Origin of the sequence: Rhodococcus sp. IEGM 1406, from assembly GCF_030056745.1 — a bacterium.
Lineage (GTDB): Bacteria > Actinomycetota > Actinomycetes > Mycobacteriales > Mycobacteriaceae > Rhodococcus_F > Rhodococcus_F erythropolis.
In genome coordinates this window covers 836307-950572 of record NZ_JASHKO010000002.1, presented here as the reverse complement: position 1 = coordinate 950572, position 114266 = coordinate 836307, and the positions used below count along the sequence as shown (strand labels likewise).

109 protein-coding genes, 3 tRNA genes, 1 other RNA gene and 1 pseudogene (1 of these 114 only partly in view) are annotated in these 114266 nt (G+C 63.1%); 77 read left to right on the top strand and 37 right to left on the bottom strand.

Features of this window, described 5'->3' with window-relative positions; all coding sequences use genetic code 11:
- The 3 genes from QM596_RS13815 to QM596_RS13805 all read right to left on the bottom strand — a co-directional run.
- Positions 1–652: the 5' end (the start) of a multicopper oxidase family protein gene (locus QM596_RS13815; RefSeq protein WP_021334336.1), read on the bottom strand. The gene continues 881 nt to the left of window position 1, outside the view; the window shows 652 of its 1533 coding nt (coding positions 1–652); it begins with the start codon at positions 650–652; its stop codon lies beyond the left edge, outside the window.
- Between the two features lie 137 nt (positions 653–789).
- The gene (hisN, locus tag QM596_RS13810; RefSeq protein WP_283309208.1) at positions 790–1572 is read right to left on the bottom strand and encodes a histidinol-phosphatase; all 783 of its coding nucleotides are present in this window, start codon (positions 1570–1572) and stop codon (positions 790–792) included.
- 19 nt (positions 1573–1591) lie between these two features.
- Positions 1592–2086: a beta-class carbonic anhydrase gene (locus QM596_RS13805; RefSeq protein WP_283309207.1), complete on the bottom strand. Its 495-nt coding sequence runs from the start codon at positions 2084–2086 to the stop codon at positions 1592–1594.
- A gap of 133 nt (positions 2087–2219) precedes the next feature.
- Here QM596_RS13805 and prfB point away from each other — a divergent pair, with 133 nt between their 5' ends.
- From prfB to QM596_RS13770, 7 genes are all read left to right on the top strand, one after another.
- Positions 2220–3326 (top strand): peptide chain release factor 2, encoded by a 1107-nt coding sequence (prfB, locus tag QM596_RS13800; protein WP_003942364.1) that lies wholly within the window; start codon positions 2220–2222, stop codon positions 3324–3326.
- A 22-nt stretch (positions 3327–3348) separates the two neighbouring features.
- Positions 3349–4233, top strand: coding sequence for a mechanosensitive ion channel family protein (locus QM596_RS13795; RefSeq protein ID WP_019747849.1), 885 nt, complete (start codon positions 3349–3351; stop codon positions 4231–4233).
- Positions 4230–4712, top strand: coding sequence for an Rv3103c transmembrane domain-containing protein (locus tag QM596_RS13790; RefSeq protein ID WP_046378360.1), 483 nt, complete (start codon positions 4230–4232; stop codon positions 4710–4712). Before QM596_RS13795 ends, QM596_RS13790 begins: the two co-directional genes overlap by 4 nt.
- A 71-nt stretch (positions 4713–4783) precedes the next feature.
- Complete coding sequence (gene ftsE / locus QM596_RS13785; RefSeq protein ID WP_020969258.1) at positions 4784–5464, top strand: cell division ATP-binding protein FtsE; 681 nt, start codon at positions 4784–4786, stop codon at positions 5462–5464.
- An 81-nt stretch (positions 5465–5545) separates the two neighbouring features.
- Entirely contained in the window at positions 5546–6451 is a 906-nt protein-coding gene (gene ftsX / locus QM596_RS13780) for a permease-like cell division protein FtsX (RefSeq protein ID WP_003942367.1), read from the top strand.
- 76 nt (positions 6452–6527) lie between these two features.
- The gene (gene smpB, locus QM596_RS13775; protein WP_003942330.1) at positions 6528–7001 is read left to right on the top strand and encodes an SsrA-binding protein SmpB; all 474 of its coding nucleotides are present in this window, start codon (positions 6528–6530) and stop codon (positions 6999–7001) included.
- Positions 6998–7867 (top strand): EamA family transporter, encoded by an 870-nt coding sequence (locus QM596_RS13770; RefSeq protein WP_483407283.1) that lies wholly within the window; start codon positions 6998–7000, stop codon positions 7865–7867. Before smpB ends, QM596_RS13770 begins: the two co-directional genes overlap by 4 nt.
- A gap of 36 nt (positions 7868–7903) precedes the next feature.
- Here QM596_RS13770 and QM596_RS13765 read toward each other — a convergent pair whose 3' ends face one another.
- Positions 7904–8488, bottom strand: a complete 585-nt coding sequence (locus QM596_RS13765; protein ID WP_007731290.1) for a helix-turn-helix domain-containing protein — start codon at positions 8486–8488, stop codon at positions 7904–7906.
- Positions 8489–8553: 65 nt separating this feature from the next.
- Between QM596_RS13765 and QM596_RS13760 the strand changes: the two genes are divergently transcribed.
- The 3 genes from QM596_RS13760 (at position 8554) to ssrA (ending at position 11497) form a co-directional block, all read left to right on the top strand.
- Positions 8554–9501 carry an NAD(P)/FAD-dependent oxidoreductase gene (locus QM596_RS13760; RefSeq protein WP_133728465.1) on the top strand — a complete coding sequence of 316 codons (948 nt, stop codon included), beginning with the start codon at positions 8554–8556 and terminating at the stop codon, positions 9499–9501.
- A 20-nt stretch (positions 9502–9521) separates the two neighbouring features.
- Entirely contained in the window at positions 9522–11060 is a 1539-nt protein-coding gene (locus tag QM596_RS13755) for an SDR family oxidoreductase (RefSeq protein WP_020969261.1), read from the top strand.
- 66 nt (positions 11061–11126) lie between these two features.
- Positions 11127–11497, top strand: a transfer-messenger RNA (tmRNA) gene (gene ssrA, locus QM596_RS13750).
- 89 nt (positions 11498–11586) lie between these two features.
- Here the strand turns inward: ssrA and QM596_RS13745 are convergent.
- Both QM596_RS13745 and QM596_RS13740 read right to left on the bottom strand, forming a co-directional pair.
- The gene (locus QM596_RS13745; RefSeq protein WP_046378361.1) at positions 11587–12567 is read right to left on the bottom strand and encodes an alkaline phosphatase family protein; all 981 of its coding nucleotides are present in this window, start codon (positions 12565–12567) and stop codon (positions 11587–11589) included.
- Between the two features lie 101 nt (positions 12568–12668).
- On the bottom strand, positions 12669–13664 hold the full coding sequence (locus tag QM596_RS13740; protein ID WP_283309206.1) for an HNH endonuclease signature motif containing protein: 996 nt from the start codon (positions 13662–13664) through the stop codon (positions 12669–12671).
- Positions 13665–13759: 95 nt separating this feature from the next.
- Between QM596_RS13740 and QM596_RS13735 the strand changes: the two genes are divergently transcribed.
- A complete protein-coding gene (locus QM596_RS13735; protein ID WP_283309205.1) occupies positions 13760–13939 on the top strand; it encodes a hypothetical protein in 180 nt (59 codons plus the stop codon).
- A gap of 120 nt (positions 13940–14059) precedes the next feature.
- Here the strand turns inward: QM596_RS13735 and QM596_RS13730 are convergent, their stop codons facing one another.
- On the bottom strand, positions 14060–14875 hold the full coding sequence (locus tag QM596_RS13730) for a GNAT family N-acetyltransferase (protein ID WP_024487211.1): 816 nt from the start codon (positions 14873–14875) through the stop codon (positions 14060–14062).
- 53 nt (positions 14876–14928) lie between these two features.
- On the opposite strand from QM596_RS13730, the gene QM596_RS13725 reads away from it, so the two are divergent.
- The 14 genes from QM596_RS13725 (at position 14929) to QM596_RS13660 (ending at position 27503) form a co-directional block, all read left to right on the top strand.
- A complete protein-coding gene (locus QM596_RS13725) occupies positions 14929–15561 on the top strand; it encodes an alpha/beta hydrolase (protein ID WP_020969265.1) in 633 nt (210 codons plus the stop codon).
- Entirely contained in the window at positions 15558–16838 is a 1281-nt protein-coding gene (locus QM596_RS13720; RefSeq protein WP_019747859.1) for an NAD(P)/FAD-dependent oxidoreductase, read from the top strand. The genes QM596_RS13725 and QM596_RS13720 overlap by 4 nt, the downstream gene beginning before the upstream one ends.
- Complete coding sequence (locus tag QM596_RS13715; protein WP_024487210.1) at positions 16829–17572, top strand: DUF1365 domain-containing protein; 744 nt, start codon at positions 16829–16831, stop codon at positions 17570–17572. The genes QM596_RS13720 and QM596_RS13715 overlap by 10 nt, the downstream gene beginning before the upstream one ends.
- Entirely contained in the window at positions 17569–18858 is a 1290-nt protein-coding gene (locus tag QM596_RS13710) for an SAM-dependent methyltransferase (RefSeq protein WP_020969267.1), read from the top strand. Before QM596_RS13715 ends, QM596_RS13710 begins: the two co-directional genes overlap by 4 nt.
- Positions 18855–20171, top strand: coding sequence for an SAM-dependent methyltransferase (locus QM596_RS13705; RefSeq protein ID WP_283309204.1), 1317 nt, complete (start codon positions 18855–18857; stop codon positions 20169–20171). Before QM596_RS13710 ends, QM596_RS13705 begins: the two co-directional genes overlap by 4 nt.
- Positions 20168–20971: a DUF1295 domain-containing protein gene (locus QM596_RS13700; RefSeq protein ID WP_283309203.1), complete on the top strand. Its 804-nt coding sequence runs from the start codon at positions 20168–20170 to the stop codon at positions 20969–20971. The genes QM596_RS13705 and QM596_RS13700 overlap by 4 nt, the downstream gene beginning before the upstream one ends.
- 23 nt (positions 20972–20994) lie before the next feature.
- The gene (locus tag QM596_RS13695; protein ID WP_019747864.1) at positions 20995–21372 is read left to right on the top strand and encodes a fluoride efflux transporter FluC; all 378 of its coding nucleotides are present in this window, start codon (positions 20995–20997) and stop codon (positions 21370–21372) included.
- Positions 21369–21713 carry a fluoride efflux transporter CrcB gene (gene crcB, locus QM596_RS13690; protein WP_019747865.1) on the top strand — a complete coding sequence of 115 codons (345 nt, stop codon included), beginning with the start codon at positions 21369–21371 and terminating at the stop codon, positions 21711–21713. The genes QM596_RS13695 and crcB overlap by 4 nt, the downstream gene beginning before the upstream one ends.
- Positions 21714–21810: 97 nt before the next feature.
- On the top strand, positions 21811–23448 hold the full coding sequence (gene pgm / locus QM596_RS13685) for a phosphoglucomutase (alpha-D-glucose-1,6-bisphosphate-dependent) (protein ID WP_283309202.1): 1638 nt from the start codon (positions 21811–21813) through the stop codon (positions 23446–23448).
- Positions 23449–23490: 42 nt separating this feature from the next.
- A complete protein-coding gene (locus tag QM596_RS13680) occupies positions 23491–24744 on the top strand; it encodes an MFS transporter (protein ID WP_084326404.1) in 1254 nt (417 codons plus the stop codon).
- A gap of 25 nt (positions 24745–24769) precedes the next feature.
- Positions 24770–25258: a MauE/DoxX family redox-associated membrane protein gene (locus tag QM596_RS13675; RefSeq protein WP_019747868.1), complete on the top strand. Its 489-nt coding sequence runs from the start codon at positions 24770–24772 to the stop codon at positions 25256–25258.
- A gap of 42 nt (positions 25259–25300) precedes the next feature.
- Positions 25301–26044, top strand: coding sequence for a DsbA family protein (locus tag QM596_RS13670; protein ID WP_007731305.1), 744 nt, complete (start codon positions 25301–25303; stop codon positions 26042–26044).
- Positions 26045–26189: 145 nt separating this feature from the next.
- Positions 26190–26262: transfer RNA gene (locus tag QM596_RS13665), tRNA-Ala, on the top strand.
- Between the two features lie 125 nt (positions 26263–26387).
- Complete coding sequence (locus tag QM596_RS13660; RefSeq protein ID WP_283309201.1) at positions 26388–27503, top strand: NAD(P)/FAD-dependent oxidoreductase; 1116 nt, start codon at positions 26388–26390, stop codon at positions 27501–27503.
- Positions 27504–27513: 10 nt separating this feature from the next.
- On the opposite strand, the gene QM596_RS13655 is transcribed toward QM596_RS13660, so the two are convergent.
- Positions 27514–30045 carry an alpha/beta fold hydrolase gene (locus tag QM596_RS13655; RefSeq protein ID WP_283309200.1) on the bottom strand — a complete coding sequence of 844 codons (2532 nt, stop codon included), beginning with the start codon at positions 30043–30045 and terminating at the stop codon, positions 27514–27516.
- A gap of 178 nt (positions 30046–30223) precedes the next feature.
- On the opposite strand from QM596_RS13655, the gene QM596_RS13650 reads away from it, so the two are divergent.
- From QM596_RS13650 to bluB, 3 genes are all read left to right on the top strand, one after another.
- Positions 30224–30826 carry a lipocalin family protein gene (locus QM596_RS13650; RefSeq protein ID WP_021334361.1) on the top strand — a complete coding sequence of 201 codons (603 nt, stop codon included), beginning with the start codon at positions 30224–30226 and terminating at the stop codon, positions 30824–30826.
- Between the two features lie 81 nt (positions 30827–30907).
- Complete coding sequence (locus tag QM596_RS13645; RefSeq protein ID WP_070796200.1) at positions 30908–31960, top strand: CobW family GTP-binding protein; 1053 nt, start codon at positions 30908–30910, stop codon at positions 31958–31960.
- Positions 31957–32586 (top strand): 5,6-dimethylbenzimidazole synthase, encoded by a 630-nt coding sequence (gene bluB, locus QM596_RS13640; protein ID WP_080909772.1) that lies wholly within the window; start codon positions 31957–31959, stop codon positions 32584–32586. The genes QM596_RS13645 and bluB overlap by 4 nt, the downstream gene beginning before the upstream one ends.
- A 15-nt stretch (positions 32587–32601) precedes the next feature.
- Here bluB and QM596_RS13635 read toward each other — a convergent pair whose 3' ends face one another.
- The 4 genes from QM596_RS13635 to QM596_RS13620 all read right to left on the bottom strand — a co-directional run bounded on the left by QM596_RS13635 (position 32602) and on the right by QM596_RS13620 (position 36893).
- A complete protein-coding gene (locus QM596_RS13635) occupies positions 32602–34041 on the bottom strand; it encodes a DEAD/DEAH box helicase (protein WP_019747875.1) in 1440 nt (479 codons plus the stop codon).
- 228 nt (positions 34042–34269) lie between these two features.
- Positions 34270–34683 (bottom strand): molybdenum cofactor biosynthesis protein MoaE, encoded by a 414-nt coding sequence (locus QM596_RS13630; RefSeq protein WP_003944730.1) that lies wholly within the window; start codon positions 34681–34683, stop codon positions 34270–34272.
- On the bottom strand, positions 34676–35662 hold the full coding sequence (moaCB, locus tag QM596_RS13625; protein ID WP_047889494.1) for a bifunctional molybdenum cofactor biosynthesis protein MoaC/MoaB: 987 nt from the start codon (positions 35660–35662) through the stop codon (positions 34676–34678). Before moaCB ends, QM596_RS13630 begins: the two co-directional genes overlap by 8 nt.
- A 28-nt stretch (positions 35663–35690) precedes the next feature.
- Complete coding sequence (locus QM596_RS13620) at positions 35691–36893, bottom strand: molybdopterin molybdotransferase MoeA (RefSeq protein WP_113682985.1); 1203 nt, start codon at positions 36891–36893, stop codon at positions 35691–35693.
- A 111-nt stretch (positions 36894–37004) separates the two neighbouring features.
- Between QM596_RS13620 and moaA the strand changes: the two genes are divergently transcribed.
- From moaA to QM596_RS13605, 3 genes are all read left to right on the top strand, one after another.
- Complete coding sequence (gene moaA, locus QM596_RS13615) at positions 37005–38063, top strand: GTP 3',8-cyclase MoaA (RefSeq protein WP_019747878.1); 1059 nt, start codon at positions 37005–37007, stop codon at positions 38061–38063.
- Positions 38056–38313 (top strand): MoaD/ThiS family protein, encoded by a 258-nt coding sequence (locus QM596_RS13610; protein ID WP_003944706.1) that lies wholly within the window; start codon positions 38056–38058, stop codon positions 38311–38313. Before moaA ends, QM596_RS13610 begins: the two co-directional genes overlap by 8 nt.
- Before the next feature lie 314 nt (positions 38314–38627).
- On the top strand, positions 38628–39383 hold the full coding sequence (locus QM596_RS13605; protein WP_283309199.1) for a hypothetical protein: 756 nt from the start codon (positions 38628–38630) through the stop codon (positions 39381–39383).
- A 13-nt stretch (positions 39384–39396) separates the two neighbouring features.
- Here QM596_RS13605 and nadE read toward each other — a convergent pair whose 3' ends face one another.
- Positions 39397–40221 (bottom strand): NAD(+) synthase, encoded by an 825-nt coding sequence (nadE, locus tag QM596_RS13600; protein WP_243617143.1) that lies wholly within the window; start codon positions 40219–40221, stop codon positions 39397–39399.
- A 68-nt stretch (positions 40222–40289) separates the two neighbouring features.
- Here nadE and QM596_RS13595 point away from each other — a divergent pair, with 68 nt between their 5' ends.
- On the top strand, positions 40290–40844 hold the full coding sequence (locus QM596_RS13595; RefSeq protein WP_080910898.1) for a nucleosidase: 555 nt from the start codon (positions 40290–40292) through the stop codon (positions 40842–40844).
- A gap of 19 nt (positions 40845–40863) precedes the next feature.
- Here QM596_RS13595 and QM596_RS13590 read toward each other — a convergent pair whose 3' ends face one another.
- Together QM596_RS13590 and QM596_RS13585 are read right to left on the bottom strand one after the other, a co-directional pair.
- Complete coding sequence (locus QM596_RS13590) at positions 40864–41643, bottom strand: META domain-containing protein (RefSeq protein ID WP_283309198.1); 780 nt, start codon at positions 41641–41643, stop codon at positions 40864–40866.
- Positions 41644–41678: 35 nt separating this feature from the next.
- On the bottom strand, positions 41679–42278 hold the full coding sequence (locus tag QM596_RS13585; protein ID WP_019747883.1) for a TetR/AcrR family transcriptional regulator: 600 nt from the start codon (positions 42276–42278) through the stop codon (positions 41679–41681).
- A 106-nt stretch (positions 42279–42384) separates the two neighbouring features.
- Here QM596_RS13585 and QM596_RS13580 point away from each other — a divergent pair, with 106 nt between their 5' ends.
- On the top strand, positions 42385–42951 hold the full coding sequence (locus tag QM596_RS13580; protein ID WP_019747884.1) for an NAD(P)H-dependent oxidoreductase: 567 nt from the start codon (positions 42385–42387) through the stop codon (positions 42949–42951).
- 72 nt (positions 42952–43023) lie between these two features.
- On the opposite strand, the gene QM596_RS13575 is transcribed toward QM596_RS13580, so the two are convergent.
- Positions 43024–43851 (bottom strand): siderophore-interacting protein, encoded by an 828-nt coding sequence (locus QM596_RS13575; RefSeq protein WP_283309197.1) that lies wholly within the window; start codon positions 43849–43851, stop codon positions 43024–43026.
- A 291-nt stretch (positions 43852–44142) separates the two neighbouring features.
- On the opposite strand from QM596_RS13575, the gene nrdH reads away from it, so the two are divergent.
- The 3 genes from nrdH to nrdE all read left to right on the top strand — a co-directional run bounded on the left by nrdH (position 44143) and on the right by nrdE (position 47076).
- Positions 44143–44373, top strand: coding sequence for a glutaredoxin-like protein NrdH (nrdH, locus tag QM596_RS13570; RefSeq protein ID WP_019747886.1), 231 nt, complete (start codon positions 44143–44145; stop codon positions 44371–44373).
- A gap of 82 nt (positions 44374–44455) precedes the next feature.
- Entirely contained in the window at positions 44456–44935 is a 480-nt protein-coding gene (nrdI, locus tag QM596_RS13565) for a class Ib ribonucleoside-diphosphate reductase assembly flavoprotein NrdI (protein WP_003944767.1), read from the top strand.
- Positions 44893–47076: a class 1b ribonucleoside-diphosphate reductase subunit alpha gene (gene nrdE / locus QM596_RS13560; protein WP_374277302.1), complete on the top strand. Its 2184-nt coding sequence runs from the start codon at positions 44893–44895 to the stop codon at positions 47074–47076. Before nrdI ends, nrdE begins: the two co-directional genes overlap by 43 nt.
- 60 nt (positions 47077–47136) lie before the next feature.
- On the opposite strand, the gene QM596_RS13555 is transcribed toward nrdE, so the two are convergent.
- Both QM596_RS13555 and QM596_RS13550 read right to left on the bottom strand, forming a co-directional pair.
- A complete protein-coding gene (locus QM596_RS13555; RefSeq protein WP_003944723.1) occupies positions 47137–47349 on the bottom strand; it encodes a type II toxin-antitoxin system antitoxin in 213 nt (70 codons plus the stop codon).
- A 12-nt stretch (positions 47350–47361) separates the two neighbouring features.
- Positions 47362–48279 carry an SPFH domain-containing protein gene (locus QM596_RS13550; protein WP_003944699.1) on the bottom strand — a complete coding sequence of 306 codons (918 nt, stop codon included), beginning with the start codon at positions 48277–48279 and terminating at the stop codon, positions 47362–47364.
- A 170-nt stretch (positions 48280–48449) separates the two neighbouring features.
- On the opposite strand from QM596_RS13550, the gene nrdF reads away from it, so the two are divergent.
- Positions 48450–49415, top strand: a complete 966-nt coding sequence (nrdF, locus tag QM596_RS13545) for a class 1b ribonucleoside-diphosphate reductase subunit beta (protein ID WP_003944744.1) — start codon at positions 48450–48452, stop codon at positions 49413–49415.
- A gap of 98 nt (positions 49416–49513) precedes the next feature.
- Here the strand turns inward: nrdF and QM596_RS13540 are convergent, their stop codons facing one another.
- The 3 genes from QM596_RS13540 to QM596_RS13530 form a co-directional block, all read right to left on the bottom strand.
- A complete protein-coding gene (locus QM596_RS13540; RefSeq protein WP_019747889.1) occupies positions 49514–49987 on the bottom strand; it encodes an NUDIX hydrolase in 474 nt (157 codons plus the stop codon).
- A gap of 66 nt (positions 49988–50053) precedes the next feature.
- Positions 50054–51148 carry an iron-siderophore ABC transporter substrate-binding protein gene (locus tag QM596_RS13535; RefSeq protein ID WP_283309196.1) on the bottom strand — a complete coding sequence of 365 codons (1095 nt, stop codon included), beginning with the start codon at positions 51146–51148 and terminating at the stop codon, positions 50054–50056.
- 49 nt (positions 51149–51197) lie between these two features.
- Positions 51198–52193, bottom strand: a complete 996-nt coding sequence (locus QM596_RS13530; protein WP_283309195.1) for an ABC transporter substrate-binding protein — start codon at positions 52191–52193, stop codon at positions 51198–51200.
- 349 nt (positions 52194–52542) lie between these two features.
- On the opposite strand from QM596_RS13530, the gene ctaD reads away from it, so the two are divergent.
- From ctaD to yczE, 4 genes are all read left to right on the top strand, one after another.
- A complete protein-coding gene (gene ctaD, locus QM596_RS13525) occupies positions 52543–54333 on the top strand; it encodes an aa3-type cytochrome oxidase subunit I (RefSeq protein WP_020907234.1) in 1791 nt (596 codons plus the stop codon).
- Positions 54334–54449: 116 nt separating this feature from the next.
- Positions 54450–55670, top strand: coding sequence for a phosphoserine phosphatase SerB (gene serB, locus QM596_RS13520; RefSeq protein ID WP_020969288.1), 1221 nt, complete (start codon positions 54450–54452; stop codon positions 55668–55670).
- Positions 55667–56452, top strand: a complete 786-nt coding sequence (locus tag QM596_RS13515; protein WP_084326023.1) for a peptidyl-tRNA hydrolase — start codon at positions 55667–55669, stop codon at positions 56450–56452. The genes serB and QM596_RS13515 overlap by 4 nt, the downstream gene beginning before the upstream one ends.
- A gap of 37 nt (positions 56453–56489) precedes the next feature.
- Complete coding sequence (gene yczE, locus QM596_RS13510) at positions 56490–57284, top strand: membrane protein YczE (protein WP_029255092.1); 795 nt, start codon at positions 56490–56492, stop codon at positions 57282–57284.
- On the opposite strand, the pseudogene glgX reads toward yczE, so the two are convergent.
- Positions 57197–59239, bottom strand: a pseudogene (gene glgX, locus QM596_RS13505) (glycogen debranching protein GlgX); the annotation flags it as partial. The gene yczE and the pseudogene glgX sit on opposite strands and share 88 nt — an antisense overlap.
- 51 nt (positions 59240–59290) lie before the next feature.
- On the opposite strand from glgX, the gene QM596_RS13500 reads away from it, so the two are divergent.
- The 5 genes from QM596_RS13500 to QM596_RS13480 are packed head-to-tail and all read left to right on the top strand — an operon-like array spanning position 59291 to position 64006.
- On the top strand, positions 59291–60112 hold the full coding sequence (locus tag QM596_RS13500) for an ABC transporter ATP-binding protein (protein WP_003944728.1): 822 nt from the start codon (positions 59291–59293) through the stop codon (positions 60110–60112).
- A 56-nt stretch (positions 60113–60168) separates the two neighbouring features.
- Complete coding sequence (locus tag QM596_RS13495) at positions 60169–60987, top strand: NUDIX hydrolase (protein ID WP_080910888.1); 819 nt, start codon at positions 60169–60171, stop codon at positions 60985–60987.
- Between the two features lie 10 nt (positions 60988–60997).
- Positions 60998–61777 carry an enoyl-CoA hydratase/isomerase family protein gene (locus QM596_RS13490; RefSeq protein WP_003944701.1) on the top strand — a complete coding sequence of 260 codons (780 nt, stop codon included), beginning with the start codon at positions 60998–61000 and terminating at the stop codon, positions 61775–61777.
- Between the two features lie 53 nt (positions 61778–61830).
- On the top strand, positions 61831–62847 hold the full coding sequence (locus QM596_RS13485; protein ID WP_003944733.1) for a class I SAM-dependent methyltransferase: 1017 nt from the start codon (positions 61831–61833) through the stop codon (positions 62845–62847).
- Between the two features lies 1 nt (position 62848).
- Positions 62849–64006 carry a THUMP-like domain-containing protein gene (locus QM596_RS13480; protein WP_283309193.1) on the top strand — a complete coding sequence of 386 codons (1158 nt, stop codon included), beginning with the start codon at positions 62849–62851 and terminating at the stop codon, positions 64004–64006.
- 1 nt (position 64007) lies between these two features.
- Here QM596_RS13480 and QM596_RS13475 read toward each other — a convergent pair whose 3' ends face one another.
- Positions 64008–65315 (bottom strand): outer membrane protein assembly factor BamB family protein, encoded by a 1308-nt coding sequence (locus tag QM596_RS13475; RefSeq protein WP_029255097.1) that lies wholly within the window; start codon positions 65313–65315, stop codon positions 64008–64010.
- A 137-nt stretch (positions 65316–65452) separates the two neighbouring features.
- Between QM596_RS13475 and QM596_RS13470 the strand changes: the two genes are divergently transcribed.
- Together QM596_RS13470 and QM596_RS13465 are read left to right on the top strand one after the other, a co-directional pair.
- Positions 65453–66217: an acyltransferase gene (locus QM596_RS13470; RefSeq protein ID WP_019747901.1), complete on the top strand. Its 765-nt coding sequence runs from the start codon at positions 65453–65455 to the stop codon at positions 66215–66217.
- A 97-nt stretch (positions 66218–66314) separates the two neighbouring features.
- A complete protein-coding gene (locus QM596_RS13465) occupies positions 66315–66950 on the top strand; it encodes a maleylpyruvate isomerase family mycothiol-dependent enzyme (protein ID WP_019747902.1) in 636 nt (211 codons plus the stop codon).
- Positions 66951–66960: 10 nt separating this feature from the next.
- Here the strand turns inward: QM596_RS13465 and QM596_RS13460 are convergent, their stop codons facing one another.
- The 3 genes from QM596_RS13460 to QM596_RS13450 are packed head-to-tail and all read right to left on the bottom strand — an operon-like array spanning position 66961 to position 70561.
- Positions 66961–68205 carry a glycosyltransferase family 4 protein gene (locus QM596_RS13460; protein ID WP_021343880.1) on the bottom strand — a complete coding sequence of 415 codons (1245 nt, stop codon included), beginning with the start codon at positions 68203–68205 and terminating at the stop codon, positions 66961–66963.
- Positions 68202–69737, bottom strand: a complete 1536-nt coding sequence (locus tag QM596_RS13455; protein WP_021343881.1) for a 1,4-alpha-glucan branching protein domain-containing protein — start codon at positions 69735–69737, stop codon at positions 68202–68204. Before QM596_RS13455 ends, QM596_RS13460 begins: the two co-directional genes overlap by 4 nt.
- 29 nt (positions 69738–69766) lie before the next feature.
- On the bottom strand, positions 69767–70561 hold the full coding sequence (locus QM596_RS13450) for a class I SAM-dependent methyltransferase (RefSeq protein WP_044479608.1): 795 nt from the start codon (positions 70559–70561) through the stop codon (positions 69767–69769).
- A 271-nt stretch (positions 70562–70832) separates the two neighbouring features.
- Here QM596_RS13450 and QM596_RS13445 point away from each other — a divergent pair, with 271 nt between their 5' ends.
- From QM596_RS13445 to QM596_RS13405, 9 genes are all read left to right on the top strand, one after another.
- Entirely contained in the window at positions 70833–71633 is an 801-nt protein-coding gene (locus QM596_RS13445) for an electron transfer flavoprotein subunit beta/FixA family protein (RefSeq protein WP_019747906.1), read from the top strand.
- Positions 71634–71681: 48 nt separating this feature from the next.
- On the top strand, positions 71682–72638 hold the full coding sequence (locus QM596_RS13440) for an electron transfer flavoprotein subunit alpha/FixB family protein (protein WP_046378376.1): 957 nt from the start codon (positions 71682–71684) through the stop codon (positions 72636–72638).
- A gap of 135 nt (positions 72639–72773) precedes the next feature.
- Entirely contained in the window at positions 72774–73610 is an 837-nt protein-coding gene (locus QM596_RS13435) for a GNAT family N-acetyltransferase (RefSeq protein WP_029255099.1), read from the top strand.
- Positions 73610–74509 (top strand): lysophospholipid acyltransferase family protein, encoded by a 900-nt coding sequence (locus QM596_RS13430; protein WP_153212474.1) that lies wholly within the window; start codon positions 73610–73612, stop codon positions 74507–74509. The genes QM596_RS13435 and QM596_RS13430 overlap by 1 nt, the downstream gene beginning before the upstream one ends.
- A gap of 51 nt (positions 74510–74560) precedes the next feature.
- Positions 74561–75790 (top strand): cysteine desulfurase family protein, encoded by a 1230-nt coding sequence (locus QM596_RS13425; RefSeq protein ID WP_020907247.1) that lies wholly within the window; start codon positions 74561–74563, stop codon positions 75788–75790.
- Complete coding sequence (gene mnmA / locus QM596_RS13420; protein ID WP_003944736.1) at positions 75790–76902, top strand: tRNA 2-thiouridine(34) synthase MnmA; 1113 nt, start codon at positions 75790–75792, stop codon at positions 76900–76902. The genes QM596_RS13425 and mnmA overlap by 1 nt, the downstream gene beginning before the upstream one ends.
- On the top strand, positions 76899–77921 hold the full coding sequence (locus QM596_RS13415) for a uroporphyrinogen decarboxylase/cobalamine-independent methonine synthase family protein (RefSeq protein ID WP_021343883.1): 1023 nt from the start codon (positions 76899–76901) through the stop codon (positions 77919–77921). The genes mnmA and QM596_RS13415 overlap by 4 nt, the downstream gene beginning before the upstream one ends.
- 82 nt (positions 77922–78003) lie before the next feature.
- On the top strand, positions 78004–80085 hold the full coding sequence (gene ligA, locus QM596_RS13410) for an NAD-dependent DNA ligase LigA (protein ID WP_229756873.1): 2082 nt from the start codon (positions 78004–78006) through the stop codon (positions 80083–80085).
- A gap of 47 nt (positions 80086–80132) precedes the next feature.
- Positions 80133–80621 (top strand): GNAT family N-acetyltransferase, encoded by a 489-nt coding sequence (locus QM596_RS13405; RefSeq protein ID WP_019747912.1) that lies wholly within the window; start codon positions 80133–80135, stop codon positions 80619–80621.
- Positions 80622–80634: 13 nt separating this feature from the next.
- Here QM596_RS13405 and QM596_RS13400 read toward each other — a convergent pair whose 3' ends face one another.
- Entirely contained in the window at positions 80635–81285 is a 651-nt protein-coding gene (locus QM596_RS13400; protein ID WP_020969299.1) for an ACT domain-containing protein, read from the bottom strand.
- A gap of 278 nt (positions 81286–81563) precedes the next feature.
- On the opposite strand from QM596_RS13400, the gene gatC reads away from it, so the two are divergent.
- Together gatC and gatA are read left to right on the top strand one after the other, a co-directional pair.
- Positions 81564–81863 (top strand): Asp-tRNA(Asn)/Glu-tRNA(Gln) amidotransferase subunit GatC, encoded by a 300-nt coding sequence (gene gatC, locus QM596_RS13395; protein WP_003944747.1) that lies wholly within the window; start codon positions 81564–81566, stop codon positions 81861–81863.
- Positions 81860–83338: an Asp-tRNA(Asn)/Glu-tRNA(Gln) amidotransferase subunit GatA gene (gatA, locus tag QM596_RS13390; RefSeq protein WP_019747914.1), complete on the top strand. Its 1479-nt coding sequence runs from the start codon at positions 81860–81862 to the stop codon at positions 83336–83338. Before gatC ends, gatA begins: the two co-directional genes overlap by 4 nt.
- A gap of 57 nt (positions 83339–83395) precedes the next feature.
- Here the strand turns inward: gatA and QM596_RS13385 are convergent, their stop codons facing one another.
- Positions 83396–84784, bottom strand: a complete 1389-nt coding sequence (locus QM596_RS13385) for an alpha/beta-hydrolase family protein (RefSeq protein WP_283309192.1) — start codon at positions 84782–84784, stop codon at positions 83396–83398.
- Positions 84781–85455, bottom strand: a complete 675-nt coding sequence (locus tag QM596_RS13380; RefSeq protein ID WP_029255103.1) for a hypothetical protein — start codon at positions 85453–85455, stop codon at positions 84781–84783. The genes QM596_RS13385 and QM596_RS13380 overlap by 4 nt, the downstream gene beginning before the upstream one ends.
- A gap of 164 nt (positions 85456–85619) precedes the next feature.
- Between QM596_RS13380 and QM596_RS13375 the strand changes: the two genes are divergently transcribed.
- The 4 genes from QM596_RS13375 to gatB all read left to right on the top strand — a co-directional run bounded on the left by QM596_RS13375 (position 85620) and on the right by gatB (position 90250).
- Positions 85620–86894 carry a sensor histidine kinase gene (locus tag QM596_RS13375; protein WP_046378382.1) on the top strand — a complete coding sequence of 425 codons (1275 nt, stop codon included), beginning with the start codon at positions 85620–85622 and terminating at the stop codon, positions 86892–86894.
- A gap of 9 nt (positions 86895–86903) precedes the next feature.
- Positions 86904–87566, top strand: coding sequence for a response regulator (locus tag QM596_RS13370; protein ID WP_007729374.1), 663 nt, complete (start codon positions 86904–86906; stop codon positions 87564–87566).
- Between the two features lie 115 nt (positions 87567–87681).
- Positions 87682–88713: an ATP-dependent 6-phosphofructokinase gene (locus tag QM596_RS13365; RefSeq protein WP_019747919.1), complete on the top strand. Its 1032-nt coding sequence runs from the start codon at positions 87682–87684 to the stop codon at positions 88711–88713.
- A 25-nt stretch (positions 88714–88738) separates the two neighbouring features.
- Positions 88739–90250 carry an Asp-tRNA(Asn)/Glu-tRNA(Gln) amidotransferase subunit GatB gene (gatB, locus tag QM596_RS13360; protein ID WP_019747920.1) on the top strand — a complete coding sequence of 504 codons (1512 nt, stop codon included), beginning with the start codon at positions 88739–88741 and terminating at the stop codon, positions 90248–90250.
- A gap of 88 nt (positions 90251–90338) precedes the next feature.
- Here gatB and QM596_RS13355 read toward each other — a convergent pair whose 3' ends face one another.
- Together QM596_RS13355 and QM596_RS13350 are read right to left on the bottom strand one after the other, a co-directional pair.
- Positions 90339–91385 carry an NAD(P)-dependent alcohol dehydrogenase gene (locus QM596_RS13355; protein WP_283309191.1) on the bottom strand — a complete coding sequence of 349 codons (1047 nt, stop codon included), beginning with the start codon at positions 91383–91385 and terminating at the stop codon, positions 90339–90341.
- A gap of 140 nt (positions 91386–91525) precedes the next feature.
- Complete coding sequence (locus tag QM596_RS13350; RefSeq protein ID WP_046378383.1) at positions 91526–92656, bottom strand: PQQ-dependent sugar dehydrogenase; 1131 nt, start codon at positions 92654–92656, stop codon at positions 91526–91528.
- Positions 92657–92746: 90 nt separating this feature from the next.
- Here QM596_RS13350 and QM596_RS13345 point away from each other — a divergent pair, with 90 nt between their 5' ends.
- Positions 92747–93574, top strand: coding sequence for a DoxX family protein (locus tag QM596_RS13345; protein ID WP_283309190.1), 828 nt, complete (start codon positions 92747–92749; stop codon positions 93572–93574).
- A gap of 68 nt (positions 93575–93642) precedes the next feature.
- Here QM596_RS13345 and QM596_RS13340 read toward each other — a convergent pair whose 3' ends face one another.
- The 3 genes from QM596_RS13340 to QM596_RS13330 form a co-directional block, all read right to left on the bottom strand.
- On the bottom strand, positions 93643–95178 hold the full coding sequence (locus QM596_RS13340) for an amino acid permease (protein WP_020907256.1): 1536 nt from the start codon (positions 95176–95178) through the stop codon (positions 93643–93645).
- Between the two features lie 805 nt (positions 95179–95983).
- On the bottom strand, positions 95984–97825 hold the full coding sequence (gene ilvD / locus QM596_RS13335) for a dihydroxy-acid dehydratase (RefSeq protein WP_019747927.1): 1842 nt from the start codon (positions 97823–97825) through the stop codon (positions 95984–95986).
- Positions 97826–97897: 72 nt separating this feature from the next.
- Positions 97898–98419, bottom strand: coding sequence for a PH domain-containing protein (locus QM596_RS13330; RefSeq protein WP_021333074.1), 522 nt, complete (start codon positions 98417–98419; stop codon positions 97898–97900).
- A gap of 266 nt (positions 98420–98685) precedes the next feature.
- Here QM596_RS13330 and QM596_RS13325 point away from each other — a divergent pair, with 266 nt between their 5' ends.
- The 10 genes from QM596_RS13325 (at position 98686) to QM596_RS13280 (ending at position 109466) form a co-directional block, all read left to right on the top strand.
- Positions 98686–100626, top strand: a complete 1941-nt coding sequence (locus tag QM596_RS13325) for an acetolactate synthase large subunit (RefSeq protein WP_019747929.1) — start codon at positions 98686–98688, stop codon at positions 100624–100626.
- Entirely contained in the window at positions 100623–101126 is a 504-nt protein-coding gene (gene ilvN, locus QM596_RS13320; protein WP_003944718.1) for an acetolactate synthase small subunit, read from the top strand. The genes QM596_RS13325 and ilvN overlap by 4 nt, the downstream gene beginning before the upstream one ends.
- 53 nt (positions 101127–101179) lie before the next feature.
- Positions 101180–102181 carry a ketol-acid reductoisomerase gene (gene ilvC / locus QM596_RS13315; RefSeq protein WP_172436500.1) on the top strand — a complete coding sequence of 334 codons (1002 nt, stop codon included), beginning with the start codon at positions 101180–101182 and terminating at the stop codon, positions 102179–102181.
- 250 nt (positions 102182–102431) lie between these two features.
- Positions 102432–104024, top strand: a complete 1593-nt coding sequence (gene serA, locus QM596_RS13310; protein WP_003944758.1) for a phosphoglycerate dehydrogenase — start codon at positions 102432–102434, stop codon at positions 104022–104024.
- A 74-nt stretch (positions 104025–104098) separates the two neighbouring features.
- Positions 104099–105112 (top strand): 3-isopropylmalate dehydrogenase, encoded by a 1014-nt coding sequence (locus QM596_RS13305; protein ID WP_020907259.1) that lies wholly within the window; start codon positions 104099–104101, stop codon positions 105110–105112.
- An 84-nt stretch (positions 105113–105196) separates the two neighbouring features.
- Positions 105197–105970 carry a fumarylacetoacetate hydrolase family protein gene (locus QM596_RS13300; protein WP_259118627.1) on the top strand — a complete coding sequence of 258 codons (774 nt, stop codon included), beginning with the start codon at positions 105197–105199 and terminating at the stop codon, positions 105968–105970.
- Between the two features lie 390 nt (positions 105971–106360).
- Entirely contained in the window at positions 106361–107521 is a 1161-nt protein-coding gene (locus QM596_RS13295; protein WP_283309189.1) for an alkane 1-monooxygenase, read from the top strand.
- Between the two features lie 73 nt (positions 107522–107594).
- Positions 107595–109070, top strand: coding sequence for a glutamate--tRNA ligase (gene gltX / locus QM596_RS13290; protein WP_283309188.1), 1476 nt, complete (start codon positions 107595–107597; stop codon positions 109068–109070).
- A 156-nt stretch (positions 109071–109226) separates the two neighbouring features.
- Positions 109227–109298 (top strand) — tRNA-Gln (locus QM596_RS13285).
- Between the two features lie 95 nt (positions 109299–109393).
- Positions 109394–109466, top strand: a tRNA-Glu gene (locus QM596_RS13280).
- A gap of 139 nt (positions 109467–109605) precedes the next feature.
- Here the strand turns inward: QM596_RS13280 and QM596_RS13275 are convergent.
- The 3 genes from QM596_RS13275 to QM596_RS13265 form a co-directional block, all read right to left on the bottom strand.
- A complete protein-coding gene (locus tag QM596_RS13275) occupies positions 109606–109803 on the bottom strand; it encodes a DUF5302 domain-containing protein (protein ID WP_007729345.1) in 198 nt (65 codons plus the stop codon).
- An 89-nt stretch (positions 109804–109892) separates the two neighbouring features.
- Positions 109893–110390 (bottom strand): pyridoxamine 5'-phosphate oxidase family protein, encoded by a 498-nt coding sequence (locus QM596_RS13270; RefSeq protein WP_020907263.1) that lies wholly within the window; start codon positions 110388–110390, stop codon positions 109893–109895.
- Between the two features lie 55 nt (positions 110391–110445).
- Positions 110446–111147: an IclR family transcriptional regulator gene (locus tag QM596_RS13265; protein ID WP_007729342.1), complete on the bottom strand. Its 702-nt coding sequence runs from the start codon at positions 111145–111147 to the stop codon at positions 110446–110448.
- 178 nt (positions 111148–111325) lie between these two features.
- Here QM596_RS13265 and leuC point away from each other — a divergent pair, with 178 nt between their 5' ends.
- The 3 genes from leuC (at position 111326) to QM596_RS13250 (ending at position 114171) form a co-directional block, all read left to right on the top strand.
- Positions 111326–112747 carry a 3-isopropylmalate dehydratase large subunit gene (gene leuC, locus QM596_RS13260; protein WP_046378385.1) on the top strand — a complete coding sequence of 474 codons (1422 nt, stop codon included), beginning with the start codon at positions 111326–111328 and terminating at the stop codon, positions 112745–112747.
- Between the two features lie 28 nt (positions 112748–112775).
- Entirely contained in the window at positions 112776–113384 is a 609-nt protein-coding gene (gene leuD / locus QM596_RS13255; protein WP_019747937.1) for a 3-isopropylmalate dehydratase small subunit, read from the top strand.
- Positions 113385–113541: 157 nt separating this feature from the next.
- Entirely contained in the window at positions 113542–114171 is a 630-nt protein-coding gene (locus tag QM596_RS13250; RefSeq protein ID WP_019747938.1) for an HU family DNA-binding protein, read from the top strand.
- Positions 114172–114266 lie beyond the last annotated feature (95 nt).

Here is a 114266-nt window from a genome sequence, read left to right as displayed (position 1 = left end):
CGGTCGGATCTGATTCGTCGAAGCTGCCGTCGGCGAGGAATCGACGATCCTGGATTATCAGCGGAACATCGTCGACACCATAGGTTTTGGGGATGTCCAACGCCCGGGTGTCGGCATCGTCGATCAGGAACAGTCCGGCAAGACCGCGCTGCACGTGCCGTTCGGTGGATCCGTGCGGGTGTGGGTGATACCAGAGCGTCGACGCCGGCTGACCGATCGTCCACGCCGGTTCCCAGCGTCCGCCGGCTTCGATGGTCTGGTGCGGGCCACCGTCGTATCTGGCGGGCAGATGCATGCCGTGCCAATGGACGGTCGTGGGCTCTGCCAGTGTGTTGTCGATCGTGAATGCGACAGATTCTCCGCGTTCGGCGCGGACGGTGGGCCCCAGAATGGATCCGTTGAAACCCCAAGTGTCGGTGAGTTTTCCCGCGACGATCTCGGTGGTCCCGGCACCGGCACGAAGTGTGAAGTGGCGAACACCTGCGTCGTCGACGGTGGATTCGGCAAGCGGCGGAATCGGTAGCGGACGCGAAGTTCCGGCCTCCGCCAACGTGGCGCTCTTCGCTGCCGGGTCGGCGCCGCAGCCCACCGCGAGCCCGAGGGGCGCTGCGGCCAGACCGAACAGAATCGTGCGCCTGGAAATCCGGTTCATCGTTCTCCTGGAAGTAGTGCGTGATCAACTACTTCCAGTCAACGGGCCGAGATGTCGTGCTGAATCCTGCCGACGGGCCTGTCGGAACTCCTCCCTCGGACCCTTGCGGCGGGTGGGATGTTCTGGTATCCGGGTGGTTACCGCAGGCGGGCTAGAACGTCTTCGTGCAGCAGTCCGTTGGTGGCGACCGCGCTGCCGCCGTGCGGACCTGCGCCGCCGACCAGATCGGTGAACGCGCCGCCGGCCTCACGGACCAATACGTCGAGCGCTGCCAGATCCCACAGGGAAACCTCGGGTTCGGCAGCAATGTCGACGGCGCCTTCGGCCACTAGGCAGTAGGAGAAGAAGTCCCCGTAACCGCGCACGCGCCATACGTGGTCGGTGAGTTCGACGAACTGATCGCGAATTCCGCGGTCCTTCCACCCCGAGAGGCTCGAGAAGCTCAGGCTCGCTGACTCGCTGCGATCGACGGCGGATACCTGGATCGCCCGCGCATCACTGTCCCCGAAGGACGTATGTGCGCCCAAACCTGTTGCAGCCCACCATCGCCGATTCAGGGCGGGTGCGCTCACGACGCCGATAACGGGGACGCCGTCCTCGAGCAAGCTGATCAGCGTGGCCCACACCGGTACGTTGCGGACGAAGTTCTTGGTCCCGTCGATGGGGTCGACCACCCACTGCCTGCCCTCGAAGACTGCGTCGCCGCCGAATTCTTCGCCCAGTACGGAATCCTCCGGTCGGTGCTCACCGAGTGTCGCGCGCACTGCACGCTCGACAGCGAGGTCGGCGTCCGAGACAGGGGTGAGGTCCGGCTTGTCGTCGACTCGAAGATCGAGCGCACCGAAGCGGGCGCGAGTGATCGCGTCAGCCTCGTCGGCGATACGGAGGGCTAGTGCGAGGTCGGATGCGCGATCGGTCACGGGTACACAACCTACCGGCTCAAACGGGGAGGACTTCGTTCAGCTTTCCGGTGGCGACGTCGAAGACGAATCCGCGTAGGGAGGTCGTCGCGGTGACGAACGGACTGTTCTCGATGCGCTTCAACGACTGACGGACGTCCTCGTCGATGTCGGGGAACGATTCGGCAGCCCAGTTTGGTTTGACGCCGATCTCGTCCTGGATGGATCGCTTGAAGTCGTCGTCGGTGAACGTCAGCATTCCGCAGTCGGTGTGGTGGATGAGGATGATCTCGGTAGTTCCCAGCAGACGCTGGCTGATGGCGAGGGATCGGATCTCGTCGTCGGTGACGACTCCACCCGCATTGCGGATGACGTGCGATTCACCTTCCTGGATCCCCAGCACCCGATAGACGTCGATGCGGGCGTCCATGCAGGCGAGAACGGCAACGTGCTTGCTGGGTGGGAGGGGGAGCGGACCGGTGAACTGCTCGGCGTAGGCGGCGTTGTTCTGCAGGTATTCGTCGGTGACAGTCATCACTCCAGTAGGTTCCCTCGGACCCTGGTTGGCAAGGCTTCCAGTCGCGGTGATCCCAATAGGTGACGCACGGGGGAGCGGACAGGGTGACGCACAGCAGAGCCCAGGTCGGCACCCGGTAGCCTTGAGAACCGTGCATCCCGACGTAATTGCAGACCTGAACGCCCTCGACACCACCCTTCGCACCTGCGAATCGGTTGTGGACGTCGAGGAGCTGCGCCGACGCATCGACGAGCTCGAGCACCAGGCGGCCGACCCCGGTCTGTGGAACGACCAGGAACACGCCCAGCAGGTCACCAGCCAGCTCTCCCACGCCCAGGCGGAGCTTCGCCGCATCGTTGCACTGCGCGAGCGGCTCGACGAGATGCCGATCCTCTACGAACTGGCAGAAGACGAAGGCCCCGACGCGGTGGCCGATGCCGACGCCGAGCGAGCGAGCCTGCGTGACGACATCGCGGCGATGGAAGTCAAGACCATGCTGTCGGGCGAGTACGACGAGCGCGACGCACTCATCAACATCCGCTCCGGCGCCGGCGGTATCGACGCCGCAGACTGGGCCGAGATGCTCATGCGTATGTACATCCGCTGGGCGGAGAAGCACGACTACGGCGTCGAGGTCTACGACACGTCGTACGCCGAAGAAGCCGGACTCAAGAGCGCGACGTTCGCGATCAAGGGCCCGTACACCTACGGAACGCTGTCCGTCGAGATGGGCACCCACCGGCTCGTCCGAATCAGCCCGTTCGACAACCAGGGGCGTCGCCAGACGTCGTTCGCCGAGGTCGAGGTCCTGCCGGTCGTCGAGACGACCGACCACATCGAGATCAACGAGAACGACATCCGCGTCGACGTCTACCGCTCGTCCGGTCCGGGTGGCCAGTCCGTGAACACCACTGACTCCGCCGTTCGACTCACACACATCCCGACGGGAATCGTCGTCACCTGTCAGAACGAGAAGTCGCAGCTCCAGAACAAGGTGTCGGCGATGCGCGTCCTGCAGGCCAAGCTGCTCGCGGTCAAGCGTCAGGAAGAGCGCGCCGAGATGGATGCGCTCAAGGGCGACAGCGGCAGCTCGTGGGGCAACCAGATGCGTTCCTACGTTCTGCATCCGTACCAGATGGTCAAGGACCTGCGTACCGAGTACGAGGTCAACAACCCGTCGGCAGTGCTCGACGGCGACATCGACGGGTTCCTCGAGGCCGGCATTCGCTGGCGCATGAGCGAGAACCAGTCCGCATAGCGTTCGGATACCGAAAGGCACGATGACTTTACTTCGACCTGGGCAGAACCTGCTCGATTGGCTTCAAACCACCGGTTTGTCCGTCCTCATGACCGTGCTCGGCGCGATGATTCTCGCCCGGTTGGTCAGTTGGGGCGGCAACAAGGTCACCGACCAGATCGACTCCAACTATCAGTTGGGCGATGCGCTGGTTCGCTCCGAGGCGACCAAGCATCGCCACTCGGTCGCGCAGGTCATCACCTGGGTGGTCATCACGTTCATCTACGTGATCGCGACGCTGAAGGTTCTCGACCAACTGAATTTGCCGATCGGCAGTCTCGTGGCGCCGGCAACTGTTCTCGGTGCGGCGCTCGGTTTCGGTGCACAGCGCGTCGTGCAGGACATTCTTGCCGGTTTCTTCATCATCACCGAACGCCAGTACGGCTTCGGTGACACCGTCCGGCTTGCGATCACCGGCTCCTCCGACGACGCCGAAGGTGTCATCGAGGACGTGACCCTGCGCGTGACGCGGATGAGAAACTCCGACGGCGAGGTCATCACCGTTCCCAACGGCCAGATCGTGAAAGCGACCAACCTGTCCAAGGACTGGGCACGCGCCGTCATCGACGTTCCGGTTCCGGCGACTGCCGACCTCACCCGGGTCAACGAGGTACTTCGTCAGGTCGGAGTCGACGCGATGGCTGACCGTGGACTCAAGAAACTGCTGCTCGACGAGCCCACTGTCATGGGCGTCGAAAGCCTCGAGGTCGATCAGGTCAACGTGCGGATGGTTGCGCGCACGCTGCCTGGCAAACAATTCCAGGTCGGGCGAGCACTTCGTGTCCGCGTCGCCGCAGCACTGCGACGTCAGGGGATCACGGTGTCACCGGATCTGCACACCGCACGGACCGAGGAGGCGAGCGAATGACCGATCAGGAACCGCGCCGCGGACTCGACCGCCTGATTCACCTGGACTGGCTTCCGTCACGGATCTTCGGTGGCCGGATGCGCACCTCGACGTTCATTCTCGTGGTCGCCTGGATCCTCACGTATCTGCTGCACACGTACCTCAATCCGGAAGAAACGGCAGCAACTCCGCCGCCCAGCGTCGACACGTCAGTCACCGAGCCGTACATCGCTCCATCGGTCAAACCGTCGACGACGACCCCCGTGCCGTCCTCGACCGAGCAGACGACCACCTCCGAGGCTCCGTCCTCGGAATCGAGTACGGGCAGCTCCGGTTCTCCGACGCCGACTTCTGGTCCAGCGCCTGCTCCGGGAAACGCCGAACAGTCTGCGACCACAGTGCCGACGACTCCTGCGACGACGACCGTCCCGCAACCTGGTGCGGCAATGCAGGCACCGACGTCGGTGCCACAGTCACCTGCGACCACCGGTACCGGATAAGGACGAGGGTGCTCGCGCGTGGCGCCAAGGTCACCGTTAGATAACGGCTAGACTGGCTAGTTGTGATCAGCATGAAGAATGTGTCGAAGTCCTACAAGGCCTCCACCAGGCCGGCGCTCGACAAAGTCAGCGTGGAGGTGGAGAAGGGGGAGTTCGTCTTCCTCATCGGCCCCTCCGGCTCTGGCAAGTCGACGTTCATGCGGTTGCTGCTCAAGATGGAGTCGCCCACGTCCGGTGACATCGAGGTGGCGGATTTCCACGTCAACAAGTTGGCGGCCCGCCGCGTGCCGAAGCTTCGCCAGAGCATGGGCTGTGTTTTCCAGGACTTCCGCCTGCTTCAGCAGAAGACGGTGTCCGAGAACGTCGCCTTTGCGTTGGAAGTCATCGGCAAACCCCGCAACGTCATCGCGCGCACTGTGCCCGAGGTTCTCGACATGGTCGGTCTGGCCGGCAAAGCCGATCGACTGCCCACCGAACTCTCCGGCGGTGAGCAGCAGCGCGTCGCCATCGCCCGCGCATTCGTGAACCGCCCGCTCGTGCTGCTCGCCGACGAGCCCACCGGCAACCTGGACCCCGAAACGAGCCAGGACATCATGCTGCTGCTCGAGCGGATCAACCGCACAGGCACCACCGTCGTGATGGCGACCCACGATCACCACATCGTCGACTCCATGCGTCGACGCGTCATCGAACTCGATCTCGGCAAGGTGACCAGAGACGAAGCGCGGGGTGTGTACGGCGTCGGCAGGTAGCGCCGACTACGACCACACGTCCCGTACGCCCACCGGTTGTCGTGAAACAACCGGCCTCTCGAAAAGGAATCGGATTCCCCGATGCGCGCCAGCTTTATTTTCAGCGAAGTACTGACCGGCCTACGCCGCAACATCACGATGACCATCGCCATGATCTTGACGACGGCGATCTCCCTCGGTCTCTTTGGCGGTGGTCTGCTGGTCGTGCAGATGGCAGGCAAGACCCAGCAGATCTTCCTCGAACGCGTCGAGGTGCAGATCTTCCTGACCGACGACATCTCTTCGGCTGATCCCGGTTGCGAGCAGGAGATCTGCAGTTCGTTGCGCAAGGAACTCGAGCAGACTCCGTCCGTCGTCGCGGTTCAGTACCTCAACCGCGAAGACGCCGTGAAGGACGCCACCGAGCGCGTGTTCAAGGACCAGCCCGAGCTGGCAGCGCTGGTGAGCCCGGACAGCTTCCCGGCGTCGTTCAAGGTCAAGCTCAGTGACCCGGAGCGGTTCGGCGTCATCAACGACACCTTCGGTTCGAGGCCCGGCGTCGAGAGTGTGCTCAATCAGCGCGAGTTGGTGGACCGACTGTTCAGTGTGCTCGGTGGAGTGCGCAACGCAGCGTTCGCGATCGCGATCGTCCAGGCGATCGCGGCCATCCTGCTGATCGCCAACATGGTCCAGATCGCCGCGTTCACGCGTCGTACCGAGGTCAACATCATGCGGTTGGTCGGCGCGACGCGGTGGTACACCCAGCTTCCGTTCCTCCTCGAAGCCGTCGTGGCGGCCTTGATCGGTGCGGTGCTCGCCATTGCCGGACTGTTCACGGCGAAGAACGTCTTCATCGACGGGGTCCTGTCCGATGTCTACGAAGCCAATATCGTGGCGCGGATCTCCAACAGTGACGTGCTGTTCGTCTCGCCGATCCTCGTACTTGCCGGCGTCGGAATGGCCGCGGTGACGGCGTACGTGACACTGCGTCTGTACGTCCGCGAATAATCGGTTTGCACGAGCTTCTATGCTGGAACAGCAAGAACCATTCGACAGCAAGACAGCGGACTGAGAGGCCCGGACAGTGAAGGAAAAGGGCCGCAAGGTCATTGCGACCAATCGCAAAGCACGCCACAACTACACGATCATCGACACCTACGAGGCCGGTATCGCGCTCGTCGGGACCGAGGTCAAGAGTCTGCGTGAAGGCAAGGCGTCGCTCGTTGATGCATTCGCCACCGTGGACAACGGCGAAGTGTGGTTGCGCTCGTTGCACATTCCGGAGTACACGCAAGGCACGTGGAACAACCACTCACCGCGTCGCACCCGAAAGCTCCTGCTGCACAAGCGTGAGATCGAGCACCTCGTCGGCAAGACCCGCGAGGGAAACCAGACACTGGTTCCGCTGTCGATGTACTTCAACGACGGCAAGGTCAAGGTCGAACTCGCGCTGGCAAAGGGTAAGCAGGACTACGACAAGCGCCAGGACATGGCCAAGCGGACCGCCGAGCGCGAGGTGACTCGCGAGCTCGGTCGTCGTATCAAGGGCATGCGCTGACCTCCATCCTGCTTGCCCTCGTGGCGGCAGTTGCCTACGGAGTCAGCGACTTCGTCGGGGGAGTTGCATCACGACGAGTTGCCGCACTGCGTGTGGTGATCGTCTCGTATCCGCTCTCGCTCGTCATCGTTCTGATCGCAGCACCTTTCGTTTCCGGGACGCTGACGCTGAACGGTTTGATCTGGGGCGCGATCGCGGGCGTCACGAGTGGTCTGGCGGTGTGGTGGTTCTATCTCGCGCTGGCAACTGGCCCCATGTCGGTGGTCTCGCCGCTGACAGCTGTTCTGGTGGCGGGTATTCCGGTCCTCGTCGGATTCGCATTCGGTGAGCGGCCGGGGTTGATCGCGTACCTGGGTATTGCCGTCGCGCTGGTCGCCGTCGTCCTGGTCAGCCGCGAGTCGCCTGACGACACCGCGGGTGAGGTCGCCGGCGGAATCACTCTCCGCTTCACCAGGCAAGTGGCGCTTCTGACCGTCGGAAGCGGCGGCGCATTTGCTCTCTCGTTCATCGCACTTCACCAGATCGGCGAGGGCAGCGGACTGTGGGCGTTGGCCGTATCTCGCGGCGCCGCGACCGTCGTGGTGTGGTTGGTCGCGCTGGCGGCCGGTCACTTCGTTCTCCCACGAGGCGAGCCACTCAAACTCGCGGTGTACGTCAGCGTCCTCGACGTCGTCGCGAACGGGACGATGATCTACGCCTTCCAAGGCGGAATGCTCTCACTGGTCAGCGTGATCGGTTCGCTGTATCCGGCTGCGACGGTTCTGCTCGCCATGGTGATGTTGGGCGAGCGGGTAAGCCGCGTGCAACAAGCGGGAATGCTGTTGGCGCTGGCGGCAGTCGGCATGATTGCCGTCGCGGGCGCCTAGATTCTTTCGAGTTCCAGCGTTTTCAGTCCTAGTGTTTCAGCCGCGTCTGTCGGCCGGCGCTGCGCGTAGGTGAACACGCTCGCCCTGTTTCCCGAAGAGACTGATCGCCTCCGCAGGTCGGCCGTCGGCAGCGCTGATGCGGTGCGGAATGTGGGTGTCGAACTCGGCGGCCTCACCTGCCCCCATGATGAAATCCCGGTCGCCGAGTTGGAGTCGGATGCGCCCGGACAGAACGTAGACCCACTCGTAGCCCTCGTGGGATCCCGGTTCGCGATCGTCGTCGGTGGGGGAGATGATCATCTTGTAGGCCTGGAGGTTGCCGGGCTGACTGGTCAGCGGAATGACCGTCATGCATCCGACCGTTCGCGGTTCTTCTCGAACGCGGGGGTCCTTGATCTTGCTGTTCACCAGGTCGTCCAACGGGACGCCGTGTGCCTTGGCGATCGGCAGCAGCAACTCCAAGTTGGCTCGGCGAGTACCGGATTCGAGTCTCGAGAGTGTGCTGACGCTGATGTCGGTGGTCTCTGACAGGTCGGCCAGGGTCATGTCGGACTGCTGGCGCAACGCACGTAGGCGAGGGCCGATGCCGGCTAGAACGGCTTCGAACGATGTTTCGGTCATGGATCTATTTTGCCAAAGTGGCAACAGTGTTTGTCAAGAACGCGATCTCTTGTCATTCTGGATTCATGACGCAGAACTCATTCGACGTAGCAGTAATCGGAGCCGGCGCGGCGGGGCTGAACGCCGCACTCATCCTTGGTCAGGCACGCAGGTCCGTGATCGTCTTCGACAACGGATCACCACGGAACGCGGCCGCCGATCACATGAACGGATTCCTCTCCCGCGACGGCATGAACCCCGCCGAATTGTTGACCATCGGCCGAGGTGAGGTCCGCAAATTCGGCGGCGAGTTCCATGACGGCACCGTTGTTTCCGTGACACGGGACGGCGAGAAGTTCTCGGTAGAACTGGCTGACGGCAGCAAGATTCAGGTGCGCAAGGTCCTCGTTGCAACGGGTCTGACGGACCGCCTGCCGGACGAACTCGAAGTCTTCGGCGAGCGTTGGGGCCGCGACGTGTTGCATTGCCCGTACTGCCACGGGTACAGCGTGCGCGATCAGCCGCTTGGCGTGATGGCCAAGAGCGCGGAATTTGCGATGCACCAGGCCCTCATGGTTCGCCAGTGGTCCGACGACGTAGTTCTCTTCCTCCATCGAATCACCGAACTGAGTGCCGAAGATCGGGAAAAGCTTGCAGCTCGCGATATTTCGATCGTCGAGGGTGAGGTCGCTGGTCCCGTCGTCGAGGATGATCGGTTGGTGGGCGTGCGGTTGGCCGACGGCACTGTGGTCGCGCGTTCGGCGGTCTTTGTCGGTGGCGCTCTCACGATGGACCCCAACGATGCGATCTTGCGCGCATTCGGCGCGCAGCGCGCTGAGACGATGATGGGCGATTTCGTCACAGTCGACATGATGGGGGCGACGAGCGTGCCCGGCGTGTTCGCTGCGGGCAACGTCGTCGACCCGGGTGCCCAGGTCATCATGGCCGCAGCCGCCGGGGCGAAGGCTGGAGCGGGGATCAACATGATGTTGACCAACGACGACCTCGAGGTTGCACTCGCGCTTCGCAGTTGAATTGTGCGTAGCGTGGGGTGATGGACGCAGTGAGAGTGTTGATCACGGGTGCGACCGGATACATCGGCGGACGTCTTGCCCCTCGTCTGGTCGAAGAGGGCCATCGCGTTCGAGTGGTGGTGCGCAGCCCGGAGAAACTACGCGATGTTCCCTGGCATGATTCCGTGGAGATCAAGCGTGGGGATCTGACCGACAGTGCCTCCCTCTCAGGTGTTTTCGACGATATCGACGTGGTCTACTACCTCGTTCACGCCATGGGCGGTGGAGGGTCGTTCTCGGATATCGACAAGCGAAGCGCGGAGAACGTCGCCGCCGCTGCCCGCGATGCGGGGGTGCGCCGGATCGTCTACCTGGGCGGGCTTCATCCGTCCGACCGAGAGTTGTCGACTCACTTGCAGTCTCGGCTCGAAGTCGGTCGGATCCTCCTCGACTCCGAGGTTCCGACCGTTGTATTTCAAGCTGGGGTGGTGATCGGATCGGGTTCGGCGTCCTTCGAAATGGTGCGCCACTTGACCAATCGACTTCCGGTGATGACCACACCCAAGTGGGTGCACAACAACATTCAGCCGATCGCGGTGCGTGACGTACTCCACTATTTGATCGCAGCCGCGGCGACAACACCGGAGGTCAACCGCGCCTTCGACATCGGTGGGCCAGATGTCATGCAGTACGGCGAGATGATGAACACCTACGCCGACGTCGCAGGATTGGTACGCCGACGCATCCTCGTCTTGCCCGTCCTCACCCCGCGTCTGGCAGGTCACTGGGTGGGATTGGTCACGCCGATCCCGCGGGGCTTGGCGATGCCACTGATCGAATCACTGCAGAACGACGCGGTGATGCACAACCACGACATCGACGACTTCATCCCGCCTCCGGCCGGTGGCCTCACACCGTACCGGGAAGCTGTGCGTTTGGCGCTTCGCAAGATCGAGACCGGTGAGGTGGAGACGGCGTGGTCCGGTGCGACGATCGCGGGAGCGCCGTCCGATCCTCTTCCGTCCGACCCGGACTGGGCAGGGGAGGCAGTTTACGTAGACCACCGCGAACGTGACTGTGCTGCGGATCCGAAAACCCTCTGGTCGGTCGTCGAGTCGATCGGCGGCGAGAATGGTTGGTATTCATTCCCTTTGGCGTGGGCCATCCGGGGGTGGATGGACCGCGCGGTCGGCGGGGTCGGACTGCGCCGGGGTAGGCGGGATCCACGTCGGCTCAACACCGGTGAAGCCCTGGACTTCTGGCGGGTCGAAGAAATCGATCGAGGCAAGTTGCTCCGATTGCGCGCCGAGATGAAGGTCCCGGGCGGAGCATGGTTGGAGTTGCGAGTGTCGGAAGGTCCGGCGGGTGCGGATGGACGGCCGGTGGGTTCGCATCTCGATCAGCGTGCGGTCTTCTTCCCGCGCGGGCTCGCCGGCCGGGCGTACTGGTACTCGATCCTGCCTTTCCACGGAGTTGTCTTCCAGGGGATGATCACCAACATCACCGGTGCTGCAGAGCGTGAGACCGCAGCTATCAGGGAATCAGCTGCGGCGAAGGACACGGAAAGTGCCGCCGATTAATTGGTATGACTTCCGAACTTCGGCGCGTTATAGTGAATAGCCCCACGAAAGACGCGGGGCACACACGGGGCTGAACGGTTTCGACTGCGTGTGTTGAGTTAGGGGAAGCGTGTCGGTGCAGGCAAGAGACCACCGTAAGCGTCGCTGCAAACCTATAAGCGCCGATTCCAATCAGCGCGACTACGCTCTCGCTGCCTAAGTAGCGAAGCGTGTCTGTCAGCCCGGGGTTGCCCTCGACCCGGTTCCTGGCATCAGCTAGAGGGCTTTACTGTTCGGCTCGGTCACGGAGTCGAATGGGACATCAAACAGTGACTGGGATCGTCATCCTGGCTTGTTCGCGAGACTGGGAGATCCAAGTAGAGACTTAGCGAACTGCACACGGAGAAGCCCTAGCGATTCAACGTAGGACCCGGGTTCAATTCCCGGCAGCTCCACAACAGGTCGGGCCGGAGAGCACACGCTCTCCGGCCCGACCTTTTTGCTGTCTTGCTGCGGCACTCTGCTGAGCGCCCGCGACCTTTTACGATCAGGAGCCGAAGAATCCCAGGTCGACCGAGCCGACGAAGCCGGGAGCTTCCTTGGCCAGCGGCTTACCGTCCAGATCGGCAGGCAATGCAACGCCCAGGCTTTGGAGGATGGTCGGTGTGATGTCGGCGATCGTGTACGCGTCGGTGGTCTTGCCGGCCGCGTATCCCGCACCGCGTGCAATGACGAATGTCGTTGCTTCCGCCGGCGTCTGGCCACCGTGCCCTCCAGCAGGCTTGTGGCCGTGATCCGCAGTGACCAGAACCGTCCACTTCTCACCGGTCTTCGCGGCGCGTTGATCAACGGCATCGACAATCTTGCCCACTTGAGCGTCGACCGAGGCAATGGACTCTTCGTACGCAGCGCCGTTGGTGCCGCCGCTGTGCCCCGCGCCGTCCACCTGATCGAGTTGGGTGAAGATCAGGTCAGGTCCCTTGTCGGTGATGTCGCGGGCGACGGCGTCAGCGGTCGCAGCATCGGTGGCCGCTCCGGAACCTGCATCGGCAGTGGTGACGACAACGTCGGCTTTCGGCGTGCCGCTGGATGCGATGTTGTCGATGCCGCCCCAGGTGGAGATCGACTCGGTGAGCAGAGAGGGCTGTGCTGTTTCCAACCGTGTGAACACGCTCGGGTAGAGGTCGAAGCGGGCGCCTGCGTACGTGTTGTCCTTGACACCGTGCTTGGTGTCCCAGACTCCGGTCAGGATGGTCGACCACGACGGTCCGGAGATGGTGGTGTGGCCGAGGATGGAAGATTCTCCGCTGGTTCCTTCGGCGATCAGCTTCTGGAGACGGGGAGCGTCGGCGGTCTTGATGTGGCTGAGCATGGTGCCGTCAAGGCCGATGACAACTGTCTTCTCGGCGGCCGACGGATTGAGGTCGGACGATCCGGGAATTGCTGCAGCAGTTGCAGTTCCGGCAGCAACAGCGCCGGCGAGGAGGAGTGTGATAGCGGCTGAGGTGCGTGCGATTTTCTTGGTCACGCTAAAGATATTGCGATAGGACTAGACCAATTGCACTACCTGAATGCGAGGGTTGTCTGATTGTTCACGACGGATTCAGATTGGACTAGACCAATGTTTGCTCACGCGGCCCAGCCGTCAAGGATGACGCTGACCGCGTGATCGAGGTGGAGGGGCTCTCCGCTCCACGCCGGTACGATCGCGTCGTCGGGTACGTCTCCGCGCAATAGGTCATCGGCGAACCCCTCTGTTGGCGGTGCTGGGTCGATGACGTCTCCATTGGCGTAGTGGAACTCGAACTTCTGCTCGCCGAGTGCAGAGATCGTGAACTTGCCGTCGTGCAGCGCGCGGTGGCAGGTACCGCAAAGCATGATCAAATTGTCCAAGTCCGTATTGCCGCCGCGTCCCCAGAATTTCACGTGATGTGCGTGCAGGAAGCGGGTCCGTCCGCATCCTGGTGTGCGGCAGCATCCGTCGCGGTAGTTCAATGCCAACATTTGTTTAGCGCTGACGACGCGAGTCCGCCGACCTAGATTCAGAACGCATCCTTCCTTGGTCGTTCCCAGGCGAAGCTTGGCGTTGCAGAGCACTTCGTCAGCGGCATTTTGAGGCAATGCGGGTCCGCTCGGCACTCGGACGGTGTTCGCTTCGTGGAAGAACACAACTTCGTTCGCGGCGGCCTTGGGCGTGCGGTCCGTGACTGCGGCGGTGGCGAGCTCTGCCATAGCGACGAGACCTGGCCCGATATTTCCGACCGGGTTCTTTGCGGCCTTCTCGTCGACGGGGCGGATGGCGGCGATTCGGGTGCGTTCACGTTCCGCCACAGTTAACGCTGCGAGGATTCGGGCGCCGTCCTGCGCAGGCAGGCGTCCTTTGATGACAAGTTCGCCCGTATCCGGGTCCCAATGCCAGCGGACCTGAAGATGTTCGCCCGCTTTGGTTTTGCCGGATTCGTTGTCGGTTGCTTTACGCAGACCTGCGGCGAGACGATCGATCTGGGCTGCGGGCGCCTCACATCCGAACCGAACCATCTGCTTTTCGTTGGAAGGCGTGGTGACCCGGGTGAGGGCGCGAACCTTCGAGTAGGACAGGCGGCCTTGCTCGAAGGCCTTCCGCATCCCGGCAAAGGTCGGAGCGCTTTGGCGACGCGAACGTATTCACGGCCGGTGTGCAGGCTCATTCCGCACTTCCACGACAACCAGTGGGCGCACGAGTGAAGTCCCGGACCGGTCCATCCGCGGTCTTCGTCGAATTTCGACAGGAGGGTAAGGAATCGAGCCGTGGCCGCGGCGATCTGGCCGGCGAGGGCGCAGATTTCCGAGCTGAGCTGATCCACGTCGTCTCGGGCGGAACCCTGCGTTTCTTCATCGATCAGTGGTGCGTTCTCGGTTAATGCTGCGTTCATGGTTGCCCCCCGGCTCGCGTCCGACATCATTTCGAATGTACGTTCGATGGTAGATGTGGGTGCCGACACCTTCACGGATACGGGGTGAAAGCGTCCCCGCGGGGACGTCTAACTGCTGCCGATCGAGTACTCGGCGTAGGTGCCGACATCCTTGAAGCCGAGGTTTCGATAGAGCTGTGCGCCGTCGCTGGACGCCTGAAGTACTACTGTTCGGGCACCTCGCTCGCGGGCGATGTCGAGTGCGGCGAGGGTGACCGCCGAGCCGAATCCGCGTCGGCGAGCCGTTTCGAGTGTGACGACGCCATACAGTCCGGCGACGCCGGCGGCAAAGTGGACCTCGGCTCCGGCGACAGGCTGGGAGTTCGCGTACCCCACGACAAACGAACTCCGCGAACGCTCATCGAGGGCGGCATCAGCGGTGTCTTCGAAGAATCCAATTACTGCGGCTGAGGGCGGCGACCAGTTGGCGGCCATCACGGCGGCATAGTCGGCGAGCTGGGTACGAGTAGTCACCCGATGAACGGAGAGTTCTGGGACAGGCGTCGGATGAGGGACGACGTCAAGGTCCGCCGTCATCGCTCGTTCTTCCTCGGAGCGCACGCAGCCGAGGGCGGACAGTCGAGCCCCGAGGTCAGAGGGATTATCGCGGGGTCCGGTCCACCAGGAGAACGGACGTCCGGTTGCCCGAATCGAGGCGAGGATGTCGATCAGTCGCCGATCTTCGGGCCCGTCGGCAGGTACGGCGAAGCGAGCACCAGCGATGATGTTGAAAGTGTCGTCGGCGAGGCCGCTGTCTGCGACGACAACGTCCGCAGTGACCGTGACCGATGCAGTCGGCAAGTGTTCATGCAGGTGGCAGGCATGGGAAACCAAGTTGGCGTCCATGGCGTCGAGGACGTCACCGACGAGTGCTTCACGATTCACAAAAGAAATTCTACGAACCCCATCCAAATGGTTTTCGGCTCCGAATGCCATACATGACGCCCAACCGACGGCAACAGCAGGACGGTGACCAGCACCTGGTGGTGCTCGTGCTGCCTGGAGGAAAGGTCTCGAGCCATCGCCCGGCTCGCGCCTGGCATCTGTCCAACCTTCGGATGCGCCCGTTCACCGCTCAGCTTCGCCGCTCCGGTGTGAGAGCGGTGCAGGCTCGCTATCGGGTGCGTGGTTGGAACGGTGCCGAGCGCAGTCCGGTCGCCGACGCTCGAGCCGCACTCGACGCGATAACGAAACGTAATGCACAAGCTCGGGTGATTTTGCTGGGCCACTCGATGGGCGGACGGGTCGCCGCCGAACTGTGTGGCGATCCGGCGGTGGTCGGTGTGGTTGCGCTGGCGCCGTGGTGGCCCGATGGAACGTCGGTGAATCTGCGTTCGGACACACCACTGGTTGTGCTCCACGGCACGGCCGACTCGTGGACCGACCCGGCAGCGTCTCGTCGGAAAGTTGACGAACTGCAGAAGTCGGGTAAGAGCGCTGAATGGATCGGCATCGGCGGCGCAGGCCACTTCATGCTCCGTCGGGCGGCGACCTGGCATCGCCTCGTCGCGGATGCAATCGCACGAATGAGTCGCGGGGTAGCCGCAACAAAGATGGGAGAACGACGATGAGTTCCGACAAGCGCAAGGTGGCCGTCGTCGGTAGTGGTGTCGCAGGTCTGACAGCGGCGTGGGTGCTCAGTAAGGACAGTGACGTCACCCTCTACGAAGCGGATTCACGGCTCGGCGGGCACGCGGACACCCATTCGGTCACCGACCCGGAAGGGCGAAGCCTCGCCATCGACACGGGGTTCATCGTTCACAACGATCGCACCTATCCGACATTGTTGCGATTGTTCGCAGAACTCGATGTGCCTACGCAGGAATCCGACATGAGTATGTCGGTCAGGTGTGGGGGTTGCGGTCTCGAGTACTCGGGAGGCCAAGGGTTGCGCGGCGTTCTCCCGACGCCGGGGCTCCTTGTCAACGGCAGCTTTCTGTCGATGTTGATGGAGGTCAAGCGCTTCCATCGCCGTGCCCGCGCCCTGCTCGACAACACGGATCCGTCGGCACCCGACCAGACACTGGGAGTGTTTCTGCGCAGCGGCCGGTTCTCCGACTACTTCACCGCTCACTTCATGACTCCGCTCGTGTCGGCAGTCTGGTCGTGTGACCCCGGCTCGGCGCTGAAATATCCCGCGCGGTACCTGTTCTCGTTCCTCGATCACCACGGAATGCTGAGCGTCACTGGATCGCCGACCTGGCGAACAGTCACCGGTGGATCGGGCGAATACGTTCGTCTCGTCGCCAAAAGTATCGGGGATATCCGCCTGAACACGCCAGTTCGCGCCGTCCACCGGTTCGACGATCGCGTCGACATTCGTGACGGCGACGACCAGATCCAGACCTTCGACGCAGTTGTGGTCGCAACGCATCCGCAGCAAGCACTGAAGATTTTGGCGGATCCGACGCCTGCCGAATCCCAGGTCCTCGGCGCAATGCCGTACTCCGTCAACCACACCCAACTTCACACGGACGAAAATGTGCTGCCCGGCAACACCAATGCGCGCGCGTCGTGGAACTACTACATCCCTGAATGCAACGCGAAGCCAGATCACGTTCTGGTCAGCTACGACATGACGAGGTTGCAGCGGCTGCCGGAGACCGGTCGGCGCTACCTGGTGACGTTGGGGGGAGACGAAATGGTGTCCCCGGACTCGGTGATCGATCAGATGACCTACGAGCATCCGCAGTACACACCCACCTCCGTCGCCGCTCAAGCGCGGCTTCCCGAGTTGGACTCGGACGTGCTCGCGTTTGCCGGTGCGTACCACGGATGGGGTTTCCACGAGGACGGTGCACTGTCTGGCCTGCGCGCCGCCGAACGCGTCGGAGGTCGGTGGCCGTGACTGCACCCATCACGCCGTCCATCGTTCATACGAGCATCCGACACGTACGAACGGAGCCGTTGCACAACGAGTTCGAGTACCGAAGCTACAGCTGGCTCGTCGACGTCGACGATCTGCCCGAGCTCCCGAAGGCACTGCGATCCTTGGCGAAGTTCGACGCCGGAGATCACCTCGGCGACCCCACCCGATCGATTCGTGCCAACGTCGAGTCTTTTCTGGCAACTAACGGATTGGAGTTCGCCGGCGGCCGCATCCTCATGCTTGCGAACGCACGTGTTCTCGGGCATGTGTTCAACCCACTGAGTGTGTTCTGGTGTCTGAACGACGACGGCAGTCAGCGGTGCGTCGTTGCCGAGGTTCACAACACCTACGGCGAGCGGCATTGCTACCTGCTCGAAACCGACGAACGCGGCGGGGCTCGCACGTCCAAAGAGTTCTACGTGTCTCCATTCAACGATCTGGACGGCGAGTACCGGATGCGACTTCCGCTACCCGACACCGCGCTCGCGCTCTCGATAGTTCTGGCCCGTGACGGCAAGGCGCCATTCGTAGCCACGGTGTCCGGTCGTTGTGTGCCGGCGACGACGCGCGAGATCGTCCGCAGTGCGCTCTCCATCCCGCTGGCTCCGCTGCGAGTCGCCGCGCAGATCAGATTTCAAGGAATCCGGCTGTGGGCCAGGCGCTTACCTATCGTTCCCCGACCGCAACATCACCCGCAGGAGGCAGTGCAATGACCACGACCACTCTCGGCACCGAACCTTCCGCTCACACGATCGAATCCGAGCGGTGGCCGGGCGTTGCCACGGTGCCCAGCGGTTTCAAAGTGAGGGTTGCGTCGCCGGTTGCCCGCGCTCTGTTCCACAAGGCGGTCGCGCGCTTGCCGCTGCGCGTTCAGATGCCCAACGGTGAGTTCTCCGGTGGAGGTAGTCCGGATTCGCCGTTGATGGTCATCCACCGTCCAGACGACTTCGCTGCTCGTGTGGGCGACAGTGGGTTGATCGGATTCGGCGAGTCGTACATGGCGGGCGATTGGGAAGCCTCCGACCTCACCGCGGTCCTGGAAGTCTTCGCCTCCCGGGTGGCGACGCTGATTCCCGACTTCCTGCAGCGGCTACGAGGCCTCTACATTCCGAAGCAGCCTCGCAGTGAGCGGAATTCGACGCAGAACACGCGCTCGAACATCTCCCGGCACTACGACCTCTCGAACGAGATGTTCGAACTGTTCCTCGACGACACCATGACGTATTCCAGTGCTCTCTTCGAGGATCTGTCGGTGGGAGCTACCCCGTCGTGGGACGCGTTCGCAGCGGCTCAGCATCGGAAGATCGATCGCCTGCTGGACGGTGCGGGTGTCGGTCCCGGTTCGCGAGTGCTCGAAATCGGCACAGGCTGGGGAGAATTGGCGATCCGAGCAGCCGAGCGCGGAGCAACGGTGCGCTCAGTGACACTGTCGGTCGAACAGCAGGAATTGGCGGCGAAGCGGATAAGCGCTGCGGGACTGGCAGATCGCGTTCAGGTCGACCTTCTCGACTATCGGCAAGTACAGGGGGAGTACGACGCCGTCGTGTCGGTCGAGATGATCGAGGCTGTCGGCCACCAGTACTGGGGAAGCTACTTCCAGACGATCGACGCCCTGCTGGCGCCGGGTGGGCGCGCGGCGATCCAAGCCATCACGATGCCGCACGATCGGATGCTCGCGACCCGCAACACCTACACCTGGGTGCACAAGTACATCTTCCCCGGCGGATTTCTCCCGTCGGTGCGGGCGATAGAGGACGTCACCGAACGCATGACAACCCTTCGGGTGCGTGAGCGGATGTCGATGGGCGATCACTACGCGCAGACGTTGCGGCTGTGGGACGAGCGTTTCAGTGCTCGCGCCGACGAAGCGTCCGCGCTCGGGTTCGACGCAGTGTTCGCGCGGATGTGGCATTTCTATCTCTGCTACTCCGAGGCGGGGTTTCGCTCGGGGTATCTCGACGTCCAGCAAATTGTTCTCGATCGGAGGAACCAGCGATGACCGCCACGATGGATCGGACGGCACAAGATGCCGGCGTTGCGGGCCGTCTCTCGGACATCCTCAGTCCACTTGTCGGCGGCGAACTTCCGGTGAGATTGACTGCTTGGGACGGCAGCACAGCAGGTCCGGAAGATGCTCCGAAAGTGACGCTCTACAGCCCGAATGTGCTGCGACGCTTGCTCTGGAATCCCGGCGAGTTGGGAGCGGCGCAGGCATATGTTCTCGGTGAACTCGACGTCGAAGGCGATCTCGGTGATGCGCTCACACACGTGTGGAAGGTCTCTGCCGAGCGGGGGCTCGGGTCGATCACCCCGACCCCGTCTCTCGTCCTGGCCGCGGTCAAGGCTGCGCGATCCTTCGGTGCTCTCGGGAGACCTTTGGCTCCACCGTCGTCGCAGGCTCAGGTGAAGGGCCGCTTGCACAGTCTCGCGCGCGACCGCGAGGCGATCGGGCACCACTACGATTTGTCGAACGATTTCTACCAACTGATCCTCGATGAGAACATGGCGTACTCCTCGGGCTATTGGACTTCCGACGCGCCGGAATACACGCTCGAAGACTCACAGACAGACAAGCTGGATCTGGTGTGCCGCAAGGTCGGCCTCGATCGAGCGCGAGGCCTACGGTTCCTCGATGTCGGCTGTGGTTGGGGCTCGCTGAGCCTGCATGCAGCGCGTGAGTACGGCGCTCGGGTTGTCGGCATCACGATCTCGGCGGAGCAGAAGGCTTTTGTCGACGCGAAGATCCGCGCACTCGGTTTGAAAGACTGGGTCGAGATCCGGCTCCAAGATTATCGTGAGATTCCAGACGGTCCCTTCGATGCGGTCGCGTCGATCGAGATGGGTGAGCACGTCGGTGAGGACAACTATCCGACATACGTGAAAGCGCTCCACGACAACGTTATTGCCGGTGGCCGTGTGCTGATTCAGCAGATGTCACGCACCGGTGCGCACCCCGGGGGAGGTCCGTTCATCGAGTCGTTCATCGCGCCGGACATGTACATGCGGCCGGTCGGTCGCACTGTTGCGATGATCGAGGAAGGTGGACTCGAAGTCCGGGACGTGCACGCCCTGCGTGAGCACTACGTGCGGACCGTCGACGCGTGGATCGAGACCTTCGAATCGAACTGGGATCGCGTCGTGGATCTCGTGGGTGTCGAAGTCGCTCGGGTGTGGCGTCTCTACCTCGTCGGCGGAGGAATGGCATTTCGGGACGGCAGGATGGGCGTCGATCAGATTCTGTCGGTCCGGCCGCACGGTGATGGTCGATCGGATATGGAATCGGTCCGGCCGCGGTGGGTGTCGCGGCGATGAACGGATTCGACTGGGGCGCATTCGGAGTGGTCACGCTCACGAGCCTGTTGGCGATCGCCGTCGGAATGGCAGTGACAGCCACCATCGGTGTACGGATCGGGCGGCACAATGTTGTCGACGTGTCGTGGGGCGCCGGCTTCGTTCTGATCGCGCTCGTGTCCGCGATAGTGGGAACCGGCGACCTCTGGCGCCGGTTGCTGATGCTTGCGCTGGTGGCGATCTGGGGTCTGCGGTTGGCGACGCACATGGCGATCAGATCCCGGGGCAAGGGTGAAGACCCGCGGTACGAAGAAATGCTCGGACGAGCGACGGGTAATCGAACGCTGTATGCGATCCGCAAGATTTATCTCACGCAGGGGATTTCGTTGTGGTTCGTCTCCCTGCCTATCCAGGTCGCCGCAGTATCGAACGGCAGCTTCGGGTTTCTTGTTGTGCTCGGTATCGCGCTGTGGATTGTCGGCGTCACGTTCGAGACGGTCGGCGACCGGCAGATGGAGGAATTCAAATCCGATCCGGGTAGCCGTGGCCACATCATGGATCAAGGTTTGTGGGCGTGGACGCGGCATCCCAACTATTTCGGCGACGCATGCGTCTGGTGGGGGATCTTCCTCGTCTCGGCGTCCGTGTGGCCGGGAGTGTTGACTGTCCTCTCGCCGATCGCCATGACGTACTTCCTGGTCTTCGCCACCGGTGCGCGGTTGCTCGAGCGACATATGGAACAGCGTCCGGGTTATCGCGAGTATCAGCAGCGGACAAGTTACTTCATTCCGCGCCCGCCGAAAGCCCGATCCGGGACGTAGGCTCTTTCGGGTGAGGCGAGAGCATGGGTGATCTGAAGCTGCCGGGTGCGGTGGGAGCGGTTGCCGTCGGCGGAGCATTGGGTGCACTGAGTCGATACGGGCTGGGGGAGCTCTTTCCCCACATCTGGACGACACTGGTCATCAACGTCGTCGGCTCGTTCGTTCTCGGTGTTCTCGCGGCCCTCCTCGTCCACAACAAGGTTGGGTACCTCTTTCTCGGCACCGGGTTCTGTGGCGGCTTCACCACTTTCTCGTCCTTCGCGGTTCACGCCGTGACGGAGAGTCCGTGGCGATCGATTCTCTATGTACTCGGGACGCTGATTCCCGCGATCCTCGCCGCTGCACTGGGCAAAGGGCTCGGTGAACGCTGGATCCGCGCGCGGGACGGAGCGTCGGCATGACAGTTCTCCTGGTGGCACTCGGCGGCGGCGCTGGTGCGAGCGGCCGGTACCTGTTGGCGCGGTATGTACCCGCGTACAAGGGATTCCCGGCTGCGACGTTCGCCGCCAACGTGATCGGCTGCTTCCTCCTTGGATTGTTCACCGGGGCAGCTCTTTCCACCGAGATGGCCGCACTTCTGGCGACCGGATTCTGCGGTGGCTTGTCCACCTACTCGACCTTTGCGAACGAGAATGTCGGGATGGTCGAGAGGCGCCAGACGGCCCTCTCGCTGATCTACATCGTCGTCAGTTTGATCGTCGGACTGTCCGCTGCGTGGTTGGGAATCCAGATCACGGATTGACCGATCCGGCGTCGAGCGTGCACGCCACGCGGCCAGGGTAGACAATTGTCCACAGTCGCGTCGACACAGTGGTCGACCACCGGGCCGAGGGGGATTCGTGGCGCACGAACGAGCAGGACAAGTGGCTCTGCCAGAGGATCTGATCGACGTTCCTCATCTGGTCACCGCGTATTACACGCGCACCCCGGATCCCGAGAACCCGATGCAGCAGGTACTTTTCGGCACTTCAGGACATCGCGGTTCCAGTCTCGACGCGGCGTTCAACGAAGCTCACATCCTGGCGACAACCCAGGCGATCGTCGAGTACCGCGCTTCGCAGGGCATCGACGGACCACTGTTCATCGGCCGCGATACACATGCGCTCTCGGAGCCTGCCTGGCTGTCGGCCTTGGAGGTCCTGGTCGCCAACGACGTCGTCGTCCTCGTCGATTCACGCGATGCCTACACGCCCACCCCGGCGGTCAGCCACGCGATCTTGCGGTACAACTCGACGGGACCGGAGGCAAAGGCCGACGGCATCGTCGTGACGCCTTCACACAATCCGCCGCGTGACGGCGGCCTCAAATACAACCCGCCACACGGCGGACCCGCGGATACGGATGCGACGTCGGTTATCGCCGATCGAGCGAACGAGCTACTGCGCAAGGGACTTTCCGGGGTACGGCGTGTCACGGCGGCGCAGGCGCTGGACCGCGTCGAACGCTACGACTTCCTCCGGTACTACGTCGAAGACCTCCCCTCTGTCCTCAACCTCGATGCAATCCGCGATGCCGGAATCAGGATCGGTGCAGATCCCCTCGGCGGGGCAAGCGTCGACTACTGGGGCGCGATTGCCGAAACTCATCGACTCGACCTCGAAGTGGTGAATCCGCTCGTCGATCCGACCTGGCGATTCATGACGCTCGACACTGACGGCAAGATCCGCATGGACTGCTCGTCGCCCGACGCGATGGCGTCGCTGATCGGAATTCGGGATCGCTACGACATCGCGACCGGAAACGATGCAGACTCCGACCGCCATGGCATCGTCACACCCGACGGCGGTTTGATGAACCCGAATCACTATCTCGCCGTTGCCATCGAGTATCTCTTCGCGAACCGGCCAGGGTGGCGCGCAGACACCAAGGTGGGCAAGACACTCGTGAGTTCCTCGATGATCGACCGCGTGGTCAGCAGTGTGGGCCGCGAATTGCTCGAGGTTCCAGTCGGTTTCAAGTGGTTCGTTCCCGGTCTGCTCGACGGGTCGGTGGGATTCGGCGGCGAGGAAAGCGCCGGTGCATCCTTCCTCCGCCACGACGGTTCGGTCTGGACGACGGACAAGGACGGCATCATCCTTGCGTTGCTCGCGTCGGAAATCACCGCGGTGACGGGAAAGTCTCCGTCGGCGCATTACGACGCGTTGGCCGAGAAGTTCGGGAGCCCGGCGTACGCACGGATCGATGCACCCGCGACACGCGCACAGAAGGCAGTCTTGGCAAAACTGTCTCCCGATCAGGTGAGTGCGACCGAACTGGCGGGTGAACCGATCACGGCGACACTGACCGCGGCGCCCGGAAACGGCGCGGCGATCGGTGGTCTCAAGGTGACGACAGAGAACGCGTGGTTTGCAGCGAGGCCGTCCGGCACGGAGGACGTGTACAAGATTTATGCCGAGTCGATGAAGGGCGCCGATCATCTGGCTCAGGTTCAGGCAGCGGCCAAGGACTTGGTGTCCGGCGTCTTGAAGGCGAACTAGCTCGCGGACCGCTCGTGTCGCCCGGCTAGAATTCCGGGCGACATGAAAACTCGTGCAGCCAAGCTGCCACAGGAAATTTGGGTACTGGTCGCCGCCAGCTTCGTCATAGCCCTCGGGTTCGGGTTGGTCGCTCCGGCTCTACCGCAGTTCGCGCGCAGCTTCGACGTATCGGTCACCGCCGCCACGATCGTGATCTCGTCTTTCGCATTCATGCGATTGGTGTTCGCGCCGATGAGCGGCACTTTGGTACAGAAACTCGGTGAGCGTCCGGTCTACATCGTCGGCCTTTTGATCGTCGCGGTCTCGACCGGTGCGTGCGCTTTCGCGGGGGAGTACTGGCAACTTCTGCTGTTCCGGTCGTTGGGCGGCATCGGGTCGACCATGTTCACGGTGTCGGCTCTCGGGCTGATCATTCGCATGTCACCGCCGGACAGTCGCGGCCGCGTCTCGGGGCTGTACGCGACAAGCTTTCTCATGGGATCGATCGGCGGCCCGCTGGTCGGCGGTGCGCTGTTGCAGTTCGGTCTGCGGATGCCGTTCATCATCTACGCAGTTGCGCTGGTGATCGCCGCGCTCGTTGTCTTCGTGAGCCTGCGTGGATCTCACCTGGCGTCACCGGACAAGGCTGTCGATGTGAAGTCGATGACTCTCACAGAAGGGCTCCAGTCGCCGGTGTACCGGGCAGCGCTCGGATCGAACCTCGCCTTCGGCGGGGTGATCTTCGGAGTTCGCGTTGCCATGGTCCCTCTGTTCGTCGTGGAGTTCCTCGACCGAGACCCGTCGATAGCGGCCTACGCTCTCACGATCTTTGCCGTCGGCAACGCGTTGGTGTTGATCGTGTCCGGACGGCTCTCGGACCGCTTCGGACGCAAGCCCTTTGTCGTGAGCGGTCTGCTCATCTGCGGTCTGGGAACCATCGCAATGGGATTCACCGACAACCTTGTGGTGTTCTTCGCCATCGCCGCAGTGACTGGTGTCGGCTCCGGGCTCATGAGTCCGGCCCAGCAGGCCGCGGTTGCCGATGTTGTCGGATCGACGGCCCGAGGCGGACCCGTTCTGGCGGTATTCCAGATGATGTCCGACATCGGTGGGGTAGTGGCGCCGATTTGTGCCGGACTGATCGCCCAGCATGTGTCGTACTCGGCGGCCTTCGCGGTGATGGGAGCCGTAGTAGTCGTGTCGGCGACGGGTTGGTTGTTCGTTCCGTCGCGAACGAAGCCCGTCGAATCCGTCGTCGAAGATCTGACTGATGTGACGGTGCTAACGGATACTCCTGCGCGGACAAACCTGGACTGACCGGGCATTCTGTACTCTCGATCGGGTGGCAATTCGCATCGTGAGTCTTGTGGCCCGATTGGGTTTGGCGGCCGTTTGGCTGATTTCCGGGGGACTCAAGTTCTTTGATCCCGTGCAGACGAAGATCGCGGTGCGCGCCTATCAACTGTTGCCCGAGTCGCTGGTAGGTCCGGTGGCGACGGCTCTTCCCCTGGTCGAAATAGTGCTGGGCCTGCTGATCCTCGTCGGGCTGGCGGTGCGCGTATCCGCTGCGGTCTCGGTGGTCATCCTCACGGTTCTCATTGCGGTGATCATTTCGGTGTGGGCCAGGGGATTGTCCATCGACTGCGGATGTTTCGGCGGCGGAGGTGCAGCCGACGTCGGCGCTTGGGACTATCTGAAGGAGATTCTCCGGGACCTGGGCTTCTTGGCACTTGCCGTCTGGCTGCTCGTGTTCCCGCGTTCGCCGCTCGCATTGGGGCCCGGATCACGCGCGGCGTTCTCAGTGGATACTCAGTCTTCAGTGGCAAGGTAAGCAATCGGTAAATCGTTTCGACGCACGAAGGACTGCATCAGCGTGAGCACCAAGAGCAGCAAGAACAAATACTCGCCGGAACCGGTCTCGAGCCGCTCCACCTACATCATCGGTGGCCTCGCGGTGCTCGTGATCGCGGCCCTCGTCATCGGCGGTGTCTTGTGGACGAACAGCAAGAACAAGCCCCAGAACGACGGCTACGGCTCCGTGCAGAGTTCCGAAGTTGCCGTCACGGTGCAGGACAACGGAGTGGTGCTGCTCGGCAAGCCCTCCGCCGCGACGACCATTGATCTCTTCGAGGATCCGCTGTGCCCGGCCTGCGCTGCTCTCGAGCACCTCAGTGGCCAGGCTCTCGCGGCCGCCGTCGACAACGGTGACGTCGCCGTGCGGTACCACATGCTGAACTTCCTCAACCGGGCGTCGGGCAGTGGTGACTACTCCACACGGGCCGGCGCCGCTCTGCTCTGCGTCGCTCAGGGTGGTGACGCGATCGCGTACTCCGCATTCCACAACAAGCTTTTCGCGACCGACACGCAGCCTGCCGAGGGCGGCAGCAGCGACCACACCAACGACGACCTCGCCCAGATCGCTCGTGATGCGGGCGCATCCGAGGACGTGGCAACCTGCATCTCTTCCGGCACCAACGTCGAAGCCGCCGCGGCTAATGCCGCAGCCGCCAGCCAGGCGCTCAAGGATGTCGGGTCGAACGGGACGCCCACGGTAGTGGCGAACGGCAAGATCGTTGACACGGGCAGCAGCGACTGGGTTTCCAAGCTCTCCTCCTGAGCTGAAGCGGCCGCTCGGACGAGGAGCGGCCGCTTCGCTCTGACCAGGCGATTTGTTGCCCAGGAGTCAAGTGGTGTAACTTTCTTCCAGCAAGCGGAAAGCAGAAAAGCCGCTGCGAGTTCGACTGTTAGAGTTAATTGAATACGGGGCTATGGCGCAGCTGGTAGCGCACCACACTGGCAGTGTGGGGGTCAGGGGTTCGAGTCCCCTTAGCTCCACCCGAACAAATGCTCTGCACCAATCGGTGCAGAGCATTTGTTGTTTCGTGCGCAATACTGTCCGCGGTGAGGCTTGATCATCCCGTGCATTCTCGGCATGGGGACCGTCGGCGGAACGGAGAACCATGAGTGCACACGTGGTGATAATCGGGGCAGGATATGCGGGCGTCATGGCAGCGAAGCGACTGCTGCGAACTCGGTCGGACATCACGGTGAGCGTCGTGAATCCGCGCCCACACTTCGTGCAAAGAATCAGGCTCCATCAGATGATCGCGGCTGGCTACGACGCTACGGTCTCGTTCGACAGGGCGCTACCGCGTGCGGCACACCGAGTCTTCGGAGAGGTGACGACGATCGAGGCGGCGCTCGGCAGGCTCACCCTCGACGACGGCAGCGCGCTCGACTACGACTACTTGGTCTACGCAGTCGGAAGTAGGCAGTTGCCCAGCACGATCGCCGGGGCGGACGAGCACGGATTCGGCGTCGCCGAATTCGAGGACGCGGTCCGCCTCTCGTCCAGGCTGGCGACTCTCGACGAGAAGGCTGCGGTCTGCGTTGTCGGCGGCGGTCTCACCGGGATCGAGACTGCCGCAGAATTGGCTGAGCAGCGAAGCAGCCGAATCACTTTGGTGACCGGAGGAATCTTGGCCCCGGATCTGTCAGAGCGTGCTCGATCGGCAATTCTCAGAACATTGACCGACCTTGGGGTTGATATTGTCACCGAATCCCGGGTGACTCGGATCGACGGTTCGTCCTGCGAGCTAGCGGGAGGTGTACGGGTGGAGACCGATTGCACGATTCTCGCGACCGAATTCGGGGTCCCCGATCTGGCGCGCCGAAGTAGCCTTCCCGTCGACGAACTCGGTCGTCTGAAGGTCGACGATGGACTGGAATGCTCGTCCCACCCCAACATCTTTGGTGCGGGTGATGCGGTCGCAGTCGGTGATCTCTCACTGAGGATGAGTTGTCAGGCCGCGATCCCCTTGGGAGTCCATGCGGCCGAAACGATCCTGCATCGACTCGAAGGTTCCGCGCCGCGCCCGGTGACTCCGAAGTTCGCAGGTCGGTGCATCAGTCTCGGGAGGCGGCGAGGTGTGTTCCAGCGGACCACTCGTGTCGACGAGTCAACGGGAGTGGTCATTGCGGGCAGGGCGGGTGCATTCGTCAAGGAAAGGGTCTGTTCGTCGACGACCGAATGGGCTGTCACTCCGCGCCGCTCTCTCTTCTACAGCTGGACGTGAGCATCGTTGGTCATGTTCGGTCACAGATTCGGTCGAAGGCCGATGCAGTTTGCCGAACATACGGTGGACGAATCAGGTCTTCGTGACCGGCGTCGATGTCGTCGAATTCGAGTGAGCCCGTGGCAATGAGCGACCAGACTTCGGAACCCCGATTGTTGTAGGCGCCACGGATTACTGTGACTGGGGCAGCACAGGGACGAATGCGATGTCTCGCTATCGCCTGGTTTGCGATGTAGAGGAAAATGATCCACTGCATCGCAGGTGGGTACTGCATGATCCCGGCGAACAGCGAGCGCACCCACAGTGCCGCGACTGCGGGCTTGGTCGGCTGCCACCGGACGTTCGACTGGGGTTGAGGCGCCAACTCGATGACGGACGCATCCAGAGGGACGCCCGCGCGGGCCGCCAACCGCTGGACGACAGTACTCGGAATCCTGCTGTCGAGAACGATGACCCGCTGGATGTCATCGCCGGCCTGTACGAGCTGAGCGGCTATCTCCAAAGCTACGTATCCACCGTAGGAGTATCCGGCGAGCAGGTACGGGCCCGTCGGCTGAATCTTCTTGATCTCGACTATCAGTCGCCGTGCCGCACCTTTCACCGAGCGGTCGGGTAGGCCACGAGATTCGAATCCGCGGGCCTGCGCCGCGAAAACCGGGCGATCTGTGGTGAGAGAATTCGACAAGTTCGACAATGCAGTCGGTGGTGCTCCGGCACCGTTCACGATGAAGAGGGGAGTGCCACTACCGTCGGATTTGAGTGGCACAACCGTCGGCTGCGGCGCGCTTTGCTTGACGACCGCACTTCGATCGATAACTCCTGCAAGGTCTTTGATTGTGCTGGCGGAGACGAATTGTGCGCTGGAGATTCGAACCCGGAACTTCTCCTGAATTCTGCTGAGAACTTCGATGGAAGCGAGTGAGTCGCCGCCGAGTTCGAAGAAGTCGTCCTCGCGGTCGACGGAGTCGGTGCAGAGAATCGACTTCCAGATACCAGCCAACATCAGCTCGGTGGGGCCGGCAAGAGTTGGCAGATCGCTCCTCACCGCGACAGTCGGCAGCCTCGGGCGATCGACCTTTCCGCGTTCGTTGCGGGGCAACTCGGCCAGGAGGACAAAATGTCGGGGAAGCATCCAGGTCGGTAGAAATTTGGCCAATTCGCGGCGCATCTCGGCGCCCGACCGTGCCATCACGGCTTTGGTCAGGACCACGTAGGCGACAATCTCCGGTCGATCGTTCTCGAGGACGACAGCCACGAAAACATCGGCGACGCCGGGAATTCGACGAATATGCGCCTCGACTTCCATCGGCTCTACCAAATAGCCCCGAATCTTGACGGCGTCGTCGACGCGTCCCCGCAGTTGTAGTTCGCCGCGTTCGTCGATACGGCCCCGGTCACCGGTCCGGTAGATGCTCACTCCGTCGCCGAGGCGCGTGAATCGTGCCGCAGTGCGATCCGGGTCACCGTGGTATCCATCGGCAAGATCGCTCGAGACAATCTGTATCTCGCCGATCTCTCCGTCGGGGAGAGGCACGCCGTTCACATCGACGATCTGTACGTCCTTGCCGTCGCGAGCACGTCCGGCCGGTACCACTCCGACGGGTAGTTCGGAATGTGGTGGGAACGCGTTGTACGCGACGACACCGGTCTCGGTGGTGGCCAGCCAGTTGACGTACGTGGCGCGAGCGAAGCCGTGACTGCGATGGCGCGCGTAGTCCTCGCCGTGAACTGCTTCCCCGTACGTCACGACGACCCGCAGCGATCCGAGCGAATTATCCGGTGCTTCATCGGATTCGAGGCTTGACCACGCCCGCAGGAATGACGGCGCGCAGTGCGCGGTCGTGATCGAATTCTCGATCAGCCAGTCGTCGATTCCCGAAACTCCGTCGACGCGTGGATCCCAGCAGAAGACCGTGACGCCGTTCATCAGTCCCATGATCAGGGCCGTGATTCCGGCTCCGAAACTGACGGGCAACAGGTTTCCGATGTGATCGTCGGGGCGCAGGTCGATTGCTGCGGCAAGTTCGTCGGCTTTGTTCAGGCACATGGAGTGGCTCAACACGACTCCCTTGGGCGCTCCACTGGTCCCTGATGTGAACGCGATCATGGCAGGGTCGGAACTCGATGGTTCCAGCGCGTTGTCGAAACGGAAGCCGGTTGCGGCCGATTCGTCGAGGATCGACTGCAGCGCGACGGCGCCCGAGGCGCTCATGATGTGCGCTCGCCGGGCCTCGGGGAGTTGTGGGTCGATCATGACCAAAGGTCGACCGGAAATCAGAGTAGCGAGGATGGCGGGCACCGACTCGGCGGTTGGTTCGAGATCAACCGCAACCGGGCGAGCCCCGTGTGACCCACGTAGGCGAAGTTCGCGGACCAATGCATCGGTCCGGAGTTCGAGTTCGGCGAAAGTGATCCGGTCGCGCGGAGTCACGACGGCAACGGTGTCGTGCTGCATCGAGGTGACTCGGCGCCACCTCGACTCGATCGTCTCGTCGATGACTGCATAGCGAGTGCGCTCGAGACCTAAGTCGACAACCTTCATCACAGTAGCTCCGTCCGACTTTCAGCTATCTTTGAGCAAAGACTACATAAGGTTTGTGAAGTAGGTCCATAACAAACCGAAAGTAGTTTTACATACGTCCCCATCCTCCAGTCCGTCAGCTCCGAATACCTTGAGGAACCAATGCCGATCGAGCGTTGTACAGACGAGGAGCAATGACATGAAGTGGTCGGGGCGAAGTGCGATTGCGATTGCGGGAGTGTGCGCCGCAGCGACGCTGTTTTCGGGAACCGCGCAGGCGAGCCCACTCTGGGAACCTCTGCAGCCGGTGGCGAACCTGGACGCCGCGCGCTACGTAGGGGAATGGAACCAGGTGGCGGCGATTCCTCAGCCCTTCAACCTCGCGTGCGCGAAGGACACCCGGGCGAGTTACGGGATCGTCGATTCGTCGAACGTGAGCGTGAAGAACACGTGTACGACGTGGACCGGCCAAGCCAACGAGATCGTCGGGAATGCCCGAGTTACCGATCCAGCAACGGGTGCCCAGTTGCATGTGAGCTTCCCCGGGGTGCCCTCGCAGGAGAGTTTGGACGGTCCGCCCAACTACATCGTCACGTATATCGCCGACGATTATTCGTGGGCACTGGTGGGCGATCCACTCAGGCTTTCCGGGTTCGTGCTCTCACGGTCCCCGATTGTCGACGCGGCCGGCTGGAGTGAGATCCGTCGGGTCGCCGAATCCCGTGGATACAACGCGTGCACGATCTTGACGTCACCGACCACCGAGGGCACGTCGGACATCCGTCCGCTCTGCACGGTGTGAGTCTGCTGTCAGCGTGAACCTTCCGGAGCCACACTCCACTACGATCACTGATCGGTACGTGTGGTTTCGGAAGGTTGCGTGGTGGCGAAGAAGCAGATTCCCGTAATAGTCGTCGCAGGCTTTCTCGGTTCGGGAAAGACGACGCTGCTCAACCATCTTCTGCGCAACAACGACGGTGTACGCATCGGCGTGATCGTCAACGACTTCGGCTCCGTCAACATCGACTCGATGATGGTCGCCGGTCAGGTCGATTCGATGGTCTCTCTCAGTAACGGCTGTTTGTGCTGCGCTGTCGACGTCTCGGACATGGACGAGATGCTGAACAAGTTGGCGCACCGGCAATCCGGGATCGACGTCATCGTCATCGAGGCGAGCGGGCTTGCTGAGCCGCGGAACATGATTCGACTCGTCCTCGGAAGTGAGAACCCGTCTGTCGTCTACGGCGGCCTGGTGGTCCTGGTCGACGGAGCCAATTTCTCCACCGTTCGCCGCGAACATCCCGAGCTCGATCAACATGTCCGCCTGGCAGACCTGGTGGTAGTCAACAAGATCGACAGCGTTCCGGTCTCCGAGCGCGAGAGATTCACGGCCGGAATTCGCGAGTTGAATCCGCGAGCGCCGATAGTGGAGACGGCGCATTCACGGATAGACCCTGCTCTGCTGTTCGATTCCGGTGAGGTGACCCCTCCCGCTCCGGGCGATCAACTGAGCCTCGACGAGCTCTTGCGCGAGGGGCACGACGACGATCACGAGGACGGCTCGTGTCACCACGATCACCTGCACCACCGCTACGAATCGGTTGATTTCACGTCGGAGATGCCACTCGATGCCAGGGCTCTGACGCATTTCCTCGAGAATCAACCGCCGGGGGTGTACCGCATCAAAGGATTCGTGAACTTCGAGATTCCGGGTTACACAGGAAAATTCGAGATCCAATCGGTGGGTGATCATGTTCGGATCACGCCGCTGCGGTGGAAGTCGGGCGAACCTCGAACCACGCAACTGGTTGTGATCGGTACCGGGATGGATTCGGGAGCGGTCGGCAGCGCGCTCCGCGCCTGCGTGCGCGAGGAAACGGTCGAACCGCACCCCGACGCCATGCTGGGATTGCACCGCTATACCGTCGGGGCGTGAGTGAATCAGATGTATCCGTGTACGAAGCGATTCGGCGACGGCGAGACGTTCGCGCCGAGTTCTCGGGAGAGGTCATCCCCGACGAAACTCTGATGCGCATTCTCGACGCCGCCCATCGCGCGCCGAGCGTGGGAAACACGCAACCGTGGGATTTTGTCGTCGTTCGTAATCCGGAGACGCTCAATACCTTCGCGGCACATGTCGCCGATGCCCGGCTGAAGTTCGCACAGTCTTTGCCCGAGGATCGCCGATCGACGTTCGACCCTATCAAGATCGAGGGAATCGCCGAGAGCGGTACCGGCATCGTCGTCACTTACGACCCGTCACGCGGTGGCCCGAACATCCTCGGCCGTCATACCGTCGACGACACCGGACTGTTCTCGGCGGTACTCGCAATTCAGAATTTGTGGCTCGCCGCGGTAGCCGAGGAGATCGGCATCGGCTGGGTTTCGTTCTACGACGAGAAGTACCTCACCGAACTCATGGGCATTCCGTCACCCGTACGCCCCATTGCGTGGCTGTGCGTCGGGAAGGTGACTGAGTTTCAACAGGTTCCGGATCTCGAGCGCTTCGGATGGCGACAGCGCCGGCCATTGGCCGACGCTGTCCACTACGAATCTTATTGAGTTGTACCGGGTGGCCTAGCGCGCGGGACGGCCCCCGGTGGAGCCTGCGGTGCGAGCGCCGCCGCCGGTGCGGGGACGGCGAGCGCCGCCGCCTGCATGTTCCTGACGGGCAACTCCGCCGGTGCGAGCACCGCGTGACTGACCGCCCTGTCCGGAGCGCGCCTGACCCGAACGTGCTGCGCCGCCGCGTCCACCCTGGCCGGCGGGACGCTGTCCGCGTCCACCGTTCGGCTGGGCCGGAGCCTTCGGAGCCGGCGTGACGTGCGGTGCGATGTCGCCGACCAACTTGACGACGTGCTCGGAGTTGGCAGTCGAACGAACCGGGGTCACCTTGATGGCTGCCTTACGCATGAGGATCGCGAGATCCTTACGCTGCTCGGGCAGAACCACGGTGACCACGTCGCCGGCGCTGCCTGCGCGAGCGGTGCGACCACTGCGGTGCAGGTACGCCTTGTGCTCGGCCGGCGGATCGACGTGGACGACCAACTCGACGTCGTCGACGTGGACGCCGCGCGCTGCGACGTCGGTGGCGACGAGGACGCGCGCTTCACCGGCGGAGAATGCCGCCAGGTTACGGTCGCGAGCAGCCTGAGAGAGGTTGCCGTGCAGGTCCACTGACGGGATGCCCGACTCGGTGAGCTGGCGAGCCAACTTGCGTGCCTGGTGCTTGGTGCGCATGAACAGGATGCGACGACCGGTACCGGAAGCGAGCTTCTCGACCAGAGCCTTCTTGGCTTCGACGCCGTCGACGTCGAACACGTGGTGCGTCATCGCGGCGACGGGGGAGTTGGCCTCGTCGACCGAATGCATGACCTCGTTCTTGAGGAAACGCTTGACGAGCTTGTCGACGCCGTTGTCCAGCGTTGCCGAGAACAGAAGGCGCTGCCCGTCCTGCGGGGTGGACGAGAGGATGCGGGTGACGACGGGCAGGAAGCCGAGGTCGGCCATGTGGTCGGCCTCGTCGAGCACGGTGATCTCGACGGCGTCGAGGCTGACGAATTTCTGCTTCATGAGGTCTTCGAGGCGACCGGGGCAGGCGACGACGATGTCGACTCCGGCCTTGAGAGCCTGAACCTGGCGGTGCTGCGAGACGCCACCGAAGATGGTGGTCACGCGCAAGTCGTATGCGGCGGCCAACGGTTCGAGGGTTGCGGTGATCTGGGTGGCGAGCTCACGCGTCGGTGCGAGCACCAGGCCGAGCGGTCGACCCGGACGACGCTTGCCTCCGGACAGTTCGCCGGCGAGGCGGGAGACCATGGGGATGGAGAACGCGAGGGTCTTGCCGCTTCCGGTCTTTCCGCGGCCCAGTACGTCGCGCCCCGAAAGAGTGTCGGGGAGGGTGTCGATCTGGATCGGGAACGGAGAAGTGATTCCGCCGTCTTCGAGAGCTTTCACCAGCGGTGCGCGCACACCGAGGGCTGCGAAGGTGGTAGCGGGCGTAGAGATGTCAGACAAGTGTGTTCAGAGCCTTTCGGGCACGTGTTCGTGCCCGGATGCCGACACGGGAATTAACCGGTCGAACAATCAAGCACAGTGGTGGCGGCGCTGCCGGTCGGCAGGCTTCTTCGCCGTAAGAAGAGCGGGTGCATTGAGCACTCAGCAAGAAAATTTGCGTTCTACGACGCTGGATGCCCGATTTCAGGCACCTAGTGATCGCAACTCTACCTTCTCGGAGCGTTCGACCTACAACCCGACCCATTCGGAGACGCCGTTCGCGAAGTGTTGCCGCTTCCAGATCGGTACCTCGTGCTTGATGCGCTCCACCAGTTCGGCGCACGCGGCGAACGCCTCCGCTCGATGCGGGGCGGCGACGGCGGCGACCAGTGCGAGGTCACCGATCTCGAGGTGGCCGACGCGATGGATCGCGGCAACCGGCAGGCCGGTCGAGGCTGCAACCTCTTGGCAGCACGTCTCGAGAAAGCGTTCCGCGTCCGGGTGTGCCTGGTACTCCAACGCTGAAACTGCTTGACCTCCATCGTGATTGCGCACCGTTCCCGTGAACACCACAACAGCGCCGTTCTTCGGACCGGCAACGGCGGCGTCGACGGTGTCTGCGTGAATCGGTTGCTCGGAGATCCGAGCCAGTAGCTCACTCATCGTGTGCTCCTCCGCCTGCGACCTGCGCGAGCAGGTGATCGATGATGGGTTCGAGGACGGCGAGACCGTCCTTCACTCCACCGGGAGAACCCGGAAGATTGACGATGACCGTCGTACCTGTGAGACCTGCCACACCACGGCTCAGTGACGCGTGCGGGGTCTTCTCGAGGCCCTTGGTTCGGATCGCTTCTGCGACCCCGGGCAACTCACGGGTCAAGACTGCCCGGGTAGCTTCCGGGGTTGCATCCGTGGGGGAAGCACCGGTGCCGCCGGTGCTGATGACAAGCGACGGGGAGCCCTCCTTGGCGTCAGCGATGCCCGCCGCGATGTCTGCGTCGGCGTACACAAGCGGTCCACGCACCTCGAAGTCCCGCTCGCGTAGCCAGGCTGCGATCGTCGGTCCGGTGGTGTCGGGTCTGGTTCCGTTGGCACCGCCGGTGGAAGCGACGAGGACGGTTGCGGACCGTGGCGAGGCGAAGGCGTGCGCCGGAGATGTCTGTGAGTTCTGAGTGTCGCGGGTCCAATGTCCGTGTTTACCACCGTCTTTGGTGAGCAGGCGAACACCGTTCATGGTGGCTCCGGGATCGACCGCTTTGACCATGTCGTGCAAGGTCAGGCCGGCTACCGCGACGGCGGTGAGTGCTTCCATCTCGACGCCGGTCTGTCCGCGAGTCTTTGCCGTCGCTTCGACGGTGATCGAGGTTTCGGTGAACCCGAATTCCACCTTGACCGACGAAAGCGCGAGCTGATGACACAACGGGATCAGCTCTGACGTCTTTTTTGCACCGGCGATTCCGGCAATGCGCGCGGTGGTGAGGACATCGGCCTTGGGCATGCCGTCGGCGCGGACGAGGCGAACTACCTCGGCGGTCGTGACGAGTTCACCGGCAGCGACGGCGATGCGCGTCGTCTCGGCCTTGGCGCTGACGTCGACCATGCGCGCTCGGCCTTCGCTGTCGACGTGTGTCAATTCGGTCATGAGTGTCCTTTGAATCAGATCGAGTGAATCAAAACGAGGAAGTCGAGAGCGGGAGGACATCGACGAGATCGCCCGCTCCGAGTTCGGTCACGGCAGCGGGGACGTCGATCAGGACGTCGGCCCACGCCATTGCTGCAACGAGGTGCGAGCCGGGTCCGGCCACGAGTTCGATACCGTCCGCAGTTCTACGCGCGCGCAGGAACTGGCGCTTGCCATCCACCGAACGCAGCGGTGCAGTAAGTGGCAGCCGTTCGCGCGGGATCTCGGGCAGACCCGCGGCCCGGCGCAGTTCGCCGCGGGCGAAGACCTCGAACGAGACCATCGTGCTGACCGGGTTGCCCGGGAAACTCAGGACCGGCACTTCGTTCACCACTGCAGTGCCTTGCGGACCACCAGGTTGCATTGCGACGTGGCCGAAGTGTGCACCCAGAGGGGTGAGAGTTTCCTTGACCACCTCGAAATCGCCCATGGACACCCCACCGGAGGTGAAAACCAGATCGGCGACCGAGGTTGCGTACGAGAGTAATTCGCGGAACTCGGCCGGGTCGTCGCTGCTTCGGGCGACGGATACGACATCGGCGCCGTTGGCTTCGGCCAATGTTGCCAAAGCTGGTCCGTTGGAATCGTAGATCTCGCCGGGTTCGAGAGTTGTTCCGGCACTTTTCAGTTCGGCGCCCGTCGTAATTATCGCGACTCGTGGCTTCGTGTACGTGTCGAGCGAGGCCAGGCCCACAGCGCTCAGCGCGGCGATATGGCGAGGTTCCAAGTGTGTTCCGGCCGTGACCAGTAGCATTCCGGCAGTGATGTCGCTGCCACGTTCGCGAACGAATTCGCCTACAGACCTGCCCCGTTCGATGGTGACCACGTGTTCGGTGACGCCCGTGGTGTCCTCGACGGGAACGACGGCGTCGGCACCCTCGGGGAGCGGCGCACCGGTCATGATGCGAAATGCCGATCCTGGAAGGTGTTTCGGTGGTTTTCCGCTTCCAGCGGCGATCACGCCTCGAACCGTCAGTGTGGTCGGAACCGAGGCAACGGATGCGGCGTCGACCGCATATCCGTCCATCTGTGAGTTGCGGAAGAGGGGCAGGTCCACCGGCGATGCGATATCCGAGCAAGTTATGCGCCCCAACGCTTCTGCCGTCGGAACCGCCGACGGAGAGAGGGTGTGCAGGCCGGTGAGCAATCCGGAGATGTGCGCAGCGTGTTCCTCGACCGAACGCGCGCTCATGACAGTAACCTCGACAACCTCGACATGTTTTGATCCTAGGCGGTGTGGTCCGTCCGACACACGGAGTACGGCTTTCGGTCATACTGGAGCAATACGGAAGTTGGTGAAGTGATGACAGTGGTCTCGATGGGAATTCCCACCGTGCGGTTTGACGCTGCCTCCCTCGCCGGTCGTCCCGAGACGGATCTCCTGGTCGACAGGTTCGGGCGTGTTGCCAGAGATCTGCGAGTCTCGATCACCGAGAAGTGTTCACTTCGTTGCACGTATTGCATGCCGGAGGAAGGCTTGCCGGCCATCGCTGCGGAAGACCTTCTGAGTGCCGACGAGATCGTTCGAGTAGTCGGAATCGGTGTCGAACGAGTCGGTATTCGCGAGGTGAGATTCACCGGCGGCGAGCCGCTGATGCGTAGTGACCTCGAAAAGATCATCGCGGGATGCGCCGCGCGTGTGCCAGGAATTCCACTTGCCATGACCACCAACGCCGTTGGGCTCGAACATCGTGCCGCAAAGCTGGCTGCAGCTGGTTTGACCCGCGTGAATGTTTCCCTGGATTCGGTTGATCGCGCGCACTTCGCGGAATTGACGCGTCGAGACAGGTTGCCTTCGGTTCTCGCGGGAATCCGAGCGGCCGCGGTGGCTGGCCTTGCGCCGCTCAAGGTAAATGCCGTTCTCATGCGCGAAACGCTCCACGGCGCGGCGGACCTTTTACAGTGGTGCCTCGACGCCGGAGTCGAATTGCGGTTCATCGAACAAATGCCTCTCGATGCAGACCATGCTTGGGCGCGCGAGAACATGGTGACTGCGGCTGAATTGCTGTCGGTATTGAGTGAGCGTTTCGAATTGGCCGCAATCGGTCGCGAAGACCCGTCGGCTCCTGCTGAAGAATGGCGTGTCAACGGGACTGAAATGACGGTGGGGATCATCGCTTCGGTGACGCGCTCGTTCTGCAGTGATTGCGATCGGACACGAATGACTGCAGAGGGGACAATTCGGTCATGTTTGTTCAGTGACCGTGAAGTTGATCTGCGTGCCGCGCTCAGGGCCGGAGCCAGTGACGACGAACTTGCGGATTTGTGGCGCGGTGCGATGTGGAACAAGTGGGCAGGGCACGGCATCGACGCCGCGGACTTCGTTCCGCCGGAAAGAAGTATGGGAGCGATTGGTGGCTGATCCGCATTCGATCTCGGTTCGTTACTTTGCTGCTGCAGCGGATGTGTCCGGTTGCCGTAGCGAGGTAGTCGCCATTTCGCCCGACAACACACTTGCCGAGTTGGTGGCGGTCTTGGTCGGGCGATACGGACCGGAGATGGAGCGAGTGCTGTCGGTCTCGGCTTTCCTCGTCGGTGACGAGTTGACCCGCGACGTCTCTCGAGCCTCCGGTAGCGCTGTCGATATTCTTCCGCCTTTCGCTGGAGGCTAGTCCGAGAATTGCCGGCGTAGCTATTTGTGGGCTGCCGTCGTATTGTCCTTTTTCGGTTTCCCGGTCCAAATATTTATATCTTGATCACTCCAGCTCAAGTGGCATCTATCTCCGTTTTCTCCATTGTTGGTCAATTGTCCAGCATTGGTCGTTTTGTTTAGTTTCTCCTACTTTTGGGGGAGTAAATGCACTTCTAATTGCCCAGGTGAATTGTCATCTGTTTGGATGACAAAAGAAATACCTTCGCTGTTGGTAATTGTCGACATGTGTTAATTTTGGCGCAATTCCACTCGGGATATGTGAAAGGTATTTCAATGTCGATTAATTCCACGCGCCGTGTCGGAGTCGTCGTAGCGCTCCTCGGGGCAGCTGCACTCACCGCTCCGGCAATTGCTACTGCGCTTCCGTCCATCGGTTCTCTCGGCTCTTCTGCGCCGGAAGCCTCGTGCTCGACCCTGTCCACCGAAGCGACGCCGAACGGGTGGGGCATCCCGTTCACCGACGAGAAGGATCAGACCGCGTCGTACTCGGCCGACAACGTTCTCGACAAGGACGGTTCACTGAAGCTGGCCGTCGACGGTACCGGCGATCGTTCGGTTTCCTACCATTCGGCCGGCGGTATCAAGCTGTCCGACGCAGTCAGCAAGGCGATCGGTTTCGCCGAGCGCGCCGCCACGCCGACTGCGGCGTTCCAGCTCCGCCTCACCGGAACCACCGGCGGAAAGTTCGAGAACGGATTCACCACCTTGGTGTGGGTCCCGGGACCGGACGCGACGCCGACGGCTGACGGCGGCGTTCACGCGGATCTCCAGAAGGGCGTGTGGTGGAGCACTCAGAACATCGACGGCGCCAAGGACCGCGTGTCAGTGCCTTTGGCTGACATCGTCGCCGCGAACCCGAAAGCGGTAGTCGACCACTACGGCGTCAGTGTCGGGACCGGTTCCGCTGCCACCTCGACGCTGGTCGATGCGGTGCAGTTCAACGGATGCACCACCAACTTCGCGAAGAAGGATCCGGCTTCGGGAACGGGTTCGCTGGGCGACGTCTTCGGCAGCCTGTTCGGTAGCTAGTCGCTGGTAAGAGTTACTTCCACCAGTCATCCAGGGGTGTGACCGGCACCGTGCGCTTGTGACGAGTGTTGGCGAACATCTTCTCGAGCTTTTCGGCTACCTCGGAGGAAACGTCCTTTCCTTCGAGGTAGTCGTCTATCTGTGAGTACGTGACGCCGAGGGCAACTTCGTCGGGCAGCGCGGGTCGGTCGTCCTCGAGGTCGGCGGTCGGCACCTTGCGCCACGTGCTCTCCGGTGCGCCCAATTCCTGCAGCAATGCAGCGCCCTGACGTTTGCTCAAGCCGGTGAGCGGCGTGATGTCGACGCCGCCGTCACCGAACTTCGTGAAGAAGCCGGTAATCGCTTCTGCGGCGTGGTCGGTACCGATCACCAAGTAGCCGAGCTGACCGGCAATCGCATACTGAATGACCATTCGTTCGCGCGCCTTGATGTTGCCGCGGACGAAGTCGCGCAGTTCGCCGTTCCCCAACGCCTCGGAGGCCTCACGGGCTGTGGCGTCGGCGCCAGGCTTGACGTTGACCGTGAGAGAGCGGTCCGGCTTGATGAAGCCGAGTGCGATCTGAGCATCGGATTCGTCGGCCTGCGCGCCATAGGGGAGTCGAACGGCGACGAACTCGGCCTCGTGGCCTTCTTCACGAAGTTCAGTGACCGCGCGTTGGGCGAGGGATCCGGCGAGCGTGCTGTCCTGACCGCCGCTGATTCCCAGAACGAACCCTTTGGCGGGGGTCGAGCGCACGTAGTCCTTCAGGAACTGGACTCGCGCGCGAACCTCCGCTGCGGCGTCGATTGTCGGCTTTGTGCCGAGTTCTTCGATGATGCTTTCACGCAGTGTGGCCATGAATGGACTCTAGCGATGTGAGCAGGCGCGTGCAGTGCCACCGTATCCGGGGCGGTACGGTCGCGCACATGAGTGCGAACAACGTTCTGGTGGTCAGTGCGACGAAGTCGGAAGCGGCATACGTGCCGCAAGGATACGAACTGCTGATCACGGGGATTGGAAAGGTCAGTGCTGCAACAGCAGTCGCCTCTGCTCTCGCGCGGTACGAGCGGGAGAATCTGCCGCTGGTCGTCAACATCGGGACCGCCGGTGCGCTGCACGCGCACCACGGTGGCCTCTATGTTCCCGGGGTTGTCATCAATCACGACATCAGCAGCACCGCGATCCGAGCGCTGGGGCACGACGTCGCGGACCGTTTGGTGCTCGCCGGCGGTGACGACTCGGTGTTGGCGACCGGCGACGCATTCATCGCCGACACTGCGACCCGGGACGCTCTCGCTCAGCGAGCCGATCTGGTCGACATGGAGGGGTTTGCCATCGCATTCGCCGCGCAGGCTGCGGGTGCTAGCTGCCGACTCGTCAAACATGTCAGCGATCACGCGGACGACTCGGCCTTGGACTGGCCCGCGATGATCGATGCCAGCGCCCGCGAATTGGGGCGCTGGCTGCTCGACAACGTCTGATCGAGCCTGCAGCGTCTGGTCAAGCCTGCGCAGTCAGTATCAATCCGGTGTTGTCGGGCTTGCGCAGGGTCAGTGTGTCGGCGTCGACGGTGTAGCTCACTTCACCGTCGAGTACTGCCAGGATCTGACGCTCGATGTCCATGTTCTCCTCGGGGCAGGCCATTCGCGTGGTTGCCATCGGCGTGAACGTGACTGCGGTGTCGGATACCTGGGCGCTTCCGGTCATGCGATTGCATCCGGTGGTTCCGCTGACAGAACCGTCTGCGGCAATAGTGAGTTCGGGAGCTGACGTCTCCAGAGCCAGGCTCGTACTGATCGCATCGGGACTGATGAGCGACGTGACGGTCCACGTCGTGCCCTGGAGCGCTCGATCCGGCGTGACGATCTTCTTGTCCTGCAGAGTCACTGTGGCGTCGTCCGATGTCAGGGTGAGGGTGTCGCCGTCGAGGCTCCACGTCGGCGCGGAGGTCAGCAATGTTGTTGTCCAGGTGTCGGATTCGGCGATGCCGGGAGGGCAGCCCATCATGGTCGATGCCATGGTGCCGGTGGTCAGCTTGCCGTCGGTGAACTCGATCGAGCCGTTTGCCGTGTTGCATCCGGCGCTCGCGGACACTCGACCCGCTTGGCTGAAATCGAGAGTCAGCGGGCCGCCGCCGGGAATTTGTGTTCCGTCGACGGAGGTCGAGATGAAGACGCGGCCGGAGGGGTCCGTCTTGTCCTCGGGGGAGTCGGACGAAGCGGAGCAACCGCTTACCGCGGCGATGGTCAGGAGGCCGATGACGGCAGCTGCGATGCGCATGGGCTCACATTAAGTGGTGGGACGGATCTGGGGAGTCAACATCGAGTAACGCGCCGGGCAAGGTCTTCCCAGCCGGCGGCCAGGCGCTCGGTGGTCATCCCGAGATCGCGCACCTGATGAAGGACAAGCGACGCTTCGAGCGGTGCCAACAGTGCCGAAGCGAGCAGATCGAGGTCGCCCTCGACGCCGGCTCCTCGAAGAAGTCCGATGACGTGAGCGATGCCGAGTGCTCGTGCCGGACCGCCGAAGCGGTATTCAGGAGCGTTTTCCGCCGCTCGGAGGACTTCGCCCTGTACTTCCACCATGGCGATCCGGGCTCGTCCGAACGCGATGAGGCGCTCGATCGGCGGCGCGCCAGGACCCAACGGTGGGGGGCCGAACATGAATGCCTGCTGCAGTTCTCGCTCGGTGTGATCGAGCAGTGCCTGCATCAGTCCCGATCGATTGCCGAAGCGCCGAAAAACTGTGCCCTTGCCCACACCGGCTCGGCACGCGACGGCATCCATCGTGACCGCGTCGACACCTCGCTCGGCGACGAGGAGGGCTGCGGCGTCGAGCAGAAGTACGCGGTTACGTGCTGCGTCACCGCGCTCGACGGGTACGGCGCCGATCTGGGGGAGGGGGATTGCGCTCACGGGATCAGGTTACAGGGCCGGGGAATGTAAGTGGACCGCGGTCCGTTTAGTTGATATAACTTTCAACCGGAGCCACCAACCGCACCACTCTCGAAGGAATCTCGTTATGTCACAGACCAATGTTCTCGTTCTCGTCGGCAGCCTGCGCGCCGGATCCGTCAATCGCCAGCTTGCCGAGACGGCTGTGTCCGCCGCACCCGAGGGTGCAACGCTGACGGTCTTCGAAGGCCTCGCCGACGTCCCCTTCTACAACGAAGACATCGACGTCGAGGGTGCTTCCATTCCCGCTGTCGACGCACTGCGCGCCGCTGCGAGCGACGCTGACGCGTTCCTGCTCGTCACCCCCGAATACAACGGCACCATCCCCGCAGTTCTGAAGAACGCCATCGACTGGATCTCGCGTCCGTACGGTGTCGGTGCCGTCAAGGACAAGGCTGTCGCAGTCATCAGCGCGTCGCCCAGTGGCAACGGCGCCAAGTGGGCACACGAAGACACCACCAAGGCAGTCCGCATCGCCGGCGGCAAGGTCGTCGAGGACACCGCACTGAGCATCGGTGGAACCGGCGCACTGTTCGGTGAGCTGCACCCGCGTGAGAACGCAGAGGTGCTCGCGCAGGTCTCCAAGGTCGTCTCCGACCTCGTCGACGCCAGCAAGCAGCTCGTCAACGCGTAATCCGTTTCACGAGCGAGGGCCATGCCGGAAGGTATGGCCCTCACTCGTATGCGAGTCGCGCCCATATGTGCGCTAGAGCCCTTCGCGTTCCATCGCGTCGTCGACGGCGTCGCGAACCGACTCGAAATCCTTGCCGGCCATCATCGCTTCGCCCATCGCGGCGTCGATACGGTCGGCGACGACGGCGTACCGACGCTCCCAGTTCTCCTTGTCCTCCCGCCAGTAACCCATCACGTGCATGCGGGGTGCCGGGATTTCCGATGTTCGACGCAGATGGGCGCGGATGCGTCTGGCGGTCGCGGCCTCGACTGCGCACCAGATGTAGCCCTCGCCGGGAGGCAGGGGAATGGCGGCCAATTCGGCGAGCAGTGAGTTTGCTTCGTCGGTCCATCGGTAGTGAGCGTCGGCGCGCGTCGTGAACGTCTGCTGTTCGCTCGGCGCGGGCACCTGTGCAATGACGTGGATCGGTAGACCGTCGGGTGCTTCTTCCAAGATCCGCCCGATCGCTGGCAGTGCGGCGTGATCGGCGACGAGTAGCAGCCAGTCGCACTCTGTCGGCGGCTTGAACCACCCGCTCGCAGTCGAAAGATGTACGGTCTCGCCCGGTTGCGCATTCTCGGCCCAGAGCGCAGCTCCGCCGTGGCCGTGGAGAACGAAGTCGATCTCCAGTTCGTTCTTCGAGGGCTGCCAGTGCCGGACCGTGTAACTACGGGCGTGAGGGGGATCGAGGGGGAATCTGACGAGCACCCGTTCGTCGGGGCTCCCGCTCGTCTCGAAGTCGCTCAGGCCCGCACCGCCGAAGGTGATTCTGCGCATCTTAGGCGTCACCTGCTGCGTTCTCGTCACGGTTGCCTGGTGGCGCGGAGCTTCGTCCTTCGGAGGTGTTTCCACGACGCTCATGGTAGGTCCGAGTAGTGGTTTTCAGATGCTGTCGGGCCTGCGGCCAAAATGTGACGGGCGACACGCCGACGCGCCGGAAGATGTGTGCGCTGAACTGGGGCTACCTGGGAATTTCAACGATGTGACTCACAACATCTCGCGTTATGTGTTTCTGTCGGCCACTAGGTGTAGTGTCTTGAGCACTGAGAGACCACAACGCGGAACGCCTCGAGCGAGACTCCGGCAATCGGTCGAATCGGTGCTGAACATCACTACATCGGCCTTTGTTGGCTAAGCGAAAGAGGGACTCTCATGAGCATCACCGTCTACACCAAGCCCGCTTGCGTTCAGTGCAATGCCACCTACCGCGCCCTCGACAAGGCCGGTCTCGAATACAACATCATCGACATCACCGAGGATGCCGAAGCCCGCGACTACGTCATGGCTCTCGGGTACCTCCAGGCGCCCATCGTGGTTGCCGGTGAAGATCACTGGTCGGGTTTCCGTCCCGATCGCATCAAGACCCTGACCGTCGCTGCTTGAAGCGCCGCAGTGTCGGCGGTGGACACCTCCGCCGACACATCTGAGTAGTTCCGGGCACCGTACAAGAAAATGGTGACAACCGATGACTTCGCTGGTCTATTTTTCCAGCGTGTCGGAGAACACCCACCGATTCGTTCAACGTCTCGGCCTGCCTGCGACACGTATACCTATCCATGACCGTGACGGCTCATTTCGTGTAGACGAGCCCTATGTGCTGATTCTGCCCACCTATGGTGGCGGGGTCACCGTGACAGGGCGCGACACCAGTTATGTGCCGAAGCCGGTCATTCGTTTTTTGAACAATCCACACAACAGGTCGTTGATCAGAGCAGTGATCGCGGCGGGAAACACCAATTTCGGTGAGTCCTTTTGCTATGCAGGAAACATCATTTCCCAGAAATGCCACGTTCCTTTTCTGTACCGGTTCGAACTCATGGGCACTGCCGAGGATGTCGACCGAGTACGAGAAGGCTTGGGGGAGTTCTGGAATCATCTCGAAACAGAGAAGGAGCACGGGCAGTGGCGCCAACCATCACTGACACGATCGCGGCAGGAAGCGTAGAGCGTGATGCACGCGGCGGCGATTCCACCAACGGTCTCGACTACCACGCACTCAATGCCATGCTCAACCTGTACGGCGCCAACGGTGAGATCCAGTTCGAGATGGATGTCGCTGCAGCCCGTCAGTACTTCTTGCAGCACGTCAATCAGAACACCGTGTTCTTCCACAACCTCGACGAGAAGCTGGACTACCTCGTCGAGGAAAACTATTACGAGCCCGAGGTTCTCGATCAGTACTCACGTACTTTCGTGAAGTTCCTGATCGATCACGCGTACGCCAAGAAGTTCCGCTTCCCGACGTTCCTGGGTGCATTCAAGTACTACACCTCCTACACGCTCAAGACCTTCGACGGTAAGCGCTACCTCGAGCGTTTCGAAGATCGTGTCTGCATGGTTGCGCTCACCCTGGCCGCAGGCAACGAAGACCTGGCCGTCGAACTCGTCGACGAGATCATCGCCGGACGCTTCCAGCCCGCCACCCCGACGTTCCTGAACTCGGGCAAGAAGCAGCGCGGTGAGCCCGTGTCCTGCTTCCTGCTTCGTATCGAAGACAACATGGAGTCCATCGGCCGCTCCATCAACTCGGCACTGCAGCTGTCCAAGCGCGGTGGCGGAGTTGCCTTGCTGCTCACCAATGTTCGTGAGCACGGCGCCCCGATCAAGAAGATCGAGAACCAGAGTTCGGGTGTCATCCCGATCATGAAGCTTCTCGAGGACTCGTTCTCCTACGCCAACCAGTTGGGTGCGCGTCAGGGCGCCGGCGCCGTGTACCTGCATGCGCACCACCCCGACATCTACCGCTTCCTCGACACCAAGCGTGAGAACGCCGACGAGAAGATCCGCATCAAGACGCTCTCTCTCGGCGTCGTGATCCCGGACATCACTTTCGAACTGGCGAAGAAGAACGAGGACATGTACCTGTTCTCGCCGTACGACGTCGAGCGCATCTACGGAGTTCCGTTCTCCGACATCAACGTCTCCGAGAAGTACTACGAGATGGTCGACGACAAGCGAATTCGCAAGTCCAAGATCAAGGCTCGCGAGTTCTTCCAGACCGTCGCCGAATTGCAGTTCGAATCGGGCTACCCCTACATCATGTTCGAGGACACGGTGAACCGGGCAAACCCGATCGAAGGCAAGATCACTCACTCGAACCTGTGCTCGGAGATCCTGCAGGTTTCGACGCCTTCGCTGTTCAACGACGACCTGTCCTACTCGAAGGTCGGCAAGGACATCTCCTGCAACCTGGGTTCGCTGAACATCGCGAAGACCATGGACTCGCCCGACTTCGCGAAGACCATCGAAGTGTCGATCCGCGGATTGACGGCAGTGTCCGACCAGACACACATCTACTCGGTGCCGTCGATCGAGCAGGGCAACAACGACTCTCACGCCATCGGCCTCGGTCAGATGAACCTGCACGGATACCTCGCTCGTGAGCGGATCTTCTACGGCAGCGAAGAAGGCATCGACTTCACGAACATCTACTTCTACACCGTGCTGTTCCACGCACTGCGTGCGTCGAACAAGATCGCCATCGAGCGCGGCTCGTACTTCAAGGGTTTCCCGGAGTCGAAGTACGCCTCGGGTGAATTCTTCGACAAGTACACCGACAAGGTCTGGGAGCCTGCAACCGACAAGGTTCGCGGACTCTTCGCCGATGCGAAGCTGCACATCCCCACCCAGGACGACTGGCGTGAGCTGAAGGCTTCGGTTCAGAAGCACGGTATCTACAACCAGAACCTTCAGGCCGTCCCGCCGACCGGCTCGATCTCGTACATCAACTACTCCACCAGCTCCATCCACCCGGTGGCGTCGAAGATCGAGATCCGCAAGGAAGGCAAGATCGGTCGCGTCTACTACCCGGCGCCCTACCTGACCAACGACAACCTGGAGTACTACCAGGATGCCTACGAAATCGGGTACGAGAAGATCGTCGACACCTATGCTGCCGCAACGCAACACGTCGACCAGGGCCTGTCGCTGACGCTGTTCTTCAAGGACACCGCCACCACACGCGACATCAACAAGGCGCAGATCTACGCGTGGCGTAAGGGCATCAAGACGCTGTACTACATCCGTCTGCGTCAGATGGCACTCGAAGGCACCGAGGTCGAGGGCTGCGTTTCCTGCATGCTGTAAAGGGCTCCGCCCCGTGCGCCTTTTCGGTAGTGGTTACTACCGAAAAGGCGCACAGGGGTATCAGGCCGGCGGACGGCCTGGACCGTGCATCTTGCCGGCATTCTTCGGCATTCGACCGTGCTCGGTGAGTGCGCGCCGAAGAAGAAACTCGATCTGGGCGTTGGTACTTCGGAGATCGTCGGCGGCCCAGCGGGCAAGCGCGTCGTGCACCGCTGGGTCCAACCGAAGCAGGATCTTCTTACGCTCCGATCTCGGAGCTGGATCCGTGGCCATGTGGCCTTTCCTTTACTGGTAGAGCGAACCGGTGTTCAGCACCGGTTGTGCGTCGCGGTCGCCGCACAGCACGACCAGAAGGTTACTGATCATCGTGGCCTTGCGTTCCTCGTCGAGTTCGACGACGTGCTTTTCCTCGAGTTGCTTGAGTGCCATGTCGACCATGGACACCGCACCTTCGACGATTTGCTTGCGGGCGGCGATCACTGCACCCGCCTGCTGGCGCCGAAGCATTGCGCTGGCGATCTCGGGTGCATACGAGAGCCTGTTGATGCGTGTCTCGATAACTTCGACACCCGCCGCACGCACGCGGGCGTGAACCTCCTCCGACAAGGTGGTGGTGATGATATCGGCGTTCTCGCGCAACGAGACTCGGCCTTCGGCGTCGTACGGGTAGCTGCCGGCGATATGGCGGACGGCCGCCTCGGTCTGCACCGAGACGAACTCCTCGTAGTCGTCCACCTGGAATGAAGCGAGCGCTGTGTCGGCAACTTGCCAGACGACCACCGCCGAGATCTCGATGGGATTTCCGTCGGCGTCGTTCACTTTCGCCTGACCGGTCTCGTGGTTTCGGATGCGCGTCGAGATCGATCGACGGACCGTCAGCGGATTTGTCCATCGCAGGCCCGGCGTGCGCAGGGTGCCGCTGTACGAGCTTCCCAGGAGTTGAAGGACTCGGGCTTGATTCGGTTGCACCAAGGTCAGGCCCATCAGCAGGGGGAGTGACGCGATGAACAGCACCACACCGACCGGAATCAGGGCGAAGAGTCCCAGAACTCCGCCAACGACGGACAGCGCGATTCCGGCCAGGAAGAGAAGTACGCCGCCGAGGAGCATCCAGCTGCCGGACAGGTCCCAGCCTGGGCGTTCGGCGATCGTTGTGGTGGCGACTCCGGTCGGTTTCTCGGCCACGGTGGGTGTGCTGGTCATGCGGGACTCGCTTTCCATCGGTAAGTGATATTTAATTGATATCACATTTTTTGTACTCGTGGAGGGGCGCGTGCGACACATGTTGTTGTGTTGGCATCGCGGACCCGACACAACGGGTAGTGTTCAGGCAAGCCAACATTCGGCAGTATCTCTCTCGCTAGGTAGGAATTATGGTCAAGCTGGTCAGTCGCGTTTCCGCCATCAACTGGAATCGCGTCCAGGACGAGAAGGACGCCGAGGTATGGGATCGCCTCGTCAGCAACTTCTGGCTGCCCGAAAAGGTGCCGGTCTCCAACGACATCCCGTCCTGGGGAACGCTGACCGCGCAGGAGCAGCAGCTCACCATGCGCGTCTTCACGGGCCTGACGCTGCTCGACACCATCCAGGGAACGGTCGGCGCCGTCAGCCTCATCCCGGACGCGATCACTCCCCACGAAGAAGCGGTGTACACCAACATCGCCTTCATGGAATCGGTGCACGCGAAGAGTTACAGCTCGATCTTCTCGACGCTGTGCTCCACCCCGGACATCGACGACGCGTTCCGCTGGTCGGAGGAGAACCCCAACCTGCAGCGCAAGGCGCAGATCGTTCTCGACTACTACAACGGCGAGTCGCCGCTCAAGCGCAAGGTCGCATCGACGCTCCTCGAGAGCTTCCTCTTCTACTCCGGCTTCTACCTGCCGATGTACTGGTCCTCGCGAGCCAAGCTCACCAACACCGCAGACCTCATCCGCCTCATCATCCGCGACGAGGCCGTGCACGGGTACTACATCGGCTACAAGTACCAGAAGGGCCTCGAACAGCTCACCGAGGCCGAGCGTGAAGAGCTCAAGAACTACACGTTCGAGCTGCTCTTCGAGCTCTACGAGAACGAGGTCGACTACACGCAGGACCTCTACGACGGCGTCGGCCTGACCGAGGATGTCAAGAAGTTCCTGCGCTACAACGCCAACAAGGCGCTCAACAATCTCGGCTACGAAGGCCTCTTCCCGAAGGACGAGACGGACGTCAATCCGGCTATCCTGTCGGCACTTTCACCGAATGCGGACGAGAATCACGACTTCTTCTCCGGCTCGGGAAGCTCCTACGTCATCGGCAAGGCAGTCAACACCGAAGACGACGACTGGGATTTCTAGAGCGACCCGCTCGGGATTTCTAGAGCGACCCTGCACCCAACGAAGCCCGACTCCTGCACACGCGGGAATCGGGCTTCGATCGTCGATGGGGGAGTGGGTCAGCGCAGAAACCACGCTTCCGGCTTGTCCAGCAATGCTTTTGCGAGGCGCAGACGCGAGGTTTCCGTCATGTCCGACGGCAATTCGCTCGGCGCGAACCACGCGACCTCGAGGTTTTCGTCGTCCGCCACGTGTGCATCTCCGCCGGTCCACCTGGCCAGGAAGCAGACGTCGAGGTACTGAGTCACGTCACCATTGGGGTACGTAATGGGTTCTGTGACATCGACACTCGTGATCCGAATCAATTCGGCGTCGACGCCGGTTTCTTCCTTCGCCTCCCGCACCGCCGCCGCCGACGGTTCCTCTCCGGGCTCGAGAACGCCGGACACGACGGCCCACTGACCGTTGTCGGCGCGGCGGGTGAGCAGGACCCGGCCGTCGTCGTCGCGGATCACGACGCTCACGCCGGACAGCCAGAGCGGCGCATGACCGACCTTCTCGCGCAAAGCGACAATGAATTCCGGGATCGGCATGATCAGAACCCGACCGTCACAGTTGCGGTGAGCCGCCTCGAATGCGGGAGTAGTGGTTCGTTCCGGTCAGCTCGCATATCCGTTCAAGGTTCCCTTCAAGTCCGCCAATACGGCACGGGCGGCAGTCATCCCGTTTCCGTTCCAGATTTCGTCTTCAGCGACGAACACACGCCGGTCGGTGGCGGCGGCGAGGTCCTGCCACTGGTCGCTCTTCATGATCTCGGTGCCGTAGGTACGACCGTTCGGCCCGTCGAAGAGTACGTAGATCAAGTCACCTTCGGCGGCGCTGAGATCGTCGGCCGGAATCGGTGCTGTGGTCGCATCGGTCAATCGCTGCGCCGGTGGGCGCCGGACGCCGACGTCGCTGAGAATTTGTCCGGCGAAGGATGCGGGACCCTCGATCTGCAGGTCCTTCGAACCGAACCGAACCACTGATGCCTGCGTCTGTGATGCATTCAATGCGTCGCCGAGCTGCACGACGTCCTGCTGGTAGCGGTCCAGCTCCGTCGCAGCCGCGGACGAACGGCCAAGTGCCTGGCCGGCGAGGGCGAACTGCGCTTTCCAGTACACGGGATCCGAGCCGGCGAACACGGTGGGGGCAATGGCGTCGAGTTGCCCGTACAAACCGTCGGACGCCGGACTGGACCCGAGGATCACGTCCGGCGCGGCGGCCTTCACGGCGTTGACGTCGGGTGCGCTCACGGGGCCGACGCTCGGAATCTCCGAGATGCCGAAACCGAGGTACGACGGTTGAGGCGAGTCGACACCCGTCGCGGCGCCCACTACCCGCTCCCACAGACCGAGGGCGCACACGGCGTCCATCGAGACGCTGTCGAGGACCACGATCCGTTGGGGATCGGAAGGAACCTCGGTTTCACCCGCAGTGTGTACGACTCGACGCTTCACCCCGGGGCCCGCTCCCGGGTCGGCTTGCGTCGGCGTCGGGCACGCGGTGGCGGTGTCGCGTTCGATACCCATCACGCCGGCACCGGCGATCGACGTAGTGGTCCGGACGATGGTGCTCGAGGGATCGTCCGACGAGTCGGACGAGCAACCACCGAGGACGAGCATCGTGGCAGCGATCCCCAGGATCGAGACACGACGAATGGACGTGCGGGCGGTCGTGCGTGAGAGAACAGACGTGCGTGAGAGAACAGACAAGTCGACGGCTTCCTGTGTGAGCGGGCGCCGTTCAGGTTAGCTGTTCGACTCAGCTGTTCTGCTTGTCCACCTCGAACGTGTCCGAGAGGTCGTCGAGGATCATGTGGGCGCCCTGGATGCTGACCGGCGACATCCAACGTGAATCGTCCACGTCGACCTTGCGTCCTCGAAGGGTCTGCCACAGCGGGCTCTCGAGGAACGGCTTCGCAGCTTCGGCGCTCTTGCCCTCGGCGTCCTGCCAGGTGCTGATGAAGATGACGTCCGCGTCGGCTTCGTTGATCAGCTCGGGGCTGATCTTCATCATGATGTTTCCGGTATCGGCGGGGTCAGGTCCCTGGTTGTCCGGGCGCTTCAATCCGGCGTCCTGAAGGACGATGCCGCTGAACGAGGTGGTGCGGTAGAGGCGTGCCGTCGGTTCACCGGCGAATCGGACTACCGAGATGACCGGGTTGTTCGCCTTCTCGTTGATTTCCTTGCCGACGGTGGCTGCGCGGGTTTCGTACTCGGTGATCTTCGCCTCGGCCAGTGACTCCTTGCCCAGCGCTTGACCGACCAGGCGGATGTTGTCCTTCCACGTCGGGCCGGTCGTCTGAGTGAAGACGGTGGGTGCGATCGCGGACAGTTGTTCGTAGTTCTTCCCGTCGCGGACCTCGGCGGAGATGATGAGGTCCGGCTGCAGTGCGGCGATCTTCTCGAGGCTTGCACTGCTGACCGTGCCGACCGAGACGGCGTCCGCGGCGAATTCCTCCCGCGAGGATCCGAGGTAGTCGGGCAGACCGGGCTCGCGGTAGTCGACGTAGCCGACGAGCGGGGATTCGAGGAGAAGGACGGCGTCGGTGAAGCTGTTGTCGAGCGCGACGATCCGCTGGGGTGCTGCCGGGATTTCGGTGCTTCCACGGAAGTGTTCGATCGTGCGGGGGAATGCGCCCGACTCGGTCGAGGTGGTGGTTGCAGCGGGCTCGTCGTTACTCGAGCAGGCTGGAACGACCAAGGCGATCGAGGCTGCGACGGCTACCAGCGCGGCGCGGCGGGGAAAGAATTTCACTGAATACTCCTGAGGTGAGTTAGGTGAGGGTGACCTTATCAGTGGAGGAGATGGCCGAAAACGGACACCGGCCGAATTCTTCGACGGGTACGACACGCCGATTCGGATGTGGGTTCGGACTCCCGAGGGAACATAAACCGCAGGTCGTTCGTTTGGTGCCCCCAAAAACGGATGCTCGAGTACGACGCAGAGTAGGACCGGGTCGCGGTGCCTCGGAGTCACGGTCTACGATTCGATGAGCGCAAGCCAGAAGCCGTTGTCCGCAGCCCGGGCGACGGACCCTGCGGGCGCAACCAAGGGCTCTTTAACGGAGTCTGCGGAGCGACCAAAGGCACATTCAGGAGGATCAGTGACTGCCGTAGCGCCCCAGCCAGTCCCCACGATAGCGCCGGCCAGGCCTTACCCGCCGCGGCAGGGACCCAAGGGCTCATTCATTTTCAAGATGATCACGACCACCGATCCCAAGGTGCTCGGAATCATGTACTTGGCGACTTCCATCGCCTTCTTCCTCATCGGTGGCCTCATGGCACTGATGATGCGTGCCGAACTTGCTGTACCCGGCATGCAGTTCCTTTCCAACGAACAGTTCAACCAGCTGTTCACCATGCACGGCACGATCATGCTGCTGCTGTACGCGACCCCGATCGTCTTCGGCTTCGCGAACTACATTCTTCCGCTCCAGATCGGTGCACCCGACGTCGCGTTCCCGCGTCTGAACGCGTTCAGCTACTGGCTGTACCTGTTCGGCGCGATCATCACGACGGCCGGATTCGTCACGCCCGGTGGCGCAGCAGACTTCGGTTGGACGGCATACACGCCGCTGACCAGCGCGCTGCACAGCCCCGGCGTCGGCGCCGACCTGTGGGTCTTGGGTCTGGCTGTCGCCGGCCTCGGCACCATCCTCGGTGGCGTCAACATGGTCACCACCGTGATTTGCCTGCGCGCACCCGGTATGACCATGTTCCGCATGCCGATCTTCACCTGGAACATCTTCATCACCAGCATCCTGATCCTGCTGGCGTTCCCGCTGCTGACCGCTGCATTCATGGGCCTGTTCGTCGACCGCCATCTCGGTGGACACATCTTCGACCCGGCAACGGGCGGTGTGCTCCTGTGGCAGCACCTGTTCTGGTTCTTCGGTCACCCCGAGGTGTACATCATCGCGTTGCCGTTCTTCGGCATCGTCTCGGAGATCTTCCCGGTCTTCAGCCGTAAGCCGATCTTCGGCTACAGCGGCCTGGTGTACGCAACGTTGGCCATCGCCGCTCTGTCGATCGCTGTGTGGGCTCACCACATGTACGCAACAGGCGCTGTTCTCCTGCCGTACTTCTCGTTCATGACATTCCTGATCGCTGTGCCGACAGGTGTGAAGATCTTCAACTGGATCGGAACGATGTGGAAGGGGCAATTGACCTTCGAATCACCGATGCTGTTCTCGATCGGCTTCCTGATCACTTTCCTCTTCGGTGGTCTGTCGGGCGTCATCCTCGCGAGCCCGCCGCTCGACTTCCACGTCACGGACAGCTACTTCGTCGTCGCCCACTTCCACTACGTGGTCTTCGGTACGGTCGTGTTCGCCACGTACGCCGGTATCTACTTCTGGTTCCCGAAGATGACCGGCCGCATGATGGACGAGCGCCTCGGCAAGTGGCACTTCTGGACCACATTCGTCGGCTTCCACGGCACGTTCCTCGTCCAGCACTGGCTCGGTGCCGAAGGTATGCCGCGTCGTTACGCCGACTACCTGCCCTCGGACGGATTCACGGTGCTGAACTCGGTGTCCACGATCTTCGCGTTCGTACTCGGTGCCTCGACGCTCCCGTTCATCTGGAACGTCTTCAAGAGTTACCGCTACGGCGAAGTGGTCACCGTCGACGATCCGTGGGGCTACGGAAACTCGCTCGAGTGGGCGACAACCTGCCCGCCGCCGCGTCACAACTTCACCGAGTTGCCGCGCATCCGCAGCGAGCGTCCGGCCTTCGAGCTGCACTACCCGCACATGGTGGAGCGAATGCGCGCAGAAGCGCACGTCGGCCCCGGTCACGGTGGGAAGAACGCCAGCACCGTGCTCGAAGATGCTCGTCACGAGCCGCTCACAGTCGGGGACGAAGGCGACCCCGGCACCGACAGCCGCTCCTGAGCGAAGTAACACACTGAAGTAATCAGCGAAGGCCCCGCCCGAGTAACGGGTGGGGCCTTTCGCTTGGCACAATAGTGACGATCAAGACGCGAACGAAGAAACGATCGGAGTTTTCGGTGGGTGCCTCTGACACCACTGTTCTGGTGACTGTGACCGGGCCGGACCGCCCTGGCGTCACCTCGGTACTGTTCGCGGCGCTGTCGCGGCACGATGTGCGTCTACTCGACGTGGAGCAGGTGGTGATTCGAGGTCGACTGACACTCGGCGTCATGGTGGCCTGCCCGAACGATCCCGAAGCCCTTCAGGAAGAGCTCGAACAGGCGATGGCGACGGTCGGAATGAACGTCGACATCGAAATCGGTGCCGATCCAGGTCGACCTGCAGTGTCCACTCACGCGGTCGTTGTTCTCGGCAGCCCCGTCAATGCCCGCGCAATGCGTTCGGTGGCACGCGAACTCGCGAAGCAGGGCGCCAACATCGACTCCATCCGTGGTGTCGCCGACTATCCGGTCACCGGCCTCGAACTCAGCGTCAGCGCAGCCGATACTGTCGACGGCGACGCGAAGCTGCGTACCGGACTCGCCGAGGTCGCCGCGCTCGAAAACGTCGACATCGCAGTCGAGCGCGCAGGACTGGCTCGCCGGGCCAAGCGACTGATCGTGTTCGACGTGGACTCGACGCTCGTACAGGGCGAGGTCATCGAGATGCTCGCCGCGAAGGCCGGCGTCGAGGACGAGGTCCGCGCCGTGACCGAAGCTGCGATGCGCGGCGAGATCGACTTCACCGAATCACTGCACCAGCGTGTGGCGACACTCGCCGGTCTCGATGCCTCCGTCATCGACGAGGTGGCAGAGAGCATCGAACTGACGCCGGGTGCGCGCACCACGATCCGTACCCTGCGCCGCCTCGGATTCCACTGCGGCGTGGTGTCCGGCGGTTTCCGCCAGGTCATCGAAGGCCTCGCACACGAACTCGAACTGGACTTCGTGCACGCCAACACCCTCGAGATCGTCGACGGCAAGCTGACCGGACGTGTGATCGGTGAAATCGTCGACCGCGCCGCGAAGGCCGTCGCGTTGCGCAAGTTCGCCGATCAGGTCGGTGTGCCGATGGAACAGACTGTCGCCGTCGGTGACGGTGCCAACGACATCGATATGCTCAACGCCGCGGGACTGGGTGTGGCGTTCAACGCCAAGCCCGCGTTGCGGGAGGTCGCGGACGCGGCTTTGTCGCATCCCTTCCTCGATGCTGTGCTGTTCATTCTCGGTGTGACCCGCGACGAGGTCGAGGCTGCGGACGCCGTCGACGGTGGCGTACGACGCGTTCCGATTCCATGAGTTCCGATCCAGCAGTCAGTTCCGATCCAGCAGTGAAGTCCGGCCCCGATTCTCGCTGGCGCGAGCGCCACGCGGTGTTGGCCGCTGGGTACGGTGGGCGAGACGATCCCGCGGATCCGGCACTGGTGTTGGCGATGCCGATCATTCTCCACATCCCGAAGGCAGACCCGCCGAAGCGCACTGCACTGCTCGAGGCTGCCGCAACGGCGGCAGTGGCGCTGTGCCTGGACGAACGCGTCGGGTTCACCGAAGACGGGGAGCCCGGCCCGTGGCACGAGGACTATTCGGCGTGGGTGGGTGCCCGGATCCGGAAAGTGTCTCGCCGAGCGCGTGGAGCCCAGTGGCTCGCCGCGCAAGAGGTACCGGGAATCACCGTCGACGTGGATGGCGCCCAGGCGCGGGCTCTAGTTCCCGGGCCGGTCGGAGAACTGGACCCGCGAATCAAGAAGTTGCAGATCGGTGGCACCGACCTGGAGCACGACGAGCCTGGCCAGCCAGAGCCCGGTCTTCCGGTGCTGTGGATCGACTCGGCGCTCGAGATGACGGTAGGCAAGGCGTCGGCACAGGTAGGGCATGCCTCGATGTTGTTGGCAGCGGCCATGTCCGAGAAACAGTGCTGGGTATGGGCGCAGAACGACTTTCGCTGCTCGGTACGCGACGCAAGTCCGAAACAGTGGGCCGAGGCAGTAGACCGATTGAAGCGGTCGGAGGCTGTCGCGGTTCGTGATGCGGGCTTCACGGAAGTGGCACCAGGCTCCATGACAGTCATCGCGGTTCCGTAGAGACCTAACCGACCAGTCCAGTATCGACAACTTGGCTATGGATGAACAGTCCAGTGGCCTTCAAGATGGTCGAGTGTTGATACGGAGATTCGCCTCGCTGTTCGTTGGTCTGTGGTTGTACGGCTTCTCGATGGCCATGATGATCACAGCCGGCCTCGGACTGGACCCCTGGGATGTGTTCCATCAGGGCGTGGCCGAGCATGTTTCGCTCAGTTTCGGCGTGATCACTGCGATTACCGGTGCGGTGGTACTGCTGCTCTGGATTCCGATCCGTCAGCGGCCAGGGTTCGGCACGGTCGCCAATGTCGTGGTAATTGCAATCTCGGTGGATACTTCACTGGCCTTCTTGCCGGTCTTTGATTCCATGCCAGTTCGCGCCGCGATCATGGTCGCGGGAATCCTCCTCAACGGACTGGCCAGCGTTCTCTACATCGGCGCAGGCATGGGGCCCGGTCCCCGCGACGGGTTGATGACAGGACTGGTGGCGCGCACCGGCTTGTCGGTCAGGCTCGTGCGAACCAGCATCGAAATCGCGGTCCTCGCTACCGGATGGCTCCTCGGTGGAACGGTTGGCGTCGGAACAGTGTTGTACGCCTTCGGGATCGGGCCGACCATTCAATTACTGATCAAGGTGCTGCCGGATTCCATGACAGCAGCGGTTACCGGCGGACGTGTCACGGAACGTAAGGCCAAGACCGTGGGTCCGGTCAATGAGATCTCCGTGCCGACGGGAACTTCGGCCGTGGAGGCGGGTTCGCCGGTCGGTGACGCCGAATCGAACGATGCAGTCAATGTGCCGTCGAACCATTCCGGGGTGCCGACGGTGACCTGAACCGGTCCACCGGAATGCAGGATCAGGAGCCAACTGTCGTCACCGAGTGGGCGCCCGGTTCGAGTGTGAGACCGAACGTCGGCTCCGTCGATCCAGGCCTGCAGCGTTCGGTGACTCTCGTCGTACCATGCGGTGTCGTCGAACTCGACGCCGGCAGCGTCGAACCAGACGAGGTCCGGGTGCTCCAGTCTTCTTCTGCCTTCGAAGAATTCGGGCTGACGCAACGCCGGTGCCGCTCGGCGTAATCCGAACGCTCGGGAGACGAACTGCACCAACGACTGATCGGCCGCCGTCCAGTCCAGGGCCCACGAATCGGCTGGGGAGGCAAGTGTGGGAACACAATACGCGTTGTTGTTTCCGCCGAGACTGTGGCCGAACTCGTCTCCGGCGGTGAGCATCGGTGTGCCTGTCGACAGCACGAGCGTGGCCAGTAGCGCCCGTACATGACGTGCCCTGGCGTCCTGAATCTCGGGATCGGTGCTCGGGCCTTCGATTCCGTGGTTGAACGAATCGTTGTGATCGGCGCCGTCACGATTGTCTTCACCGTTGGCTTCGTTGTGCTTGTGGTTGTACGCGACCAGATCGGCGGCGGTGAACCCGTCGTGCGCTGTGACGAAGTTGATCGACGCCCATGGGCGACGGCCGCTGCCGGCAAAGATGTCCTCGGAACCGGCGAGGCGCGACGCGACCTTCCGGACGCTGGAGCCGCCGTTCCAGAAATGGCGAATAGTGCTGCGGTACTTGTCGTTCCATTCCGACCATTGGAGTCCGAAGTTTCCGACCTGGTAACCGTCGGCAGTGGCATCCCACGGTTCGGCGATGAGCTTGCACCGGGTCAGTACCGGATCGGAGGAGATGGCCGACAAGATGGACGCCCGCTGGTCGAAGCCGCCGCCGCGCGGCCTACCCAACGCGCTCGCGAGATCGAATCGGAAGCCGTCGACACCCATTTCGGTGGCCCAATAGCGGAGGCTGTCGGTGATCATGCGGACGGCGATGGGGGAGCAGGCGTCGACCGTGTTGCCGCACCCGGTCAGGTCGATGTCGCGGCCGTCGCCGTCGAGAAGGTAGTAGCCGGGGCCGTCCAAACCTCGCCAGCTGACGCTGATTCCGTCGACACTCTGCTCGCAGGTGTGGTTGTAGGCGACGTCGAGGATGACCTCGATGCCTGCCGCGTGTAGTGCGTCGACCATGATCCGGAACTCGGTGACTTCGCCGCCCGGAGTTGCCGCGTATCCGGGATGCGGGGCGAAGTACGACGCCGTCGAGTATCCCCAGTGGTTGCGCATCCCTCGCTCGAGGACGCTCTGTTCGGTCAGAAACGCCTGTACGGGAAGCAGTTCCACGGCGGTGACGCCGAGTGAGACGAGGTGATCGATCACGGCCGGTGCCGTCAGGCCGAGGTACGTTCCGCGGTGGGCGGCGGGTACTCCTGGATGACTGGCGGTGTACGCGCCCACATGCAGTTCGTAGATCACGCTTTCCTCCCACGGCGTCTCGAGGCGGGCTCCGGCGGGCACGAGGCCGGGAGTCACCACGGACAGCGGCACGTGGCCGAGCGAGTCGAGGGTAGACGGGTCGCCGAAAGGATCGTCGGCGTACGACAGGAGGGTACGGTGGTCACCGAGTTCCCCCTCGATGCGGCACGCCCACGGATCGATGAGCAGCTTGTGTGGGTTCAGTCTCAGTCCGGCGCGCGGATTCCACGGGCCGCTTGCCCGAATTCCGTATCGCTGCCCCGCACCGATCCCGGCGATGATCCCGTGCCAGATTCCGTACGTGTGTTGCCGGAGTTCGACGCGATCTTCGTTTCCGTCCTGGTCGATCAGGCAGATCTGGACGCTCGACGCAGCTGGTGCGTGGACCGCGAACTGGGTTCCGGAGTCCACGATGTTGGCGCCGAGTGGGAACGGAGACCCGGGCGTCGGGGTGCGAGTTTCGATGAGAGGCGACACGCAAGATGATCCTGCCGTGAACGGCCGGAGAATGTGCGGGAAGATGTTCGGGTGCCGCTACCTGATCCAGATCTGCTCATCGATTTCGACAACGTACTCATCCGTCGGGGAGGGTCCACTCTGGTGGGGCCCGTCACCTGGAAAGTGGAGCTGGACGAGCGATGGGTGGTGCTCGGACCCAACGGTGCCGGCAAGACCTCGCTGCTGCGCATCGCGGCCGGTGAGACTTTCCCGACCAGTGGTTCTGCCCACCTCCTTGGCGAAGTTCTCGGCAAGGTCGACGTCAACGAGTTGCGCCCGCGAATCGGTTTGTCCTCGTCGTCGTTGGCGAACCGCGTGCCCGGCGACGAGAAGGTCAGCGACCTCGTCGTGTCGGCGGGCTACGCCGTTCTCGGTCGGTGGCGCGAGGAGTACGAATCCATGGACACCTCGCGCGCTGTGGAGATGCTCGAAAGCCTCGGCGCCGAGCACCTGGCGGATCGCACGTACGGGACGCTTTCCGAAGGCGAGCGCAAGCGCGTCCTCATCGCGCGAGCCTTGATGACCGATCCCGAACTTCTTCTCCTGGACGAGCCCGCCGCCGGGCTCGATCTCGGTGGACGTGAGGAACTTGTGGCCAGACTCGCCGAACTGGCTGCCGATCCGGACGCCCCGGCAACCGTTCTGATCACCCATCACGTCGAGGAGATCCCGCCGGGATTCACTCACGCACTCCTTCTCAAGGAAGGTGAGGTCGTCTCTCAGGGCCTTCTGGACGACGTCATCACCGCCGAAAATCTGAGCGCGGCATTCAGCCAGTCCATCAGCCTCGACAAGGCGGACGGCAGATACTTCGCACGACGTGCGAGGCCGTCCGGGGCTCATCGCGCGTGAGCTTCAGTGGGACCTGAAATGCGGCCCAGATCACAGATCGCGTAGGTTCGCGAAGCATGGCTAACGAGAATGCAAACGCTGTCCCCGAGCCCAAGGATGCGTCGACCGTCATCTTGGTGCGCGATGCCGAATCCGGGATCGAGATCTTCCTGCTTCAACGAGTACAGGGGATGGCGTTTGCCGGGGGCATGACGGTCTTCCCCGGCGGAGGCGTCGACAAGTCCGATGCGACGGCAGAGGTCGAGTGGGCCGGACCGTCGGTCGAGTGGTGGGCCGAGCGGTTCAGCACGGATGTGGCTCGGGCGAAGGCTCTCGTCTTGGCTGCGGTGCGGGAAACGTTCGAGGAGTGCGGCGTTCTGCTCGCCGGACCGACCGCGGACACCGTCGTCGCGGACACGGCCGGCTACGCACAGGACCGCGTTGCTCTCGAAAAGCACGAACTGTCGTTCAGCGATTTCCTGAAGAAGGAGAACCTGGTCCTGCGAACGGATCTGCTGCGGCCGTGGGCGAACTGGATCACGCCGGTGGGCGAGACCCGCCGCTACGACACGCGCTTTTTCGTCGCAGCGTCACCGACCGGACAGATCGCGGACGGGGTCACCTCCGAGGCCGCCGAGGTGCGTTGGCAGAGCCCGCGGGACGCGCTGGCGCATTGGCGGGAGGGTGGCAGCATCCTGTTGCCGCCGACGTGGAGTCAGCTCACCGAATTGGCCAAGTTCAGTTCGGTGGCGGAGATACTCGCAGCCGAGCCGGAGATTCCCGTCATCCTGCCTACGTTGATCACCGACGAGGAGACTCTGCGCGTCGAGTTCCCGAATCAGGACGGTTACTACGTCGCCGGGCCGCATCCGTGGTCGGTCAAGGCGGCAAAGTAACCTCTCGATCATGGCTGAATTTGTGACTCTCGAGGTTTCCGAAGGCATCGGCACCATCCGTCTGGCGCGCCCGCCCATGAACGCTCTGAACCGTCAGGTCCAGGACGAGTTGGCTGCTGCCGCACACGCTGCGACCGTCGACAAGGCAGTCAAGGCCGTCATCGTCTACGGCGGCGAGAAAGTCTTCGCAGCCGGTGCCGACGTCAAGGAAATGGCCGAGATGGATTACGGCCAGATCCGTGACGCCATCGGTGGCATGCAGGCCGGACTCGGCGCCGTGGCGTCGATCCCGAAGCCGACCGTTGCCGCGATCACCGGATACGCACTCGGTGGCGGACTCGAAGTTGCACTCTCGGCCGATCGCCGGATCGTCGGAGACAACGCCAAGCTCGGAGTTCCGGAGATTCTGCTCGGAATCATTCCCGGTGGCGGCGGAACGCAGCGCCTGGCTCGTCTGATCGGACCGGCCAAGGCCAAGGATCTGGTCTTCACCGGCCGTTTCGTCGGGGCTGACGAGGCGTTGGCCATCGGTTTGGTCGACGAGGTCGTCGCTCCCGACGACGTGTACACCGCCGCTCGCACGTGGGCCTCGCAGTTCGTCGGGGGAGCGTCACGTGCGTTGGCTGCTGCCAAGGCAGCCATCGACGAGGGTCTGAACACCGACCTGGAATCCGGGCTCAAGATCGAGCAGCATCTGTTCGCCGGATTGTTCGCGACCAAGGATCAGGCGATCGGCATGGAGTCGTTCATCGCCAACGGTCCGGGCAAGGCCGAGTTCACGGGCGAGTAGGCTCCCCTAAACTAGAACTTGTTCATCTCTTACCAGCGAGTAGGATAGCCGCCATGACAGCCAGCCCGAATGACGACGCAACCGTCACGCCGCCCGCCGCTACCGACACCTCGGTAGTCGACCCCGCGCCGCGGCCGCACGCCACGGCCGAAGAGGTCGAGGCCGCTCGTAAGGACACCAAGCTCGCCCAGGTGCTCTACCACGACTGGGAAGCCGAAACCTACGACGACAAGTGGTCCATCTCGTACGACGAGCGCTGCATCGACTACGCACGTGGTCGTTTCGACGCCGTCGCGGGCGATCAGCCGCTCCCGTACGAGCGCGCCCTCGAACTGGGTTGCGGCACCGGATTCTTCCTCCTGAACCTGATGCAGGGTGGAGTCGCCAAGACCGGTTCGGTCACCGACCTCTCGCCCGGCATGGTCAAGGTCGCACTGCGCAATGCAGAAAGCCTCGGCCTTCCGGTCGACGGCCGTGTTGCCGATGCCGAGACCATTCCGTACGAGGACAACACCTTCGACCTGGTAGTCGGCCACGCCGTGCTGCACCACATTCCCGACGTCGAGAAGTCGCTGCGCGAGGTCCTTCGTGTCCTCAAGCCCGGCGGCCGTTTCGTCTTCGCCGGTGAGCCCACGACTGTCGGTAACTTCTACGCCCGCTGGCTCGGCCGCGCGACGTGGGAAGCAACCACACGCGTGACCAAGCTGCCGTTCCTGGCAGATTGGCGTCGCCCGCAGGAAGAGCTCGACGAGTCCTCTCGCGCAGCAGCGCTCGAAGCAGTCGTCGACATCCACACGTTCGACCCCACCGACCTCGAGAACATGGCGAAGTCCGCGGGAGCCGATCAGGTCCACGCTGCCACCGAGGAATTCGCCGCGGCGCTTCTCGGATGGCCGGTCCGTACCTTCGAAGCAGCTGTTCCGCCGGAGAAGCTCGGTTGGGGCTGGGGACGTTTCGCTTTCGGTGGTTGGAAGACGCTCAGCTGGGTCGACGAGAAGGTGCTCCGCCACGTCGTTCCTCGCGGATTCTTCTACAACGTCATGATCACCGGCGTGAAGCCCGGCAACTGAATTGGGTTATGACTTCACCCTCGGCGACGTCGACTATCTCGGAAGTGATTCCGGCGTAGCTGCCTTGGCCGAGGTGGATCAGCTCGAACTGTCCACGCGTACGCGTCTGGCCGACATCGGCCGGGCGCGTACGCGTTTCGGTGATCACATGCCTGCGCTCGTGGACACCGTCCTGCTTCGACGCAAGGCCGCTTCGAAACTGCCCGGCAGTGATCAGTGGTTGTTCACGGACGACGCGATGCAGCAGGCCACTCCCGGTGTTGTGGCGGCGCACCGCGCGCAGCGTCTGATCGGGCGCGACGTCCACGACGTGACGTGCTCAATCGGCGCCGAACTGCATGCCTTGACCGGAGTTGCGCATCGCGTGATCGGCAGCGACATCGATTCCGTTCGCCTGGCGATGGCACAGCGCAATGTGCCGAGCGCAGCGTTGTTGCGGGCCGACGCGCTCCGCCCGACGACACGCGACACCGTCGTACTGGCGGACCCCGCCCGGCGATCGGGCGGTCGCCGCACTCACGATCCGGCAGCGTTGATGCCGCCGCTACCGGACCTCATCGAGGCGTACTCCGGCCGTGATCTCGCGGTGAAGTGTGCTCCCGGACTCGATTTCGACAATCTGGGCTGGGACGGGGAAGTCGAGGTCGTCTCGCTCGACGGCGGCGTCAAGGAAGCCTGCCTGTGGTCGACGGGACTGGCCGAGTCCGGCGTCACGCGTCGAGCTTCGGTGCTTCGCTCCGACGGGAGCGTGTGGGCGATCACCGACGCCGAGGACGACGTGATTCCGGAGCAAGCTCCGGGGGAGTGGATCATCGACCCGGACGGAGCGGTAGTGCGAGCAGGCCTCGTGCGCCACTACGCGGCCAGACACGGCCTCTGGCAGCTCGATCCACGCATCGCTTATCTGACCGGTGACAGCGTCCCTGAGGGAGTTCGCGGATTCCGGATCCTCGAGCAGATCAAGTACTCGGAGAAACTGCTCAAACAGACACTGTCCAAGCGGGACTGCGGTGTGGCCGAAATTTTGGTGCGAGGAGTCGACGTGGACCCGGCAGTCCTGCGTCCACGGCTCAAGCTCAAGGGCTCGCTTGCACTGAGTGTCGTGATCGTGCGGATCGGACGATCGGCGTCGGCCTTCATCTGTGAGGCTTCCCGCTAGCTCACTTGAAGACGAACAGCTCACCGATTGCGCTGGGCGTCAACACTTCGCCCTTGGGGCCGATCGAGGTGCCGACGGTGAAGCCGACTGCTCCCGGCAACGTGTCCTGATCCACCGTCTCACCGGTTTCGGTGTCGAAGGTGATCAGGCTCAGTCCGTTCTCACCCTCACGGACGACGGTGTATCCGGTGTTGCCGGCGGTCTGCGCCGGAACACCCAGTTGCAGAAGGTCTTTACGTTCCCAGGCCAGTTCGGCGTGATCTCCCTCGTCGCGCACGGCAAGGAGGTGGCCCTTGTCGCCGCCGGCGGGAATGATCAAACCGTCGTCGGACGTCGAGGCACTACCGGCCGAGTTGAAGCCGATGTCGTAACTCCACCTGGTGTCACCGGTTTCGGCGTTCACTGCCCAGAGAGATCCGTTGTTGTCGGTGGCGTAGACGGTCTTGCCGTCCTTCGACAGGTCCGGGCTCGACGCCGTTCCACCGGGAAGCGCGTCGGTGGACCACTCGCGGGTGATGGACGGATTGTCGCCGCCCGTGTACTTCATGGCGACCAGATCGGCTGCCCGAGAACTGGGTCCGTAGAAGGTGAAGTAGAACTTGCCGGTGCCCAGGTCCACTGCCGGGGTATTGGCCACCGGGCAGCCGGACGTGCCGAGGAAGCACTCGTTCAAACCCTTGTTGTCGGGAATGAGTTCTGCATTTGCGCCCTGGTCGATCGACGGCGGCGGGATCAGGTCGAACGACGGAACCACTTTGGCACCGGTCTGCGGGTCGAGCACGTTGATCTGACCCAATTGGGTGATGAACAACAGGTTTCCGTCGCCGGTGAACTGCGACGAGAGAGGAGTGCCCACAACGAGCGTGCGCCAACGCAATTGACCCGTCTCGGTGAAGGACATCATCGCGCCGCTCTCGCCGACGTAGACATTGGTGGCCGTGTCGACGATGGGCGTCGAGGCGACGACTCCGTCGTTGAGTCGAGCGCACCACTTCTTCCGACCCGTATCCATCTGGAACGAGAAGAGATTGCAGCCGTTCTCGGTGCGGGCGGTGACGAAGCTCTGGCCGTTCGCGGCCACCGAGGCGTACGCGGCGACCGGACCGCCGAGAGGGCGTGACCATGCGAACTCGACATCGCGTGATCCGGTGACCGGGCTCGTGTCGCTGTTGCGGGCGTCGGCATGCATGGCCGGCCAACCCGCCGACGCGTACCGGTCCACCCGTCCGTCGTCGCTGCCGCAACCGGCGATCAGGGCCGCAGCGATCGCCGTCGACACCATCACGGACGACCGTAGGACCCGCCGCATCACAATCTCCCTGCCTTCACTTGATCAAGAGCCCTCGGTAACTGCACAAGCCCGGACCAGAGACTATCCCGACCGGGGCAACGTGACGGGGCACACCCCGAGGGTCGGTGAGTCGGCCCCACGTAGGCTGAACACTCATGACGAGCATGTGGGGCGCACCGTTGCGCACTCGATGGCGGGGATCACGCCGAGGCGACAGCGATCAGGCCAAGTTCTTGACGGTCGATTCCCTCAAATGGGTTCTGGCGAACAAGGCGTACACACCCTGGTATCTGGTGCGGTACTACCGTCTCGCCAAGTTCAAGATGGCCAACCCGCACGTGATCCTGCGCGGCATGGTGTTCCTCGGCAAGAACGTCGAAATCCATTCGACCCCCGACCTGTCCCGCCTCGAGATCGGGCGCTGGGTACACATCGGCGACGGCAACGCGATCCGTTGCCACGAAGGTTCGCTGCGCATCGGCGACAAGGTCGTCTTCGGCAAGGACAATGTCGTCAACACCTACCTCGACATCGAAATCGGTGCGTCGACGCTCGTAGCCGACTGGTGCTACATCTGCGACTTCGACCACCGCATGGACGACATCAACACACCGATCAAGGACCAGGGCATCGTCAAGGGCCCCGTCCGTATCGGCCCGGACACCTGGGTGGCAGCGAAGGTCACCGTGCTGCGAAATACCCGCGTCGGACGCGGTTGTGTCCTCGGTGCGCACGCCGTCGTCAAGGGAGACATCCCGGATTTCAGCATCGCGGTCGGCTCGCCCGCGAAGGCGGTCAAGAACCGCAAGTCCGATTGGGAAGCCGGCGCTGCCGATCGTGCAAAGTACATCGCGGCACTCGAGGACATCGCACGCAAGAAGGCTGCTGCGGACGCTGCCGACGCGTCGTCGACGTCGTAGCTCACTTTTTGGCAGAACCAGCGATTACTTTCGGCGCCGCCACCGGTCTGTATCGGTATCGGCGCCGAAAGTCTGCGCCGGTGAAAGGAGTGCCGACATGAGCGAACAGACACCCGAATGGGTCGTGGCGCAGCGCCGCGAACTGGTGGGATTTCTCGAAGGCCTGAGCGCGGAGCAGTGGAACGCGCCGACCCTGTGCGACGGGTGGCGGGTCCGCGAAGTGATCGCGCACATCACCATGCCCTACCGATACTCGGCGCCGCGATTCGTCGTGGAAATGGTCAAGTCACGCGGAAACTTCAACAAGATGTCGAATCGGCGAGCGCTCGCCGACGCGTCGGAAGTCGGTGAGCAACAACTGCTTGCCTCGCTTCGCGACAACGTCGCACACCCGTGGAAGCCGCCGGGCGGTGGCTTCGAGGGCGCACTCTCACACGACGTGATTCACGGTCAGGACATTCGCGTGGCACTCGGCGACGACTACGTGGTGCCCGAAGACCGGCTCACTCGTGTGCTCAGCGGACTCTCGCCCAAAACCGTGAAGTATTTCGGAACTGACCTCGACGGCGCTCGGTTGCGCGCCGACGACCGAGACTGGACGTACGGTGCCGGCGCCGAGGTTCACGGAGCGGCGCAGGACTTGTTGCTGGTGTTGTGTGGCCGGATGTTGCCACCAGGCCATCTGCTCGGGGATGCGAGTTCTCGCTTCACCGCGCCCCTCCCGACCCGCTGAGGTCAGCGCTTCAGCGACCAGGGAGCGGCCGCTCGGGAATCTGCGGCCGCGCCAACGGCTGCCGCACCCGACGCTTCGCGCCCGCGTAGACGTGAGCAGTCTCCTCGGCGACCTGATGCCAGTCGAAGTCCGACGTCAGGCGTGCCCGGGCGGCCACTGCCCGTTCCTGCGCCCCGGCGGGATCGTCGAGAACCTCGCGGACCGCCGAGGTGAGCCCGGCGATGTCACCCGGTTGGAACGACATCCCGGTCACCCCGTCGACTACCGCTTCGCCCAGTCCGCCTGCTGTGGACGTGATCAGCGGAGTGCCGGCTGCCGCCGCTTCGAGGGCGATGATCCCGAACGGCTCGTAGCGCGACGGCAGGACGATGGCGTCCGCTCCGTGCAGCCAGCTGAGCAGTTCCGCGTGATCGAGGTTGCCGAGAAAGTCCACTGCCCGCGCGACGCGATGTGTGCGCGCCTGTTGGTAGAGCCAGGTGAACTGGGTGCCTTCGCCCGCGATCGCGAGGGTCGTGCCGGGGTGGCTACGACGGATTCGGGGGAGTGCCGCGATAGCGTCCTGCACACCCTTCTCGTATTCCAGGCGGCCGACGAAGAGGAGCTTCGGCGGCCCTGACCGCGGTCCACGTTCGCGAAAGCTCCACGTGGTCACGTCGATTCCGTTGCGGATGACAGTGATCGGCGGCAGCGTCGGACCGTAGAGTTCGGTCACTTCTTCCTGCATGGACGCCGAACAGGTTATGAGAGAGTCGGATTCGTTTGCCAGCCACCACTCGACCGAGTGGACCTGGCGGTTGATGCGTCCGGAGATCCAACCGCTGTGGCGACCCGCCTCGGTGGCGTGAAGCGTGGAAACCAGTGGGACATCATAGAATTCGGCCAAGGCGATCGCCGGATGTGCGACCAGCCAGTCGTGTGCGTGCACGACGTCCGGTTGCCAGCCCTCGCCCACTCCTGGCTTGTGCAGCGCCATCCCGGCACGGACCATCGCGTGACCCATCGCGAGGGTCCACGCGAGCATGTCCTCGCCGAAGACGAAGTGTGCCGGGTCCTCGGCCACTGCGACGACCAGTACGCCTTCGGAGATGTGCGTGACCGTCGGGTGCGTCGACGCATCGGTGCCGGAGGGGCGGCGCGAGAGAACCACGACTTCGTGGCCTGCAGCCGCAAGCTCGGTGGCGAGATGGTGGACGTGTCGGCCGAGGCCGCCGACAACGACCGGTGGGTACTCCCACGAGACGATGAGAATCTTCACGACGCGCTCCCGTTCACCAGTTCTGTGTCAGGCAGACGGCGAGCATCCAGCCCCGGGAACAATCCGTCGGCGCGATTCCAGCCTTCGGCCAGCCGCTCGGCCACGGCATCGCGGCCGGAAACGAGCGCTTCGGAGATTTCCCTGGTCGCGTGGGCGTGCTTGTGTGCGCGTTCACGGGCGTACCCCGCGGCCGAATCCTTGCTCACCATGAATGCCCAATCGCTCGAAACTGTCATCAGTGTCTCGCGAAGGACCTGATCGTTGACCCGGTTTCGCAGTTCCGGTCGGCCGGGTGCGTTGTCGCGGCCGCGAGACTTGTCCACGGTGGTGAGGGCGGTATCGACCACCTCGGAGTTCAGTTGCACGAGGTCGGACACCTGATCGCCGGCCCATACGCGCCAGTCCTTGCCCGATCCCCAGGACGAATCCTCGAGCTGAACGGGTTCGCCCACGTATCCCGATTCCTTGGCGTCGGCGAGGGTGCCGACGCGAATTCCGGCTTCCGGAAGCGCGCGCAGGAGCTTCTCGAGCCACTGCGGGCCTTCGTGCCACCAGTGCCCGAACAGTTCGGTGTCGAATGCTGCGACCACGAGGGCGTCGCGGCCGATGCGGGTGGATTCACTGCGCAGACGCGCCCGAACGGTTTCGACGAAGTCGGCGACATGCTTGTCGACGGCGGCGGCGGCGAGTTCGGGGTCGTACGGCAACTTGTCGGCGGAGTCGACGGTCCGGCCGGTGACCCGCGAGGGCTTGAGACCCGTCTCGTGGTCGTAGGTGTGGAAGTCGCGGTAAGCAGCGTGACCCGGATATCCGGATTTCGGGGACCAGACGCGGTAGCTGACCTGAAGGTCGCGGCCGAAGGCAACCACGTCGGATTCTCGAACCGGGCGACCGAGGGACGTGTCGCCGCGCAAGGCGGGGCCGTCGACCATGAAGTGGGTGACGCCCGCTTCGGCGTACCCGCGCTCCATGCCCGGGGTGTACCCGCACTCAGGTCCCCAGATCCCGGTCGGAGTGTGGTTCCACCGGGCATGCGCGTCGGCGAGACCTTCGCGGAGGGAGAACGCACGCAAGCGAGGGTCGAGCAGCGGTTGGAACGGGTGGGCCAGCGGCCCGCCGAGAAGCTCGAAGGCCTCGCGGTCGATGAGGTCGCGGAACACGGGTGAGGCGCCGTGCTGCCAATGAGTCTCGAAATCTTCGAGAGCCGCTGCGGACGCTCGGTGTTCGCGCGCTCCGAGTTCGCGGTGCGCTGCGTCCGGCATGCCGGCGGCCTCGTGTGCACGGATCTGCCAGTTGCCGAGCCAGTGATGCATACCGGCGAGGCAGTGGGGATCGTCCAACTGGGCCGCGAGCACCGGCGTGATTCCCAGCGTCAGCAGGTGCGATCGGCCCTCGTCGGCCAGGCGTCGTAGCGCGGCGGCGAGCGGAATGTACGACGCAGCCCAGGACTGGTAGATCCATTCCTCGCCGACGGGCCATCTGCCGTGGTTGGCGAGCCACGGCAGATGGGAGTGCAGAACCAGGGCGAACATCCCCGGTTCGGTGACGGGTGTTGCGTTACTCACTCGCCGGATTCCTTCACGGCAGTTTCTTTCACGGCGATAGCGACGAGGTCGAGGCTGTCGTCGATGTCGGGTTCGCTGATGCTGAAGTCGTCGACGGTGATGCCCTCGACGTCGCGGGTGAGATCTTCGGGCCAGGGCTCACCGGCCAACGCGCGGTCGATCTGCGCGTTGATGAACGATCCGCCGTGCTTGGCGTCGAGTTCCTTCAGGCGTGAACCGTGGTGGACGCCGGTCATCAACTGAACGCGGAATCCGGCGTCTTCGAGCAATTCGGTCATTTCGGCGGCGTTGAGCTCACGAGTGTGGAAAGGGTTGAGCGGCGTGTCGCGGCCGGGGGAGAACGTGATCCGGTTGGGGGTACTGATCAGAAGTTCACCGCCGGGAGCGAGAACTCGGAAGCACTCGCGCAGGAACTGACCCTGATCCCACAGGTGCTCGATAACCTGGAAATTGACGACGACGTCAACCGAGTTGTCGGCCAGTGGAAGCTCGGCGAGGTTGCCGTGAAGCATCTCGACGCGGGGGTAGCGCGCACGAACGTGTTCGACCGCGGAGACATCGTAGTCGAGGCCGGTAACCTTCGTTGCGACGTCCGCAATCATGTTGGCGCCGTAGCCTTCTCCGGATCCGGCCTCGAGGACTCGGCGGTCCGTGCAGCGCTCCAGAAGTGCGCGGTACACCACTTCGTGGCGTCGGAACCAGTAGTTCTCCTCGGGGATTCCTGGCACGGTTCGTTCGCCCGTCAAGGGCAGGGGTGCGTCCTCGTGGTTGCTGACACTCGTTTCACTCACCCGTGCGAGATTAGTGCCATCCGAGTAGAACGTGTTCGCCGTGGTCCAGATCACTGCTGTCAATTCCTGTTCGTGCCGTTATGGTGGACGAGGTTCCACGTTAAGTTACCCACCGGTAACTTAACGTGGGGTAATCTAACGCACAGCCGACGTGAACCGAGAAATTCGCCCGTGGGGAGACCTGTCGGACTCTCTTTTCGGACGCTCGGACTGCGCGAGCACCACAGACGATTTATCAGGTGAATTACACACAGGAGGTCGACGAAGACCCATGACGAATATCGTTGTTTTGATCAAGCAGGTCCCCGACACATGGTCCGAGCGCAAGCTGACCGACGGCGACTACACGCTTGACCGTGAAGCCGCTGACGCAGTCCTCGACGAGATCAACGAGCGCTCCGTCGAAGAAGCACTCCTCATCAAGGAAGCTCAGGGCGGTGAGGTAACGGTGCTGTCCGCAGGTCCCGACCGCGCCACCGACGCTATCCGCAAGGCTCTGTCGATGGGCGCCGACAAGGCCGTCCACATCAACGACCCGGCACTGCACGGCTCCGACGCGATCCAGACCGCATGGACGCTCGCTGCTGCTCTCGGACAGATCACCTTCGAGAACGACGAGCCTGCCGACCTGATCATCGCCGGCAACGAGGCCACCGACGGCCGCGTCGGCGCTGTTCCGGCCATTATCGCCGAGTACCTGGGCATCCCGCAGCTCACGCAGCTGCGCAAGGTCGTCGTCGCCGACGGCAAGATCACCGGTGAGCGCGAGACCGACGAGGGCGTCTTCGGCCTCGAGGCTTCGCTGCCCGCGATCGTCTCGGTCACCGAGAAGATCAACGAGCCGCGCTTCCCGTCCTTCAAGGGCATCATGGCCGCGAAGAAGAAGGAAGTTCTCGTTTACACGCTGGCCGACCTCGGAGTCGACCCGGAGACCGTCGGAGTTGCCAACGCCGGCACCACCGTGACGTCCTCCACCCCGAAGCCCCCCCGTACCGCTGGTGAGCGCATCGCCGACGAGGGAGACGGTGGCACCAAGATTGCCGCTTACCTCGTCAGCAACAAGGTCATCTGATCGCGCCCTTCTAGACATCCAGCAGAAGAACTCAGGGAGAGTTAAGTCATGGCAGAAGTACTTGTGCTCGTAGAGCACGCAGAGGGTGCGCTGAAGAAGGTCAGCACCGAACTCATCACCGCTGCACGCGCACTCGGTGAGCCGTCGGCAGTTGTCGCCGGCCCCGCGGGCACCGCAGCAAAGCTCGCCGAAGCTCTGGCAGCAGCCGGAGCCGAGAAGATCTACGTCGCCGAGTCCGACGACATCGACGGCTACCTCGTCACCCCCAAGGTCGACGTTCTCGCCGCTCTGGTCGAGTCCACCAGCCCGGCAGCAGTCATCACCGCAGCCGGCACCGAGGGCAAAGAGGTTGCCGGTCGTCTGGCCGCACGTCTGGGCTCCGGACTGCTGACCGACGTCATCGAGATCAAGGCTGACGGCACCGGCGTCCACTCCATCTTCGGTGGCGCGTTCACCGTCGAAGCCAAGGCCAACGGCGACGTTCCCGTCTACTCGGTTCGTCCGGGTGCAGTCGAGGCTGCTCCGCAGGCCGGCGCAGGCGAGCAGATCACCGTCGAGGTTCCGGCTCAGGACGAGAGTGCCGTCAAGGTCACCTCGCGTGAGCCCATTGTCGGCGGCGACCGCCCCGAGCTCACCGAGGCGTCGGTTGTCGTCTCCGGTGGACGTGGCGTCGGCAGCGCGGACAAGTTCTCCGTCGTCGAAGAGCTGGCCGATTCCCTCGGTGCTGCAGTCGGTGCTTCGCGTGCCGCTGTGGACTCGGGTTACTACCCCGGACAGTTCCAGGTCGGTCAGACCGGTAAGACGGTCTCCCCGCAGCTGTACATCGCGCTCGGCATTTCCGGTGCCATCCAGCACCGCGCCGGCATGCAGACGTCCAAGACCATCGTCGCGGTCAACAAGGACGAAGAGGCACCCATCTTCGAGATCGCCGACTTCGGCATCGTGGGCGACCTGTTCAACGTCGCACCGCAGCTCACCGAAGCTGTGAAGTCCCACAAGGGCTAAAAAGCACAAACTGCTGTGCGCCTTTATCAACCCCCCGCGGTTGATAAAGGCGCACAGTGCTTTATTCACCCGGCCTGCATCGGCATGTCACTTCGCCGATACCGAGACGCCGTTCGCGCTCGATAAACCTTGCGCATGACAATTACGTCAGTCCTTCGCTCCGCGAGTGACAATCTCGGCCGTGAGGTCGCCCAGCCGAGATATTCCCTGATCGTCTCCTCCGACCGCGAGCATCGTGTCGCAGCGCAGCGCCTTCGATACCGAGTGTTCGCCTCCGAGCCAGGCTTCTCCCTCCCGGCCTCGGCCGGGGTCTTCGAACTCGACGCCGACGGCTTCGACGAATTCTGTGATCATCTACTCGTTCGTGACAACATCACCGAGGAGTACGTCGGCTGCTACCGAATGCTGCCGCCGGATTCCGCTGCGGCGGCGGGTGGGTATTACACCGCAACCGAATTCGACATCTCCGCGCTCGATCCGGTGTCGAACAGGATCGTCGAAATGGGTCGCGCGTGCGTCGATCCCGCGCACCGCACCGGATCCGTCCTGAGCCTGATGTGGTCGGGCATCCTGCATTATCTCGAACTGACCGGATACGAGTGGGTGATGGGCTGCGTCTCCGTGCCCATCTTGCCGAGCCCCGATTCAATTGCCGGCGCCGATGTCCGCGGCGTCCGTGACTTCGTGATGAACAAACACGCCAGTCCGGGGTCGCGGCGGGTGACGCCACGAAACCCGGTGGTCCTCGGCGGTCTGACGCTCGACGAGATTGCCGCACCGGAACGCGTGACGATGCCGCCGTTGCTCCGTGGCTACTTGCGGATGGGCGCGATGATCTGCGGGGAACCTGCTCACGATCCCGAGTTCGGTGTGGCCGATTTTGTTGCGCTGCAAGGCCTTCACTCCGCCAACAAGCGCTATCTGGAACGGCTGCGATCGGCGGCCGCCGCACACGAATCGGGGATCGGCTGATGACCGCGACGGTGCCGTACTGGGTGCCGACGAGCCCCTGCGGCGACGGGTGCCTACCTACGGACGCACCCGGTGTGTCGAGTATCACCGTGATGGCCCGCGGGGTCATGGTCGGCGCCGCACTGGTGACTGCGCCGGTGCTCTCGGCCGGCTGGCTGCTCCCGCGCACCTGGCGTACGGAGATGCAACGCGGATACTCGCGCGCGTTGCTGCGTTGTCTGGGAATGAAGCTCACGGTCGACGATCAGCGGTTGGGGCGCGCCGAACCGGCGGGCGTGATGGTTGTCGCCGGTCACGTGTCGTGGACCGACGTCCTCGTCGCGAGTGCCGTTGCCCCGGCCAACTTCGTCGCCCGTGCCGACCTGCTCGACTGGGCAGTGCTCGGTGGTCTCGCGCGCCGGATGCGCGTAGTGCCCATCGATCGCGCCCGACTGCGTGAACTTCCCGGAACCGTCGACGTCGTTCGCGAACGACTTCAGCGTGGTGTCCGCGTAATGGTGTTTCCCGAGGGAACGACCTGGTGCGGGCGGGCGTACGGAGGTTTTCGCCCGGCGATGTTCCAAGCTGCCGTCGACGCCGAATGCCCGGTTCAGCCGATGGCGATCCGCTACGAGAACGCCGACGGTTCCCTGTGCACCGGACCGTGCTTTGTCGGCACCGAAACTATCGGTCAGTCCATCCGTCGGATCCTGCGTCAGAAGAACGTCGAGGTGAAGGTCAGGCTGGCTCCGCTCGAGGAGGCAGGGGAGTGTCGAGTCGACCTCGCGCAGCGATGCGAGAGAGCCGTACGTGGCGTCGAAACCATCGATCTGGCAGCTCACGACATCTTCGACCCCACACCGCCCCTCGTGACACAAGCCGTGGGACAAATCGAGCCCTCCCCGGCGATGACCGCCTAGCCTCCGAGCGAGGCTGGGCGAGTTCTCGTGCTGGGCTATCCTTGTCAAGCCATGACTCTGCCTGCACCCAGTGCCCACGCCGGATTTCCGGTGTACCTCGATCATGCCGCCACGACTCCGATGTCGGCAGCCGCTATCGAGGCGATGACCGATACCTTCAAAACCGTGGGCAACGCGTCCTCGCTGCACGGTTCCGGCCGTGCGGCCCGGCGCCGCGTCGAGGAGTCGCGCGAATCGATCGCTGCCAGCCTGGGTGCGCGGCCGTCGGAGGTCATCTTCACCTCCGGCGGAACCGAGAGCGACAATCTCGCGGTCAAGGGCATCTACTGGGCTCGCCGTGACGCTGATCCGCGACGCACTCGCATCCTGGCGAGCTCCGTCGAGCATCATGCGGTGCTCGACGCCGTTGAGTGGCTCGAGCAGCACGAGGGCGCGCGCGTGACGTGGTTGCCGGTCGACGAGAACGGTGTCGTTGACCCGCAGACCTTGCGCGACGAGCTTTCCGTCCACGCCGACGAGGTAGCACTCGTGACGGTGATGTGGGCCAACAACGAGGTCGGCTCCATCATGCCGATCGTGGAGTTGGCGGAGATTTCGGCTGAGTTCGAGATTCCGATGCACAGCGACGCGGTTCAGGCCGTTGCGCAATTGCCGGTCGATTTCGCGGCGAGCAAGTTGTCCGCGCTGAGCATCGCGGCGCACAAGTTCGGTGGTCCGCACGGCGTCGGCGCACTGCTGCTCGGACGCCAGGTTCCGTGTGTGCCGCTCCTTCACGGCGGCGGACACGAACGTGATCTGCGTTCGGGCACTCCGGATACTGCGGGCGTTGTCGGGATGGCTGCGGCGCTGCGCGCAAACGTCGAGAACTTCGATTCCAGCACAAGGGAATTGGCGCAGTTGCGTGACCGTTTGATCGACGGAGTCCTGGAGATTCTTCCCGAGTCGGTGCTCAACGGCCCGACCGGATCCGATCGGCTTCCCGGTAACGCGCACTTCACCTTCCCCGGCTGCGAGGGCGATTCGTTGCTGATGCTGCTCGACGCCGCCGGTATCGAATGTTCCACCGGTTCGGCGTGCACCGCCGGTGTGGCCAGAGCCAGCCATGTCTTGATCGCGATGGGCGTCGAATCGCCCGTCGCGCGTGGCTCACTGAGATTTTCGCTCGGACATACGTCGAGTGTCACCGATGTGGACGCGCTGATCGCTGCGCTTCCACAAGTAGTAGAGCGCGCTCGGGCCGCCGGTCTTGCCGGTGCCGGTTCGCGTGGAGGGGATCGCTGATGCGAGTACTCGCAGCCATGAGCGGAGGTGTCGACTCCGCTGTCGCCGCCGCCCGCGCTGTTGCCGCCGGACATGACGTCGTCGGCGTTCATCTTGCGCTGTCCACGGCGCCGGGTGCATTGCGGACGGGTTCGCGTGGATGCTGTTCGAAGGAAGATGCCGGCGACGCCAGGCGCGCTGCCGACGTCCTCGGAATACCCTTCTACGTCTGGGATTTCGCCGATCGCTTCAAGGAAGACGTGATCGACGACTTCGTGGCGTCGTACGCAGCGGGTGAGACCCCCAATCCGTGTCTGCGGTGCAACGAGAAGATCAAGTTCACAGCACTGGCCGACCGTGCGGTCGCTCTCGGCTTCGATGCCGTGGCGACCGGTCATTACGCGCGCCTCGAAGACGGCGTCCTGCGCCGGGCGGTCGACGCGGACAAGGACCAGTCGTATGTCCTCGGTGTGCTGACGGCTGATCAGCTTTCGCGAGCGATGTTCCCGATCGGTGACACGCCGAAAGAACAGATCCGTGAGGAAGCCGCCGAGCGCGGTCTGGCTGTGGCGAACAAGCCTGACAGCCATGACATCTGCTTCATCCCGACCGGCGATACCCGAGCATTCCTGGGTGCGCGCATCGGCGTTCGTCCGGGAAGCGTCGTCGATGCCGATTCGGGTGAGGTCCTCGCTGCACACGACGGCGTACACGGCTTCACGATCGGACAGCGAAAGGGGCTCGGCGTCGAAGGTCCCGCAGGTGACGGCCGTCCGCGGTACGTGACCGCGATCGAGCCCGAAACCGGAACGGTGCGAGTCGGTTCGGCCAAGAATCTCGACGTCTGGGCCATCTCGGCCCAGCGCGCGATCTGGACCTCGGGCCAGGCGCCGGAAGGCCCCGTCGAGTGCATGGTGCAGGTTCGTGCGCACGGCGGACTTGCGCAGGCCGTCGCCGAGGCCGTCGACGACGGTACTTCGGGCGGCGGCATCTCCATTTCGTTGCGCGAACCACTGACCGGCGTCGCGAAGGGCCAGGCCGTCGTGCTGTATCGCCCCGACAGCGAACTGGGCGACCAGGTTCTCGGCAGTGGCACCATCTCCGGCACCGAATCCGAGCCGAACACACTGTGACACAGCAGGTTTCCATCGGTGGCCTCGTCACCGGAATCGGATCCTGGCCGGGCACGGACGCCCGCGAAAGCGCCGCAACCATCCTTGGCGAACTAGGCGGTTTCCCACACCTGGTGGAGTTGCCGAGCCGCGGTCTCGGCGCTGACATGGTCGGCCGAGCAGGCGCCATTCTGGTCGACATCAACCTCGATGCCTCAACCCGCGCCTATCGCGTCGTGCCTCGGCGGGGCAACGTCGCGAAGCGAGCCGAGGACTTCCTGAATCAGGATCTCGACGCACTCGAGGAAGCCTGGGAATCGGCCCGTCTGGTCGGCGGAGACCACGTGATCAAGCTCCAAGCTGCCGGCCCGCTGACACTCGGCGCCGAGATCGAGGTTGCAAACGGTTCGCGAGTTCTCGTCGACCGTGGGGCACTCCGGGACATCGCCGAATCACTTGGTGAGGGGCTCGCGCGCCACGCCGCCGAGGTCACTCGTCGTACCGGTGCCCGAGTGGTGATCCAATTGGACGAGCCGCAGATCGCGGCAGTGCTGGCCGGTTCACTACCCGGGCGCACCAAGATGGAGAGCGTTCCGGCTCTGCCGGAACCCGAGGCGCTCGCCGTTCTCGACTCGACGATCAGCGGTTGCGGACTGCCCACAATCGTCCACAGTTGCGGCGCCGACATGCCGTGGGATCTGCTGAGGCGAAGCCAGGCGTTCGGCGTGAGCTTCGACATGTCGCTCATCGGCTCACGTGATCTGGACGGCATCGGCCAGTTGTTCGACGCCGGCAAGGAATTGGCGCTCGGTCTGGTTCCTTCCGCCCCGCCGGAAAAGCCGGTGACGTGGAAAGAGTGCGCCATGCCGGCCGTCACCCTGATCGATCGTCTCGGCTTCTCGCGTGAACTCCTGCAGAACCAGGTCGCGGTAACCCCAAGCTGTGGTCTGGCGGGTGCGAGCCTCGAGTGGAGTCGAGCAGCCCTTCGGTTGTGCACAGACGTCGGCAAGGCATTGGTGGACGATCCGTCGGCGTTCTGATGTGTTGCGTTCTGACGTGGAGTCGTGTGGTGTGTCGGTGTGAACCGATAATCTTCTAGCTGTGACTGAAACCGCGGATGCAATGCAGCCAGCGCCCAACGAGGCGCGCGAGCAGTGGACGGAGCTGGCCGAAGAGGTACGCCAGCATCAGTTCCGCTACTACGTTCGTGACGCGCCCGTCATTTCGGACGGTGCATTCGACACATTGCTCGGGCAGCTCAATGCTCTCGAAGAGCGGTACCCGGATCTGCGAACTCCCGACTCTCCGACGCAACTCGTCGGCGGCGGATTCGCGACGGACTTCACGTCCGTCGATCACCTCGAGCGGATGCTCAGCCTCGACAATGTCTTCGACGAGTCCGAACTCCGCGGATGGATCGCCAAGGTAGAGCAGGAAACCGGGCCGGAACTGCACTATCTCTGCGAAGTGAAAATCGACGGTGTCGCGCTCAATCTCGTCTACGAGAACGGCAAACTCGTGCGTGCGGCAACCCGCGGCGACGGTCGTACGGGCGAGTTGGTCACTCTCAATGCCCTGACGATCAACGACATCCCGGAGCGGCTCACCGCTACGGACGAATACCCGATTCCAAGCTTGCTCGAGGTGCGAGGAGAGGTGTTCTTCCGCCTCGAGGACTTCGCGGCACTCAATGCCTCCCTGGTGGAGGAGGGTAAGGCGCCGTTCGCCAATCCGCGCAACTCTGCGGCGGGCTCCCTGCGTCAGAAGAATCCTGCCGTCACCGCGCGTCGTCGCCTCGGCATGATCTGCCACGGGTTCGGGCGCATGGAAGGGTTCGAGCCGGCTTCGCAGTACGACGCCTACGTGGCCCTCGCCGCCTGGGGGCTGCCGGTGTCCACGCACACCTCGCGGGTGGTCGGCGCCGACGCCGTGGTCGAGAAGATGAAGTACTGGGGAGAACATCGCCACGACGTCGAGCACGAGATCGACGGGTTGGTGGTCAAGGTCGACGAGATGTCGTTGCATCGACGTCTGGGCACCACGTCTCGCGCACCGCGGTGGGCGATCGCGTACAAGTACCCGCCGGAAGAGGTCACGACCAAGCTCCTCGACATCCGGGTCAGTGTCGGCCGCACGGGTCGCGTGACGCCGTTCGCGTACATGGAACCCGTCACGGTGGCGGGTTCCACTGTGTCCTTGGCCACCCTCCACAACGGCTCGGAGGTCAAGCGCAAGGGTGTGCTGATCGGCGACACCGTGGTGTTGCGCAAGGCCGGAGATGTGATTCCCGAGGTTCTCGGTCCCGTGGCAGACGTTCGTGACGGTACCGAGCGCGAGTTCGTCATGCCGACGCATTGCCCCGAGTGCGGCACGTTGTTGGCACCCGCGAAAGAGGGCGACGTCGACGTGCGATGCCCTAATCAGCAGTACTGCCCGGCGCAGTTGCGCGAGCGCGTGTTCCACGTCTCGGGGCGCGGAGCATTCGACATCGAGGTGCTCGGTTACGAGGCCGCGACCGGACTGCTGGAGGCAAAGGTCATCGGTGACGAGGGCGATCTCTTTTCACTCGACGCCGAGAAACTGATCGAGGTTCCGATCTTCCGCACCAATGCGGGAGCCCTGTCTGCCAACGGAAAACGCTTGCTGGCCAACCTGGATTCGGCCAAGGACAAGCCGTTGTGGAGAGTGCTTGTGGCACTGTCGATTCGGCACGTCGGCCCCACTGCTGCGAGGGCGTTGGCCGGCGAATTCGGTTCGCTGCAACGTATTCGGGAAGCGTCGGTCGACGAGTTGGCTGCAGTCGACGGTGTCGGATCCACAATCGCCGCCGCTGTCGTGGAGTGGTTCTCCGTCGACTGGCATCAGCAGATCGTCGACAAGTGGGCTTCGGCCGGGGTGCGCATGGAGGACGAGCGAGACGACTCGATTCCGCGCAATCTCGAGGGTCTCTCGATCGTCGTCACCGGTTCGCTCGAGACGTACTCGCGAGATCAGGCGAAGGAAGCGATTCTGGTGCGCGGCGGTAAGGCGGCTGGGTCGGTCTCGAAGAAGACTGCGTTTGTCGTCGTCGGTGAAGCGCCCGGTTCCAAGCATGACAAGGCAGTCGAATTGGGTGTGCCGGTGCTCGACGAAGACGGCTTCCGGCGGTTGCTCGAAGATGGCCCGGATGCGGTCGCTCCCACCGATTTGGACGAATCAGAGTGACTTTGTCCGATTTCTGAGATTGGTGTGCTGGGTGCGATAGTGACGCCATGATCGAGATTCGTGAAGTTCTACCGGCTGAGTTCGAGACCGTCGGGGAACTGACTGTGCAGTCGTACGTGGGTGGCGGATTTGTCGCCGGCGGATCGCCGTACGCGGAGCGCCTGCGAGACACCGCAACTCGGGTGGAGCAGGGGCGGGTGCTGGTTGCCGTTCTCGGCGAAGAGGTCGTGGGTTCTTTGACGATCGCCGAACCCGGCACGCCCTTCGCGGATGTTGCGCAGAAGGGCGAACTCGAGTTCCGCATGCTCGCGGTCTCGCCGCAGGCTCGGGGATCGGGCGCCGGAACCGCATTGGTTCGCGCAGTGATCGCCGAAGCCTACGACCGAGGCGATCACTCGGTGGTCATCTCGACGCAGCCCGAGATGGTCGATGCTCGTCGTATCTACGACCGCAACGGGTTCGTCCCCGATCCGGAGCGTGCGTGGGAGCCGATTCGCGGTATGGAGTTGACGGTCATGGTTCGCGGTCTGGCCTGATTACCCGGCCTGGTCAACCCAGCACTGTCGCGACGATTCCGGCGAGATAGCCGAGGCGGGCTATCTCCGAAGGGCGAAATTCGGGTCCTCCGGGACGACCGAGCATGAGGACGCGATTGCCGGAGCCGAGCGGTGCGGCAGCGAGGCTGGTGTTCATCTCACGCCAGACGTCCGGAACCCAGTCGGCCTCGCCGTCGAGGGCGGTTGGCTTGTCCAGTGGCATCCACGGAATGTCGGTGGCATGGGTTTCCGGCGCACCGGCGCTACCGACGACGCGGTACGCACCGTGCTTGCCGATGTCCGCGACGACGCACCAGCCGACTCGCAGTACACGCGGCGCGCCGTCGACGAGGACCTGTAGTCGATCGTTTCGGGCTGTCGCAACGGAATCGATGAGTTCGAGCTCACGATGGGTGTCGAGAATCCCGGCGTAGGGGCGGATCGAATCGACCAGCACGTCGGGCAGATGCTCGGCAGCGGTGATCAAGGTGTCGGGCAGTGCTCCGGGTTCGACGTCGACCACGAGGTCGTCGATGGCAAAACCGTCGCCTCGCTCCACGACGTCGAGGGAGAGGATGTCTGCGCCCACGGATCCGAGAGCTACGGCGAGCGCGCCGAGGCTGCCGGGTCGGTCGGGCAGTTGGACGCGAAGCAGGTACGACACGTGCGTGCCTTTCGCTGATCGGTTCTCGCCCGGATCACGTCGACCCGGGCCACACCCATCTTTGCACTTGCTCAGCACGCGTTGGTGGGCGCCGCGGCGGGGTCACACCGGGTGCACATGCTTGTCACACGAGCGAAACACGAGGTGGATTCGACGTGGCGGTGGACACAGTAGGCGTGCGTACCGGTCGACACAGCAGGCGTGCTTACAGGTCTGTCGCGGCGAGCAACTAGGCTGGACCGGCAATGTTCACGTCCTCTTCCGAAAGGGGCCCCGCGGTGCCTGCCATCTCCCGTGACGAGGTCGCGCACCTCGCGCGGCTGTCCAGACTCGCCCTGTCCGATGCCGAACTCGACGAGTTCGCCGGTCAGTTGGATTCGATTCTCAACCACGTCAAGGTGGTCACCGAGGTTGCGGCCGACGACGTCCCGCCCATGGCGAACCCCAATGCCGTCACCAACGTGACGCGCCCCGACGTGATCGTGCCCGGGTTGACCCCCGAGCAGGCATTGTCCGGAGCACCCGCAGTCGAACAGGATCGCTTTGCGGTTCCGCAGATCCTTGGAGAGGGCGAATGACCGATCTGACCACGCTGGACGCCGCTGAGCTGGCCGGCAAGATCCACTCGCGTGAGGTGTCCTCGGTAGAGGTCACGCAGGCGCATCTCGACCGCATCGCTGCCGTCGACACCGAGTACCACGCCTTCCTGCACGTTGCCGGTGAACAGGCTCTCGAAGCCGCCGCAGCAGTGGACAACTCGCTCGCAGGCGGAAACGAACCCGCTTCGGCACTCGCCGGAGTTCCGATTGCGTTGAAGGACATCTTCACCACGACGGACATGCCGACCACCTGTGCGTCGAAGATTCTCGAAGGCTGGGTTGCGCCGTACGACGCGACCCTGACGAGCAAGCTTCGCGCTGCGGGCATCCCGATCCTCGGCAAGACGAACCTCGACGAATTTGCGATGGGCTCCTCCACGGAGAACTCCGCATTCGGTCCGACGCGTAACCCGTGGGATGTCACCCGCATCCCCGGCGGATCCGGTGGCGGTAGCGCTGCAGCGCTCGCGTCGCGTCAGGCCCCGTTGGCCATCGGCACCGACACCGGCGGGTCGATCCGTCAGCCCGCTGCGGTCACCGCGACGGTCGGAACCAAGCCGACGTACGGAACTGTCTCGCGCTTCGGGCTCGTCGCGTGCGCCTCCTCGCTCGATCAGGGTGGCCCCTGTGGTCGCACCGTGCTCGACACCGCTCTGCTGCACGAGGTCATCGCCGGGCACGATCCGCGTGACTCCACGTCCATCGACGCCCCCGTGCGTCCGGTGGTCGCTGCGGCACGTGAAGGTGCAGTCGGCGACCTGCGCGGCGTCAAAGTCGGTGTGGTCAAGGAACTTCACTCCGACAGCTACCAGCCCGGCGTCATCGCTTCCTTCGACGCTGCTGTCGAGCAACTCAAGGCTTTGGGCGCCGAAGTTGTCGAGGTTTCGTGCCCGAGCTTCGAGCATGCGCTCGCGTCGTACTACCTGGTGCTGCCCAGTGAGGTCTCGTCCAACCTGGCCCGCTTCGACGCCATGCGCTACGGACTGCGTGTCGACGAAGGCAACATGAGTGCCGACCAGGTCATGGCGGCAACCCGCGCCGCCGGTTTCGGCCCGGAGGTCAAGCGCCGCATCATGATCGGTACTTACGCACTGTCCTCGGGCTACTACGACGCCTACTACGGTTCGGCGCTCAAGGTTCGTACCCTCATCGCACGCGATTTCGACAAGGCCTACGAGAAGGTAGACGTACTGGTCTCGCCGACCAGCCCGTTCACGCCGTGGAAGTTGGGGGAGAAGGTCGGCGATCCGTTGGCCATGTACCTCTCCGACCTGTGCACGCTGCCGACCAACCTGGCCGGACACTGCGCCATGTCGGTGCCATCGGGTCTGTCCGCGGACGACAACCTGCCGGTGGGCCTGCAGATCATGGCGCCCGCCATGGCTGACGAGCGCCTCTACCGTGTCGGTGCCGCCTACGAAGCTGCTCGCGGCCCGATTGCAACTGCAGTCTGACCTGTTTGCTGTGCGCCTTTATTAACCCCCCGCGGTTAATAAAGGCGCACAGCAGTTTCAGGAGCAAGTCCCCAAAGCCGTTCCCTGATCGGTTCCGTAGCGGTGGCCGTGACCGGCGGGGACACCGAGCGAACCGAGCATGTCGACGGTGGTCTGCAAGAACGTGACGCCTGGGATCCACTGCGGGATCGGGCCGTCCTGCACGGCACGGCTCAGATCCGGCTTCTGCGTCGCGAGGGCGGGGGACCACCACACCACCGGGTCAGACGTGTTCGCGAGGACGGTTGCGCCGTCCGTCCGTGTCGCGCCGGCCGGGGGACCGGCCCACAACACGTCGCACGGGACGGTGGCACTGCTCTCGGTCAGTGCGGCGCTGCCGCCGACGGCGCCGAGGCTCTGTCCGTAGAGGAACAGGTCCGGACGCTCTTCGGCCGGCATCGCGGCAATGTGGCTACCGACAGCTGTGAACAGGGCGGTGGCTGATTCTTCGGCGTCGTCGCGGCTGAACAGGAATGTCGCCCAACTGGGTGCGTCGGAGTATTGCTGCCCGACTATCGCGACGTCTCCGCCGAACCGTTGCTCGATACCGTCGACTGCGTGGGTGTCAATCCAGCCCGAGCCGGTCGGAACGGCCACCACGACGCTGTTGCGGGCGAAGCCGCCGACGCGATCGAGCTCACTCACGGCGAGAGCGGCACGCGATGCGGCATCGGGTGCGGAATCCACACCGGCGTAGACGCGCACCGAGTCTTTGCCTGCAGCAACGAACTTGCGTCCCTCCGCGCCCATCGCGGTCCACGAGATGAGCGATTCGGAGCTGCCTGTCGCGGAGGCCGAAAGCGGCTGTGTGAGAGCGGTGTCGATGTACGCGTTGGACTTGTCGAACGAATTGGCGAGACCGTTCCAGACGGCGGGACCGACGACCAACTGCACTCCGAGGACTCCCATGACCAGTGCGCCCACGCTCCGCGCGAAACCCATCCACCGCAGCGCCTTCGAAAGTCCGACCCCGAGGCCCCAGAGTGCAAGGGCGGTCAGCGAGGCAATGCACCCCGCCTCCACCCAGTGGATCAGCCCGGCAGGCGGTGCACCCATCGCTGCTCGCAGCGAGTTCTGCCAACCGGCGGCGGCGAACATCGCAACTGAGGTGGCGGCCGTCGACAACCCGAACGCGGTGATGCGCCAATGACGTTCGTCGAATCGGGCCTTGACCCGGTCGGGGACGAGCCGACGGGCTACCGCGGAGAACGCCCACATCGCCAGTAGCCCGACCGCGACGAGCAGACCGCTGAACACCCCTTGGAGTGCGGCTGATCTCGGCAGCAGTCCAGGGGCAAGTGAGAGGGCGGACATCGCTGCCACGGCGACGCTCGTGGACACCCGGGGGAGTGCGAGCGCCCCGACTCGGGCGAGGACGGGGGTCCGTGACGCATTCAGAACGCTCATGCTGCAATCGCTTTCGGGGAGAAGGAGAACTCGTTCGACGGATCGAGGCGCCGCGATCGCATCAGGGTGAAGCCGAGGGCGGAAACTGCCAGAACTCCGGCCGTGCCGTAACCGAACCCCGATTCCGCGACCGGTGTCAGATAGCTTTGGCGCCAAGAGTTTCCGTTCACCGCTGTGACGGCGACATCGGCCATCGCGAAGCAATACCCACGTGAGAGAAAGGACGTGCGGTCTTCACAGGCCGCATGCATTCGCTCGTCGAGCTGACCGTCGAGGACCTGGCGGGCCCACGGCCCCAGTTCCGTTCCGTGCGAATGCGCGTAGCGGAGTAGGTCGTACCCGAGATCGTGTGCTTTGCAGGCCGAGTCGAATTCGTCGGGAAGCGGAATCGGTGACGAGCAGTCGCCGTGGGGGTTGGCGAGGTATCCGTCGACGACGGTAGGCGTGTAGCCGGCAAATGCGGCGAAATCCGACGGGATGGTGGTCGCAGCATCAGAGGCATCCGCGGTAGTCACAGTGGCGATCGCCCTGGATGCGTTCGAATTCTCGGTGCGCGGCGGCTCGGCTCCGCTCGCTCCGGCAGTGACGGTGATCGCTGCCGTTGCCGCCAGCGCCAGGGCAGCCCAGGTGCCGGCGCTTCGAGAGAGGTCTTTCACTCGTGTGATCCGCATGCCGTTCACGCTATGAACGGACAATCCTGGCGGTCATCGCTCTGGAGAGGGGTTCTCCGACGTGCGATCGGGTGAGAATTCCCTCCCCTGTGATACCTCGGAGGTAGGGGGATCTCACTCTGCAGTATGAGGACTTTCGGGGTTCGCCTTCATAGGCTTGACGGGTGATCAAGGTCCGAAGGAAGAACAGAGGCGCACCGGATGTGCCCGCGCCGACATACACCACTGCCGGGTCGGTGCTGTCCGGCCTCGACGGGGCGGTCGTACATTCGGAGAAGGTGCGCCGGGCAACCAGTTTCGTGGCCCGCGGTCAGTTCTGGAACATCGTCATCGTAGTGATCACTCTGATCCTCTATTCGATTGCCTGGCCGACACTGCAACTGACGCATCATGTTTCGCCGCCGATCATGCCCTTCGTCGCCGCGTTGGCCGCCTTTCCGTTTGTCCTGATCCGGATCAACGCTCCGTTGGGATGGGCGGTGTCGGCGGTGTCGGCACTGATCATCCCGTTGGTGTTCGACAACACGACTGGTTACGACTACCCGTGGCAGGTCGTCCACATCATCGTGCTGATGTCGTTGCTCGCCGCGGTGAGTCTGCGGGCGCCCATTCAGGTTGTCGGCGTCGCCTGGATCGCCACGGTGCTGCTTTTCCTCGGCAACGCTCCGGGAAGCGACGGAGCCGGTTGGGCTGTCGGATTGAGCGCGCTGGTGGTCTTCTGCCTGCTGATCCGCTGGTTGGTTCTCTCTCGTCGTCAATTGGCCAAGCAGGAAGAAGTCAGTGAACTCGAGCGCACTCGGCGAACGATCCTTGAGGAGAAGGCGCGGATCGCCCGCGACTTGCACGACATCGTGGCCCACCACATGTCGATGGTGGTCGTGCAAGCGCAGAGTGCGCCGTACCGACTCGATGCGGTCACTCCCGAGATCCGGACCGAATTCGAATCGATAAGTGAGACAGGGCGAGCAGCGCTCAACGAGATTCGTGGACTCCTCGGAGTGCTGCGCAGCGACGGTGACTCCGTGGTGACGGCCCCGCAACCGGGCGTCGATCAATTAGACGACCTGCTGCTCGGCAGCACCCGTGCCGGACTTCCGGTGTCGTGGCGAGTCGACGGAGATCGAGCGTCGGTCTCGGAATCCACGGGCCTTGCGCTCTACCGGATCATTCAGGAGTCGATTACCAATGCGGCCAGGCATTCACCAGGCGGACCCATCGAGGTCGCCGTGGCGTTCGGCCCGCAATCGGTGAGCGCGCTCGTGAACAACGGGCCTTCGCCACTGGGTGGCAATCAGCACTCGGCGTCGGAAACCACTGGTGGCAACGGAATACGCGGAATGCGTGAGCGGGCTTCGGCGGTGGGCGGCATGCTGTTGGCAAACCGGCGCGAGGACGGAGGGTTCGAGGTCCGGGCCGAGTTGCCGTCGATGCCCGCCTAGGCTGTCCGAGTGCCCATCACAGTATTCATCGCAGACGACCAGGCGATGGTTCGACAAGGGTTCGGAGCCCTACTCTCCGCCCAGCCCGACATCAGCGTGATCGGCGATGCGCCGGACGGCAAGATCGCCGTCGCCGAGGTCGCGCGATTGCGTCCGGACGTGGTGTTGATGGATGTTCGTATGCCCGAGATGAACGGACTCGACGCTGCCCGCCAGATTCTGTCCGCCGGATGGGAACCGCCGGTGCGAGTCCTCATGCTCACCACTTTCGACATCGACGATTACGTCTACGAGGCCCTGAGCGTCGGAGCGAGCGGGTTCATGCTCAAGGACGCACCGGCTGAGGAACTGATTCGGGCGGTGCGCGTCGTCGCCGAAGGGCAGGCCTTGCTGGCGCCGACGGTGACGCGTCGCCTGATTGCCGATGTGACCAGCCGGCGGGCCGCACCGCGCGCACGGCCCGCAGCGCTCGATGCGCTGACCCCACGTGAGCGCGAGGTCCTCGAACTGATCGCCCGCGGATTGTCCAACGTCGAGATCGCCGAGCGGCTGTTCGTCGCCGAGCAGACCGTCAAGACCCATGTCGGGAAGGTGCTGTCCAAGCTCGATCTGCGCGATCGCGCCCAGGCAGTCGTGTTGGCGTACGAAAGCGGGCTCGTTACGCCGGGTTAGGGGTCCCGTGCGGCGCGGCGTTGCGGCTCGGCAACGCCGCTATCCTGCGGCAATACGGTGACTGGGGGAAGATGGACACCAAGATCCACAATCCGGTCACGAGAGGTGCTGCACTATGCGAATCGGAATCCTCACGGGCGGCGGCGACTGCCCGGGCTTGAACGCGGTCATCCGCGCCGTCGTACGTACGTCGGCCGGTCGTTACGGCAGTACCGTGGTCGGATTCCGGGACGGCTGGCGAGGATTGCTCGAGGACCGCAAGGTCCCGCTCGACTCCGATGACCGCATCAACCGCATCCTCACCCGCGGCGGCACGATCCTCGGCACCGCTCGCGTGAACCCCGACAAACTCCGTGCGGGCCTCGATCAGATCAAGCAGACCCTCGACGACAACGGGATCGACGTCCTGATCCCGATCGGCGGCGAAGGCACACTCACCGCGGCCAGTTGGCTTTCCGAGAGCGGCGTACCCGTGATCGGTGTGCCCAAGACGATCGACAACGACATCGATTGCACTGACGTGACTTTCGGTTTCGACACCGCCTTGGCTGTCGCCACCGACGCCATCGACAGACTCCACACCACGGCTGAATCGCATCAGCGCGTCATGCTCGTCGAGGTGATGGGCCGGCACGCGGGCTGGATCGCGCTGCAAGCCGGACTGGCGTCGGGGGCACACCTGACTCTGGTTCCGGAACAGCCGTTCGACGTCGACGAGGTGTGCGCGATGGTCAAGAAGCGCTTCCAGCGCGGCGACTCCCACTTCATCTGCGTCGTCGCTGAAGGCGCGATGCCCGACCCCGCGTCGATGACCCTGCGCGAAGGTGGCATAGACGAGTTCGGCCACAAGATCTTCACCGGCGTCGCGCAGCAGCTCGGAAACGAGATCGAGCGCCGCATCGGCAAGGAAGTTCGCACCACCGTCCTCGGACACATTCAGCGCGGCGGCACCCCGACGCCGCACGACCGCATCCTCGCCACTCGCTTCGGCGTTCATGCCACCGACGCAGCTCACCGCGGAGATTTCGGTCAGATGGTCGCGTTGCACGGAACGTCCATCGACCTTGTTCCGCTCGCCGAGGCGACCCGCAAACTCAAGACGGTGCCCAAGGAGCGCTACGAGGAGGCAGCCGCATTCTTCGGCTGAGCCGCAGACGCATAAACTGATCACCATGACTGCTGTCGATGCGCCCGACATCCTCGATTACGACGAAGTACTGACCAAGTACGAGCCTGTGATGGGTATGGAGGTGCACGTAGAACTCGGCACCGCGACCAAGATGTTCTGCCCGTGCCCCACCGAGTTCGGTGCCGAACCCAATACCCAGGTGTGCCCGGTCTGTCTGGGCATGCCCGGTTCGTTGCCAGTGGTGAACGCAGCCGCTGTCGAGTCCGCGATCCGGATCGGCCTTGCGCTCAACTGCTCCATCACGCCTTGGGGCCGATTCGCACGCAAGAACTACTTCTACCCGGATCAGCCGAAGAACTACCAGATTTCCCAGTACGACGAGCCGATCGCAACCGAGGGATACCTCGACGTGATCCTCGACGACGGGACGACGTGGCGTGTCGACATCGAGCGCGCACACATGGAGGAGGACACCGGTAAGTCCCTCCACGTCGGTGGCGCTACCGGCCGTATCCACGGTGCGAGCCACTCACTGCTCGACTACAACCGTGCGGGTGTGCCGCTGGTGGAGATCGTCACCAAGACCATCCACGGTGCCGGTGAGCGCGCACCCGAGGTTGCCCGCGCCTACGTGACGGCGCTTCGTGATCTGCTCAAATCACTCGACGTCTCGGACGTGCGGATGGATCAGGGATCGATGCGCTGCGACGCCAACATCTCGCTGATGCCGATCGGCGCCAAGGAACTCGGAACGCGTACCGAGACCAAGAACGTCAACTCCCTCAAGAGCGTCGAGGTCGCAGTTCGCTACGAAATGCGCCGTCAGGCAGCAGTTCTCGACGCCGGCGGCGAGGTCATCCAGGAGACCCGCCACTTCCAGGAAGCCGACGGCACCACGGCCGCCGGACGCCGCAAGGAAACGGCCGAGGACTACCGCTACTTCCCGGAACCGGATCTCGAGCCTGTTGCTCCGAGCGCCGAGTGGGTCGAAGAACTGCGCGGCACCTTGCCGGAGCTTCCCTGGATTCGCCGCGCGCGGATCCAGAAGGACTGGGGAATCTCCGACGAGGTCATGCGTGACCTCGTCAACGCCGGCGCCATCGATCTGGTGATCGCGACCACCGAGGCCGGTGCTTCGCCCGAGGCAGCGCGCTCCTGGTGGCTGTCCTACCTGTCGCAGCAGGCCAACACCCGCGGCGTCGAACTCGGCGCTCTGCCGATCACCCCGGCGCAGGTTGCGCAGGTCGTAGCTCTCATCGACAGCGGCAAGCTCAACAACAAGGTCGCTCGCCAGGTCGTCGATCACGTCCTCGACGGCGAGGGTGACCCGGAGCAGGTTGTCGCGGCCCACCCGGAGCTGGTCGTCGAACGTGACGAAACCAAGCTCAAGGCAGCCGTCGACGAAGCACTCGCAGCCAACCCCGACATCGCGGACAAGATCCGCAGCGGCAAGGTCCAGGCCGCCGGAAAGATCGTCGGCGACGTCATGAAGGCCACCCGAGGACAGGCAGACGCTGCTCGTGTGAAGGAACTTGTCATCGAGGCGTGCAGCTAGCGCACACTGAATTTCTGACACTGATGCCCGGCCGAATCTAATTCGGCCGGGCATCAGTATTTACCGCTGTCGTTCTACCGCTGTCGGTCTACAGACCAGGGACCACAACCGCACGGCCGCTGAGCGTTCCGGCAGCCAGTCGTCGATACGCTTCGGCACCGTTGTCGAGACTGAAGGTCTCCACCGCGATGTCGAAGATGCCGGCGTGGGCGAGGTCGATCAATTCGATCAACTCGTTGCGGGCACCCCAATACGGAACTGTCACCGAAGCCTCGTAAGGACTTTGGAAGAACCCGACTTTGGCGTGGGCCTGGCCGTCCCCGATCCCGACGATCGTGACGTCTGATCCGACACCGGCGACAGCCATCGCGGTGTCGATGGTGGGCTGGTAGCCGACGAAGTCGAGAACCAGTGCGGCGCCTTGACTTCCAGTGATCTTGCGGACGTTCTCGGCCGCGTCCTTGTCCGACAGAACCACCTCGTGAGCGCCTACCTTGGTTGCCAGTTCGAGCTTGTCCGCGCTCACGTCCAAAGCGACGACCGTTGCCGCCGAGAGGTGACGGAGGAGCTGAATGGCGACGTGGCCGAGCCCGCCGGTACCAATGACAACCGCGTACGAGCCTCCGCGAAGTTTCGGCAGAGAACGCTTGATCGCGTGATACGGCGTCAGACCGGCGTCGGTCAGCGGCACCGTCTTGACCGGGTCGAGGTCACCGATCGGGACAAGGTGGCGAGGAGAATCGACGATCATGAACTCGGCCAACGCGCCGGGTGCACCGAGACCGGGAGGATTGATTCCGAGTTCTTGGGCGCGAGAGCAATAGTTCTCGAGTCCTTGTGAGCAGTGCCAACAGTTGCCGCAACCCCAAGGCCCGTAGACGACGACATTGGTTCCGATGTCGAGACCTTCGACCCCCTCGCCGACGGCGGCGACCTTGCCTGCGCCTTCGTGGCCGAGCGTGAGCGGAAGGCCGTAGGCGTACTGCTCTTCGGGCAGGTTCATGATGAAGTCGTCCGAGTGGCAGACGCCGGCAGCGGTGACTTCCAGGAGCACTTCACCTGGACCGGGCTCGGGTTTGGGAATCTCCGTGAGTTCGGGTTCCGCGCCGATTCTCGTGTACTGGATTGCCTTCATACCGACTCCTTTGTCGTGATTGGCCAACCGCTCCTGGCAAGTGCGGGGTGTTTAGCCCCGCTAACAAAAGAGTACGCATCTGTGCATGTTCGGTCACGGGATCCGTGACCGAACAGACATGGCGCTTCGGCGATCGCGGCTCAGTCGATCCCGCCGCTGCCACTCGGCATCGGGATCTTGACCACCTTGTCGTCGTTCGGCCCCGGCTCGCCCGCGGTCTTGTTGATCGTGCTCGCCCACATCAAACCGTCGGATCCGAGCGCCAAACCGCCCAGTTGGCCGTACGTGTCTTTCGCCACTGCCGACGGTGCGGTCGTGACTGCTCCTGTTCCCGGATCGGCGGCCAGCGCCGAGATCGCTTTGCCGGCCCCCAGCGCGACAGCTACCACTCCCTGCGCTGCGATGCACCCGCCGACTCCGGGTCGGTCGGGCCACGTCCACGCGGGGGATGTCACCGTGCCGTCGGCGCCGACGCGTTGGAGGCGATCTTCGAGAGTGGTTCGGTCGGTGACCCACGTCGCGATGCCTGGATCGACACATACGCCGCCGCCGTTTCCGATTCCGGACAGAACAACTTCCGGGCGAGGCGGCGCAGCGTTGGGCGTCAGCGATCGGACTCGCAACAGCTTCCCCGCCAACGAGCCAGGATCCTGAGCAACCGCAGGGTTGCCGGTATCGCCGGTCAGAACCATGAGCTGATCGGGTGCCGCGAATTCCAGTGATCCACCGTTGCCACTCGCGCCGCGTGGGATTCCACCGAGGACCTCCTTGGCGGTGTCACCGGGAGCAATGCGGACCACCCGGTTGTCGGTTCCGGTGGTGACGTAGGCATAGATCAGGTTGTCTTCGACAAATGTGGGGGAGAGGGCGATGTCGAGCAGTCCGCCGTCGCCGCTGCCGTCGACGTCGATTTTGGCAACCTCGACCGGTGTCGTGTTGGGGGCTACCTGCATGATTCGGCCGGTTCGCCGTTCGGCCACCAGTCCGGAGTTTCCGTCCGGGAGTGTGACGAGGCCGCCGGTGGTGTCGAGACAGGTTGCGATCACGGCGGTGTCGGCGTCCTGACACGGACCGAGGGGGCCGGTCCGCGGCGCCGGCGGCGTGGTCGACGGCGGTGGGTTCTCCGGCTGCACTTCGGCGCTTGCCTGGTTGGTCGGTTCGGGTGTGAACGGCGAGGCAGTCGATTCGTCGAAGTCCGCGCAACCTGCGAGCAACGATGTCCCGAGCACCAGAGCCAGTGCGCCCAGCGCTGCATGCCTACCCGTAGTCATGCCCAAGACGTTACGTAACCCACGGCAGATGCCGCCACGCCGGACCAAGGTTCCCCGTCGAGTTCGTGAATCGGTCATAGGCTCACCTACGTGACTGACGAGCGAAAAGATCCCAGCGAGTTGTCGGATGCGGACAAGCCGACGGGCAACGTGTCCAGTCCGTATGACTCGCCCACCGAACAATTTCCGACGGTGAGCGCCAAGAATCCGTTGCCGCGGACCGACGACGATCTCGATTTCGGTTCCACGAACGCCAACTCGCTGACCGAACAGATACCGACATACCGAGCGCCGGGCGCGGATCAGCCGACAATGGCTCTCGAGCGAGAAACGGCGTACGACGCTCCGATCACCGCCGTCCCCACCGCCGAAGCCGTGGCAGGGACCACCGAGACTCCGCGGGGCCGAGGCACTCTCGACCTCGGTTTGCTTGCACTGCGTTTGGCCGTCGGCGGAACAGCACTGGTGCACGGTCTGCAGAAGTTGACCGGTATCTGGAACGGGCCGGGTCTGGGCGGTTTCGAGACGATGCTGGCGGATGCCGGGTTCCAGCAGGCGAAGTGGATGGCGATCCTCGGCGCCGTCGGTGAGGTCGCAGGTGGCGCCCTCCTGATCCTGGGGTTGCTGACTCCCGTTGCGGCAGCATCGGTTCTGGCCGTGATGATCAATGCGTGGGCGCTGCGTCAGGCGAGCGCACCTGGACTGGAGTACTTCGCCCCGGCCGGTACCGAGTACGAGATGCTGCTCGGAATCTGTGCGGGCGTCATCATTTTGACGGGTCCTGGCCGTATTTCGCTCGACGGTCGTCGTGGCTGGGCAACCCGCCCGTTCGTCGGATCGCTAGTGGTCTTGATCCTCGGCATCGCTGCGGGCGTCTGCACTTGGATCTTCCTGAACGGTGCCAATCCGCTCATCTGAAACTCGCGCCGTCGAACAAACGAACCGCCGCTCTCCGAATCGGAGAGCGGCGGTTCGTCTGTGAAGGATCAGTCCTTGACGAGTACCGGGTCGGCGTTCGCGGACGGGATGGCTGTTCCGTCCTTGAGCTTGCGACCGAGGACCGACTTGCGGTGACCGTAGGCGAAGTACACGACAACACCGATGGCCATCCAGACGAGGAACCGGATCCAGGTCTCGACCGAGAGGTTGAGCATCAGCCAACCGCAGGCGAGCACGGCGACGATCGGCACGAAGGGCACCAGTGGGACGCGGAATCCGCGCGGCAGGTCGGGGCGGGTGCGGCGTAGGACGATGACACCGACACAAACCAGGACGAATGCGAACAGCGTTCCGATGTTGACCATCTCTTCGAGCGTGCCCATCGGGAAGAAGGCTGCCAGGACGGCGACGATGCCACCGACGATCAACGTGATGCGCATCGGGATGCCCTTGGCGTTGGTCTTGGCCAGGCTGCGCGGCATGAGGCCGTCACGGGACATTGCGAAGAGGACGCGGGTCTGGCCGAGCATCATGACCATGACAACTGTCGTGAGGCCGGCCAGGCCACCGAAGTTGATGGCGGTTTGTGCCCAACCGATTCCGTTGGCCTCGAATGCGGTTGCGAGGGTGGCGCTGGAATCGCCGACCAGAGGACTGCCGTCCTTGAGTTCGGTGTACTTGACCATGCCGGTCAGGACGAGTGTGACGGCAACGTAGAGAACGGTGACGATGGCGAGCGAGCCGAAGATTCCGCGTGGCAACGACTTCTGCGGGTTCTTGGTTTCCTCGGCCGTGGTGGCGACGACATCGAAGCCGATGAAGGCAAAGAACACGAGGCTGGCTGCGGCGAGCAATCCGTAGGCGCCGTAGCTACTTCCGCCTGCACCGGTCAGCCAGGAGAACAAGGTCTGATGGATTCCGCTTGCAGAGCTCTCGGATCCTTCGGACGGCGGGATGAAGGGAGAGTAGTTCTCCTTCTTGATGTAGAACGCGCCCACGACGATGACGAGCAGGACTACTGCGATCTTGATCGCGGTAATGATCGCGGAGACTCGCGAGGAAACCTTGGTGCCGATCGCGAGAATCAGGGTGATCGCGCCGATGATGAGCAGTGCGCCCCAGTCGAAGCTGATCGACCCGATGTGGGCGGTGGTGCTGCCGCTCGCCCCGATGACGTTGCCGAGGTACAGCGACCAACCCTTGCCGACGACGGCGGAGGCGAGAGCAAACTCGAGGATGAGGTCCCAGCCGATGATCCAGGCTGCGAACTCACCGAACGTCGCGTAGGAGAACGTGTATGCGCTGCCTGCGACTGGAACGGTGGAGGCGAACTCCGCGTAACACAGCGCGGCAAGGCCACAGGCGATCGCAGCGAGAACGAATGCCAGTGAAATCGAGGGTCCTGCGACATTGCCTGCGGTTCGAGCAGTCAGCGTGAAGATGCCTGCGCCGATGACGACGGCGACTCCGAATACCGTGAGATCCTTCGCGGTCAGTTCCTTCTTGAGCTTTGTCTCAGGCTCGTCGGTGTCCGCGATCGATTGCTCGACGGATTTGGTGCGCCATATGCCGACTCCGGGCATGTATTGCTCCTTGGTTGTTTCCCGTCGACCTTGTGGGTGGCGGGCGGTGGCTGACTGTCGTCGTTGTGATGTGCGTCTCAGCGACCTGATGAGGGAACCACTGGTGAGCGCCGTGTGCAAGTCAGCTCGCTCGAACTGACCGAAATGATCACCTGACTGAAAGTCATCCCCCCTTATGTATCTGAATTGATCAGCTGGTGTCTGGAACCCTACGTCCAAGTGAATTCGCTCACGAGCCGGACGCGCGATTCAGTCTGAAATGTCTGATAGCTCATATCGTTCCGTTCGTGCTCCGCGTGTCGGCCGACTATTCGGTACCTGTCGGTCGGTCTTGTGGTCGATGAGTCTCACCGTTGCGGTACGTCCGTACCAGAATTATGTATATGTGTATCCGCGCAAGACGGCTGACAGGCCACTGAACCCGCTACGACGCAGTGGCGTTCGGTGGTGGTAGTCCGACGTCTCTCGACGCTTCCGAACTCGACCGGATGTGCGATGTCGCGGAATTCCGTATGGGCGCTGACCTTTCATCCGTTCTCGTGTGAAAGAAGTCCCTGGACGCTGCGCCGGCTCAGGTCGCCATGCGCATGTCCTACGTGTCGGCGTGGTTGTCGAAGGTGCTGCCGACGATGCGTACCAAACCGACGGGATGATCGGATTGGGTTGTGGTGCATGCTCGTACAACACCGGATGAAGATTTTCCGGAGGAACTGGCGTGGATCTGATCCCGATTCATCTCGCACGCTGACAGAAAAGATCCCCGGCCGAAAGCGGCCGGGGATCTTTTGTCCGTTCGTGGCAGAACTTACGGAACGTAGCGAACCGCGCCCTTGTCGGCGGACGTTGCCAGAGCGGCGTAGGCGCGCAGGGCTGTCGTCACGGTGCGCTGACGATCGACCGGCTGCCACGGGCGCTCGGAGGCCTCCATCTTCGCGCGTCGCTCGGCGAGGACGTCGTCGTCGACCAGGATCTCGAGCGTGCGCGAGGCGACGTCGATGCGGACCTGATCGCCGTTCTGGACGAGTCCGATGACTCCGCCTGCGGCAGCCTCGGGGGAGATGTGACCGATGGACAGTCCGGAGGTTCCGCCCGAGAAACGACCGTCGGTGATCAGTGCGCATTCCTTGCCGAGGCCTGCGCCCTTGAGGAAGGCAGTGGGGTGCAGCATTTCCTGCATACCGGGGCCACCCTTGGGGCCTTCGTAACGCACGACGAGAACGTCGCCGGCTTTGATCTTCTTCTGCAAGATGACCGAGACGGCTTCTTCCTGAGATTCGACGACCAGCGCCGGGCCCTGGAAGGAGAACAGTTCCTCGTCGATGCCGGCAGTCTTGAGGATTGCGCCGTCGAGTGCGATGTTGCCGCGCAGGACAACCAAGCCGCCTTCGACGGTGTAGGCGTTCTCGACGTCGCGGATGCAGCCGCCGGCCGCATCGGTGTCGAGAGCAGACCAACGGTTGTCCGTGGAGAACGGTTCGATGGTGCGCACGCCGCCGGGAGCCGCGTGGAAAAGCTCGATTGCCTCGTCGGTTGCCTTGCCGGAGCGGATGTCCCAGTCGTCGAGCCACTGGTCGAAGCTCTTGGTGTGCACGGTGGACACGTCGGTTTCGAGGAGTCCGCCGCGGCGAAGCTCACCGAGCAGCGCGGGGATTCCGCCGGCGCGGTGGACGTCCTCCATGTGGTAGTCCGAGTTGGGGGAGACCTTGGACAGGCACGGCACCTTGCGGCTGATCGCGTCGATGGTGTCGAGGTCGAAGTCGACCTCGCCTTCCTGAGCCGCAGCCAGCGTGTGCAGGACGGTGTTGGTGGAGCCGCCCATGGCGACGTCGAGAGCCATTGCGTTGCGGAACGCTGCCGGGGTCGCGATGTTGCGCGGCAGCACCGACTCGTCGCCGTCGCGGTAGTACTTGAGGGCAGCCTCGACCACGGTGGTGCCCGCACGAGAGAAGAGTGCGTGACGAGCCTTGTGAGTTGCCAGCGTGGAGCCGTTGCCCGGCAATGCGAGGCCGAGGGCTTCGGTCAGGCAGTTCATGGAGTTGGCGGTGAACATGCCCGAGCACGAGCCGCATGTCGGGCACGCGCTGCGCTCGACCTCGTCGAGGCCTTCGTCGGACACGGCATCGTTGGCAGAGGCCGAGATCGCCGTGATGAGATCGGTGGGGGCTTGGGCCACGCCGCCGACGACCACTGCCTTGCCTGCTTCCATCGGACCGCCGGAGACGAACACGGTCGGGATGTTCAGACGCATCGCGGCGTTGAGCATGCCGGGAGTGATCTTGTCGCAGTTGGAGATACACACCAGTGCGTCGGCCGTGTGGGCGTTTGCCATGTACTCGACCGAATCGGCGATGATCTCGCGGCTCGGGAGCGAGTAGAGCATGCCGCCGTGGCCCATTGCGATGCCGTCGTCGACTGCGATGGTGTGGAACTCGCGAGCGACGCCGCCGGCCGCACTGATGGCCTCGGCAACGATCTCGCCCACGTTCTTGAGATGCACGTGGCCGGGTACGAACTGGGTGTACGAGTTCGCTACGGCGACGATCGGCTTTCCGAAGTCGGAATCCGTCATTCCTGTGGCGCGCCACAGGGATCGGGCTCCGGCAGCATTACGTCCGATGGTGGTGGTGCGTGACCTCAACGGGGGCATGGGCGTGTTCCTTATGTGATCGTTGCTGGTCCACTCAAATAGAAGCGAGGGCCTTCCAACGCTACTCGCGTGTTACGGGCGCTTCTCTTCGGGCTGGTCCTGTGAGTTCTCGGCGACCTCGGATTCTGCTTCTGCTTCTGCAGCTGCTTCTTCCTCTTCGGCTTCCTTGGCGGCGAAGGCTTCTGCAGCCGATGCATAGGGATCAGTGATGCGGCCGCCGCTGGCGATCGCGATCTCGGGAAGCCTGACGAAGCTGACCGCGGGCAGGGTCACCTCGGTTCCGTCGGTGAGTTCCGCGCGCGCCCAGCTGCGCTTCGGGAATCGGAAACCCTTGACGTCGTCCCAGGCGAGGGTGCGCTTGGAGAACGTCGAGCGGACCTCGAGGCCGTCAGGGCTGACGGTGGTGCGCAGTCGCGCGACGAGATAGACGGCGATGATCGGAAGGATCAGCAACCAGCTGAAGGCGACGGGCCACCCGAAGATCGGGAAGCTGACCGCGAACAGGAGGAACGCGCACGCCATGTAAGCGAGCTGCGAAATGCGGATGACGTGCCGAAGTGGTTTCGGCGTGTGGGATGATTGAGCCGGTGGCACGGGCTGCTGCGAAGTTGACACCTCTACATCTTCGCATTGCAGCCGATGTATCTCAGATTCTGGGACGGTCGACTCACCAAGTTTGCCGTTCGCGACTAGCGCCTCTACTGTCGAGTGCGTGAAACAGAATGAGTTGCTCGTAATCGGCCGGCGCGTCGTCGCCTGAGTCGATTTTTCAACTCACCAGATAACGACGCGCCACCCTCGCTCAGCAGATGCTGACGGGGGTTTTTTGTTGCCCGGAGCCAGAATCAGAGGATTTCCCAGTGAGCGCACCAACAGCACGGCCTCAACCCACGCCGCGCAAGTCAGGGACACCGAGCCCGACAACCGCGGCTGCCGCAACCCAGACGGCCAACCGTCGCCAGCTCCCGCCTGAGCGGGTAACCGGTGCCCAGTCTGTGGTTCGAGCCCTCGAAGAGCTCGAGGTCGACACGGTATTCGGCATTCCCGGCGGTGCCGTGCTCCCGGTTTACGACCCACTCTTCGATTCGGTCAAGGTCCGCCACGTGCTTGTGCGCCACGAGCAGGGTGCAGGCCACGCTGCCACCGGTTACGCCCAGGCGACCGGCAAGGTCGGCGTCTGCATGGCTACCTCGGGTCCCGGTGCGACCAACCTGGTCACGCCACTGGCCGACGCGCAGATGGACTCCGTTCCGATCGTCGCGATCACCGGACAGGTGGCGCGCTCGCTGATCGGTACCGACGGCTTCCAGGAAGCCGACATCTCAGGCATCACGATGCCGGTCACCAAGCACAACTTCCTGATCACCGACGCGATCGACATCCCGCGCATCATGGCCGAAGCCTTCTACCTCGCGGCCAGCGGTCGCCCCGGCGCCGTCCTGGTCGATATCCCCAAGGACATCCTGCAGTCGCAGACCACGTTCTCGTGGCCGCCGGAGATGCGTCTGCCGGGCTACCGCCCGGTCACCAAGCCGCACGGCAAGCAGGTTCGTGAAGCTGCACGTCTGATCGCCGACGCGAAGTCGCCGGTTCTGTACGTCGGTGGCGGCGTCATCAAGTCGGACTCCTCGCCGGAGCTGCTCGAACTGGCAGAGCTGACCGGTATCCCCGTCGTCACCACGCTGATGGCCCGCGGCGCGTTCCCGGACAGCCACGACCTCAACTGCGGTATGCCGGGAATGCACGGCACCGTTGCCGCAGTCGCCGCTCTGCAGCGCAGCGATCTCCTGATCACCCTCGGCGCGCGTTTCGACGACCGCGTCACCGGCCAGCTGAATTCCTTCGCGCCCGACGCCAAGGTCATCCACGCCGACATCGATCCGGCCGAGATCGGCAAGAACCGCTACGCCGACGTCCCGATCGTGGGCGACTGCAAAGAGGTCATCACCGAACTCATCGAGGCTATCCGTGCCGACATGGCCACGGGCACCACGTTCGAACTCTCGGAATGGTGGGCGTACCTGAACGACATCCGTCGTACCTACCCGCTGAGCTACGACCGTCCCACCGACGGTCAGCTGAGCCCGGAGTACGTCATCCAGACCGTCGGCAAGCTCGCCGGACCGGATGCCATCTACTGCGCCGGCGTCGGCCAGCACCAGATGTGGGCCGCGCAGTTCGTCGGTTACGAGAAGCCGCGCACGTGGCTCAACTCGGGCGGGCTCGGCACCATGGGGTACGCGGTTCCCGCAGCCATGGGTGCCAAGATGGGCATGCCCGACACCGAGGTGTGGGCGATCGACGGCGACGGCTGCTTCCAGATGACCAATCAGGAACTCGCAACCTGCGCACTCGAAGGTATCCCGATCAAGGTTGCCCTCATCAACAACGGCAACCTCGGCATGGTGCGTCAGTGGCAGACACTCTTCTACGAAGAGCGCTACTCCAACACCAACCTCGGAACGCACGGCGCCATCCGCATCCCGGACTTCGTCAAGCTCGCAGAAGCATTGGGCTGCCACGGAATTCGTGTCGAGCGCGAAGAAGATGTCGAAGCTGCGATCCGTGAGGCGCAGTCCATCAACGACAAGCCTGTCGTGATCGACTTCATCGTCACCGCCGACGCACAGGTGTGGCCGATGGTCGCTGCCGGAACGAGCAACGACGAAATCATGGCGGCCCGGGGCATCCGGCCGCTGTTCGACGACGACGAGGCAGTTGCCGAGCCCGCCGTCATCCACGAAGCCATGTCACGCGAGCAAGCCGGACCCGCCGCGGGCACAGGGGAGGATCAGAAGTGAGCACCAGTCACACCCTCAGTGTTCTCGTCGAGGACAAGCCAGGCGTGCTGGCCCGCGTCTCCGCACTTTTCTCCCGCCGCGGATTCAACATCGAATCCCTTGCGGTGGGCGGAACCGAGATCCCCGAGATCTCACGTATGACCATCGTCGTCACGGTCGACGAGTTCCCTCTCGAGCAGGTGACGAAGCAGCTCAACAAGCTGATCAACGTCATCAAGATCGTCGAGCAGGACGGTGAAGCATCCGTCGCTCGCGAGCTCGTGCTCATCAAGGTGCGCGCAGATGCAAGCGTGCGCACGCAGGTCATCGAAACGGTGAACCTGTTCCGCGCCAAGGTGATCGACGTCTCCCCGGAGTCCGTCACCATCGAGGCGACCGGTACTCGGTCCAAGCTGGATGCACTGCTGCGGATGCTTGATCCGTACGGTATCCGGGAGATCGTTCAGTCCGGGGTCGTGGCAGTCGGTCGAGGGCCGAAGTCGATCACGGCCACCCGCTAGTACTTTTAGACACGTAAAAATCCAAGGAGAGGTTGAGAACTGTGGCAGTCGAGATGTTCTACGACGACGATGCCGATCTGTCGATCATTCAGGGCCGCAAGGTTGCTGTGATCGGCTACGGAAGCCAGGGCCACGCCCATTCGCTGAGCCTGCGTGACTCGGGCGTCGATGTGCGCATCGGCCTCAAGGAGGGCTCCAAGTCCCGCGAAAAGGCGCAGGAGCAGGGCCTGACAGTCGGTACGCCGGCCGAGGTTTCCGAATGGGCCGACGTCATCATGGTGCTCGCACCTGACACCGCTCAGGCCAGCATTTTCACCAATGACATCGAGCCGAACCTCAAGGACGGCGACGCGCTGTTCTTCGGTCACGGCCTGAACATTCACTTCGACCTGATCAAGGCTCCGGAGTTCGTCACCGTCGGCATGGTTGCCCCCAAGGGACCGGGCCACCTGGTGCGTCGTCAGTTCGTCGACGGCAAGGGCGTTCCCGCGCTCATCGCCATCGACCAGGATCCCAAGGGTGAAGGCCAGGCTCTCGCTCTGTCCTACGCCAAGGGCATCGGCGGAACCCGCGCAGGCGTCATCAAGACCACGTTCAAGGAAGAGACCGAGACGGACCTCTTCGGCGAGCAGGCTGTGCTCTGCGGCGGCACCGAGGAACTGGTCAAGACCGGTTTCGAGGTCATGGTCGAGGCCGGCTACGCACCCGAGATGGCGTACTTCGAGGTTCTGCACGAGCTCAAGCTCATCGTCGACCTCATGTACGAGGGTGGCATCGCCCGCATGAACTACTCGGTGTCCGACACCGCTGAGTTCGGTGGATACCTCTCCGGCCCGCGCGTCATCGACGCCGACACCAAGGAGCGCATGAAGGCGATCCTGGCCGACATCCAGTCCGGCGAGTTCACCCGTCGTCTGGTTGCCAACGTCGAGAACGGCAACACCGAGCTCGAAGGCCTGCGCAAGGCCAACGCCGAGCACCCCATCGAGGTCACCGGCAAGAAGCTGCGCGACCTGATGAGCTGGGTCGATCGTCCGATCACCGAAACCGCGTAATTCGTAGTTTCACGCTCCACGTCTCCACTGGCCTGATGTCGCGCCGGTTCAATTACGTTGAACCAGCGCGGCATTGGGCCGGAGTCGTTTTCCGGGCCGGCTGAGTCCGGATTCATATTCCATCGAGAATTCGCCCGCGAAAGTGTCCACTATGTGGTATCGCCTACCGCGTTGTGGATTCGAAGTGAGCGCGCACTAAACTATCGGTGGTTAAACCACCTTCACACCCACCTAATCAGGGAGTTTGCACGTGAGCCAGCCTGGCCGTCCCGTTGTTCTGATCGCCGACAAGCTCGCGCCGTCCACAGTCGAGGCGCTCGGTGACGGTGTGGAGGTGCGTTGGGTCGACGGACCCGACCGCCCGGCGCTGCTCGCCGCGGTACCCGAGGCCGACGCGATTCTCGTCCGTTCCGCCACCACCGTCGACGCCGAGGTTCTGGCCGCAGGCACCAAGCTGAAGATCATCGGCCGCGCCGGTGTCGGCCTGGACAACGTCGAGATCCCCGCAGCCACCGAGCGCGGCGTGATGGTCGTCAATGCACCGACCTCCAACATCCACTCGGCAGCCGAGCACGCAGTTGCTCTGCTCATGTCGACCGCTCGCCAGATTCCCGCAGCAGACAAGACACTGCGTGAGAACACCTGGAAGCGAAGCAAGTTCAACGGCGTCGAGATCCTCGGCAAGACCGTCGGCGTTGTCGGTCTCGGCCGCATCGGGCAGCTGTTCGCGCAGCGTCTCGCCGCGTTCGAAACCACTATCATCGCGTACGACCCCTACTTGCCCGCAGCTCGCGCCGCGCAGCTCGGCATCGAACTGGTCACCATCGACGAGCTCGTCGAGCGCGCCGACTTCATCTCCGTGCACCTGCCCAAGACCAAGGAAACGGCCGGCCTGATCAACGCCGAGCGTCTCGCCAAGGCCAAGGACGGCGTCATCATCGTCAACGCCGCCCGCGGTGGTCTGATCGACGAAGACGCGCTCTACGACGCACTGGTCTCCGGCAAGGTCCGCGGCGCCGGTCTCGACGTGTTCAGCACCGAGCCGTGCACCGATTCCAAGCTCTTCGAGCTCGACAACGTCGTCGTCACCCCGCACCTCGGAGCATCGACGTCCGAGGCTCAGGACCGCGCAGGCATCGACGTGGCGAAGAGTGTTCTCCTCGCTCTGGCGGGCGAATTCGTTCCCGAGGCTGTCAACGTCTCCGGCGGCCCCGTCGGAGAAGAAGTTGCTCCGTGGCTCGAGCTGGTCCGCAAGCTCGGTCTCCTCGCTGCGACGTTGTCGCCGGAAGCTGTGCAGACCGTGCAGGTTGTCGCCACCGGCGAGCTGTCTGCCGAAACCGTCGACATCCTCGGCCTGGCCGCACTGCGCGGCGTGTTCTCCGCCAGCAGCGACGAGGCCGTCACGTTCGTCAACGCTCCGGCACTGGCCGAGCAGCGCGGCGTGACCGTATCGGTCGAGAAGCACTCCGAGGCTCTTGCTCACCGCAGCGCGGTCGAGGTTCGCGCAGTTGCCGCGGACGGCACGGTCACGTCGGTCACGGGCGCACTCACCGGTCTGCAGCAGGTCGAGAAGATCGTCAACATCAACGGACGCAGCTTCGACCTGCGCGCCGAGGGTCACAACATCGTCGTTCACTACAGCGATCGCCCGGGCGTTCTCGGTGTCCTCGGCACCGTTCTCGGTAACGCGGGCGTGGACATCCTCGCCGCAGCACTGAGCCAGGATGCCGAAGGCGAAGGCGCAACGGTCATCTTGCGCGTCGATCGCGTCGTCGGAGACGCCGAGGTCGAGGCTATCGTCTCGCAGCTCGACGCTCGCGTCGCCCAGGTCGACCTTTCCTGATTGTTTTTGCTGTGCGCCTTTATTAACCGCCCGCGGTTGATAAAGGCGCACAGTTCTACTGAGATGAGGACTCCATGAAGCTTGCGGTCATTCCGGGCGACGGAATCGGTGTCGAGGTCACAGCCGAAGCACTCAAGGTGCTCGGCAAGTTGGTTCCGGATCTGGAAACCACCGAATACGATCTCGGTGCCCGTCGCTACAACGCCACCGGCGAGTTGCTCCCGGCGGACGAGCTGGACCAGATCCGTCAGCACGACGCAATCCTGTTGGGCGCCATCGGTGATCCGCGGATCGTCGCACCCGGCATCCTCGAGCGTGGTCTGCTGCTGAACATGCGTTTCCAGCTCGATCATCACGTGAATCTTCGCCCCGCACAGCTGTACCCGGGTGCGCTGTCGCCGTTGGCGGCCCAGCCGGAGATCGACTTCGTCGTGGTTCGTGAAGGCACCGAGGGCCCGTACACCGGTAACGGTGGCGCCATTCGCGTCGGCACCGATCACGAGATCGCGACCGAGGTGTCGATCAACACCTGGTTCGGCGCCGAGCGTGTTGTTCGTTATGCATTCGCGTTGGCGCAGACACGTTCCAAGCACCTCACCTTGATTCACAAGACCAACGTGCTCTCCAACGCGGGAGCAATCTGGACGCGTGCGATCGAGACCGTCGGGGCCGAGTACCCGGACGTCGAGACCGCGTACTGTCACATCGACGCTGCCACCATCTACATGGTGACCGACCCGTCGCGGTTCGACGTCATAGTGACGGACAACCTCTTCGGTGACATCATCACCGACCTGGCCGGTGCGGTGACCGGTGGAATCGGTTTGGCCGCAAGCGGAAACATCGATGCGTCCGGTACCAACCCGTCGATGTTCGAGCCCGTGCACGGCAGTGCTCCGGACATCGCCGGCAAGGGAATCGCAGATCCCACCGCCGCGATCCTCTCGGCCGCACTGCTTCTTCGCCATCTCGGACGCGAGGACGACGCCGCTCGCGTCGAGGCTGTGGTCGCTGCCGACCTGGCAACGCGCGGCGAAGGCCCCATCTCCACGACCGAGATCGGCGACCGGATCACCGCAGCGCTGTAAGGATTTCTTTCACGAGACTGACGCGCGTAAGCCTTACGGCTTGCGCGCGTCAGTCGTTTCCGACACCCCGATAGACTGGCCAGTATGCGTCTTGGTCGAATTGCCAGTCCCGATGGTGTTGCGTTCGTCAGTATCGAAGGTGAAGAGGATGCCCTCGTCGCCAAGGAAATTGCGGAGCACCCGTTCGGGAACCCCACCTTTACCGGCCGTAGTTGGCCGCTTGCCGATGTTCGTCTGCTGGCTCCGATTCTCGCCAGCAAGGTGATCTGTATCGGCAAGAATTATGCAGATCACATCGCGGAGATGGGCGGCGAGGCGCCGGCTGATCCGGTGATCTTCCTCAAGCCCAATACGTCCATCGTCGGCCCGGGCGCCCCGATCGTCTTGCCTCCGACGTCCAACGAGGTGCATTTCGAGGGTGAACTCGCGGTGGTCATCGGTCAGCCTTGCAAAGACGTACCCGCGGCGAAGGCGTTGAGCGTGGTCCTGGGCTACACGATCGCCAACGACGTATCGGCGCGAGATCATCAGCGTCACGACGGGCAATGGACACGCGCAAAGGGCCACGACACCTTCTGCCCGCTCGGTCCGTGGATCGAAACCAGCCTCGATGCGTCCGACGTCGACATCAAGACCGAGGTGAACGGTCAGGTCAAGCAGGACAGCAGCACCGCCTTCCTACTTCACGACATTCCGAAGATCATCGAGTGGATCTCGGCGGTGATGACCCTCCTGCCCGGCGACGTCATCCTCACCGGCACCCCCGCCGGAGTCGGCCCGATCGTCGACGGCGATTCCGTGTCGGTCACGGTCTCGGGGATCGGCACGCTCACGAACCCGGTGGCCGCCAAGAATTGATCTGACCCGGTTCGTTCCGTCATGTGACTACGGAGGCCCCATCCCCACCGGATGGGGCCTCCGTCGTGGTGTGAGTCGAGAGGTGTCTCCCAAAGAAAAGTTGCAAGATGGTAACTAACGTCAGGTGGCCGATTGGGATTACCTTCCGGTTCGAGGTAATCAGGCCCTGGGACTGACCTGCGGGTTTCATGAGCCAGGCGAAGCTTCGCCCATGATACTCCTGGCGTTATGTCTGATTTAGCCAGGTTGAGAGAGTTCGCCTCACGGTTTGCTGCCGCGGCTCACAACAGACCAAATTCCCTGAAATGTAACGCTGAGCAGTAGGGTGACCGATAACTGGATAGAAGCCGATGGGGCAATCGAGTAGATTGCGCAGAAACGTGGTGATACATGACGACCTTCGCGGAAGGCTCCCGGACAGCGGCAGGGCAAGCGCAGAACGGTCAGCGGCCGGTGTGGCGAGACAAGAAGCGCTACCTGTGGCCACTGGGTTTGCTGGTGCCCCTCAGTCCGTTCGCTGCGTGGTTCCTGGTCGACAAATTCAGTCTCGGGCTCTTCTGGGCCATCGGGGCCTGGCTCATCGTGATCGTCATTCCCCTGATCGATCTACTGGCGGGCGAGGACGGTAACAGCCCACCGGACGAAGCGATCCCTGAATTGCAAGAGGATCGTTTCTACCGCTGGTGCACGTATCTGTTCCTGCCCCTCCAATACGTCGGTCTCGTGTTCGTCGCCTGGTGCTGGGTGAACGCGCCGATGGCGGCGGGGGAGAAGTTCGCGCTCGCGATGACTGCCGGCGTGGTTGCCGGTGTTGGGATCAACGCGGCACATGAATTGGGGCACAAGAGCGAAAAGCTCGAGAAGTGGCTCGCGAAAGTAGCGCTGGCACAGTCCTTTTACGGCCATTTCTACGTCGAGCACAACCATGGTCACCACGTCCGTGTCGCGACGCCGGAGGATCCGGCCAGTTCGCGATACAAGGAAAACTTCTGGTTCTTCTTGCCGCGCAGTGTCATCGGCGGCCTGCGCTCGGGATGGCGGATCGAAAGCGCTCGCCTGCAGCGTCAAGGCAGACGGACGTGGAGCTATCGGAACAACATCCTGAACGCGTGGGCGATGAGTATTGTCCTGTTCGGCAGCCTGATCGCGGTGTTCGGGTGGGAAATCGCACCGTGGCTGGCCGTTCAGGCGATTGCCGGATTCACGTTCCTCGAGACCGCCAACTATCTCGAGCACTACGGCTTGCTACGTGCGAAGCGGCCTGACGGCTCGTACGTTCGCTGCTCGCCCGAGGACAGCTGGAACAGCGACCACGTCGTCAGCAATCTGTTCCTCTATCAACTTCAGCGTCACAGTGACCATCACGCGAATCCGCGTCTGCGGTACCAGAGCCTGCGCAGTGCGGCCGAAGCGCCGCAACTTCCAGCGGGTTACGCGGTCATGATCGTGTGCGCGTGGGTGCCGCCGCTGTGGCGAAAGGTCATGGACAAGCGACTACTCGCCTACTACGACGGTGACATGACACGTATCAACGTCTTGCCGGGTAAGTGATCGGCGGGATGGAGGAAGCGCTGCGGGACTAACCTGTAGTACGACCATCCATCATCGCCGAGCCAAGTGAGCCATGACCAACAGCGAAGTACGCGTCCGTTTCTGTCCGTCACCCACCGGAACCCCGCACGTAGGTTTGGTGCGCACCGCCTTGTTCAACTGGGCATTCGCACGACACCACGGCGGCACGTTCGTGTTCCGTATCGAAGACACCGATGCGCAGCGCGACAGTGAAGAGTCCTACCAGGCCATCCTCGACGCCCTCCGCTGGTTGGGGCTCAATTGGGACGAGGGCCCGGAGGTCGGTGGGCCGCACGCACCGTATCGCCAGTCCGAGCGTCGCGACTTGCATCTCGACGTCGTTGCCAAGTTGCTGGCCGCGGGCGAGGCCTACGAGTCCTACTCGACCAACGAAGAAGTGGAAGCGCGACACAAGGCGGCCGGACGCGACCCGAAGCTCGGATACGACAACTTCGATCGCGACCTCAGCGACGAGCAGCGCGCTGCCTACGTCGCCGAGGGTCGCAAGCCGGTCGTCCGCCTCCGGATGCCCGCCCACGACCTGACGTGGAACGACCTGGTTCGCGGCGAGACCACGTTCAAGGCAGGCACCGTTCCGGACTTCGCGTTGACTCGCGGGAACGGTATTCCGCTGTACACGCTGGTCAACCCCGTCGACGACGCGTTGATGAAGATCACTCACGTACTGCGCGGTGAGGACCTGCTGTCCTCGACCCCGCGTCAGCTCGCGTTGTACGAGGCTTTGATCCGCATCGGTGTCGCCGATTTCACACCGTCGTTCGGGCACCTGCCTTTCGTGATGGGTCAGGGCAACAAGAAGCTTTCCAAGCGCGATCCCGAGTCCAACCTCTTCATTCACCGCGATCGGGGCTTCATTCCCGAGGGACTGCTGAACTACTTGGCGCTGCTCGGGTGGAGCATTGCCGACGATCACGATGTCTTCTCACTCGACGAGATGGTTGCGGCCTTCGACGTTTCGAAGGTCAACTCCAACCCTGCCCGCTTCGACCAGAAAAAGGCCGACGCGATCAATGCCGAGCACATTCGCTTGCTCCAGCCGGCCGACTTCGCGGCCCGCCTGAAGTCGTTCCTGGTGGAGCACGGCCACATCAGCGCCGACGTCGATGAAGCCACGTTCACTGTTGCGGCGGACCTCGTGCAGACGCGCATCGTCGTCCTGTCCGACGCGTGGGATCTGCTGAAGTTCCTGTTCGTCGACGAGGCGTCGTTTGCTCTCGATCCGGCCGCGGCGGCAAAGAACCTGAAGGAAGACGCTGGTCCGGTTCTGGACGCGTCTCTTGCGGCGCTCGAGGCCACCTCGGAGTGGACTGCGGCCAGTATCGAGGAAGCACTCAAGAAGGCCCTCATCGAGGATCTGGAGCTCAAACCGCGTAAGGCCTTCGCTCCGGTTCGGGTCGCGATCACCGGCTCTCACATCAGCCCTCCGCTGTACGAGTCGATGGAATTGCTCGGTCGTGAGGTCTCGATTGCTCGGTTGCGCGCCGGTAGGGCAGCGGTAACCGCCTAGATCGGACTGTCTTCCGGCCGAAAATGAAGCAAAAACCTCCCGTGACCATACGATTTGGTATTTGGGGCAGGGGTACTGGTAATCTTCTTTTCGGCCGGAGACGAGCCGCCGAGCACAACAGCGAAGCGGATCGGGCAAGGCTGGTGAGCAAGACCTTGGGGTATGGTGTAATTGGCAACACAGCGGTTTCTGGTACCGCCATTCTAGGTTCGAGTCCTGGTACCCCAGCGGAAATCCGGTCGATTTTGTGGCCGGACTCAGACAAGCTAAGCTTGCTGAGCATCCAAGAGCAAGACTGAATACCACGTTTAAAAGCGTGTCCTGGCCCCGTCGTCTAGCGGCCTAGGACGCCGCCCTCTCAAGGCGGTAGCGCGGGTTCGAATCCCGTCGGGGCTACAAAGGAAAGACCCTCCGATCATTGATCGGAGGGTCTTTTCGTATGTATGGGAAATGTTTCCGGCGATGCGAAAAACGATCACCCCCAGTCGATTTCGACTGGGGGTGATCGTCATCTCACTCTGTTGTCCGTGATCGGCTATCCGCTCTTACGGCGGAACTCTCGCTTGTGATCGGCCGGGCCATGCGTGTTGTGGACCTTGGACTGTCCGTCGCGATGGTCGGTCGATTTGGCGTTCTGATGATTCTTCCGTTCGAGGGCTTCACGGAACTTTCGTTTGGTTTCCTCCGATTGGGATTCGGGTTCCGACGGGGTGTTGCTGTCGAGATCGCTCATATGCTCACTCCTTGTTGTTGGGCCTGTTGGTGAAACTACGCCGGCCCGAATTCGAAAGCTCGTGAATTTCGCTTCACGAATCTCGGGGTCTACGGCGATGGTGCAGTAGAACCGGAAAGAGGCATCGCAGGCATCCCGAGCTTGCGGTGATCCCACGAACGAGTTCGATCGGGAACGAACCGTACCGCGACGCGCTTGTGGAGCATCGCTTCGACGGCCGGGCGGAGATCCTCCGTGTACGGGCCCGTGTATCGCTCCCAGACACTGATGCCCACGGCAAAGAGAGCTTCCGGATCCTCGACGATCACTCCGGTGCCCTCCATCGAGACTCCTCGCAGCGTGTCGTACGTCAGACCGTCTTCGATCAGGACGGACATACGGGTGTCCCGGCGAAGATTGACCGCCTTCTGCGACTTGGCTTTGGTTTCGAACCAGATTTCGCCGTCGACTATCGCGAACCACATCGCGATCAGGTGAGGCATTCCGTCGGCGCTCAACGTCGCCATCGTTGCCGTACGGCTCTTTTCGACGAAGCTCGAAATTTCGGCCTCGGTCATCGTGATCTGACTACGCTGCTTTCCTGCCATGGTCGCGTCGTACTCCTACGTGCTCGAGGATCTGAAGGCCTTACTGTGTCACGAATTACAGACGCTTGTGGAGCGCTTCGGCAGCTGCGAGAAGGTCCGCCGCCCAGCGGGCTCCCGGTCGTCTACCCATCCGATCGATGGGGCCGGAGACCGAAATCGCGGCAATGACAGCGCCTGCCGAGTCTCGGACAGGAGCCGCGACGCTGGCGACACCCGGCTCACGTTCGGCTGCACTCTGTGCCCAGCCGCGCCGGCGAACCTCGAGGAGCACTCGTTCGCCGAACGACGCATCGGCGAGAACGGTCCGTTGGGTTTGTGGATCTGCCCATGCGAGAAGGACCTTGGCGCCGGAACCGGCATTCATCGGCAGCCTGGCCCCGACGAGAACTGTGTCGCGAAGGCCCGTGGGCGGTTCCATCGACGCAACGCAGATGCGTTGGGTGCCTTCCCGGCGGTACAGCTGGACGCTTTCGCCGGTGATTTCGCGAAGGCGGGGGAGGATGAGTCCGGCCGCCGCAATGAGTGGATCATTAGCGGTGGCAGCGAGTTCGGCGAGTCCGGGTCCTGGGCACCACTGACCGTCCGAGTCGCGTGTGAGGAGTCGATGGACTTCGAGACCGACGGCGAGTCTATGGGCGGTCGCGCGCGGCAAACCGGTTCGTGCACAGAGTTCGGTGAGGCTGCACGGTTCCTCAGCTACTGCATGAAGAACGCCCATTGCTTTGTCCAGGACGCCGATGCCGCTATGCTGTCTCATAGGTCGATACCAGTTTCTCGCATAGTGGGATGATAGCGCATTTCCTGGTGGACTAGCGCATTTGCTGAAGGGCTAGTGCATTTCCTAGGGGCAGCCTGCATCTGCTGCGAGGGCTGGGGACCTACTTCACGCGCGGCGGGCCAGCCCGTAGTCCGCCGACGCGAGGCTACGTACAGAGGTGGAAGACATGGCACAGAAAGCACGCACTCTCGCCGAGAAGGTGTGGGACGACCACGTTGTCGTGAAAGGGGAGGGGCAGGATCCCGACCTCATCTACATCGATCTCCACCTCGTTCACGAAGTGACGAGCCCGCAGGCATTCGACGGACTTCGCTTGGCGGGACGCCCGTTGCGCCGTCCCGACCTGACGATCGCCACCGAGGACCACAACGTTCCGACGATAGACATCGACAAGCCGATCGCCGATCCCGTGTCCAAGACTCAGGTCGACACCTTGCGCCGAAATTGCGAGGAGTTCGGAGTTCGCTTGCACCGCATGGGCGATCTCGATCAGGGCATCGTGCATGTGGTCGGACCGCAGCTCGGCCTGACTCAGCCGGGAACCACCGTGGTGTGCGGCGACAGTCATACGTCGACGCACGGCGCATTCGGTGCGCTCGCAATGGGAATCGGCACCAGCGAGGTCGAGCACGTGATGGCGACGCAGACATTGTCGTTGCGCCCCTTCAAGACCATGGCGATCACGGTCGACGGCGAGCTGCCTCCTGGCGTCACGAGCAAGGACTTGATCCTGGCAGTCATCGCCAAGATCGGCACCGGCGGCGGCCAGGGCTACGTCCTGGAGTACCGCGGCGAGGCCATTCGCAAACTGTCGATGGAAGCTCGTATGACCATCTGCAACATGTCGATCGAGGCCGGAGCCCGTGCGGGCATGATCGCACCGGACGAGATCACTTACGAGTTCATCAAGGGCCGTCCGCATGCACCGTCGGGCGCAGAGTGGGACGAAGCCGTCGCCGCGTGGGAGTTGCTCAAGACCGACGAGGGCGCCGAATTCGACAACGAGGTCCACATCGACGCAAGCGCATTGACGCCTTTTGTCACGTGGGGAACCAATCCGGGACAGGGTGCACCGCTCGGTGACCGTGTTCCCGATCCGGAACTGATCGTCGACGAGAGCGAGCGTCAGGCTGCCGAGAAGGCGCTCACCTACATGGGTCTCGACGCCGGCATGGCGCTACGGGATGTTGCTGTCGACACCGTCTTCGTCGGTTCGTGCACCAACGGACGCATCGAAGATCTGCGCGCGGTGGCCGAGGTGCTCGAGGGTCGCCATGTGGCAGAGGGCGTTCGGATGCTCATCGTTCCCGGCTCGATGCGGGTGCGTGCTCAAGCCGAAAGTGAAGGTCTCGGTGAAATCTTCACGGCGGCAGGGGCCGAATGGCGCCAGGCCGGTTGCTCGATGTGCTTGGGAATGAACCCTGACCAGCTTGCTCCCGGCGAGCGTTCGGCATCGACGTCCAACCGGAATTTCGAAGGCCGACAGGGTAAAGGCGGTCGGACCCATCTGGTTTCCCCGCTCGTCGCGGCTGCCACTGCGGTCCGCGGAACGCTCTCGGCACCGGCCGATCTGGTCTGACCCACTTACCATCTCGAGGAGAATTTCGATGGAATCCTTTACCACGCACAAGGGTATCGGCGTCCCGCTGCGACGCTCGAATGTCGATACCGATCAGATCATCCCTGCCGTGTACCTGAAACGGGTGACGCGCACGGGATTCGAGGACGGGCTGTTTGCAGGCTGGCGCACCGACCCCAACTTCATTCTCAATCTGGCTCCGTACGACAAGGGAAGTGTCCTCGTAGCCGGTCCCGATTTCGGCACGGGCTCTTCGCGTGAGCATGCCGTGTGGGCTCTCTCCGACTTCGGATTTCGGGTCGTCATCGCTTCCCGGTTCGCCGACATCTTCCGCGGGAACGCCGGAAAAGCCGGTCTCGTGGCGGCACAGGTCGAGCAGAGCGACGTCGAATTGCTCTGGAAGTTGCTCGAAGAGCAACCCGGACTGGAATTGACAGTAGATCTCGAGAATCGGACCGTGAGCGCCGGAACTACGGTGGTGCCGTTCAATATTGACGACTACACACGGTGGCGTCTGCTGGAGGGTCTCGACGACATCGGACTGACATTGCGGCAGGTAGAAGCGATTTCCGAGTTCGAAAAGTCAAGGCCTTCATGGAAACCGACTACCCTTCCAGCCCGAATTTCGCAGGGCTGAACCGAAATCCGCAACTCCGCGCGGGAAGAGAAATAGGTCACCATTTCGCAGTCACGTTGAATGAGAATTGGCGTGGCACATAGACTCTTGCCGTTATCAGGTTTACCGTGGTTCTCAGTCGGTCCGACGGTGGACCACAATTAGCGGAGGAATTTCAATGAACAAGGCAGAGCTCATCGATGTTCTGACTGAAAAGCTGGGTTCGGACAGGCGCACAGCGACCGACGCAGTGGAGCACGTCGTGGACACCATCGTCCGCGCCGTCCACCGTGGCGAGAGCGTGACCATCACCGGCTTCGGAGTCTTCGAGCAGCGTCGTCGTGCAGCACGTGTTGCACGCAACCCGCGTACGGGCGAGACCGTCAAGGTCAAGCCGACGTCGGTTCCGGCTTTCCGTCCGGGTGCGCAGTTCAAGGCTGTTATCGCTGGTGGACAGAAGCTTCCGGCCACCGGCCCGGCAGTCAAGCGTGGCGTAGCAGCACCGGCCACCAAGGCTGCAGCCAAGAAGGCTGCTGCCAAGAAGACCGCAGCCAAGAAGGCTCCGGCAAAGAAGGCTCCGGCCAAGACCGCAGCCAAGAAGACGGTTGCCGCGAAGGCTCCGGCCAAGAAGGCTCCGGCCAAGACCGCAGCCAAGAAGACGGTTGCCACCAAGGCTCCCGCCAAGAAGGCTCCGGCCAAGACCGCAGCCAAGGCTCCGGCCAAGAAGGCTCCGGCCAAGAAGGCTCCGGCCAAGACCGCAGCCAAGAAGGCTCCGGCCAAGAAGGCTCCGGCCAAGCGCGGAAAGTAGTCGCGTTCGGGTGAAAAACCCGATGCCGTAAGACAAAGAGGTGGGGCCCCCCCAAGTCTGACCGGGGGCCCCCAGATTTGGGGGGGTGGAGGCGT

Excerpts from the sequence above, each read along its gene's own strand:
- crcB (WP_019747865.1), top strand. The coding sequence starts at position 21,369 with ATGACAGTTCTCCTGGTGGCACTCGGCGGCGGCGCTGGTGCGAGCGGC.
- QM596_RS13765 (WP_007731290.1), bottom strand. The coding sequence starts at position 8,488 with ATGACCGAAACATCGTTCGAAGCCGTTCTAGCCGGCATCGGCCCTCGC.
- ftsX (WP_003942367.1), top strand. The coding sequence starts at position 5,546 with ATGCGCGCCAGCTTTATTTTCAGCGAAGTACTGACCGGCCTACGCCGC.
- gltX (WP_283309188.1), top strand. The coding sequence starts at position 107,595 with ATGACCAACAGCGAAGTACGCGTCCGTTTCTGTCCGTCACCCACCGGA.
- QM596_RS13305 (WP_020907259.1), top strand. The coding sequence starts at position 104,099 with ATGAAGCTTGCGGTCATTCCGGGCGACGGAATCGGTGTCGAGGTCACA.
- QM596_RS13385 (WP_283309192.1), bottom strand. The coding sequence starts at position 84,784 with ATGAGCGTTCTGAATGCGTCACGGACCCCCGTCCTCGCCCGAGTCGGG.
- QM596_RS13445 (WP_019747906.1), top strand. The coding sequence starts at position 70,833 with ATGACGAATATCGTTGTTTTGATCAAGCAGGTCCCCGACACATGGTCC.
- QM596_RS13710 (WP_020969267.1), top strand. The coding sequence starts at position 17,569 with ATGACCACGACCACTCTCGGCACCGAACCTTCCGCTCACACGATCGAA.
- QM596_RS13405 (WP_019747912.1), top strand. The coding sequence starts at position 80,133 with ATGATCGAGATTCGTGAAGTTCTACCGGCTGAGTTCGAGACCGTCGGG.
- QM596_RS13650 (WP_021334361.1), top strand. The coding sequence starts at position 30,224 with ATGAAGTGGTCGGGGCGAAGTGCGATTGCGATTGCGGGAGTGTGCGCC.
- QM596_RS13740 (WP_283309206.1), bottom strand. The coding sequence starts at position 13,664 with ATGCGGAAGGCCTTCGAGCAAGGCCGCCTGTCCTACTCGAAGGTTCGC.
- QM596_RS13680 (WP_084326404.1), top strand. The coding sequence starts at position 23,491 with ATGAAAACTCGTGCAGCCAAGCTGCCACAGGAAATTTGGGTACTGGTC.
- ftsE (WP_020969258.1), top strand. The coding sequence starts at position 4,784 with ATGAAGAATGTGTCGAAGTCCTACAAGGCCTCCACCAGGCCGGCGCTC.
- QM596_RS13250 (WP_019747938.1), top strand. The coding sequence starts at position 113,542 with ATGAACAAGGCAGAGCTCATCGATGTTCTGACTGAAAAGCTGGGTTCG.
- QM596_RS13340 (WP_020907256.1), bottom strand. The coding sequence starts at position 95,178 with ATGCCCGGAGTCGGCATATGGCGCACCAAATCCGTCGAGCAATCGATC.
- QM596_RS13270 (WP_020907263.1), bottom strand. The coding sequence starts at position 110,390 with ATGGCAGGAAAGCAGCGTAGTCAGATCACGATGACCGAGGCCGAAATT.
- QM596_RS13595 (WP_080910898.1), top strand. The coding sequence starts at position 40,290 with ATGAGTGCGAACAACGTTCTGGTGGTCAGTGCGACGAAGTCGGAAGCG.
- QM596_RS13465 (WP_019747902.1), top strand. The coding sequence starts at position 66,315 with ATGAGCGAACAGACACCCGAATGGGTCGTGGCGCAGCGCCGCGAACTG.
- QM596_RS13550 (WP_003944699.1), bottom strand. The coding sequence starts at position 48,279 with ATGACCAGCACACCCACCGTGGCCGAGAAACCGACCGGAGTCGCCACC.
- QM596_RS13795 (WP_019747849.1), top strand. The coding sequence starts at position 3,349 with ATGACTTTACTTCGACCTGGGCAGAACCTGCTCGATTGGCTTCAAACC.
- QM596_RS13575 (WP_283309197.1), bottom strand. The coding sequence starts at position 43,851 with ATGAGCGTCGTGGAAACACCTCCGAAGGACGAAGCTCCGCGCCACCAG.
- QM596_RS13760 (WP_133728465.1), top strand. The coding sequence starts at position 8,554 with ATGACGCAGAACTCATTCGACGTAGCAGTAATCGGAGCCGGCGCGGCG.
- QM596_RS13660 (WP_283309201.1), top strand. The coding sequence starts at position 26,388 with ATGAGTGCACACGTGGTGATAATCGGGGCAGGATATGCGGGCGTCATG.
- nrdF (WP_003944744.1), top strand. The coding sequence starts at position 48,450 with ATGGTCAAGCTGGTCAGTCGCGTTTCCGCCATCAACTGGAATCGCGTC.
- QM596_RS13435 (WP_029255099.1), top strand. The coding sequence starts at position 72,774 with ATGACAATTACGTCAGTCCTTCGCTCCGCGAGTGACAATCTCGGCCGT.
- mnmA (WP_003944736.1), top strand. The coding sequence starts at position 75,790 with ATGCGAGTACTCGCAGCCATGAGCGGAGGTGTCGACTCCGCTGTCGCC.
- QM596_RS13425 (WP_020907247.1), top strand. The coding sequence starts at position 74,561 with ATGACTCTGCCTGCACCCAGTGCCCACGCCGGATTTCCGGTGTACCTC.
- moaA (WP_019747878.1), top strand. The coding sequence starts at position 37,005 with ATGACAGTGGTCTCGATGGGAATTCCCACCGTGCGGTTTGACGCTGCC.
- QM596_RS13705 (WP_283309204.1), top strand. The coding sequence starts at position 18,855 with ATGACCGCCACGATGGATCGGACGGCACAAGATGCCGGCGTTGCGGGC.
- leuD (WP_019747937.1), top strand. The coding sequence starts at position 112,776 with ATGGAATCCTTTACCACGCACAAGGGTATCGGCGTCCCGCTGCGACGC.
- QM596_RS13540 (WP_019747889.1), bottom strand. The coding sequence starts at position 49,987 with ATGCCGATCCCGGAATTCATTGTCGCTTTGCGCGAGAAGGTCGGTCAT.
- QM596_RS13475 (WP_029255097.1), bottom strand. The coding sequence starts at position 65,315 with ATGCGGCGGGTCCTACGGTCGTCCGTGATGGTGTCGACGGCGATCGCT.
- QM596_RS13755 (WP_020969261.1), top strand. The coding sequence starts at position 9,522 with ATGGACGCAGTGAGAGTGTTGATCACGGGTGCGACCGGATACATCGGC.
- QM596_RS13430 (WP_153212474.1), top strand. The coding sequence starts at position 73,610 with ATGACCGCGACGGTGCCGTACTGGGTGCCGACGAGCCCCTGCGGCGAC.
- QM596_RS13700 (WP_283309203.1), top strand. The coding sequence starts at position 20,168 with ATGAACGGATTCGACTGGGGCGCATTCGGAGTGGTCACGCTCACGAGC.
- QM596_RS13470 (WP_019747901.1), top strand. The coding sequence starts at position 65,453 with ATGACGAGCATGTGGGGCGCACCGTTGCGCACTCGATGGCGGGGATCA.
- QM596_RS13265 (WP_007729342.1), bottom strand. The coding sequence starts at position 111,147 with ATGAGACAGCATAGCGGCATCGGCGTCCTGGACAAAGCAATGGGCGTT.
- QM596_RS13440 (WP_046378376.1), top strand. The coding sequence starts at position 71,682 with ATGGCAGAAGTACTTGTGCTCGTAGAGCACGCAGAGGGTGCGCTGAAG.
- QM596_RS13300 (WP_259118627.1), top strand. The coding sequence starts at position 105,197 with ATGCGTCTTGGTCGAATTGCCAGTCCCGATGGTGTTGCGTTCGTCAGT.
- nrdH (WP_019747886.1), top strand. The coding sequence starts at position 44,143 with ATGAGCATCACCGTCTACACCAAGCCCGCTTGCGTTCAGTGCAATGCC.
- ilvD (WP_019747927.1), bottom strand. The coding sequence starts at position 97,825 with ATGCCCCCGTTGAGGTCACGCACCACCACCATCGGACGTAATGCTGCC.
- QM596_RS13490 (WP_003944701.1), top strand. The coding sequence starts at position 60,998 with ATGGCTGAATTTGTGACTCTCGAGGTTTCCGAAGGCATCGGCACCATC.
- QM596_RS13455 (WP_021343881.1), bottom strand. The coding sequence starts at position 69,737 with ATGTTCGCCCTGGTTCTGCACTCCCATCTGCCGTGGCTCGCCAACCAC.
- QM596_RS13380 (WP_029255103.1), bottom strand. The coding sequence starts at position 85,455 with ATGCGGATCACACGAGTGAAAGACCTCTCTCGAAGCGCCGGCACCTGG.
- QM596_RS13275 (WP_007729345.1), bottom strand. The coding sequence starts at position 109,803 with ATGAGCGATCTCGACAGCAACACCCCGTCGGAACCCGAATCCCAATCG.
- QM596_RS13295 (WP_283309189.1), top strand. The coding sequence starts at position 106,361 with ATGACGACCTTCGCGGAAGGCTCCCGGACAGCGGCAGGGCAAGCGCAG.
- QM596_RS13695 (WP_019747864.1), top strand. The coding sequence starts at position 20,995 with ATGGGTGATCTGAAGCTGCCGGGTGCGGTGGGAGCGGTTGCCGTCGGC.
- QM596_RS13495 (WP_080910888.1), top strand. The coding sequence starts at position 60,169 with ATGGCTAACGAGAATGCAAACGCTGTCCCCGAGCCCAAGGATGCGTCG.
- nrdI (WP_003944767.1), top strand. The coding sequence starts at position 44,456 with ATGACTTCGCTGGTCTATTTTTCCAGCGTGTCGGAGAACACCCACCGA.
- QM596_RS13350 (WP_046378383.1), bottom strand. The coding sequence starts at position 92,656 with ATGACTACGGGTAGGCATGCAGCGCTGGGCGCACTGGCTCTGGTGCTC.
- QM596_RS13605 (WP_283309199.1), top strand. The coding sequence starts at position 38,628 with ATGTCGATTAATTCCACGCGCCGTGTCGGAGTCGTCGTAGCGCTCCTC.
- QM596_RS13580 (WP_019747884.1), top strand. The coding sequence starts at position 42,385 with ATGTCACAGACCAATGTTCTCGTTCTCGTCGGCAGCCTGCGCGCCGGA.
- QM596_RS13725 (WP_020969265.1), top strand. The coding sequence starts at position 14,929 with ATGACGCCCAACCGACGGCAACAGCAGGACGGTGACCAGCACCTGGTG.
- QM596_RS13365 (WP_019747919.1), top strand. The coding sequence starts at position 87,682 with ATGCGAATCGGAATCCTCACGGGCGGCGGCGACTGCCCGGGCTTGAAC.
- moaCB (WP_047889494.1), bottom strand. The coding sequence starts at position 35,662 with ATGACCGAATTGACACACGTCGACAGCGAAGGCCGAGCGCGCATGGTC.
- nadE (WP_243617143.1), bottom strand. The coding sequence starts at position 40,221 with ATGGCCACACTGCGTGAAAGCATCATCGAAGAACTCGGCACAAAGCCG.
- ilvC (WP_172436500.1), top strand. The coding sequence starts at position 101,180 with ATGTTCTACGACGACGATGCCGATCTGTCGATCATTCAGGGCCGCAAG.
- QM596_RS13355 (WP_283309191.1), bottom strand. The coding sequence starts at position 91,385 with ATGAAGGCAATCCAGTACACGAGAATCGGCGCGGAACCCGAACTCACG.
- yczE (WP_029255092.1), top strand. The coding sequence starts at position 56,490 with ATGGATGAACAGTCCAGTGGCCTTCAAGATGGTCGAGTGTTGATACGG.
- gatA (WP_019747914.1), top strand. The coding sequence starts at position 81,860 with ATGACCGATCTGACCACGCTGGACGCCGCTGAGCTGGCCGGCAAGATC.
- QM596_RS13630 (WP_003944730.1), bottom strand. The coding sequence starts at position 34,683 with ATGAGTGAGCTACTGGCTCGGATCTCCGAGCAACCGATTCACGCAGAC.
- QM596_RS13805 (WP_283309207.1), bottom strand. The coding sequence starts at position 2,086 with ATGACTGTCACCGACGAATACCTGCAGAACAACGCCGCCTACGCCGAG.
- ligA (WP_229756873.1), top strand. The coding sequence starts at position 78,004 with ATGCAGCCAGCGCCCAACGAGGCGCGCGAGCAGTGGACGGAGCTGGCC.
- QM596_RS13720 (WP_019747859.1), top strand. The coding sequence starts at position 15,558 with ATGAGTTCCGACAAGCGCAAGGTGGCCGTCGTCGGTAGTGGTGTCGCA.
- QM596_RS13620 (WP_113682985.1), bottom strand. The coding sequence starts at position 36,893 with ATGAGCGCGCGTTCGGTCGAGGAACACGCTGCGCACATCTCCGGATTG.
- QM596_RS13555 (WP_003944723.1), bottom strand. The coding sequence starts at position 47,349 with ATGGCCACGGATCCAGCTCCGAGATCGGAGCGTAAGAAGATCCTGCTT.
- QM596_RS13590 (WP_283309198.1), bottom strand. The coding sequence starts at position 41,643 with ATGCGCATCGCAGCTGCCGTCATCGGCCTCCTGACCATCGCCGCGGTA.
- QM596_RS13790 (WP_046378360.1), top strand. The coding sequence starts at position 4,230 with ATGACCGATCAGGAACCGCGCCGCGGACTCGACCGCCTGATTCACCTG.
- QM596_RS13655 (WP_283309200.1), bottom strand. The coding sequence starts at position 30,045 with ATGAAGGTTGTCGACTTAGGTCTCGAGCGCACTCGCTATGCAGTCATC.
- gatB (WP_019747920.1), top strand. The coding sequence starts at position 88,739 with ATGACTGCTGTCGATGCGCCCGACATCCTCGATTACGACGAAGTACTG.
- QM596_RS13515 (WP_084326023.1), top strand. The coding sequence starts at position 55,667 with ATGAGTTCCGATCCAGCAGTCAGTTCCGATCCAGCAGTGAAGTCCGGC.
- QM596_RS13485 (WP_003944733.1), top strand. The coding sequence starts at position 61,831 with ATGACAGCCAGCCCGAATGACGACGCAACCGTCACGCCGCCCGCCGCT.